The sequence below is a fragment of the Thermosyntropha tengcongensis genome (genome assembly GCF_055381335.1).
This window is the reverse complement of sequence record NZ_AP042437.1, coordinates 1,010,515-1,125,857: the sequence shown is the minus strand read 5'-3', so window position 1 is coordinate 1,125,857 and position 115,343 is coordinate 1,010,515. Positions and strand designations below refer to the sequence as shown.

At 39.2% G+C, this 115,343-nt stretch carries 106 protein-coding genes (1 of these 106 running past the window's edge); 41 read left to right on the top strand and 65 right to left on the bottom strand.

Translation table 11 applies throughout. The features are described 5' to 3' along the window. The first annotated feature begins 18 nt into the window (after window positions 1-18). The 6 genes from mqnE to ACZ42E_RS05350 are packed head-to-tail and all read left to right on the top strand — an operon-like array spanning window position 19 to window position 7,253. On the top strand, window positions 19-1,098 hold the full coding sequence (gene mqnE, locus ACZ42E_RS05375; protein WP_464893421.1) for an aminofutalosine synthase MqnE: 1,080 nt from the start codon (window positions 19-21) through the stop codon (window positions 1,096-1,098). 28 nt (window positions 1,099-1,126) lie between these two features. Further along, a complete protein-coding gene (locus tag ACZ42E_RS05370; RefSeq protein WP_464893420.1) occupies window positions 1,127-1,954 on the top strand; it encodes a menaquinone biosynthetic enzyme MqnA/MqnD family protein in 828 nt (275 codons plus the stop codon). A gap of 17 nt (window positions 1,955-1,971) precedes the next feature. Next, window positions 1,972-3,036 carry a cyclic dehypoxanthinyl futalosine synthase gene (mqnC, locus tag ACZ42E_RS05365; RefSeq protein ID WP_464893419.1) on the top strand — a complete coding sequence of 355 codons (1,065 nt, stop codon included), beginning with the start codon at window positions 1,972-1,974 and terminating at the stop codon, window positions 3,034-3,036. Between the two features lie 23 nt (window positions 3,037-3,059). Beyond that, on the top strand, window positions 3,060-3,893 hold the full coding sequence (locus tag ACZ42E_RS05360) for a phosphorylase family protein (protein ID WP_464893418.1): 834 nt from the start codon (window positions 3,060-3,062) through the stop codon (window positions 3,891-3,893). Window positions 3,894-3,916: 23 nt separating this feature from the next. Continuing rightward, complete coding sequence (locus ACZ42E_RS05355) at window positions 3,917-6,658, top strand: UPF0182 family membrane protein (RefSeq protein WP_464893417.1); 2,742 nt, start codon at window positions 3,917-3,919, stop codon at window positions 6,656-6,658. A gap of 55 nt (window positions 6,659-6,713) precedes the next feature. Further along, the gene (locus tag ACZ42E_RS05350; RefSeq protein ID WP_464893416.1) at window positions 6,714-7,253 is read left to right on the top strand and encodes an SGNH/GDSL hydrolase family protein; all 540 of its coding nucleotides are present in this window, start codon (window positions 6,714-6,716) and stop codon (window positions 7,251-7,253) included. On the opposite strand, the gene ACZ42E_RS05345 is transcribed toward ACZ42E_RS05350, so the two are convergent. After that, a complete protein-coding gene (locus tag ACZ42E_RS05345) occupies window positions 7,246-8,232 on the bottom strand; it encodes a tRNA 4-thiouridine(8) synthase ThiI (RefSeq protein WP_464893415.1) in 987 nt (328 codons plus the stop codon). The genes ACZ42E_RS05350 and ACZ42E_RS05345 overlap by 8 nt on opposite strands. After that, a complete protein-coding gene (locus ACZ42E_RS05340; protein ID WP_464893414.1) occupies window positions 8,229-8,708 on the bottom strand; it encodes a 2-thiouracil desulfurase family protein in 480 nt (159 codons plus the stop codon). Before ACZ42E_RS05340 ends, ACZ42E_RS05345 begins: the two co-directional genes overlap by 4 nt. A 35-nt stretch (window positions 8,709-8,743) precedes the next feature. Between ACZ42E_RS05340 and ACZ42E_RS05335 the strand changes: the two genes are divergently transcribed. The 11 genes from ACZ42E_RS05335 (at window position 8,744) to ACZ42E_RS05285 (ending at window position 22,609) form a co-directional block, all read left to right on the top strand. Beyond that, complete coding sequence (locus ACZ42E_RS05335; RefSeq protein ID WP_464893413.1) at window positions 8,744-10,162, top strand: YheC/YheD family endospore coat-associated protein; 1,419 nt, start codon at window positions 8,744-8,746, stop codon at window positions 10,160-10,162. Window positions 10,163-10,185: 23 nt separating this feature from the next. After that, on the top strand, window positions 10,186-11,526 hold the full coding sequence (locus ACZ42E_RS05330) for a YheC/YheD family endospore coat-associated protein (protein WP_464893412.1): 1,341 nt from the start codon (window positions 10,186-10,188) through the stop codon (window positions 11,524-11,526). An 85-nt stretch (window positions 11,527-11,611) separates the two neighbouring features. Next, window positions 11,612-12,763, top strand: coding sequence for a S1C family serine protease (locus ACZ42E_RS05325; protein WP_464893411.1), 1,152 nt, complete (start codon window positions 11,612-11,614; stop codon window positions 12,761-12,763). A 79-nt stretch (window positions 12,764-12,842) separates the two neighbouring features. Further along, on the top strand, window positions 12,843-13,964 hold the full coding sequence (locus ACZ42E_RS05320; RefSeq protein WP_464893484.1) for a 6-phosphofructokinase: 1,122 nt from the start codon (window positions 12,843-12,845) through the stop codon (window positions 13,962-13,964). Between the two features lie 31 nt (window positions 13,965-13,995). Next, complete coding sequence (locus ACZ42E_RS05315) at window positions 13,996-14,844, top strand: 3-hydroxyacyl-CoA dehydrogenase family protein (RefSeq protein WP_464893483.1); 849 nt, start codon at window positions 13,996-13,998, stop codon at window positions 14,842-14,844. A 30-nt stretch (window positions 14,845-14,874) separates the two neighbouring features. Beyond that, complete coding sequence (locus ACZ42E_RS05310; RefSeq protein ID WP_464893410.1) at window positions 14,875-15,705, top strand: PH domain-containing protein; 831 nt, start codon at window positions 14,875-14,877, stop codon at window positions 15,703-15,705. 199 nt (window positions 15,706-15,904) lie between these two features. Next, window positions 15,905-16,990 carry a redox-regulated ATPase YchF gene (gene ychF / locus ACZ42E_RS05305; RefSeq protein WP_464893409.1) on the top strand — a complete coding sequence of 362 codons (1,086 nt, stop codon included), beginning with the start codon at window positions 15,905-15,907 and terminating at the stop codon, window positions 16,988-16,990. 11 nt (window positions 16,991-17,001) lie between these two features. Then, window positions 17,002-18,354: a Trk system potassium transporter TrkA gene (trkA, locus tag ACZ42E_RS05300; RefSeq protein WP_464893408.1), complete on the top strand. Its 1,353-nt coding sequence runs from the start codon at window positions 17,002-17,004 to the stop codon at window positions 18,352-18,354. A 1-nt stretch (window position 18,355) separates the two neighbouring features. Continuing rightward, window positions 18,356-19,795, top strand: a complete 1,440-nt coding sequence (locus tag ACZ42E_RS05295; RefSeq protein WP_464893407.1) for a TrkH family potassium uptake protein — start codon at window positions 18,356-18,358, stop codon at window positions 19,793-19,795. 128 nt (window positions 19,796-19,923) lie between these two features. Next, complete coding sequence (locus ACZ42E_RS05290; RefSeq protein ID WP_464893406.1) at window positions 19,924-21,060, top strand: YheC/YheD family endospore coat-associated protein; 1,137 nt, start codon at window positions 19,924-19,926, stop codon at window positions 21,058-21,060. Window positions 21,061-21,064: 4 nt separating this feature from the next. After that, entirely contained in the window at window positions 21,065-22,609 is a 1,545-nt protein-coding gene (locus ACZ42E_RS05285) for a putative amidoligase domain-containing protein (protein ID WP_464893405.1), read from the top strand. 16 nt (window positions 22,610-22,625) lie between these two features. On the opposite strand, the gene ACZ42E_RS05280 is transcribed toward ACZ42E_RS05285, so the two are convergent. Continuing rightward, window positions 22,626-23,603 carry a M99 family carboxypeptidase catalytic domain-containing protein gene (locus ACZ42E_RS05280; protein WP_464893404.1) on the bottom strand — a complete coding sequence of 326 codons (978 nt, stop codon included), beginning with the start codon at window positions 23,601-23,603 and terminating at the stop codon, window positions 22,626-22,628. A 297-nt stretch (window positions 23,604-23,900) separates the two neighbouring features. Between ACZ42E_RS05280 and ACZ42E_RS05275 the strand changes: the two genes are divergently transcribed. Continuing rightward, window positions 23,901-24,854, top strand: a complete 954-nt coding sequence (locus ACZ42E_RS05275; RefSeq protein ID WP_464893403.1) for a LysR substrate-binding domain-containing protein — start codon at window positions 23,901-23,903, stop codon at window positions 24,852-24,854. A gap of 170 nt (window positions 24,855-25,024) precedes the next feature. After that, window positions 25,025-26,479 (top strand): 4Fe-4S binding protein, encoded by a 1,455-nt coding sequence (locus ACZ42E_RS05270; RefSeq protein WP_464893402.1) that lies wholly within the window; start codon window positions 25,025-25,027, stop codon window positions 26,477-26,479. A gap of 218 nt (window positions 26,480-26,697) precedes the next feature. Here the strand turns inward: ACZ42E_RS05270 and ACZ42E_RS05265 are convergent, their stop codons facing one another. The 14 genes from ACZ42E_RS05265 to ACZ42E_RS05200 form a co-directional block, all read right to left on the bottom strand. Further along, a complete protein-coding gene (locus ACZ42E_RS05265; protein ID WP_464893401.1) occupies window positions 26,698-27,975 on the bottom strand; it encodes a D-alanyl-D-alanine carboxypeptidase family protein in 1,278 nt (425 codons plus the stop codon). A 151-nt stretch (window positions 27,976-28,126) separates the two neighbouring features. Next, a complete protein-coding gene (locus tag ACZ42E_RS05260) occupies window positions 28,127-29,074 on the bottom strand; it encodes a cation diffusion facilitator family transporter (protein WP_464893400.1) in 948 nt (315 codons plus the stop codon). Between the two features lie 201 nt (window positions 29,075-29,275). Then, on the bottom strand, window positions 29,276-29,464 hold the full coding sequence (locus ACZ42E_RS05255; RefSeq protein WP_464893399.1) for a DUF1540 domain-containing protein: 189 nt from the start codon (window positions 29,462-29,464) through the stop codon (window positions 29,276-29,278). A 101-nt stretch (window positions 29,465-29,565) separates the two neighbouring features. Next, on the bottom strand, window positions 29,566-30,348 hold the full coding sequence (locus ACZ42E_RS05250; RefSeq protein WP_464893398.1) for a crotonase/enoyl-CoA hydratase family protein: 783 nt from the start codon (window positions 30,346-30,348) through the stop codon (window positions 29,566-29,568). A 139-nt stretch (window positions 30,349-30,487) separates the two neighbouring features. After that, the gene (locus ACZ42E_RS05245) at window positions 30,488-30,622 is read right to left on the bottom strand and encodes a hypothetical protein (protein ID WP_464893397.1); all 135 of its coding nucleotides are present in this window, start codon (window positions 30,620-30,622) and stop codon (window positions 30,488-30,490) included. A 44-nt stretch (window positions 30,623-30,666) separates the two neighbouring features. Beyond that, window positions 30,667-31,482, bottom strand: coding sequence for an XdhC family protein (locus ACZ42E_RS05240; protein ID WP_464893396.1), 816 nt, complete (start codon window positions 31,480-31,482; stop codon window positions 30,667-30,669). A gap of 12 nt (window positions 31,483-31,494) precedes the next feature. After that, window positions 31,495-32,304 (bottom strand): selenium-dependent molybdenum cofactor biosynthesis protein YqeB, encoded by an 810-nt coding sequence (gene yqeB, locus ACZ42E_RS05235; protein ID WP_464893395.1) that lies wholly within the window; start codon window positions 32,302-32,304, stop codon window positions 31,495-31,497. Next, the gene (gene yqeC / locus ACZ42E_RS05230) at window positions 32,285-33,646 is read right to left on the bottom strand and encodes a selenium cofactor biosynthesis protein YqeC (protein ID WP_464893394.1); all 1,362 of its coding nucleotides are present in this window, start codon (window positions 33,644-33,646) and stop codon (window positions 32,285-32,287) included. The genes yqeB and yqeC overlap by 20 nt, the downstream gene beginning before the upstream one ends. A gap of 1 nt (window position 33,647) precedes the next feature. Further along, window positions 33,648-34,673 carry a molybdopterin-binding protein gene (locus ACZ42E_RS05225; RefSeq protein WP_464893393.1) on the bottom strand — a complete coding sequence of 342 codons (1,026 nt, stop codon included), beginning with the start codon at window positions 34,671-34,673 and terminating at the stop codon, window positions 33,648-33,650. 23 nt (window positions 34,674-34,696) lie between these two features. Beyond that, window positions 34,697-35,689: a xanthine dehydrogenase family protein molybdopterin-binding subunit gene (locus ACZ42E_RS05220; protein ID WP_464893392.1), complete on the bottom strand. Its 993-nt coding sequence runs from the start codon at window positions 35,687-35,689 to the stop codon at window positions 34,697-34,699. A 15-nt stretch (window positions 35,690-35,704) separates the two neighbouring features. After that, window positions 35,705-36,952, bottom strand: a complete 1,248-nt coding sequence (locus ACZ42E_RS05215; protein ID WP_464893391.1) for a xanthine dehydrogenase family protein molybdopterin-binding subunit — start codon at window positions 36,950-36,952, stop codon at window positions 35,705-35,707. 2 nt (window positions 36,953-36,954) lie between these two features. Continuing rightward, complete coding sequence (locus ACZ42E_RS05210; RefSeq protein WP_464893390.1) at window positions 36,955-37,434, bottom strand: (2Fe-2S)-binding protein; 480 nt, start codon at window positions 37,432-37,434, stop codon at window positions 36,955-36,957. Between the two features lie 19 nt (window positions 37,435-37,453). Continuing rightward, on the bottom strand, window positions 37,454-38,323 hold the full coding sequence (locus ACZ42E_RS05205; RefSeq protein ID WP_464893389.1) for an FAD binding domain-containing protein: 870 nt from the start codon (window positions 38,321-38,323) through the stop codon (window positions 37,454-37,456). Window positions 38,324-38,659: 336 nt separating this feature from the next. After that, a complete protein-coding gene (locus ACZ42E_RS05200; protein ID WP_464893388.1) occupies window positions 38,660-39,841 on the bottom strand; it encodes an NAD(P)-dependent malic enzyme in 1,182 nt (393 codons plus the stop codon). 312 nt (window positions 39,842-40,153) lie between these two features. On the opposite strand from ACZ42E_RS05200, the gene ACZ42E_RS05195 reads away from it, so the two are divergent. Both ACZ42E_RS05195 and ACZ42E_RS05190 read left to right on the top strand, forming a co-directional pair. Beyond that, entirely contained in the window at window positions 40,154-40,279 is a 126-nt protein-coding gene (locus tag ACZ42E_RS05195; protein WP_464893387.1) for a TOBE domain-containing protein, read from the top strand. Between the two features lie 76 nt (window positions 40,280-40,355). Beyond that, window positions 40,356-41,312: a D-2-hydroxyacid dehydrogenase gene (locus ACZ42E_RS05190; RefSeq protein ID WP_464893386.1), complete on the top strand. Its 957-nt coding sequence runs from the start codon at window positions 40,356-40,358 to the stop codon at window positions 41,310-41,312. Window positions 41,313-41,540: 228 nt separating this feature from the next. Here the strand turns inward: ACZ42E_RS05190 and ACZ42E_RS05185 are convergent, their stop codons facing one another. Continuing rightward, window positions 41,541-41,843, bottom strand: a complete 303-nt coding sequence (locus tag ACZ42E_RS05185) for a hypothetical protein (protein WP_464893385.1) — start codon at window positions 41,841-41,843, stop codon at window positions 41,541-41,543. 100 nt (window positions 41,844-41,943) lie between these two features. Here ACZ42E_RS05185 and ACZ42E_RS05180 point away from each other — a divergent pair, with 100 nt between their 5' ends. Then, a complete protein-coding gene (locus ACZ42E_RS05180; protein WP_464893384.1) occupies window positions 41,944-42,249 on the top strand; it encodes a hypothetical protein in 306 nt (101 codons plus the stop codon). Here the strand turns inward: ACZ42E_RS05180 and ACZ42E_RS05175 are convergent. The 4 genes from ACZ42E_RS05175 to murB form a co-directional block, all read right to left on the bottom strand. Beyond that, window positions 42,246-43,379: an HD-GYP domain-containing protein gene (locus tag ACZ42E_RS05175; RefSeq protein ID WP_464893383.1), complete on the bottom strand. Its 1,134-nt coding sequence runs from the start codon at window positions 43,377-43,379 to the stop codon at window positions 42,246-42,248. The genes ACZ42E_RS05180 and ACZ42E_RS05175 overlap by 4 nt on opposite strands. 134 nt (window positions 43,380-43,513) lie before the next feature. Then, complete coding sequence (locus ACZ42E_RS05170; RefSeq protein WP_464893382.1) at window positions 43,514-44,332, bottom strand: MBL fold metallo-hydrolase; 819 nt, start codon at window positions 44,330-44,332, stop codon at window positions 43,514-43,516. A 22-nt stretch (window positions 44,333-44,354) separates the two neighbouring features. Then, a complete protein-coding gene (locus tag ACZ42E_RS05165) occupies window positions 44,355-46,100 on the bottom strand; it encodes a B12-binding domain-containing radical SAM protein (RefSeq protein WP_464893381.1) in 1,746 nt (581 codons plus the stop codon). Window positions 46,101-46,116: 16 nt separating this feature from the next. Beyond that, window positions 46,117-47,016, bottom strand: a complete 900-nt coding sequence (murB, locus tag ACZ42E_RS05160; protein ID WP_464893380.1) for a UDP-N-acetylmuramate dehydrogenase — start codon at window positions 47,014-47,016, stop codon at window positions 46,117-46,119. A gap of 191 nt (window positions 47,017-47,207) precedes the next feature. On the opposite strand from murB, the gene ACZ42E_RS05155 reads away from it, so the two are divergent. The 4 genes from ACZ42E_RS05155 (at window position 47,208) to lexA (ending at window position 51,344) form a co-directional block, all read left to right on the top strand. Next, window positions 47,208-48,608: an FAD-binding oxidoreductase gene (locus ACZ42E_RS05155; protein WP_464893379.1), complete on the top strand. Its 1,401-nt coding sequence runs from the start codon at window positions 47,208-47,210 to the stop codon at window positions 48,606-48,608. 21 nt (window positions 48,609-48,629) lie between these two features. After that, window positions 48,630-49,922 carry a (Fe-S)-binding protein gene (locus ACZ42E_RS05150; RefSeq protein ID WP_464893378.1) on the top strand — a complete coding sequence of 431 codons (1,293 nt, stop codon included), beginning with the start codon at window positions 48,630-48,632 and terminating at the stop codon, window positions 49,920-49,922. A 10-nt stretch (window positions 49,923-49,932) separates the two neighbouring features. Continuing rightward, the gene (locus tag ACZ42E_RS05145; RefSeq protein ID WP_464893377.1) at window positions 49,933-50,658 is read left to right on the top strand and encodes a tRNA 2-thiocytidine biosynthesis TtcA family protein; all 726 of its coding nucleotides are present in this window, start codon (window positions 49,933-49,935) and stop codon (window positions 50,656-50,658) included. Between the two features lie 68 nt (window positions 50,659-50,726). Continuing rightward, entirely contained in the window at window positions 50,727-51,344 is a 618-nt protein-coding gene (gene lexA / locus ACZ42E_RS05140) for a transcriptional repressor LexA (RefSeq protein ID WP_464893376.1), read from the top strand. Window positions 51,345-51,381: 37 nt separating this feature from the next. Here lexA and glnA read toward each other — a convergent pair whose 3' ends face one another. From glnA to ACZ42E_RS05065, 15 genes are all read right to left on the bottom strand, one after another. Next, window positions 51,382-52,710 (bottom strand): type I glutamate--ammonia ligase, encoded by a 1,329-nt coding sequence (glnA, locus tag ACZ42E_RS05135; protein WP_464893375.1) that lies wholly within the window; start codon window positions 52,708-52,710, stop codon window positions 51,382-51,384. 62 nt (window positions 52,711-52,772) lie between these two features. Further along, window positions 52,773-53,258 carry a DUF456 domain-containing protein gene (locus ACZ42E_RS05130; RefSeq protein WP_464893374.1) on the bottom strand — a complete coding sequence of 162 codons (486 nt, stop codon included), beginning with the start codon at window positions 53,256-53,258 and terminating at the stop codon, window positions 52,773-52,775. Between the two features lie 23 nt (window positions 53,259-53,281). Then, complete coding sequence (locus ACZ42E_RS05125; protein ID WP_464893373.1) at window positions 53,282-54,511, bottom strand: methionine gamma-lyase family protein; 1,230 nt, start codon at window positions 54,509-54,511, stop codon at window positions 53,282-53,284. A 21-nt stretch (window positions 54,512-54,532) separates the two neighbouring features. Further along, window positions 54,533-55,426: an AAA family ATPase gene (locus ACZ42E_RS05120; RefSeq protein ID WP_464893372.1), complete on the bottom strand. Its 894-nt coding sequence runs from the start codon at window positions 55,424-55,426 to the stop codon at window positions 54,533-54,535. A gap of 126 nt (window positions 55,427-55,552) precedes the next feature. Next, complete coding sequence (gene hfq, locus ACZ42E_RS05115) at window positions 55,553-55,801, bottom strand: RNA chaperone Hfq (protein WP_464893371.1); 249 nt, start codon at window positions 55,799-55,801, stop codon at window positions 55,553-55,555. A gap of 47 nt (window positions 55,802-55,848) precedes the next feature. Continuing rightward, complete coding sequence (miaA, locus tag ACZ42E_RS05110) at window positions 55,849-56,781, bottom strand: tRNA (adenosine(37)-N6)-dimethylallyltransferase MiaA (protein ID WP_464893370.1); 933 nt, start codon at window positions 56,779-56,781, stop codon at window positions 55,849-55,851. A gap of 17 nt (window positions 56,782-56,798) precedes the next feature. Then, window positions 56,799-57,590 (bottom strand): class I SAM-dependent methyltransferase, encoded by a 792-nt coding sequence (locus ACZ42E_RS05105; RefSeq protein ID WP_464893369.1) that lies wholly within the window; start codon window positions 57,588-57,590, stop codon window positions 56,799-56,801. Between the two features lie 5 nt (window positions 57,591-57,595). Continuing rightward, entirely contained in the window at window positions 57,596-59,362 is a 1,767-nt protein-coding gene (mutL, locus tag ACZ42E_RS05100; RefSeq protein ID WP_464893368.1) for a DNA mismatch repair endonuclease MutL, read from the bottom strand. Between the two features lies 1 nt (window position 59,363). Then, window positions 59,364-60,713 (bottom strand): histone deacetylase family protein, encoded by a 1,350-nt coding sequence (locus ACZ42E_RS05095; protein WP_464893367.1) that lies wholly within the window; start codon window positions 60,711-60,713, stop codon window positions 59,364-59,366. Continuing rightward, window positions 60,710-62,392, bottom strand: coding sequence for a hydantoinase/oxoprolinase family protein (locus tag ACZ42E_RS05090; RefSeq protein WP_464893366.1), 1,683 nt, complete (start codon window positions 62,390-62,392; stop codon window positions 60,710-60,712). Before ACZ42E_RS05090 ends, ACZ42E_RS05095 begins: the two co-directional genes overlap by 4 nt. A gap of 15 nt (window positions 62,393-62,407) precedes the next feature. Next, window positions 62,408-64,975, bottom strand: a complete 2,568-nt coding sequence (mutS, locus tag ACZ42E_RS05085; protein WP_464893365.1) for a DNA mismatch repair protein MutS — start codon at window positions 64,973-64,975, stop codon at window positions 62,408-62,410. A gap of 97 nt (window positions 64,976-65,072) precedes the next feature. Next, window positions 65,073-65,453 carry a YlbF/YmcA family competence regulator gene (locus ACZ42E_RS05080; protein ID WP_464893364.1) on the bottom strand — a complete coding sequence of 127 codons (381 nt, stop codon included), beginning with the start codon at window positions 65,451-65,453 and terminating at the stop codon, window positions 65,073-65,075. A 24-nt stretch (window positions 65,454-65,477) separates the two neighbouring features. Next, window positions 65,478-66,824 carry a tRNA (N6-isopentenyl adenosine(37)-C2)-methylthiotransferase MiaB gene (gene miaB, locus ACZ42E_RS05075; RefSeq protein WP_464893363.1) on the bottom strand — a complete coding sequence of 449 codons (1,347 nt, stop codon included), beginning with the start codon at window positions 66,822-66,824 and terminating at the stop codon, window positions 65,478-65,480. Between the two features lie 62 nt (window positions 66,825-66,886). Then, on the bottom strand, window positions 66,887-69,670 hold the full coding sequence (locus tag ACZ42E_RS05070; RefSeq protein WP_464893362.1) for a PAS domain S-box protein: 2,784 nt from the start codon (window positions 69,668-69,670) through the stop codon (window positions 66,887-66,889). A 217-nt stretch (window positions 69,671-69,887) separates the two neighbouring features. Beyond that, a complete protein-coding gene (locus ACZ42E_RS05065) occupies window positions 69,888-71,693 on the bottom strand; it encodes a heme NO-binding domain-containing protein (RefSeq protein WP_464893361.1) in 1,806 nt (601 codons plus the stop codon). 235 nt (window positions 71,694-71,928) lie between these two features. Between ACZ42E_RS05065 and ACZ42E_RS05060 the strand changes: the two genes are divergently transcribed. The 4 genes from ACZ42E_RS05060 to ACZ42E_RS05045 all read left to right on the top strand — a co-directional run bounded on the left by ACZ42E_RS05060 (window position 71,929) and on the right by ACZ42E_RS05045 (window position 75,853). Beyond that, window positions 71,929-73,845 carry an AMP-dependent synthetase/ligase gene (locus tag ACZ42E_RS05060; RefSeq protein WP_464893360.1) on the top strand — a complete coding sequence of 639 codons (1,917 nt, stop codon included), beginning with the start codon at window positions 71,929-71,931 and terminating at the stop codon, window positions 73,843-73,845. Window positions 73,846-74,069: 224 nt separating this feature from the next. Beyond that, a complete protein-coding gene (locus tag ACZ42E_RS05055) occupies window positions 74,070-74,399 on the top strand; it encodes a hypothetical protein (RefSeq protein ID WP_464893359.1) in 330 nt (109 codons plus the stop codon). Window positions 74,400-74,685: 286 nt separating this feature from the next. After that, complete coding sequence (locus ACZ42E_RS05050) at window positions 74,686-75,546, top strand: glycosyltransferase (protein WP_464893358.1); 861 nt, start codon at window positions 74,686-74,688, stop codon at window positions 75,544-75,546. 16 nt (window positions 75,547-75,562) lie between these two features. Then, window positions 75,563-75,853: a hypothetical protein gene (locus ACZ42E_RS05045; protein WP_464893357.1), complete on the top strand. Its 291-nt coding sequence runs from the start codon at window positions 75,563-75,565 to the stop codon at window positions 75,851-75,853. Between the two features lie 105 nt (window positions 75,854-75,958). Here the strand turns inward: ACZ42E_RS05045 and ACZ42E_RS05040 are convergent, their stop codons facing one another. Further along, window positions 75,959-77,089, bottom strand: coding sequence for a mechanosensitive ion channel domain-containing protein (locus tag ACZ42E_RS05040; protein ID WP_464893356.1), 1,131 nt, complete (start codon window positions 77,087-77,089; stop codon window positions 75,959-75,961). A gap of 92 nt (window positions 77,090-77,181) precedes the next feature. Here ACZ42E_RS05040 and ACZ42E_RS05035 point away from each other — a divergent pair, with 92 nt between their 5' ends. Continuing rightward, on the top strand, window positions 77,182-77,451 hold the full coding sequence (locus tag ACZ42E_RS05035; protein WP_464893355.1) for a hypothetical protein: 270 nt from the start codon (window positions 77,182-77,184) through the stop codon (window positions 77,449-77,451). A 26-nt stretch (window positions 77,452-77,477) separates the two neighbouring features. Here ACZ42E_RS05035 and fusA read toward each other — a convergent pair whose 3' ends face one another. The 8 genes from fusA to queD all read right to left on the bottom strand — a co-directional run bounded on the left by fusA (window position 77,478) and on the right by queD (window position 83,504). After that, a complete protein-coding gene (gene fusA / locus ACZ42E_RS05030; protein WP_464893354.1) occupies window positions 77,478-79,529 on the bottom strand; it encodes an elongation factor G in 2,052 nt (683 codons plus the stop codon). Between the two features lie 118 nt (window positions 79,530-79,647). Next, window positions 79,648-80,418, bottom strand: coding sequence for a 5'/3'-nucleotidase SurE (surE, locus tag ACZ42E_RS05025; RefSeq protein ID WP_464893482.1), 771 nt, complete (start codon window positions 80,416-80,418; stop codon window positions 79,648-79,650). Then, entirely contained in the window at window positions 80,399-80,959 is a 561-nt protein-coding gene (gene lepB, locus ACZ42E_RS05020) for a signal peptidase I (RefSeq protein WP_464893353.1), read from the bottom strand. The genes surE and lepB overlap by 20 nt, the downstream gene beginning before the upstream one ends. A gap of 12 nt (window positions 80,960-80,971) precedes the next feature. Further along, window positions 80,972-81,148, bottom strand: a complete 177-nt coding sequence (locus ACZ42E_RS05015) for a YpmA family protein (protein WP_464893352.1) — start codon at window positions 81,146-81,148, stop codon at window positions 80,972-80,974. Window positions 81,149-81,233: 85 nt separating this feature from the next. Beyond that, window positions 81,234-81,965 (bottom strand): 7-carboxy-7-deazaguanine synthase QueE, encoded by a 732-nt coding sequence (locus tag ACZ42E_RS05010; protein ID WP_464893351.1) that lies wholly within the window; start codon window positions 81,963-81,965, stop codon window positions 81,234-81,236. Continuing rightward, window positions 81,962-82,519, bottom strand: a complete 558-nt coding sequence (locus tag ACZ42E_RS05005) for a DUF366 family protein (RefSeq protein ID WP_464893350.1) — start codon at window positions 82,517-82,519, stop codon at window positions 81,962-81,964. Before ACZ42E_RS05005 ends, ACZ42E_RS05010 begins: the two co-directional genes overlap by 4 nt. Next, window positions 82,500-83,126 (bottom strand): 7-cyano-7-deazaguanine synthase QueC, encoded by a 627-nt coding sequence (gene queC / locus ACZ42E_RS05000; protein WP_464893349.1) that lies wholly within the window; start codon window positions 83,124-83,126, stop codon window positions 82,500-82,502. The genes ACZ42E_RS05005 and queC overlap by 20 nt, the downstream gene beginning before the upstream one ends. A gap of 3 nt (window positions 83,127-83,129) precedes the next feature. Further along, a complete protein-coding gene (gene queD, locus ACZ42E_RS04995; protein WP_464893348.1) occupies window positions 83,130-83,504 on the bottom strand; it encodes a 6-carboxytetrahydropterin synthase QueD in 375 nt (124 codons plus the stop codon). A gap of 366 nt (window positions 83,505-83,870) precedes the next feature. On the opposite strand from queD, the gene ACZ42E_RS04990 reads away from it, so the two are divergent. After that, window positions 83,871-85,229 (top strand): acetyl-CoA hydrolase/transferase family protein, encoded by a 1,359-nt coding sequence (locus tag ACZ42E_RS04990; RefSeq protein ID WP_464893347.1) that lies wholly within the window; start codon window positions 83,871-83,873, stop codon window positions 85,227-85,229. Window positions 85,230-85,286: 57 nt separating this feature from the next. Here ACZ42E_RS04990 and ACZ42E_RS04985 read toward each other — a convergent pair whose 3' ends face one another. Further along, window positions 85,287-87,386: a sigma 54-interacting transcriptional regulator gene (locus tag ACZ42E_RS04985; protein WP_464893346.1), complete on the bottom strand. Its 2,100-nt coding sequence runs from the start codon at window positions 87,384-87,386 to the stop codon at window positions 85,287-85,289. 117 nt (window positions 87,387-87,503) lie between these two features. Between ACZ42E_RS04985 and ACZ42E_RS04980 the strand changes: the two genes are divergently transcribed. Continuing rightward, the gene (locus tag ACZ42E_RS04980) at window positions 87,504-88,526 is read left to right on the top strand and encodes a DUF2225 domain-containing protein (RefSeq protein ID WP_464893345.1); all 1,023 of its coding nucleotides are present in this window, start codon (window positions 87,504-87,506) and stop codon (window positions 88,524-88,526) included. Here ACZ42E_RS04980 and ACZ42E_RS04975 read toward each other — a convergent pair. Genes ACZ42E_RS04975 through ACZ42E_RS04950 form a run of 6 tightly spaced genes read right to left on the bottom strand, consistent with a single transcriptional unit; the run spans window position 88,520 to window position 94,779 of the window. Next, complete coding sequence (locus tag ACZ42E_RS04975; RefSeq protein WP_464893344.1) at window positions 88,520-89,170, bottom strand: P-loop NTPase family protein; 651 nt, start codon at window positions 89,168-89,170, stop codon at window positions 88,520-88,522. The genes ACZ42E_RS04980 and ACZ42E_RS04975 overlap by 7 nt on opposite strands. After that, window positions 89,170-89,436 (bottom strand): hypothetical protein, encoded by a 267-nt coding sequence (locus ACZ42E_RS04970; protein ID WP_464893343.1) that lies wholly within the window; start codon window positions 89,434-89,436, stop codon window positions 89,170-89,172. Before ACZ42E_RS04970 ends, ACZ42E_RS04975 begins: the two co-directional genes overlap by 1 nt. 18 nt (window positions 89,437-89,454) lie before the next feature. Next, entirely contained in the window at window positions 89,455-90,897 is a 1,443-nt protein-coding gene (locus ACZ42E_RS04965; RefSeq protein WP_464893342.1) for an AAA family ATPase, read from the bottom strand. Continuing rightward, window positions 90,894-91,889, bottom strand: coding sequence for a metallophosphoesterase family protein (locus ACZ42E_RS04960; protein WP_464893341.1), 996 nt, complete (start codon window positions 91,887-91,889; stop codon window positions 90,894-90,896). The genes ACZ42E_RS04965 and ACZ42E_RS04960 overlap by 4 nt, the downstream gene beginning before the upstream one ends. 26 nt (window positions 91,890-91,915) lie before the next feature. Next, entirely contained in the window at window positions 91,916-93,778 is a 1,863-nt protein-coding gene (locus ACZ42E_RS04955) for an ATP-binding protein (RefSeq protein WP_464893340.1), read from the bottom strand. A gap of 26 nt (window positions 93,779-93,804) precedes the next feature. Then, the gene (locus tag ACZ42E_RS04950; RefSeq protein ID WP_464893339.1) at window positions 93,805-94,779 is read right to left on the bottom strand and encodes a DNA double-strand break repair nuclease NurA; all 975 of its coding nucleotides are present in this window, start codon (window positions 94,777-94,779) and stop codon (window positions 93,805-93,807) included. A gap of 197 nt (window positions 94,780-94,976) precedes the next feature. Between ACZ42E_RS04950 and ACZ42E_RS04945 the strand changes: the two genes are divergently transcribed. After that, window positions 94,977-95,168 carry a hypothetical protein gene (locus tag ACZ42E_RS04945; protein WP_464893338.1) on the top strand — a complete coding sequence of 64 codons (192 nt, stop codon included), beginning with the start codon at window positions 94,977-94,979 and terminating at the stop codon, window positions 95,166-95,168. A gap of 5 nt (window positions 95,169-95,173) precedes the next feature. Here the strand turns inward: ACZ42E_RS04945 and ACZ42E_RS04940 are convergent, their stop codons facing one another. Further along, complete coding sequence (locus ACZ42E_RS04940; RefSeq protein WP_464893337.1) at window positions 95,174-95,617, bottom strand: DMT family transporter; 444 nt, start codon at window positions 95,615-95,617, stop codon at window positions 95,174-95,176. A gap of 65 nt (window positions 95,618-95,682) precedes the next feature. Further along, the gene (locus ACZ42E_RS04935; protein ID WP_464893336.1) at window positions 95,683-96,396 is read right to left on the bottom strand and encodes a ZIP family metal transporter; all 714 of its coding nucleotides are present in this window, start codon (window positions 96,394-96,396) and stop codon (window positions 95,683-95,685) included. An 83-nt stretch (window positions 96,397-96,479) separates the two neighbouring features. Between ACZ42E_RS04935 and ACZ42E_RS04930 the strand changes: the two genes are divergently transcribed. Together ACZ42E_RS04930 and ACZ42E_RS04925 are read left to right on the top strand one after the other, a co-directional pair. Beyond that, the gene (locus tag ACZ42E_RS04930) at window positions 96,480-96,869 is read left to right on the top strand and encodes a secondary thiamine-phosphate synthase enzyme YjbQ (protein ID WP_464893335.1); all 390 of its coding nucleotides are present in this window, start codon (window positions 96,480-96,482) and stop codon (window positions 96,867-96,869) included. A gap of 56 nt (window positions 96,870-96,925) precedes the next feature. Continuing rightward, entirely contained in the window at window positions 96,926-97,294 is a 369-nt protein-coding gene (locus ACZ42E_RS04925; protein WP_464893334.1) for a TIGR04086 family membrane protein, read from the top strand. 281 nt (window positions 97,295-97,575) lie between these two features. Here ACZ42E_RS04925 and ACZ42E_RS04920 read toward each other — a convergent pair whose 3' ends face one another. The 5 genes from ACZ42E_RS04920 to ACZ42E_RS04900 form a co-directional block, all read right to left on the bottom strand. Next, the gene (locus ACZ42E_RS04920) at window positions 97,576-99,678 is read right to left on the bottom strand and encodes an ATP-dependent DNA helicase (protein WP_464893333.1); all 2,103 of its coding nucleotides are present in this window, start codon (window positions 99,676-99,678) and stop codon (window positions 97,576-97,578) included. 54 nt (window positions 99,679-99,732) lie between these two features. After that, window positions 99,733-100,002 (bottom strand): putative Se/S carrier protein, encoded by a 270-nt coding sequence (locus ACZ42E_RS04915; RefSeq protein WP_464893332.1) that lies wholly within the window; start codon window positions 100,000-100,002, stop codon window positions 99,733-99,735. Window positions 100,003-100,030: 28 nt separating this feature from the next. Next, a complete protein-coding gene (locus ACZ42E_RS04910) occupies window positions 100,031-100,462 on the bottom strand; it encodes a PaaI family thioesterase (RefSeq protein ID WP_464893331.1) in 432 nt (143 codons plus the stop codon). Window positions 100,463-100,655: 193 nt separating this feature from the next. Then, on the bottom strand, window positions 100,656-102,179 hold the full coding sequence (locus tag ACZ42E_RS04905; protein WP_464893330.1) for a flavocytochrome c: 1,524 nt from the start codon (window positions 102,177-102,179) through the stop codon (window positions 100,656-100,658). A gap of 29 nt (window positions 102,180-102,208) precedes the next feature. Further along, window positions 102,209-102,763, bottom strand: coding sequence for an ammonia-forming cytochrome c nitrite reductase subunit c552 (locus ACZ42E_RS04900; RefSeq protein ID WP_464893329.1), 555 nt, complete (start codon window positions 102,761-102,763; stop codon window positions 102,209-102,211). 290 nt (window positions 102,764-103,053) lie between these two features. Between ACZ42E_RS04900 and ACZ42E_RS04895 the strand changes: the two genes are divergently transcribed. The 3 genes from ACZ42E_RS04895 to ccsA all read left to right on the top strand — a co-directional run bounded on the left by ACZ42E_RS04895 (window position 103,054) and on the right by ccsA (window position 106,187). Beyond that, window positions 103,054-104,289 carry a PucR family transcriptional regulator gene (locus tag ACZ42E_RS04895; protein ID WP_464893328.1) on the top strand — a complete coding sequence of 412 codons (1,236 nt, stop codon included), beginning with the start codon at window positions 103,054-103,056 and terminating at the stop codon, window positions 104,287-104,289. Window positions 104,290-104,383: 94 nt separating this feature from the next. Further along, window positions 104,384-105,328 carry a cytochrome c biogenesis ResB family protein gene (locus ACZ42E_RS04890; RefSeq protein WP_464893327.1) on the top strand — a complete coding sequence of 315 codons (945 nt, stop codon included), beginning with the start codon at window positions 104,384-104,386 and terminating at the stop codon, window positions 105,326-105,328. A gap of 76 nt (window positions 105,329-105,404) precedes the next feature. Then, a complete protein-coding gene (gene ccsA / locus ACZ42E_RS04885; RefSeq protein WP_464893326.1) occupies window positions 105,405-106,187 on the top strand; it encodes a cytochrome c biogenesis protein CcsA in 783 nt (260 codons plus the stop codon). A gap of 120 nt (window positions 106,188-106,307) precedes the next feature. Here the strand turns inward: ccsA and ACZ42E_RS04880 are convergent, their stop codons facing one another. Genes ACZ42E_RS04880 through ACZ42E_RS04865 form a run of 4 tightly spaced genes read right to left on the bottom strand, consistent with a single transcriptional unit; the run spans window position 106,308 to window position 112,832 of the window. Continuing rightward, window positions 106,308-107,516, bottom strand: a complete 1,209-nt coding sequence (locus ACZ42E_RS04880; RefSeq protein WP_464893325.1) for a methyltransferase domain-containing protein — start codon at window positions 107,514-107,516, stop codon at window positions 106,308-106,310. 22 nt (window positions 107,517-107,538) lie between these two features. Next, window positions 107,539-110,046, bottom strand: coding sequence for a hypothetical protein (locus ACZ42E_RS04875; RefSeq protein ID WP_464893324.1), 2,508 nt, complete (start codon window positions 110,044-110,046; stop codon window positions 107,539-107,541). An 18-nt stretch (window positions 110,047-110,064) separates the two neighbouring features. Further along, window positions 110,065-111,624: a 1,4-alpha-glucan branching protein domain-containing protein gene (locus ACZ42E_RS04870; protein ID WP_464893323.1), complete on the bottom strand. Its 1,560-nt coding sequence runs from the start codon at window positions 111,622-111,624 to the stop codon at window positions 110,065-110,067. A 26-nt stretch (window positions 111,625-111,650) separates the two neighbouring features. Beyond that, window positions 111,651-112,832 (bottom strand): glycosyltransferase family 4 protein, encoded by a 1,182-nt coding sequence (locus ACZ42E_RS04865; protein ID WP_464893322.1) that lies wholly within the window; start codon window positions 112,830-112,832, stop codon window positions 111,651-111,653. Between the two features lie 139 nt (window positions 112,833-112,971). Between ACZ42E_RS04865 and ACZ42E_RS04860 the strand changes: the two genes are divergently transcribed. Continuing rightward, entirely contained in the window at window positions 112,972-114,252 is a 1,281-nt protein-coding gene (locus ACZ42E_RS04860) for an adenosylhomocysteinase (protein WP_464893321.1), read from the top strand. An 85-nt stretch (window positions 114,253-114,337) separates the two neighbouring features. Beyond that, the gene (gene spoIIP, locus ACZ42E_RS04855) at window positions 114,338-115,276 is read left to right on the top strand and encodes a stage II sporulation protein P (protein WP_464893320.1); all 939 of its coding nucleotides are present in this window, start codon (window positions 114,338-114,340) and stop codon (window positions 115,274-115,276) included. 43 nt (window positions 115,277-115,319) lie between these two features. Here spoIIP and ACZ42E_RS04850 read toward each other — a convergent pair whose 3' ends face one another. Beyond that, window positions 115,320-115,343 carry the 3' portion of a hypothetical protein gene (locus tag ACZ42E_RS04850; protein WP_464893319.1) on the bottom strand. 276 nt of this gene lie beyond the right edge of the window, so 24 of the gene's 300 nt are visible here — the last part of the coding sequence; its start codon lies beyond the right edge, outside the window; the stop codon is at window positions 115,320-115,322.

Genomic DNA, 115,343 nt, shown 5'->3' with positions numbered 1-115,343 from the left:
GGGAGACGAGAAAGCGCGATGGACAAGAAGCTGGAGGAAATAAGGGAAAAAGTTAAAAACGGTATACGGTTGACCAAAGAAGATGGATTGTATCTCTATAACTCATCTGATCTCCTGTCTATTGGGCAAATAGCCAAAGAGAAAAAAAAGCAGGTATCGGGAGATTATGTTTTTTTTAATGTCAACTGCCATATTAACTTGACCAATATATGTGTTTCCAAATGCAAATTTTGTGCCTTTGGGGTTGATGAAAATGCGCCTCGGCCCTATGCTATGACTCCTGAACAGGTATTTGATTACGCAGCAAAAGCGATGAACCAGAATATAACTGAATTTCACATAGTAAGCGCTTTAAACCCCAAACTTACTCTGGATTATTATATTGAAGTAATAAGCGGGCTTAAGAAAGCATATCCGCATGTTCTCATCCAGGCATTGACAGCGGTAGAAATTGTCTATTTAGCCAGCATAAGCAGCCTTTCTGTGGGAGAAGTTCTGCAAGCCTTAAAAAATGCAGGTCTAGACGCTATTCCTGGTGGAGGAGCAGAGATCCTTGATGACAGAATAAGGAAAGAACTTTGCCCGCGCAAGGCAAATTCTGAGGAATGGCTCCAGGTACACCGCATAGCTCATCAGCTGGGGATTAAAACGAACTGTACGATGCTTTTTGGCCATATCGAGACTTATGAGGACAGGATAAACCATCTGCTGAAACTGCGGGAACTGCAGGATGAAGCTCCAGGTTTTAAAGCTTTTATACCACTGCCATTTCTGCCTGAAAATACGGGACTTGCACATCTTAACAAAACCAGCTCCCTGGATGAGCTGAAAACGATAGCTATATCAAGGCTCATGCTCGACAATATTGAACATGTAAAAGCCTTCTGGATTATGCTGGGGCTTCCTGTAGCGCAAATAGCCCTTGAGTTTGGAGCAGATGACCTGGATGGCACGATTATAGAAGAAAAAATCATGCATGCAGCAGGAGCTAAAACAGATAAAGGCATTCCTAAAGAAAAAATTATAAGCCTTATAAAAGAAGCCGGTTATATTCCAGCTGAACGTGACACAGTCTACAACATTATCAGAACCTATTGATATAGCAGGGACAGGGGAGAGGGATAAAATGCGGCCGCGGGTAGGACACATTCAGTTTATCAATTGTTTTCCCCTTTTTTATGGGCTTATTGAAAAAAAGTTTTTGCTGGAAATAGACTTGATAAAAGGTAATCCGACTGACCTGAACCGTATGTTAAAAGAAGGGGAGCTGGACCTGGCTCCTATTTCTTCAATCGCTTATGCCCAGAATTATGAGGAATATGTTTTGATGCCGGATATATCAATAAGCTGTGATGGAGAGGTTAAGAGTATCTATCTTTTTTCCAAAATTCCTATCGAAGAACTGGATGGGAAAAAGATTGCTTTGAGCAATATATCGGCAACTTCTGTAAATCTCCTGTATGTACTTATGCATTTTTTCTATAAAATCAAACCCCAATATTTTATTTCCGCTCCAGAACTGGGAGCCATGCTTTTGGAAGCAGAAGCTGCTCTGCTTATAGGTGACGATGCGTTAAGGGCCAAATATAAACAGGAAAAAAGGCTTTTTGTATATGATCTGGGCAAATTGTGGAAAGATAAAACAGGTTTGCCTATGGTTTTTGCAGTATGGGCAGTAAGGGAAGAGTTTGCCCTAAAAAATCCGAAAACCGTGGAGATTATTAAAGATACCTTTGTTGATTCTATAAGCTTAAGCCTTGAAAATATTGAAGATGTAGCAGCCAAAGCTGCTTACTGGGAAGACTTCACTACCCAGTATCTAGTAGACTACTTTAAAAGTCTGCGTTTTGATTTTGATAAATCAAAACAGGAAGGGCTTCTTGAATACTACCGTTATGCCAAAGAATTGGGGATTTTAAGAGAGGTTCCCCCTTTAAAAATACTTGACATATAAGGTGGGAGAGGATAGCTTTGCAGGTTGATAGATTGCTGAAAGATATTCTGGCTGGAAAACGCATGACTGATGAAGAATTTGTCTTTCTCTGGCAGGAAGCTGATTTTCTCTCTCTGGGCAAGGCAGCAGATGAAATGCGCAAAAAGATATTTGGCAATGATATGGCCACTTTTATAATTGACCGCAACATAAACTATACCAACATCTGCAGCTGCCAGTGCAGATTTTGCGCATTTTACCGCACCTCTGAGGACAAAGACGCTTATGTTATCGATAAAGATACCTTATTTGACAAGATTGAAGAGGCCATTGACCTGGGAGCAACCCAGCTTATGATACAGGGAGGGCTTAATGAAGCGCTTGATATAACTTTCTTTGAAGATATGTTTAAAGATATAAAATCACGCTATGACATAACTCTTCACTCCCTGAGTGCTCCCGAAGTGGCATTCATCGCTAAAATATCTGGACTAAGCATAAAAGAAACCCTCTTACGCCTTAAAAATGCCGGGCTTGATTCACTCCCGGGCGGGGGAGCGGAAATACTGCATGATGATATAAGAAGGGAAATAAGCCCGAATAAAATAGGTACTGAGGAATGGCTTAATATAATGGAAGCTGCTCACGAAATAGGGCTTGAGTCGACAGCTACCATGATGATGGGAAGTATTGAAAAATTGGAACATCAGCTTTACCATTTGAAAAAAATAAGGGATCTGCAGGATAAAACCGGTGGTTTCAGGGCTTTTATTGTTTGGACCTATCAGCCCGGGAATAACAGGCTTATGGGGGACAAAATATCTTCCCTTTACTATCTTCGTTTTTTGGCCTTATCGCGTCTTTACCTCGATAATTTTAAACATATACAGGGGTCCTGGGTTACACAAGGAAAGGAAATAGGACAGCTTTCTCTTCTTTTTGGAGCTGATGATCTGGGAAGCATAATGATTGAAGAAAATGTCGTAAGGGCAGCCGGCACGGCCTATAAAATGAAAAAAGAAGAAATGATTTCCCTCATTCGTTTGGCAGGAAGGATTCCGGCACAAAGAGATACATCTTACAATATACTGCAAATTTTCTAAAAAAATAAAGCGGGGCGATTGCAATGTATGTACCAGCAGCAGATTTTGCTTTTATAGGAGGTTCCAGCACTTTAAGCATTGAAATACCTGAAGATTTGGGTTTGGATTATGTAGAGGTGCTTGAAACCCTGGACTTTGAAACTCCTTTTGGTACCAGTCCCCAGTTTAAGCTGTTATCTGTAAAAGGACGGGAAGGTAACCGAAAGGTTTTAACCTGTCGGATGCACGGATGGAGAAGGGGAATAAGGAGGGGGGATGCTTCCAGACAGATTTTTTGGGTATTTAAACAGGCGGGAGTTAAACGCATAATTGCTGAAGGCGGAGTAGGAGCAGTAAATCACCTTTTGAATCCGCGGGATATCGTTATACCGCATGATTATATGGATTTTTCCATGCGCAAAGATATAGGATTAGAGGACAGACACCTTCTGATTATGCGTGATGCCCTTTGTCCCCAAATGCGAAACATTTTATTTTCTATAGCCAGGCAAAGCTGGAAAAAGGGGAAGGTTTTCGAGCGGGGCATATACTGCAATACGGATGGAAGGCATTTTGAAAGCCCAGCAGAAGTTAACTATTACAAGATAGCAGGTGCTGACATAATAGGGCAGAGTATATGTCCGGAAGTTTATCTGGCCAGAGAAATTGGGGCCTGTTATGTCGGAATTTATCTGGTAGTAAATTATGCAGAAGGTATAGTAACCCCCTGGCAACATGAAGAGCTTAAAGATATTTTTTATACAGAAAGTGCAGAAATAGGGAGGATAATTTTTGAATTTTTAAGGGCTCTTCCATTAGATGCCGACTGTCAGTGTGCTCAGCTTAGGAAGGAAACACTCCTAAAATCCGTTTATTAACAAATTTTTTTCAGGAGGTAAGCATGGCGCAAAATAATAAAAGTACATTAAAACTTATAATTTTCCTGGTCCTTTTGGGAGGAATATCGCTTTTCCTTCACCTGTATGCGGATTTTCTGTGGTTTAAGTCAGTAAATTATGCGTCTGTCTTTACTACCATACTGGTTAACAAGATCGGTTTATATGCAATTGTTTTTCTTTTTGTTTTCCTGCTTTGTTATATAAACCTGGTTTTTACACGCAAAAATATAGGAGTAACCTATGATGATTACGAAGATGATCCCACGGTAATCTACCTGGATGAAGAAAGGCACAAATCCCCCTGGCTGGAATTTTTAAAAGGCAAATATGCCAAATGGATATTTATAGTAATCAGCCTCTTGATTGCTCTGGTTATAAGCTCTTCTGTTGCAGACAAATGGATTATAGTGCAGCAGTATATAAATAAAGTGCCATTTAACATAAAAGATCCCATTTTCAACAAAGATTTAAGTTTTTATTTCTTTAATCTGGCCTTTTATCAATTTATATATGGAATATTGATGTCTGCTTTGGTTCTCATAACTATTGTGGTAGGAGTCATATACCTCTTTAATGCCTCTTCCAACATAATATTTGGTGACTGGCGGCAGTTTACCTTTGCCAAAGGTCATATGGCCACTCTTTTTGCGGCAATATTTGCTCTGCAGGCCTTTAAATACAAGCTTGCTTCCTATGAAATCCTATTTTCGCCTGGTGGAATAGTATTTGGAGCTACCTATACGGATGTTTATGCACGTTTAATTTCTTATAAGGCCCTGGTATTCGTTTCTCTTATAATAGCAGCTGTAATTCTTCTTAATATATTCATAAAACGCGTAAACTGGATTGTAGGAAGTATTGCTTTATGGCTGGTAATCGTTCTGGTCTTAAGCGGGATTTATCCAGGCCTTTTACAAAAATTTGTGGTACAGCCGAATGAATTTAATAAAGAAAAGAAGTATATTGAAAATGCTATCAAATACACCAGACAGGCTTATGCACTGGATAAAGCGGTAAATAAAAATTTTGCCATTAACTATAATCTGGATATAAATAATGAAAATGATGCACCTACTATACGAAATATACGCCTGTGGGACTGGCAGCCTCTTATAACAACTTATAAAAGTCTGCAGGAACTGCGTCCTTACTATGTGTTTAATGATGTAGACATTGACCGTTATATTATAGATGGCAAATACCGTCAGGTTATGCTGGCAGCACGTGAGATTGACCCCGGAGGACTTCCCGAAAATGCCCGTACCTGGATAAATGAAAGGCTTATGTATACTCATGGCTATGGATTAGTGGTAAGCCCAGTAAATGAAGTTGCTGAAGAAGGATTTCCGAGGTTTTTTATTAAAGATATTCCCCCGGCCTTTACTTCAGATTTAAAGGTGAAAAGGCCAGAGATTTACTTTGGAGAGCTTACCAATTCCTATGTTATTGTAAACACCAAACAGAAGGAATTTGACTACCCTATGGGAGAAACTAATGTTTACTGCTATTATCAGGGCAAAAATGGCATAAAACTAGATTCCCTGGGCAAAAAGCTTATGTTTGCCTGGGTACTCAAGGATTATAAAATACTGCTTTCTTCCGACATAACCAGAGAAAGCCAGGTACTAATGAACCGCAATATAATCGAGAGGGTAGAAAAAATTGCCCCCTATCTGGCTTTTGACGATGATCCTTATATAGTCATAAATAGAGAAAACGGCAAACTATACTGGATAATCGATGCTTATACCTATTCTGACAAGTATCCTTATTCACAGCCTTTTGATAACCGGGGTAATAATTATGTGCGCAATGCAGTAAAAGTGGTAGTAGATGCCTATACAGGAGAAATGGATTTTTATATTGCTGATGAATCTGATCCTGTTATTAAAACTTACAGCCAAATATTCCCGGGAGTATTTAAACCTTTAGAACAGATGCCAGCAGAACTTAAGAACCATATAAGATATCCAGCCTGGTTATTTACTATTCAGGCTAAGATGTATCAGACTTTCCACATGACTGATCCTAATGTTTTTTACAACAAAGAAGATCTGTGGCTCATTCCTACAGAAATTGTGGGCGATAAGCCGGTAGAGATGGAACCGTATTATATAATAATGAGGCTGCCTGAAGAAACGAAGGAAGAATATATCCTGATGCTTCCTTTTACTCCCAAAAATCGCCCGAATATGATTGCCTGGATGTGTGTGCGTATAGATGGGGACAATTACGGTAAGATGCTGGTTTACAATTTCCCCAAACAGGAAACGATATATGGTCCCAATCAGCTTGAATCCAGAATAAATCAGGACACTTACATTTCCCAGCAGATAAGTCTGTGGGATCAGAGAGGTTCCAATGTTTATAGGGGTAATCTTCTGGTTATACCAATTCAGAATTCTATCCTCTATGTAGAACCTCTTTACCTGCAGGCGGAAAATGGAAAGATACCTGAATTGAAACGTGTTATTGTAGCTTTTGAAAACCGAATAGTAATGGAACCTACCCTGGAGCAGGCATTAGTAAAATTATTCGGTGAAAAAGCTGCCCTTCCTGAAGAAACCAAAGAAGCTCCAGCAGGTAGCATGGAGGAAAAGGGAGATTTAAGGGAATTAGCTAGAATGGCACGACAGTACTATGATCAGGCCAACAGGCTTTTGCAGCAGGGTGACTGGGCTGGCTATGGAGAAAATATAAAGAAACTGGAAGAAGTCTTAAGACAGATGGAAGAAGCCAGGTAGACTGGCTTCTTCCGTGGATAACATATAATACTTTAATATTTCTGGGGGGAAAAAAGTGAAAAAGATCGTGTGCCTGGGAGACAGCACTACCTATGGTTTTCCTTATGGACCAGAGTATTCCTGGACTTCTATGCTGGCTGAACAAATAAACTGCCAGGTTGTCAATAAAGGTATTAATGGCAATACAACAGAAGATATGTTAATGAGGTTTAAAAGAGATGTGGTTGATTTAAAACCTGATTGTGTGATAATAACAGGCGGGATAAATGATGTAGTACAGGGGGAAAGTTTGGCTGCCATAACCTTTAATATCGAAAAGATGGTAAATATTGCCCTGGAACATGGAATAAAAGTAGTTTTAGGGCTTCCTACCCCGGTTGATTACCCGGCCTGGGAAAATGTGCTTAAGAATCTGAGAAACTGGATTAAACAGTTTGCCACCATGAACAACCTGCCGGTAATTGATTTTTGTAAGGCTTTTTATGATGAAGCTGATGGCCTTAAAAAACATCTGCTCCTCCCTGATGGGGGACATCCCACCAGGGAAGGGTATAAAGAAATGTTCAAGCAGATTGACTTAAAACTTTTTATATAGTTTCGGGAACCTCTTCTGGCAATAAAGGTTTGACCTCAAATAGCTTTTCTATCTCACCATCTTTAGAATAAAGCTTTATATTAGCTCTATTTTCATTTTTGGCATCACTGTACCTGGCCAGTATAGAAGCTGCATACTTTATATTCTCATCATGGTAGCAGTTGTTAAAAGAACGAAAAACAGCCAGGGGACCGGGACGATCCGTCACTTTTATAAACTTATCTGAAGGCAGGGCTATTTTTTCCAGTATTTCATTTTCTGCCTTGTTGCGGCCTACTACCAAAAGATTATCACCGATATAGAAATGTCGTCCAACTCTCAGGATTGACATTTCCTCCGGCTCAGCTTCTGGCTTAAATTCCAGAAGCTTTTTTAATCTTCTGGCAAAATTGGCTTCAGTAAGCAGACATCCGCCAGCCGGGGAGGGGTATTCCTTAATGCCGAATTTTTCAGCCAGTTCTGTTTGCCTGCTGCGGCTCCTTCCACTTATGTCCTCCAATTCTTCCCGCTTTATCCAGCCTTGTTCTTCTGGAATAGTAGGAGGAAGCAGCTTGGCTGATAAAGGCCTTACAATATATCCCTGGTATCCGGAAAGTTTTTCCACAATATGTAACGCGGTCTTGTTCTGGCTCATAGGGCGCTGGCCTAAAACTTCACCGGAAATTATAAAAGAGGCTCCCAGTTTTCCCATCATATCTCCAGCTTTTTTGAACATAAAGGCATGACAGTCTATACACGGGTTCATATTTTTACCATATCCGTATTTGGGATTTTTTAAAACTTTATCTATATACTCCTTTCCTAAATCAACAGTCAAAAGCTCAATTCCCAGATTTTCTGCCGCTTTTACGGTTGATTCTTTTAGGCCAAAAAAAGGGGTGACAAAATTCACAGCAATAACTTCAATATTTTGCCTTTGTATCAGGGCTACAGCTAGCTGAGAATCCAATCCTCCAGAAAATAAGCTGACTGCTTTCATAATTTGCAATCTCCTTTTAGATATTCTTCTTCGGTTACAATTTTTATCCCCTCTTTTTTAAGGAGGGCAGCAGTAACCCCATCTCCCTTTCGCAGAACTGAATTAAATGAACCGTCATAAATTTCACCTGCTCCGCAGGAAGGGCTCCGGCTTTTCAGTATAGCATAAACAGCCCCATTTTCCAAAGCTTTTTGTAAGGTAATGTAAGCTCCTTTAATGAAAAACTCGCTTACATCTTCTCCCTTTGTATTGATTACCTTAGCTTTTCCGGAAAGAACATCCAAACCAGTTCCATTTCTTATTTCAGCTGGCGGCCTGGGAGTTGGAAGTCCCCCTAATTCTTCCGGACATACTGGTATAACTTCACCTCTGTCCAACAGCTCTTTAAAAACGGGGTGAAAATTATTTTTTCCGTTATATTTGCAGTTGTAGCCACATAAACATGCGCTTATAAGGTGCCTTGTTTTCTTATTCATAGTTTTATTATCTCCTTATACAGGTTATTTTAGCAATGGTTAGAGCAAAGCCAGTTCTAGTTTCATATTATAAGATAAATATAGACTTACAGGTGATAGGTAAAGTGGAAGAAATAAATACAGTCTATGTGACAATCAATTCTGAACTGGATAACAATACTTTAAGCCTTGGTTCCCGATTCGCTTATCACTATGAAATCCTGCCAGGTGAGAATATTTTTATAGAAATAGGAAAACTGAAAGAAAAATGTAGGATTATATTTACACAAGAAGACCATGACATACTTTCTCTACCTCTTAAAACCTTAAACAAGTTAGCACTCTTGCCTAACCATAATTACAATATAAAAATAACTAAAGAAGGAATAAAGCTAGGGCCTGTAATAGGAATTATGGCTGACTTAAACAAGACGGCAAGTGACAAACCGTTTGGGGAGCAGAGTTCTTTCATTAAACAAGCGATAAAAGCCGGACAGAAACTAGGAGAGTTATGTTTTGCTTTTAGCCCTTACAGCATAGACTGGAAACAAAAAAAAATCCAGGGTTATACGATAAGAGATGACAGCTGGATTAAAGGCACTTTTCCCCTTCCAGATGTGGTTTATCCCCGAGACCGCGTATCAAATGCTCAAAAAATGCGCATACGCAAGCGTTTGACTAGAAACGGTGTACTGCTTTTAACCAGCAGTTTACTGGATAAATGGGAAACTTACAAGATTCTTTCCAAAAATTCCGAAATTAAGCCTTATCTGCCTGATACCCGTTTGGTTGTAGATTTTGTGCGTCAGGTAGATAATATGCTGAACAGGTATGGAGCTGTTTATCTAAAACCGATTGGTGGGGAACAGGGGAAAAACATAATTAAAGTAGTGAAAAATGAAAAAAATGGAGAATACCTGTATTGCTGCAATCACCTCAAGCAACAAATTTCTGGCAGAGCAACCAGTATAACTGAACTATATTTGAACTTAAAAAATATAATGATGAACAGGAAATATATTGTGCAAAAACAGATCAACCTTATAAGATGGCAAAATAAGATAATTGATGTCAGGGTTTTAGTACAAAAAGGTTATGGAAAAAAATGGATTGTAACCGGTATAGCCTGCCGGGTAGGAGGAAATGGAGCTATAACCAGCAATATCTCTTCCGGAGGAACGGCCAAAAAATTGGAAGAAGTTTTAAAATATAATTTTGATGAAAACAGGATAAAAGTTATTGTTTTTAATTTAAAAGAATTAGCCTTAAAAGCGGCAGAAACTCTGGAAAACCATATTGGTAATTGTGGTGAAATGGGAATTGATTTGGGTATAGACAAAAAAGGAAAAGTTTGGTTTATTGAGGCTAATTTAAGACCGGCCCGCAAAATCTTTAATTTAATCGGAGAAGAAAATACAAGAATAAAGTCGATTGAAAATCCTATGTTATATGCTAAATATCTGGGAGGTTTTTGATTTGTTTTTAAGGAGAGGAATATATGTCAGTAGGGAAAATAGTTATATCTAATGCCTTACTGCAGAAGTTAGATATACCAGCTTCCTCGACAATAAAGGTAAGAGCAGGTCATATAACAGTAAATTCCAAACTGGTTATAAATCGTGAGGAAAACCGGTTTATATATATGGTATCACCTGAACTTGCAAAATCCTTGCATCTTAAGAAGAAAAAAAGTTTGAAAATAAGATATGATACCTCAAACGGAATACTGCACCTTGGTCCTACTATCGGCATTTTAGTTGCTGCTATTCCTAATAAAGCTGAATTTGATAAAAGGAGTACTCAGGCTGAACTTATATATTTAAGCAAGATAGGGCAAAAGATGCCTGCGCAAATTTTTATTTTTACTCCTGGTGGCATTAATTGGAGCGAAAAAACAGTTAAGGGTTATAATTTTAAACAGCTTACCCCTGAAAATGGTATATGGGTAGCTTCGACTTATCCCCTGCCTGATGTTGTATATGATCGTATATCAAGCCGCAGAAGCGAACTTATTCATAAAAAAACGCGGGAAAAGCTGAAAAAATTAACCTGTTACTTTAATCCCTCTTTTTTAAATAAATGGGAGGTTCATGAAATTCTTTGGACTAACCCGGATCTTCACCGTTATTTGCCGGAAACCAAGATTTTAACCCCCTCTAATCTTGAACAAATGCTTAACAAATACAAAGTATTATATATCAAACCAGTTGACGGAAGCCTGGGCAGAAGGATTATACGCTTAACTTCTGATGAAAATAATAAAAAATTAAATTACACCGTTTACAACAGAAATTGTTATAAAAGCCAGGCATTAAATATAGCAGATTTTATGAAAAAAACGTTTAGAGTTAGAGAAAATAAAACTTATATTGTTCAGCAGGGTATAGATATGGCTGACTACAAAGGAGCTATTTTTGATCTCAGAATAATATATCAGAAAAATGGCCAGGGTAAGTGGCAAATAAGCAAAAAATTTGTCCGGGTAGCTCCCAGAGGAAGTGGCATATCAAATTTGAGCAGTGGTGGAAAAGCTCAGGTAAGCAAAAAAGTGATGCATTATATTTTTCGTAAACATGATTTGATCGAAGAAAAAAATAAAGAGATTGAGAATTTGTGTTATAATGTAGCCAACACTCTGGAACAATCTGGAACGGGTACCTACGGTGAACTGGGTTTAGATATAGGAATAGATAAAAAAGGACATTTGTGGCTTATTGAGGTGAATTCAAAACCGCGTAAGACTACAGAAACAGAATTATCCATGGCTATTGTAAAAAATACTTTTAAAAGGCCTTTGGAATATGCAGCCTACCTGGCAGGATTTAAGATTTCACAGTAATTTCACATTCTTTTCTATTTTAATTCACAGTGCTATATTATTCTATGAAGGTGCCGGATTAAATTAGTGAATTAGAGGTGATAGTATGCTGCAAAATAAAAAATTTAACGGATTTTTGAAACTGCTGGCGGTAATAATTATAGTTGCTGCAGTTGGCGGTATATGTTTAGCCAAGTTTAATTATGCAGAACCTGTAAAAAAACATCCTGAAGTTGCAGCAGCGGAGGGAAATGCTTCTTCCTCAGCAGCTACAGTAGTTATCGGGCCCAGTAACATTGCAGATATGGTGGAAAAAGTAAGCCCTTCGGTAGTAAATATCGAAACCAGGGTAGTAAGTACAACCTATCCTAACAATCCTTTTTTTAATGACCCGTTTTTCCGGGAGTTTTTTGGTAATGAATTTAATCTCCCCCGTGAAAATGTGCAAAAAGGTATTGGTACCGGCTTTATAATCAGTGAAGATGGCTACATACTTACCAACCAGCATGTTATAGACCAGGCCAGTGAAATAATAGTTAATGTAAATGGCAAAGAACATAAAGCTAAAGTTGTAGGACAGGATTACGAAATGGACCTGGCTGTTTTAAAAATTGCCAGCCAGGCTAAACTTACTCCTTTAAGAATGGGGGATTCCGACCAGATTAGAGTAGGGGAATGGGTAGTCGCTATCGGTAATCCCTATGGACTTGATCATACCGTTACCGCGGGGGTAATAAGTGCTAAAGGACGTCCTTTATCTATCGAAGGCAGGATATATAAAAATTTAATACAAACAGATGCAGCAATAAATCCTGGTAACAGCGGAGGGCCTCTTTTAAACACCAGAGGTGAAGTAATAGGAATTAATACAGCAGTTAACGCACAGGCCCAGGGCATAGGATTTGCTATTCCCATCAATACTGCCAAAGAAGTTTTACAGGAACTCATTAAAAAAGGTAAAGTTGTAAGACCTTATATGGGAGTATATTTACAGACGGTTGATCAAGAAATAGCAAGCTATCTTAATATAGAACCAAAGGGAGCTATTATTGCTGGAGTGGTAAGCGGCAGCCCAGCAGAAAAAGCAGGTCTGCGCCAGTATGATGTGATAATTGGCATAGATAAAGAAAAGGTTAGGACCAGTGAAGATGTACAGACCATATTAAGTAAGAAAAAAGTAAATGATAAAGTTATGCTGGAAATAATAAGAGATGGCAGAACTATACTGGTAACGGTTCAGCTGGCAGAAAAACCATGATTTCTAAAAAGGAGATTAAATTTTCCTGGCGAATAGAATAATAAGTATTGTAAGGTGGGGGAATCCCACCTTGTTTATTATGCTTTTTAAAGGAGGAAGTCTTTCGGTGGCACATACAAAAGGGATTGGTGTTTTAACCGGGGGAGGGGATTGTCCAGGCCTTAATGCTGTAATCCGTGCCGTAACCAAAACAGCCATAAATGTATATCAGTATGAAGTGATAGGATTTATTGACGGTTTTAAAGGACTAGTGGAAAACAATTACATTACTTTGGATCTAGAAACAGTTTCTGGCATTGCTCATACAGGAGGTACTATTTTAGGTACTACCAACCGTGACAATCCTTTTCGCTATATGACAGGAGGAACCCCTGAAAATCCAGAATTCAGTGACCAGTCAGATCGAGCGGTTGAAAATTTAAAAAAATTAGGATTGGATGGTTTAATAATAATAGGAGGAGATGGCAGTTTAAATATTGCCTACAAATTCTACCAAAAAGGGGTACCGGTAGTGGGAGTGCCCAAGACTATCGATAATGATCTGTCTGCTACTGATGTTACTTTCGGTTTTAATACAGCAGTAGATACAGCTTCTGAGGCTTTGGACCGGCTGCATACTACAGCAGAATCCCATCACCGGGTAATGATACTGGAAGTCATGGGGAGATATGCAGGCTGGATTGCACTTCATGCTGGAATTTCCGGAGGTGCTGATGTAATATTAATCCCTGAGATACCTTATGATATAGAAAAGGTAATAAAGAAAATAAAAGAAAGATACCGGCAGAATAAAAAATTCAGCATAATTGTGGTAGCAGAAGGGGCCAAACCTAAAGATGGAGAAATGGTGGTGCAAAAAATTGTGCCTCAAAGCCATGATCCGGTACGTTTGGGGGGAATTGGCCACAAAGTAGCTGAAGAAATTGAAAAACTTACCGGTATCGAAACCAGGGTTACGGTTTTGGGGCATTTGCAAAGAGGGGGATCTCCTGTTCCTTATGATCGCATATTAGCCACCAGGTATGGAGTAGCTGCCGTAGATGCCTTTGCCCGCGGTGAATTTGGCACCATGGTAAGCCTTAAAGGGACTGATATTGTTACTGTACCGCTTTCCGAAGCGGTAAAAGAACTGCGGAAGGTTCCCCTTGATTCTGATCTCATTCATGCAGCAAGATCAGTTGGCATAAGCTTTGGAGACTAAGCACAGTTTTTGAGGAGGACTATATATGCAAATAAATAAAGTTGCCGTACTGGGTGCTGGAATAATGGGAGCAGGAATAGCACAGGTGGCAGCACAGGGAGGCTATGCTGTTATTTTGCGTGACCTGCAGCTTTCACTGGCTCAGGAAGGCATGAAAACTATTGAGAAAAATTTAGACAAGCTGATAAACAAGAAACTGATTGATAATTCTGAAAAAGATATCATCCTGAGCCGAATTACCCCTACTACTGATTTAGCCAGAATATATGATGCTGATATCGTAATAGAAGCAGTGGTAGAAAATATGGCAGTCAAAAAGCAACTTTTTGCAGAACTGGATAATATGTGTAGAAAGGATGCGGTTCTGGCTACCAATACCTCATCTTTATCTATAACCGAAATTGCTTCAGTTACCAAACATCCTGAGCGGGTAATAGGTATGCATTTTTTTAATCCGGTTCCTGCTATGAAACTGGTGGAAATTGTAAAGGGGATGGATACTGATGAAAAAACCGTAGAAGTTGCCTCCAGTTTTGTTAACAGGATAGGCAAAGAAAAAATTATTATTTCCCGGGAAAGCCCTGGTTTTGTAGTTAATAGAATACTGGTTCCTTATATAAATGAAGCGATTTTTATATATGCAGAAGGGTTGGCCAAAGCAGAAGAGATTGATCTAGCCATGAAACTGGGGGCAGGAATGCCAATAGGACCTCTGGAATTAGCTGATCTAATAGGATTAGATACTGTATATTCAGTAATTTTAAGTTTCTACAATGAGTTTAGAGATACAAAATACCGTCCTCATCCTTTACTGGCAACTATGGTGAGAGCAGGACATCTGGGCAAAAAATCCGGACGTGGTTTTTATGTTTATAATTAATTTTTATTTAATATATTCAGGAGGGATAATATGGAATATAGGATTTCCCGGAAAACTGGCATATGGCTGGGTAGTATAATAGGTTTTATCATTCTATTTTTTTGTATCTGGGGGATCAATTTTTCTTTAACAGAAGGTGATGCTACTCTTAAAACATTATTACTTATTCCAGCTTTTATCTTTTTGGGAATATTCATAGTTGTTGTTTTAAGCGGGTTAACTATGCAGTATTACATCAACGATAATGGCATCATAATACGCTGGGGTTTGCGGAAAAAATATATAACCTGGGAAGATGTCGATGAGGTCATAAAGGTTCAGGGCAAAGGGAATTTGTTTTCGATATTTGGGATAAATTGGCCTGGATACACAGTTGGCCTATATAATATAAGAGGTTTAGGGCCCGTAAGAATGTTTGCTACTGATACTCAAAAAGGATTTTTATACTTAAAAACAGCCAAGGGATTTTATGGGCTAACTCCTGAAAATATAGATAAAACTGCCAATTTTATTGCCGAAAAAGCAAAAAAGGAAATTCAATATGTAGATATGGACAGCCTGCCTGAAGAAACAAAAGGGAAGATATTAGCTGATGATAATTCCTACAAACTTCTGTACATTTTGAATATCATACTGCTGCTGGCTTTCGCTTTATACCTGGCTGTTTTTTTCCCGGGCTCAGGAGCTTCCAGGTTTATAATCCTTCTGCTGGTACTGGCCATAGGGCTTTTCTTTTTTAATACTTCCAACGCCGCCAGGTTGTTTCAATTCAGCCAAAACGGTGGATATGCGCTTTTAATACTGGGAATAATAGTTACGGGCACTTTTTTTATACTTTCTTTAGTGGAAATAAGTTTATAATAAAAAGGAAACAACATTTAATAAACGGGTCTTTCAGGGCAGATAAATAATATTTTTCTGCCTTAATTTTTTTAAAAGGTATCTGCATCATTTAACTTAATATATATTATGTAAACTAATATATTTTAAGTATAACATAGATATATAAAAGCTCCTCTAGAATTTTGCGGAAGGTAAATATATAATATGTCTTGATGTTTTGAATTATATTGGGAAAGGATTGAAGGAAGATATGCAGCTAGGCATAATTGGACTTCCCATGGTAGGGAAAACTACGATATATGAGTTGCTAACTGGTAATAAAGAAGGCAAGTTTAGTGCCGGCAAAACTAACACAGGTATGGCTAAAATACCGGATAAAAGAGTAGATTTTCTGTCAGGCCTATTTAAACCCCAGAAGACAACTTATGCTCAGCTGGAAGTTGTCGATATTCCAGGGCTGGTACCAGGGGAGGGAAAATCGGCTTCTGTTTTTCTGGATGCTGTAAGAAAAGCAGATGCTCTTTTACATGTGGTGCGCGCCTTTGAAAATGAAATAAGCGGGGAAATAAATCCTCTAGGTGATTTTGAAACTTTGAACTATGAACTTCTACTGGCTGATTTGGACCTTATTGAAAAACGAATTGAACGTATAAACGCAAATAAAAAGAAAAACCAAATGTTAAAAGAACTGGAGTTATTAGAAAAGCTAAAAAAAGCTCTGGAAGAAGAAAAGCCTCTCTCTTCAGTAGAATTAGATGAAGAGGAAGAAGGAATAATACAGAATTACCAGTTTTTAACCACCAAACCTATGCTGGTATGTTTAAATGTAGATGAAAAAGTATTAAGCGGCAGTGATTATAAAGACAGGGAAAAAATCCTGAGTCATCTTGCTGTTCTGGGTATTCCAGCGGTAGAAGTTTCTGCTAATCTGGAAAAAGAAATAAGTGAATTAAGCGGGGAAGAAAAAGAACTTTTTATGCAGGAAATGGGCCTTACAGAACCAGGAATAGTTAAGATTGCCCGCAGCATGTACGAAAGGTTAGGCCTTATATCTTTCTTTACCGTAGGTGAAGATGAGGTAAAAGCATGGACTATCGAGAAAGGAACTACCGCCAAAAAGGCAGCCGGTAAAATTCATTCTGATATTGAGCGTGGATTTATAAGAGCAGAAGTAATAGATTACGAAGCTATGTATGAATTAAAAAGCATAGCTGCTGTAAAAGAAAAAGGCTTGTTCAGGTTAGAGGGAAAGGATTATATTGTTAAAGATGGTGATATAATTCATTTTAGATTTAATGTTTAGGTGGGTGTAAAATGAAATCAATAATTATAGGAGCAGGAAAAGTTGGTTTCAGCATTGCTCAGCTCCTGTCATCCGAAAACCAGGATGTAGTAGTTATTGAACAGGATGAAGAAAGAGCCAAACTTATCGATGAAACCCTGGATGTACAGGTAATACAGGGTAGTGGGGCTTCCTGGAGCGTATTGGAAATGGCAGGAGTCAAGTCAGCAGAAATGGTAGTGGCAGTTACTGAATATGATGAACTTAATATGATTGCCTGTCTGCTGGCCAAGCAGTATGGTGTAAAAACTACCATTGCCAGGGTTCGCAATCCTGAATATGTGGAAACTCCCCATTTTTCACCGGAATCTTTGCTGGGTATAGATCTTATTATAAATCCCGAAAGGGTTACTGCTGAGGAAATTGCCAAAATCGTAAAAAATCCGGAAGTACTGGATGTTGAATATTATGCAGATGGTAAAGTGCAGCTGGTAGAGTTTGTAGTTCCTGAAAAATCACCTGCGGTCAATATGCGCCTCAGAGATTTGGATACTTCTAAATATGTAATTGTTTCTATTGTACGCAAGCATAAAATGATTGTACCCAGCGGGGATGATGTTATTAAACCTGGGGATCACATTTATCTTATGGCTAATACCGATGATATGCAGGAAGTTTTAAGGTCACTTGGCATTTATCGAAAAAAAGTGGAACACCTTACTATTCTGGGGGCAGGACGTACCGGATGTTATCTGGCTCATATCCTTGAAAAAGAAAAACTCCCTATAAATATAAAAATTATAGAAAAAAGCGAAAAACGAGCTAGGGAGGTAGCTGCCAAACTCAAGAACAGTTTAATAATTCATGGTGATGGGAGTGATCTTGACCTGCTGGAAAATGAAAATGTAGGTCAGTCAGATCTTTTTGTAGCTGTCACTGATGATGATAAAATTAATCTTCTTTCCTGTCTTATTGCCAAAAATCTGGGAGCCAAAAAAACTATTGCCAAAATTAAAAGAGCAGATATAATGCCTCTTATGGAACAGATTGGCATTGATATAGTATTGAGCCCCCGCATACTTACTGCCGGGGCTATACTCAAATATATCCGCAAAGGTAATATTATATCTGTTACTGTATTAGGGGATGAAAGGGCAGAAATTTTGGAATTTTATGCCCAATCTGGTTCATTAGCAGTAGGCAAAGAGCTTAAAAAGCTTAAGTTTCCCAGTGGTTCAGTAGTAGGGGCTATAGTCCGTGAGGGAAAAGTGATAATTCCTAACGGCAACAGTATAATTAAGCCTGACGACCAGCTGATGGTTTTCAGTTTACCACGCAGTATTCATAAAGTAGAAAAAATATTTTCTTCTGGAGGCAAAAATTAGGGTGATAAGAAAAGAAGTAATCCTTAATTATATTGGCCGAATATTGATCATAATAGGAATAGCCATGTTGACTTCTATAATATGGGCTATTTATTTTAATGAGGATGTTCTACGAAGCATTCTTTCAGCAGCTCTTATAACGATTTTTTCAGGTGTATTCTTAAGTTTTATATACCGGCATAATAGTGAAATAAATTATCGGGAAGGTTTCGCTATTGTAAGTTTGGGCTGGCTTTCAGCATCGTTGTTCGGTTCTTTACCCTTTGTTTTTAGCGGTTACTTCCCAACCTTTGCCGATGCTTTTTTTGAAACCGTATCAGGTTTTACAACGACAGGATCAAGTATACTTACTGATATCGAGGCTCTCCCTTATAGCCTCCTTTTTTGGCGCAGCCTTACCCAATGGCTGGGCGGCATGGGAATCATGGCCCTGTTCGTCGCTATAATTGTAAGTATGGGAGTAAGGGCTAATCAGATTTTTAGGGCTGAAGTTCCAGGACCCATATCAGAAAAAATAAGTCCTCGTATCAGGGAAACCGCCAAGCTGCTGTGGATTACATATGTGGTCATCAGCTTATTTTTGTTCGTTTTTCTGATTGCTTTTGGCATGAATATTTTTGATGCTTTATGTCATACTTTCACTACCATGGCTACTGGCGGATTTTCCACCAAAAACCAAAGCATAGCCTTTTATAATCCTGCCATACAGTGGACAATAATCGTTTTTATGTTCCTGGCCGGTGCTAACTTTTCTCTTTATTACTTTGCATATAAAAACTGGAGCTTAAAAAGCATATGGCAAAATTCAGAATTCAGATTTTATACCTATATTACATTAGCAGCTGCCCTTTTAGTTGTTATTTCACTAAGTACTATACCTGACTGGGAAGAAAGGATTCGCTCTTCCTTGTTTCAGGTAATATCAATTTTGACTACTACTGGCTTTGCTACTGCTGATTATGAAAAATGGAATCCACTGGGACAAACAGTTATATTCTTGCTCATGTTTATCGGAGGATGTGCTGGTTCTACAGCAGGAAGCATAAAAGTCGGAAGGCACATGATAATACTAAAACAGGCTAAAATCGAGCTGGAACAAATGCTGCATCCTAAAGCTCTGATCTCCTTACGGTTCGGAGATAAAGTGTTGAGTAATGCTTTAATTATGAATGTTCTGCAGTATTTTTTCCTTTATATAGTTTTAATTCTTACAGGGACTATTCTTTTAGGAGCCATGGGCGTAGACCTTTTAACTTCACTTACTTCATGTATGACCTGTATAGGTAATATAGGACCAGGATTCGGAACTGTCGGACCGGTAGAAAACTTCGCCCATATTCCTGTATTTGGGAAATACGTTCTCAGTATATTGATGCTTTTGGGACGTTTGGAAATATATCCAGCCCTGATTCTTTTTATGCCGAGATACTGGAAAGAATAGATACATAATTTGAAACGGCTATTAGGCCGTTTTTTTGTTTTCTGTAATACTACAGGGGAAGCACCTACTTGGGCCAAACTTCATATTATGGAGTAAACCTGTGTAATGAATTTTAAGGGAGATAACAGATGGGTAATGAAGAATCTGGCCATAAACGGACCTCCCCTCTTATATCTGTGGGAGTGCTTATAACCGGAAACAGTTACAGCATATTTTATTCCGGGGGAAAAACTGCTCGCTTGTATAAAGAGCTGATCCTGTGGGGAAGAAAAAAGAATATCTTGATATTTTTTTTCCATCCCCTGGATGTATCATGGAAGGGGAAAAAAATCAAAGGCATTACATTAGATAAAAATAATCGCTGGATCTTTAAATATTTCGATTTTCCACCTGTTATATATAATCGACTTTCCTACAGAAGTGATGAAAAAAAAGCCTATATACAAAATATCTTTCAAAAATTTCAAAATAATAATATTTATATATTTAATACAAGATTTTTAAATAAATGGGAGGTATATCTGACATTAAAAAATCATCCCGATATGACTCCTTTTTTACCTGCAACTGTGCCTTTTTCCAAAACATCTCTCAAGCAATTTACCAGCCTGTATTCTGACGTCTTTCTAAAACCTCAGAATAGCAGCCTGGGAAAGGGAATTATAAAAATTTCAAAGTCTCCTTATAAAAAAGGGTTTATTTTTGCATGTGCAGATGAAAAACCTTTAAGGTGGATTAAATGCAGCTCATATCAGGATTTATACAATAAATTATTAAAATATATGGGATATCCCAAATCTTATCTGCTGCAGGAAGGCATTAAACTAGCACAGTATAAAGGAAGGGTATTTGATTTAAGAACCCAGATACAAAAAAACGGTCATGGAAAATGGACTTTAACCGGTATAGGGGTACGAGTAGCTGCTCCGGATCGTTTTGTGACCCATATCCCCAACGGCGGGAAAGCTGCTTCTTTTGAAGAAGTAATAAGCCTTGTTTTTAATCATGAAAAATTAAGGGACATAAAATCAGATATAAACTTTATATGTGAGAATGTACCCCTCATTTTGGAAAAGGATTTAGATATAAACTTAGCTATACTCTCTTTAGATATTGGCATAGATGAAAAAGGCAATCTCTATATATTTGAGGTAAATTCCAAACCAGCCAGTTTTGATGAAGAACATATACGGCAAAACCACCTTGAACTTCTTACCGACTATTTTATTTTTGTTGCCCATTCCATTTCTAAAAGGAAGGCTTAATAACATGAATATTGTATTATTCTATTCTCCAAATGAAACGGGAGAAGAGTTAAAAAATTTCATCCAAAACGAATGGCAGGATGTAAAGATAAACTATGTCCAGATAAATCAATCTGAATATATGGAAATACACATCCTTGATAAATATTCAGAACATAGATTGGTGATAAATTCCCCGGAAGCTATAAACAATCTGCAAAAAGAAAAATTTAAAGAAATACTGGATATGAATAATGTCCCTTATGTCAATGAAAATAACAGTGATAGGATAAACCGTGTTTATGAATTACTGATATGTGATTTTAACATTATATCAATACGGGTAAAACCTTCATCCAAAACTAAAGAATCATCAAGATATATACGGGAGATTGATAATCCCAAAATAACAGATATGGCTAAAAAAGCTGTCTATTCTTTGGGTTTGGATATAGCTAAAGTAGTCATAATTTTAAATACGCGCAAACAATATAAATTAAGTTATATAGATTCATCCCCCGTACTGCGCAAAAAAGAAATAGAAGCAGTTAAATCCTATATCAAAAAAATGTGGGAAATAGAAAATATAAAAAATAAAGAAGTAAAAATGGGAGCCGATCCTGAATTTATGATAATTAATTCCAAAACACAAAAAATAATAGCCGCATCTGATTTTTTCCCCCGGGAAGGTATAGTAGGATGTGACAACATAAGAATGCCGAATCGCCAGCAACGACCCATCGCTGAAATAAGGCCTAAACCTACTCCATCCCCTCTTGAACTTACGCAAAATATAAAGCAGGCCTTACTGTCAGCCAATAAATTAGCCCCTTACAAAAATATTAAATGGCTGGCAGGCAGTCAGCCATTTAATGGCTATTATATAGGAGGACATATCCACTTCAGCAATATTGATCTTAATTTTAAGCTTTTACGAGCTTTAGACAACTATTTGGGAATAATAGTTTCTTTAATTGAGAATCCTTCAACTGCTGCCAGGAGAAGAAAAAAATATGGATTTATGGGGGATTTTAGAAAGAAAGAACATGGGGGATTTGAATACCGTACCCCTGGGAGCTGGCTCATTTCTCCTTATATAACTGCTGCTGTACTATGTCTAGCCAAGATTGTAGCCAGCCGGTATCCTTATTTGTCCGCCAATTATTTATGTTCAGCAGAAGTGCAAAAAGCTTTTTATACAGGAGACCAGAAATATCTTAAAAAATATTTTAATTATTTATGGAATGATATACAAAATACAGATATGTATAGTATCTACCGGGAATATCTTAAAATAATTCCGGAGATGGTAGAAAAAGATATAATCTGGGACGAAACTGTTGATTTCCGCATTTTTTGGAATATTACCCCTAAACGTGTATATGACAAAAGTAGAACCAATATAGGTCAAATAAGCATGTCTGCAAGCCAGCAAACAAGAATCAGCAGAATATCAATAAGCAATAGAGGTACCACCATACAAAATACCAGTACCAGAAATAGAAACCGGAGGGTTAATAACATATCGCCAATACGAATCAACCGCTCCGGCCAGACGAGAAGAAACTGATTTTTTGGCAGCTCTTTTATCTCATGCCTAATTCTTTTAATAATATTTCAGCAGCCTTTAATTGATAATTTATACGTTCAGATAAGTCCTGTTTTTGAGCAGTTTCAAATATAAAACTTTTTACTCCTAAAAATTCTGCGCTGGCCCGGGACAAACTCCCCTGGACAGGATAACGGAGCAGAGAAAATTGTTTATAGGAGGTTTTTATGCCAGAATTCAGTGTATTAACTATCTTTTCACTTATTCTTTTGGTATCAGAATCAGGGTAATATATGAGGGTTTGTCCTACCGAATCAGTAGACGAGCTTTTATAAAAATCATATCCCTCATGCATATCCATCAGCCAGTCTACATTATATTCCTTTACTACCCTGTATATAGCTCTAGCCAGTACTGTATCACCAGACTCCGAGCTTCTTGTAGGGAAAGAACGGTTCAAATCAGCTTCGCCTTCAACATATCTTTTATTAGCCTGTACAGCCAGTTTGTTTGCTTGTGGCAAAACCAGCAGAGTACCGCAATTTATTTTCCATTCCTTAATCTTTTCTGCCGCTTTATAGCCTGCAGCTTCATTGCCATGTACCCCTCCGACAATCATTACGGTGGGACCTGGTTTAGAACTGCGGATTATGTAAAGTTCCGTTGCCCATTTGGTACCTGCAGCCACTGTTTTTACTTCAGTTGATGAAGTTTGGATAGTAGTTGTAACTGGTGACTTTACAGGAGCCTCAGGCTGAATATTATATGTATTTGAGCTTACAGTATAATATGTATAAGTTTTCCCATTAATGGTAGTTGTAACAGGCGTATATGTATTATATATAGCAGAGCTGCCAGGTGAATCATAAGTTGTAACCTTATAATCTATAGGTCCTGAGTAAGTTATGGTAACAGCATCTGCTATATCAGTATGTAAAAAAGGAAGTGAAAAACTGCAAAAAGTAAAAAGTGTTGCGTGTGCCAATCGTCGTTTGAAGTTGCTTACCTTTTTCATCTGCTATCATTCCTTTCCTGAAGTTATTGTTTTTTCGCAATTAAGTAAGCAACTTCAATTTTCGACAAAAACTAGCAAAAACCTTCTCGTTTTTCTTAGTAAATTAAGGGAAGAATGTAAAAGTATGATAAAAAATTTTTTATTAGTTTCTTGACTTTAGCCATTTTTTTGTTAAGATATTATTGTTATTTTTATACCATATTAATTGTTATTATGGTACAATAGAAAATAAATGGGTATATTTTGTCGAAAAACTAATGAATGTAAAATTTAGCTATAAATTAATGGGGTGAAGAAATGAACATTGAGCAATTTGAAATTTTCCGTACTATTGCACAGGTAAAAAGTTTCACCAGGGCTGCTAAAATACTGAACTTTACTCAGCCTGCTATAAGCTCACAGATTAAATCATTGGAGCAGTATTACAATGTTGAACTTTTTGAACGCGGCAGTAATGGAGTAAAACTTACTGAAGCAGGCAAAAAGTTTTATGAATATGGGGAAAAAATACTGGCTCTATTTAATGAACTGGAAACTGAACTTGCTAAAATAAGCGGTTCTACCAAAGAATTTATAAAACTGGGGGCAAGTAATTCGCCAGGCAATTATTTTTTGCCTTCAGCCATAAAGATTTTTAAGGCTCGTAACCCCAATGCTTATGTAAGGGTAAATATCGCCCATTCGTATGAAATTATAGAAGCTCTAAGAGAAAGAAGCCTGGATATAGGAGTAGTTGAAGGGGATATGAGCTATGGTCCAGATATAGAAAGGCATAAGATATTAAGCAACAAATTGGTTTTGGTGGCACCAGCTAATGAAAAGTGGAAAAAAATACGCAATATCAGTATTAAAGACTTAATGACTGAACCTTTTATTGCTAGAGAGGAAGAATCCACCCTGCGCTATCTGTTTAATTCTTATCTAAAAAGCATAGGATATAATTTGGATGATATGAATATTGTAATGGAAATAACCAACTGGGAAGCCATGAAACAGGCAGTTTTAAACAATGTAGGTTTAGCTATAATACCTTATCCGGTAGTGGAAAAAGAAATCAAGGAAGGCAAGCTGGTGGAAATAACACTGGAAGGGGAAAACCTGCAGCTGAGCTGGAATATAGAAGTGGTAATACGCAGCGGTGAGACCCTTACTGGACTAAAAAAAGAGCTTTTTGAATTTTTGACTTCTCCTGATACTATCTGGAAAGCTGAAGAAGAGCATATTGCCAAAAATAAAATGCGCTTTATATAAGTTATATAAACTATCATTCAGCTTATTGCCAAAAAGGCAAAGTCACTACTCGACTTTGCCTTTTTATTTTTTCTTGACATTTTAATATGGTTATAATAAAATTTGACTTGCTTATACATATAGGGGGTATATGTATAAGCAAGTCAATAATTCAAAGGAGGTAATATAAAATGGAATTTTATTATATTAAAAGTAACCGCATATTTACGCCTTTGCGCAAATATATCTGGCTTTTTATTTTGTTAGTTGCTGTAGGGGGGCTGTGGTATCCTAAATTGGGATTATTAATGATACCAATAATGCTTACTCTTATGATAATGGGAACCCTGAAAGGTAAATACTGGTGCGGCAATATATGCCCACATGGAAGCCTTTTTGACGGAATAATTATGCCAGTAAGCCGTAATGTTTCATTACCAGCCTTTCTAAAACATAAAGCAACTATATTTTTGATGTTTGTATGGTTTATGTATATGCTGGGAAGCAGACTGGCTAAAGTAATATCTATATGGGGAACAACTCCATTTGTTGATAAGTTAGGCTATATATTTGTAATGAATTATCTAGTAGTAACTATATTAGGCAGTATTTTAGCAATTACTGTTGCGCCTAGAGCCTGGTGCAGAATCTGTCCTATGGGGACCATGCAAATTCTTTTTTATAAATTAGGTAATTTATTAAAACTAAATCATAAAACAGATGAAAAAGTTACTATAGCCAACAAGGACATGTGCCACATATGTGGAAAATGTGCACGTGTTTGCCCGATGCAGCTAACTCCCTATCTGGAGTTTAATGATGATAATCAGCTTAATAACGAGCACTGCATAAGATGCCAAACATGTGTAAAAAACTGCCCAGCCGGAATTTTATCGATAAATACCCGAAAAGAAGCCTTATACATTAAAGAAAAGCATGCAAACGAAGTAGCTATTAAACCAGTAGAAATTACAGCTCAAATAATTGACATACTTGAACTTAATGCAGATACCCGTGAATATATTTTTAAACTCTTAAATCCTTCAACGATAAGTTTCAAGGCAGGGCAATTTATACTTGTAAAAATACAGGATAATCCTATGATGTACAGGGCTTACTCCATATCTTATTACAACAAAGGAATTCTTAAAATTATTGTTAAAAAAGTTCCCAAAGGATACGGAACCAATATAATATTTAACAATTTCAAAAAAGGGGACAGGGTTCTTTTAAGAGGCCCTCTGGGGCATGCGATGATTATTAAAAATCCTTCTGCTGAAAAATTTCTTTTCGTGGCAGGCGGAATAGGAATAACTCCATTTTTGCCTATGACCCAGGAAGCTTTAGAAAAAGGCGCAGCCGAAATAAAGCTGATTCATGGAGTAAATAATAAAAATGAGCTTATTTATAATGAACACTTTATCGAATTAATGAAAAATCATTCTAATTTCGAATATATTCCTGTTGTATCCAGTGATAAAAAATGGAAGGGAAAAAAAGGGTTAGTAACTGATGCAATGCGCGAACTTGATCTAAATGGATATAAAATATACATGTGTGGTTCACCAGCTATGATTGAAGCCTGCCTGAACTTGTTAAATGAAGCTGGAGTAGAAAAAGAAAGTATTTATTACGAAACTGCGTAGATATTAAAAGTAACCAGGCTGTATATACAAAGCTGTATATACAAAGCTGTATATACAAATCGGCTTTACTTTATCAGCAGCCTGGTTTTTTTATAATTTTATAAACTTCCTATAATGAACATTATGTAAACCAATTCATTTTTGCCTTAAAATGCACCTAAAAACATACTTATCCTCCTGAATCTCCATCAGGAGGATAAGTATTCATTTCTTCATTTTTATTTATTTTTCATTTTCATTTCTTCAATCTTTTTTCTTAAAAGCCAGCGCAAAAATTCTTTCAGTTTTTCTTCTAAATCAGCTCTTTTTTTCCAGCCTATTAAAACAATTAATACTAAAGCCCAAAACCATTTGTTATATAAAAAATTAAAAGTAGCAGCTATGAAATTAGGGATTTCTCTTTTAGCTACCGAATAGTCAGCAACAATATCAGCCTGTACCAGAGGTTTGCCTTTTAAATAAACCTGGCAGATTCCTATCCTGCTTCCCTTTTTTACGGGGGCATTAATTTCACCAGGCGATATGATTTTATAAGTCATATATTTTATTTCATCATCGCTGGCTGCTATCTTCAAATCTTCATTTAGGGATATTTTTAAAGTCTTAGCTTCTCCACCATTTACTTTTACTTCTTCACCCACCTGTTTCTTTGAAGCTATATTAAATAATTTATAGTTGTTAAATCCATAATCTAACATGTTGATTAAATCTTCATAAACCGAGGGGGAATTCATAGAAACCGCTATCAATACCATATCCCCCTTTTTGGCAGCTCCTACCACACAATTGCCTGCCCTTTTGGTATATCCTGTTTTTACCCCAATAGCTCCTTCGTAACGGTACAGTAACCTGTTCATATTGATTAGTATACGATCTTCTTTAGGTCCCGGTATAATTTTTTGCCTGGTTGCCATGATAACAGCCAAATCTTTATGTTTCAAAGCTTCCCTGCTTAATATAGCAAGATCATAAGCTGAACTATAGTGCCCTTCTGCATCTAGCCCATGAGGATTAACATAGTGAGTATTTTTTAATCCCAGTTCAGCTGCTTTCCTGTTCATTAATCTTACAAAAGCTTCCTCACTGCCAGCTATACTTTCAGCCAGGGCTACAGAAGCATCATTAGCCGATCTCAGCATCAGGGCATACAGCAATTCACGTCGGGTTAACTCTTCCTCTTCTTCTAGATAAATGGTACACTCGGGAATACTGGCTGCGTATGAGCTTATTTTTACTTTTTTATCCAGATCACCTTTTTCCGCTACTAAAAGAGCCGTCATTATTTTGGTTAAACTGGCCATAGGCAGTTTTTCATAAGCATTCTTTTCATAAAGTATGCGCCCCGAAGCAGCATCTATTAATATGGCGGATTTTCCGTTTATTTCAAGAGTTTCCGATGCATTCACATTATTCCAGATATTAAGAATGTTAACAGGAGCTAAAACTAATAACAATGATATAACAGTATAGAGGAATAATCTAAATTTTTTTGGCATATATACTTTTTCTCCCTGCTTCGATTTTTGCTAAAGTCAGTAAATCATCTTAATTATAATTTATTATCTATTGTTTTATTAATCAATTCTCATCTGCTGTACAAATGATAACTAAGCAAGCAGGATAAAACCAGGTTTTGGCTTAACGATATCATCGGGCCTTCACCTTGTCAACATGTACGGTAGTTGAAGCATACATATTTTTATTAATAAGATTTTCCACTTCATGAGCCACATCATGAGCCGCTTCCATTGACAAATCGTCTTCTACCTCAATATGAAGAGAAATGGCTTTATTAGCACCATAACTGTGGACATTTATGTCATGAGCTGAAACTACTCCTTCTACTGAACAGGCCAGGTCAGAAATTTTGGCTATATCTTCAGCATCACTCTCCCCAATAATCTTGGATGAGGCATCCATAAATATTTCTATTCCAGTATAGATAATCAATACTGAGACAGCTAAACCTAGTACGGCATCAACTTTATAATAGCCATATTGGGAAGCAAATATGGCTACAGCAACTAAAACCGAAGCTACTGCATCTGTACGGTGATGCCAGGCATCTGCAATCAAGGCTGATGCCTTTATTCTATTCCCCAGATCAATAGAAATACGTGACATCAATTCTTTCAACAAACCGGCTAAAACCATGAAGAATGCAATCCCTATGCTTCCTTCTACTATGGTATGCGTTCTTAAACGGGTAAAAGATTCCAGGCCAAATTTTATGCCTACCCCTATAAGCATCAAAGATATAATTAATGTAGCTATAAATTCAATCCTGCCATGTCCGTAAGGATGTTTTTCATCTGGAGGTATAGATGAAAGTTTAAAACCTAAAAGAACCATAAAGGAAGTTAACACATCTGATGCAGTATGTACTGCATCAGCAAGCAGGGCTATACTATTCAAAATTATTCCGAATATAAATTTGATTAGAGCCAGAATCAAGTTCCCTATTATACTTATCCAGGCTTCCAGATAGGCTATCTTTTTCCTTTCCACTGGATTGTTTATATCATTCAGATTTGTTTTCTTCCTTAAAAGCCTGGTAAGCAGAAAATCGTTAATTTTCACTGTAAGCAAATCCATTCTTATCTCCCCCCCTAAAAATTAAAAAATTACCGCAGAACTTCAATAATATGTATTGCAGTCCCGCGGTAATTCCGCTGCCCACTACCAGGGCCCGGCTTCTAGAAAAGCCTGACCTTGTTTTTCTTAATATTTCATTAAGCATAAAAATAACATATATATCATGAATATGTCAAATATTAGATAAAAATTCTCTTCTTTTTATAGGGAAGTATATATATTGCCTTCCTCTTTCCCCCCTTTTCTGGACCTAAAAGTACTGCACATAGTATCATCAGCGCTATTTACCCTGAGGTTGTTACTGGAACGAATTTCAACTGCATCAGCTGTACAGGCATTATTGCTGTTATATAAACACTCTTCGCACATGCACTTAACAATTCTGGACATGATATTTTTTCTCCTTTCGGTTATAAAAAGTAATCTTTATTTTTCCTAATTATGACCGAATTATAACTAATATATGCAATAGGAAGCAAAAAATTTAAAATTTATTTTCCTTTAAATACTGCTTCCCTTCTTTCTATAAAAGCCCTTATTCCTTCCTGAGCATCTTCACTCTGCATTATAGGTCCTATATCAGGGAACAATCTTTCTAAAGCTGCTTTATTTCCCTGGATTTGCGCAATACGAGCCGAACGAAGTATGGCCTGTACTCCTAAAGGAGCTTGTTTAGCAATGCGGTGAGCAATTTCTAGAGCCCGTTCAAATTGTTTACCTACCTCAGTTACCTCCTGCACCAAACCAAGTCGATAAGCTTCTTCTGCCGTTATTTCATCCCCCGTAAGCAGATAGCGCATGGCATTAGCCCAGCCGATTTCCTGGAAAAGCCTTACTGTTGCTCCCCCTACTGGATAAATACCTCTTTTTACTTCAATTTGTGCCAGACGGGTGTTGGCTGCTGCTATCCGCACATCGGTAGTCAGCAGCATTTCAAACCCGATAGTATAACAAATACCCTGTACCGCCATTACTAAAGGTTTGCTGAGCCTGCGATCTTCATCAAGCCCAAAAGGATCAATCAAGCTTTCATCTAAATCCGGCAATTTGCCCTGGCTGAAGATAGGAGCCCATTCCACCAAATCCAATCCTGCTGTAAAATGTTCACCATGAGCAAAAACCAACCCACACCATAAATCCGGATCTCGATGCAGTTTGCCGTAAGCAGCCGCCAGTTCCATATACATTTCCACATCCAGAGCATTTCTCTTTTCTGGCCTATTCATCCCTATAAGCAAAACATGTCCATCCCTCTCCACAGTAACTTTAGGCATAAAAATATCCCCCCTGAAATTACTCCTGTTTACTTATGTTTATACCAAAATTTACTGCCGGTCAAGTATTTATATAAAAACAAACTAGCTCCCATCAGCTGGTGAGCTAGTTGCAGGTCATAATCTATAATTCTTAATATCAAAAAAACTTTTCTTTTATAGCTTCAAAAATAACCTTTTCCAGATCCTGACGTTTTATCTTTTTAGTTTGCACCACATTTTCACAGGGCCTAAAATGTATGATTGCCTCTTCTAAATTAGGATCATGTTCCAAATCAATTGCCTGTTCATTATTGCTGCAAAATATATGTCTACTTCCTATTTTTGCTCACCTCCCAGTTTCAAATGTCTGAGCTTTCCTTTATTTTTAACCAGAAGTATTTCTGCCATTATGCTGAAAGCAATTTCTACCGGTGTATCCCCTCCCAGATCTAACCCTATAGGAGCATATATCTTGTTCAATTTTTCATCAGTTATTCCCTGGCTTTTGAGTTTTTCCAAAGCTGCAGAAACTTTGCGCCTGCTGCCTATCATTCCGATATATCCCGCATTACGGTTTATAACTGCCTGTAAGGCTTCTTCATCACTGGCATGTCCACGGGTAACAATAACTATATAGCAGTTATCATCCACTGGATATTCAGTTAACATGGTTTTAATATCACCTAATCTTATCTCATCAGCCTCGGGAAATCTCTCCTGATTACCAAATTCAGGCCTGTCTTCAAAGATAACCGTATAAAAACCTAGAAATTTTGCCAGTTTATAAACTTCATACGCGACATGTCCGCCGCCTACCAGCAGAAGTTTGGGCTTAGGAATAAAAACCCTTATAAAAACTTCCACTTTTCCTCCACAAATCATGTTGAGGCTTTCCCTGACCTCCTGGTTGGTCAGCTCAAAAGCAAAAACCTCATTTCGACCATCCCTAAGGCATTCCCTGGCTCTTTTTATAACTTCCCCTTCCAGGCTTCCTCCTCCCACTGTACCTGTGGTAGTTCCATCCTCTAAAACAGCCATCATAGCCCCTTCGGGGGAAGGGCTGGATCCCCAAATGCGGGTAACCATAGCCAGGGCTACTTTCCTTCCTTCATTCATTTCTTTTACAACTTTATCTAAAATTATGTTTTCCATATCCCTACCTCTTTAATCAAGTTTTTGTCTTAAAAGCAGAATAGCTTCTAATACACTGCCCCCCAGAGCTCTAGCTTTGTCAGAAATAGTGAAGCAGTATTCCTTTATTCCACGCGGGTCAATATCACCTATCTTTAATCCTGCTGTTACTTCCATTCCATCCATTATGAGCCCGCGCAGAACGCCATCAATAGTCGCTACAACCGGTTTTCCTTCTACATAACTTATAGTCTGTCCTTTTTTCACTTTTTCCCCTATATCTACCAGATTATGTATTGCTCCATCAGCGGGGGCATACAAAACCCTTTCCCGGGCATATCCCATAACTTCCCCCGGAATACCGGTATTTTCCTCGGCATACCCCTCAAAAATAAGCCTCCCCAGATTATGCCCCCTTTTAGTCTCTATTACCACATCCACATCTATTCCTGCCTTAAAACCTGGCCCCAGCGCAATAGTGACAGGTGCCATCTTTCTATAGGTACCTAAATTTTTTTTGGCCAGAATAGCATCTACCAGTATTCCGGGTTTTATGAAGTCCAATATTTTAGCTTGCGGGTCAACTAAAACCGGTATCCATCCCTTTTCCCATATATTATATATATCTTCTTTTCTTTCCGCTTTTACCGCCTTGACTCCTTCTACTGTATATTCCTTTTCAAAAACAGCTGAAGCAAAAGCTACTGTCCTTCTTATTACCAGGGGTTTTTCAATCTCCAGCATTAAAACCCTAAAACCAGAACGGTATAAACGGTGGGCAACACCGGTTGCCAAATCCCCAGCTCCCCTTATAACCACTGTATTATTGGCTATTTTTAACAATATGATCCATCTCCCGTTCTGTAAAATATTTTTTCCACTCATCCGGAGTATCTATGTCTATACCTCTAAAAACTTCTTTTATATGAACCTTTTTTACCCGAAAAGGATTTTTTCTTATTATGCTGCGTCCTCCCTCATCTCCTGTAATCTCTAAAAGTTCAGCCTTAAGAGAAGATGAGAAAATGGTAGGCATCCCAGGTTGGCCATCATAAAAAGGTACTATTACAGGAAAGGTGGAATTTTTAAAAACCTTTAACAGTTTATTTATAAGTTTTCTGTCAATAAAAGGCATATCCCCGGGCAAAAACATATATCCATTCATTTCAGGCAAGCATGTTTTTATCCCTATCTGCACAGAAGCACTTTGCCCTTTGACCGCATCAGGATTAAAAACCGTCTTTACCCCGTATTTTTCGCCTATTTTTTGTATTACTGGATTTTGATATACAAGTATTACCTCATCCAAATCAGAAGCGGCTGCTTCTTTTACAACCTTTTCTACCAGCAGCAAACCTTCATCTAATTTTAAAAGCAGCTTGTCCTGCCCCATGCGTCTGGAAAAACCGGCTGCCATAATAATACCGGCTATTTTTTGCCTTAGAGGATAGGAATAGAATTTTCCCTCTTTAATACTTCCAGCTATAAAACCATCCAGATAAAAATCTGCCTTCTCCAGCATAGCCAGCAGAAGAAATGCTGCTTTTTTAAGCGGTTCTCCTTCTAACTGGTTTAGAAATAGATATTTTTCAGAATCAGGAGGCACATTTTTAAAGAGTCCCTGTGGAGACGTTACCAGCCTAAAAATTTGTTCCAAATTTACTACACTGTTATCTCCGCAGATTTTTTTAAAAATCTCTGCTCTAAATACTTCAGTATCAACATTTTTGTTTAATACACTCAAGCCTATAACCCCTACTGTTTTAGTAGTAGATGATGGTATAACCGGTTCATGGACAGCTGGGGCTTTGATGGATTTTTGTTTGGATCCATCCGCTTCTACCAATATGTAATCGAAACATCCGGAAGTAAAAATACTATCAAGCCAGAAAGGATCTATTCCCTTAAGCTTTTCTCCTTCCTCAAGCAGCTCTTTTCCCAGTACCGTTATACTGCCAGGTACGGGGTTAAAAATATCATGTTGCGGCTTACTTTTTATTACAAGTTCATCAAAATCACCTTTTTCGGGCACAAAAATCCTGGTAGTAGTGGTAACCAGCACTTTTTTGCCCCTGGCTTTAAGTTCATGTGCCAACCTAAAAATGGAGGAGGTTTTCCCTCCTCCCCCTACAAAACTTATTAGTTCTTTTTTATCATCATTCAGATTAAAATAATCTGCAAACATTTTATCCCTGCTTTCCAAAAGGGCATACCGGATAACGGCAGTCTTTACATCCTAAACACAGTCCACCATGAGCCAGCCTGGTAAGATCAGACCTTTGCAACTTTTCTCCTGTAAGTATACGGGGCAGTACCAGATCTAATACGGTTATCCTGTAAAACATGCCGCAGGCAGGTACTCCCAGCACAGGTACATCACCTTTATAAGCCAGCATGAACATAGCGCCTGGCAGTACAGGGGAACCATAAGTTATCACTTCATCTGCTACTTCTCTTATAGCCGTGGGAGTTACATCATCAGCATCTACTGACATGCCTCCGGAAGTCATAATCAAGTCTGCGCCTCTGTCTATTAAATCTTCAATTTCTTTTTTAATCATTTCTACATTGTCTGGAGCATAACGGACAGCCAGGAGGCTGGAACCATAGTTTTTTACCTTATCAGCTAAAACCGGGCCAAATTTGTCTTCTATTCTCCCTTCATATACTTCCGTACCGGTAACTACTATGCCAATTTTCAAGGGTTTCAGCTCTTCTACCCATATAAGTGGGAAATCCGAGGCACAGTACCTTTCTACCTGTTCAATCTTTTCTTTTTCAATTATCAAAGGGATTACCCGGGTACCTGCTACTATCTGTCCTTCCTTTACCGGAGTATTATTATGGAGGGTAGCCAAAATTACCATCTCTACTTTATTTACTTCTTCCAGAACCTTAAGGTTAATTTTCAGCAATCCTTCCCTTGCTGCGATAAAATTTATCTTCCCTTCTGCAGGTTCTGATAAGGTTATATTTTTGCCGGCGGCCGCATGGGCTATTCTTTCCGCTGCTTCATTTTCATGCAGCATAGAAGAATTCATTTCCAATATAAAAATATGGTTTTTTCCCATGCTTTTCAAAAGAGGCAGGTCTTCTTCTTTTATAACATGCCCTTTTTTAAAAGCAGGCCCTTTATACTCACCAGGCACTATACGGGTAAGGTCATGTGCCAGTACCATGCCTATAGCATCTTCTACCCTTACTTTTTTCACACTGCATCTCCTCTATATTAAAATTAGGCCCCTTTTTGTTCTTTTTCTTTTATAGCCTTGAGAAGTTTCATGGGGGTTACCGGAATTTCTGTCATCCTTACCCCTACTGCATCGTAAATAGCATTTAGTATAGCAGGACCTACTGAAATCATTACCGGTTCGCCGATACCTTTAGCTCCATAAGGAGCTGTACTTTCCGGATCTTCTACAATTATGTTCTGGATCTCCGGCATATCCATTGCAGTAGGAATAATATAGCTGGAAAGCTTGTTATTCCATATCTTGCCGTTTTCCAGGCCTAAATCTTCATATAAAACATAACCCATAGCCATGGCAAATCCGCCGTCCATTTGTCCTTCAATCATCTTGGGGTTAATAGCCCTGCCTACATCCTGAGCATGAGCAGCTTTTATTATTTCTACCTGACCAGTTTCGGTATCCACCTCTACCTCCACCGCGCATGCGCTGAAGGTATAAGGCCAGTAAGGGGCTCCCTGTCCAGTCTCTGGGTCAATCTGTACCGTCTGGGCAGTAAAAGTAGCAAAAGTGCGCAGCGGTTCAGGCTGCATAGCTGCAATCTGTGCAAAAGTAATATACTTGCTGGGCAAAATCTTTAAATATATTTTACCATCTTTCATCTCTAATCCTATATCGCTGTTTAAGCCCAATTCTTTAACCGCAATATTAATAAGCTCTTTTTTGAGTTCTTCTGCAGCCATTTTTATAGCATTGCCTGTATTGTAAGTCTGTCTGGTGGCAGCTGCTGTACCTGCATCAGGAGTAATACTGGTATCTTCATTTATGAAAATTATATCTTCAACACCAAGGCCCAAAACTTCAGCAGGTATCTGGCTTAGTGCCGTTTTAGCCCCCTGTCCTACTTCGGTAGCCCCAGTATATATAGCAACCTTTCCATCTGGCTGCAATTCAGCATAAGCTCTTGAAACATCGGGGAAGCCGTTACCATATCCAGTTCCGTAAAAAATACATGCTATTCCTTTACCTCTTTTTTTCACTTTTTTTACCCCCTTTTAAGCCATTCCTACGGCTTCAGCTGCTTTTTTGATACATTCAATTAATGGCACACTTTCCGTTAAAATCTGTCCATTAGCCGTTTCTGAGCCTTTGGTAAAGGCATTTTTAAGCCTTATCTCTACCGGGCTTATGCCCAGCTTTTCAGCCAGCATATCCATCTGCTGTTCAGTAGCGATAGGCACCTGGGTAGCTCCAAAACCGCGCATGGCTCCGCAGAATGGATTATTGGTATATACTGCATAGGCATCTACTTTCACATTTGGTATTACATAAGGACCTGTTACATGAATACCTGATTTACGGGTTACATTTATAGCCCAGGAAGCATAAGCGCCAGTATCAGCAATTATTTCAGCTTCTAAGGCCAAAAGCTTACCTTCCTTATCTGCACCAGTTTTAATTTTTATTATTTCCGGATGCCTTTTGGAATGAGCCAGGAAAGATTCTTCCCGGGAGTACACTGTTTTTACCGGCTTTCCGGTAGCTACTGCAGCTATCGCCAGATGTATCTGCAGCGTAATATCTTCCCTTCCGCCAAAAGCTCCTCCAACTGCAGGGTTTATAACCTTGACCTTTTCCGCTGGCACTCCCATGGCTTCAGCAATTTCCAGCTGGTCAAAATGCGGATACTGGGTAGCTGCACACACTACAATAGTACCATCTTCTTCTACATAAGCTACTCCTGCTTCTGGCTGTAAAAAGGCATGGTCTACCATGGAAGTCCGGTATATATTTTCTACAATAACATCAGATTTGGCAAACCCTTCCTCGACATTTCCCTTTCTGAGCTTATAGTGATAAAGTATATTGCTTACTCCATCATGAACCTTAATTTCATCTTTCATAGCCTCTACCGGATCAAAAACAGCTGGCAGTTCCTCATACTTCACTTCAATGGCCTCCAGAGCCTTTTGCGCAATCTTTTCAGAGGTAGCAACTACAAAAGCCAGAGGATCTCCTATCCTCCTCACTTTTTTGGCACAAAAAACTTCATGATCCTTGAATAAAACCCCATGTACATTATGTCCAGGGACATCTTTAGCCGTGAATATCTTTACTACCCCGTCAATCTTTTCTGCCTTGCTGGTATCAAGGGTAAAGTAAGCATGAGGAACAGTGGAACGCAGAGTTTTTCCATACAGCATACCATCCATATATATATCCTGGGGATAAATAGCTTTTCCTGTTACCTTTGATAATCCATCTACCCTTATTACACTTTTGCCTATAACGTTAAAACTCATCCCTAGTTTCCTCCTTTATTGAGGTATTCCGCTGCTTTTTTTATACTGCTTACAATTTTGGCATAACCGGTGCAGCGGCACAGATTGCCGGATATCCCTTCCTTAATTTCTTCATCAGTCGGGTTGGGATTCTTATCCAGAATTGCTTTAGCGGCCAGTACCATGGCAGGGGTGCAAAAACCGCACTGTACAGCTCCTTCTTCCAGAAAGGCCTGTTGTATCGGATGCAAGGTACCATCTTCATTTTGTAATCCTTCTATAGTTATTATTTCCTTCCCCTCAGCCTGGAAAGCCATAACCAGACAGGAAGTCACCAGCTTACCGTCCATTATAACTGAACAGGCACCACATTCCCCTTCTGAACATCCTTCCTTCACACCGGTAAAACCAAGTTTATCCCGCAAGAGATCTAAAAGCCTCATATCTTCTTCTACTTCTACCTGATAAAGCTTTCCGTTAACAGTAAGACTTATACTTTTCATCCTTTTTCACCTCTAAAATTTATTTTGTTCTCTGTACTGCTTTATTCAAAGCTTCTTTAAATACGCCTTTTATTGCATAAGGTTTAAAATCTTTTTCCACCGGAGGACGGGTAGCCAGCCTTTCCTCCAAAACCTTGCCAAAAACCTCAGCTGCTTCTTCTATGACTTCATCATTAAGTCTCTTGCCTTTCAGAAACTCCTCTACTTCTTTTTCCCTTATCGGGAATTTGGATAAAGCCCCGCTTCCGATGCGTATATTTTTTATTACACTATTTTCATCCAGTTCAATAAAAACTGCTACTGATATTGTGGAAATAGCAAGTGCTTTTCTAAGTCCAAGTTTCACAAATCCTAGTCCCTGTCCACGTTTAGGCTTCAAAAATTTAACCGCATACAATATTTCATCCGGTTGTAATTTTACTTTTCCCCGGTCAATATATATATCTTCCAAAGGCATTTCACGGGTATCCTTTTTATTCTTTATAATGGCAACTGCGTCTAATGCTAAGAGAGCAGGCACCGTGTCAGCAGCTGGTGACGCATTGCATATATTGCCTCCTACAGTTCCCAGGTTTCTTATTTGGGGAGAACCTACATGGCCAGCTGCTTCTTTCAATCCTTTAAACTGTTCGCCTATCAGGGGGCTGTTTTTTATAGTGACAAAACGGGTAGCAGCCCCTATTTCAATAAAATCCCCGTTTTCTCTAATAAAAGAAAGTTCAGGAACATCCGAGATATCTACCAGAACTTCCGGATTAACCTTTTTTTCACGCAGCTGGATTACCAGGTCGGTTCCTCCAGCAATAACCTTGGCTCTTTCCTTTTTCTCATCCAGTACAGTCAGAGCTTGTTCCAGGCTTCCTGCTTTAATAACTTCCTTAAGTTCCATAAAAACCTCCCTTTCTATAATGCAAAACCCCAGGAAAATTTAATCTTAGTTTTAACTTTTAAAATAAAATTTATAAAATCTCCATTAACATAACTTTTGCAATTTTTATGCCAAAAATTTATATATTTTCGTTGTTCTTTCCGGCTAAATTTTTTTATAAAACAAGCACTATTTTTGACATTTATCCATTTAAGCATTTATAAGCCCCAATAAAAAATCGGATATTTTTTCCCGCAAGAAAAAATATCCGATTCATCTCAAACATATATAAATAACTTAATTTTATTTTTATTATAACTGTTTATAAAGTTTTGCGCAGGCTTTATAAATCATTTTTTATAATCTGGCCACTCCTGTTTTTATGGCTGCATTCCCTACCGCCTCAGCAATAACCTGGACAACCCGACGGTCAAAAGCATCCGGGATTATATTTTCTTCGTGCAGTTCTTCTTCCCTGATTATTCCAGCAATAGCATGAGCAGCGGCTACTTTCATTTCCTCATTTATTACTCTGGCTCTTACATCCAGAGCCCCTCTAAATATGCCAGGGAAAGCCAGCACATTATTTATCTGGTTTGGAAAATCTGAACGCCCGGTGGCCACTATCCTGGCTCCTGCTTCTTTGGCCAGCTGCGGCATAATTTCAGGTACCGGATTAGCCATGGCAAAAACTATCGCATCTTTGTTCATGGATTTTATCATCTCTTTATCTACTACTCCGGGAACTGAAACCCCTATAAATACATCTGCTCCCTTAAGAGCGTCCCGCAGGGTTCCCTTTCGTTTTTCTGGATTAGTTAAAGAGGCTAACTCCTGTTTCTGATGGGTTAACCTGTCATCTCCTTCCCATAAAATCCCTATTTCATCACATACTAATATTTCTCCCACTCCCATGTTCAAAAGCATTTTGGTAATAGCAGTACCGGCTGCTCCCGGTCCATTAACCACCACTTTAACCCCGTCTATATTTTTCCCTACTACTTTTAGAGCATTTAAAAGTCCTGCGGCAGTAACTACAGCTGTACCGTGCTGGTCATCATGAAAAACCGGAATATCAAGCTCTTCTATAAGCCTTTTTTCAATCTCAAAACATCTGGGAGCAGATATATCTTCCAGGTTTATGCCTCCAAAGGTGGGAGCCAGATATTTTACCACCTTTATGATTTCCTCAACATCCTGGGTAGCCAGACATATCGGAAAAGCATCAATACCGGCAAACTCTTTAAAAAGAATGGCCTTTCCTTCCATAACCGGCATAGCTGCTTCCGGTCCAATATTTCCAAGCCCTAAAACAGCAGAGCCATCAGTTACTACTGCCACCAGATTGCCTTTAGCTGTATACTTATAAACTTTTTCCCTGCAGGCATGAATTCTTTTGCAAGGTTCAGCTACTCCTGGAGTGTAGACTATGCTCAAATCATCCCTGTCTTTTATGTCAATCTTGCTTTTTACCTCAATTTTTCCGCGGTAAACGGCATGTAATTCCAGGGATTTTTCATTTAAATCCACTTTTCTCATCTCCTGACCATTTTTATTAATAGCTTTTTATAAACTTGCATATTTATTAACTTATAGCAAAAAAAAATTAATTGCAACCTGAAATTATTCAGGAAATTTTAAGACATAATCCACTTTATAATTCATTTCCTTATTTTGTTTTTTCTACATTTTTTATGTATTAAATCTTTTAAAATACTAATAAAAATGAATTTAAGCATAATTTTTTTAAAAAAGGGGGTAGGACTTATGCAGGCAGCTGTCCGCAACCAGCTGAAAGGACGCATTTGAGAAATCAAGGCGGATGGTGTTATGGCCCAGGTAACTATGTGAATGGGCGACATCGAAATCGCGTCCGTGATGACGCGGGAATCTCTTGAAGAATCAGGTTTTAAACAGGGCGATGAAGTTACAGCACTTATAAAAGCGGTAAATGTTGTTTTTATTAAAGAAACATAATAATATTAATGTGATAGAAGGCCTCTTTAAATGAGGTCTTCTTTATTTAATATATTTTTAAAAGGGGGAAAAAGTTTTGTTAAACCTTTGTATACTTGATGCTGACACCTTGGGCTCTGATGTCGATTTGTCCATCTTTGAACAGTTCGGGAACCTTACCGTCTATCCTCAAACTTCACCTGATGAGGTAATAGAAAGAATCATGGAACAGGATATAATCATAACTAATAAAGTAATCCTGAATGAAAAAAATCTTTCCCATGCTCCACGGGTAAGATTAATATGCATAACCGCTACGGGAACCAACAATGTAGATTTATCATATACCAAAAGCCGCAATATAACAGTAACCAATGTAGCCGGCTACTCAACTTACAGTGTGGTGCAGCATACCTTCGGCATGTTGTTTTACCTTATGGAATCTCTTAACTATTATGACTATTATGTTAAGTCCGGTCTTTATGCGAAGAGCCACATTTTTACCCATCTTGAAAAACCTTTTTATGAGATTAGGCATAAAACCTGGGGAATAATCGGCCTGGGGACTATAGGTTCGGAAGTAGCCAGAATCGCCACTGCTTTTGGCTGCGGGGTAATTTATTATTCCACCTCCGGACAAAACAACAATCCTTCTTATCCCCGCGTCGATCTGGAACAGCTGCTTAAAGACGCAGACATAATTTCCATTCATTGCCCTTTAAATGAGAAAACCAGAAATCTTATAACCTATAAAGAAATAGCCAAGATGAAAAAAACTGCCTATCTCTTAAACCTGGGACGCGGGGGAATAATAAATGAAGCTGATTTAGCCAGAGCCCTGGATGAAGACTTAATTGCCGGAGCTGCTCTGGATGTTCTGGAAAAAGAACCTATAGAAAGCGATAATCCACTTCTAAAAATAAAAAATAGCCACAAGCTCTTCATTACGCCTCATATAGCCTGGAGCAGCCGGGAAGCGCGTGCCAAATTGGTCGAGGAAGTTAAACTTAATATCGAAGCTTATCTAAAAGGTATTCCGCGCAATATTGTTTAGAATTCATAAAAATAAAACCCTCCTTTTTAAAGGAGAGTTAGAGGAAGGATATGCGATTAGGCACTCGGCTTTTTTAAAAAGCCCTGGTGCTCAGTTTTAGCTGTTTAATAAGCAGGAATAGGTATGTCTTACATAATAAAATTAATTATAACCCCAAATAATATATTTAATTATTTATACTCATGTTTAATATATATTAAACTATGATAGCCTGTAAGTCAAGCTTTTTTAAAGCCACATCTGGCAGTAATCCTCTCCTGCCTTTTCAGCGTATTCCCTTATATCTTTCTCAGCGGGCAAAACAAGCTCTTCAAAATCGACTCCATAGTAACATTTGGGGCAAACCAGGCGGTAGCCAGCAAAAAATTCTCCTTCTCCATTTATATGAGCGAGCAAAACCTGGATAAGTACGGGACAGGTTTCATCCCTTATAGAATAGCGGCCTGCAGTAGCCAATGACCAGTTATATTCATTTGATTCCCGGTTGCAGTAAGGACATTTTATCATAAGCCTGGCAGGTTCTTTCAGCAAAATAACCACCCTAAAAAATTTATTTTCGTATAATATTATAATATAATATATAATAAAATAAAATACTCTCTTAAATCTATCAAAAAGGGAGAAAAAAGGTATGCGCAAAGATGAAAAAGCCGAGCTTATGATTTACTGTATGAAATGCGGCAACTATGCTAATGAATACAACTGGACTCTGGCTACCGCTGCCAGGTTTTCCTCTACTCCTAATCAGACTCCTACCCTCATAAACCTGCTTTTAAAACTGGCTGAAGGTGAAAAAGTAGATGCTGCCGGTTTATGGCTGGTATGTCCGCGGTGCAATGAAAAAGTAAAACTCGCCCATATACCAGTTCCGCCTCTGGAAGAACTAAAGGCTTATGCAGAAAAAGTGGGCGAGCAATACTGTACATATAAGTTTTAATAACCGATATTTTCCTTGACTATAGCTTCCATAAGGGCATACTGGGAAATTATCTGTACTGCTTCATCATTATTCAATGCCTTTTTTATATATATAGTTTCAAAATGGCTAAGATCAACTTCCCTTATTAAGTCATATTTTTTGCGGTTATTATCCAGTAAAAGCTTAACGCGGGGTTTAGAAAAGTTATTCTCGTTTTGGCCAGTTATTACAGCTATATCTCCTGTACTTAAAACTACCAGGGTTCCGACCGGATAAGGGACTATATGTTCAGCAAGCAGATCAAGGTATTCCTTGTTTATTTTGCTTCCGCATTCCTGATACAGGATTTCTAAAGCTTCTTTGTTGGCATATCCCATGCGATAGGGACGGTCAGACACCAGAGCATCGAATATGTCTGCGACCGCAGTTATCTGGGCAAATTCATGTATCTTATCTCCTCTTAATCCCTGCGGATAACCGCTGCCGCTTAAATGTTCATGATGCTGCAGGGCAACATGAGCCGAAAGCAGGGATACCTCACCGGAATTTTTTATAATATTAAAACCTTCTAAGGGATGTTTTTTTATAATTTCCCACTCAAAATCATCCAGAGGGCCGCATTTGTTAAGCACCTTCTGGGGAACGGTTATCTTACCTATGTCGTGGAGTATGGCCCCTATGCCCAGATTTCTCAGCTTATCGCGGTTATAGCCTTTGCGGATGCCGATTATAAGTGACAGTATACATACACTTACACTGTGCTGGTAGGTGTAGGAATCATAATCCCTTATGTCTTCCAGGCTCACAGGCAAATTTTTATTTTGTAAAAGTTCATCAATTATATTGTCAATCTGGGTTCGTATGGCCTTTAAGTTCAGGCGCCTATTAGCCAGCAGGGATTTAAAGGTACTGTTTAAAATCCGGCTGGCTTCCAGTATAGTTTCTTCAGATACTGCTCCCTGGGGCACCTCAATTCCCAGCGCATCCTTCACATAAACTGCCACTATCCCCTTTTCTTTTATCCGTTTTATATAGTATTCATTCAAAACCTGTCCGGCAGTTAAAAGAACCCGGTTATGGTCAGGTTCAATAATAGACCTCGCCAGCACCATGCCTGGCATTAAATGAGAAGTAGGTATTTTTATCATAAATCTCCCCTGCTTGCGGCTATTTTTCTATAATATATGGCAATATTTTCTAATTTTCCTCTTTATAAATCAACAATCGACACCTAGAATCATACCATAAAAGTAATTTTCATCCAACACCTGAAAATATTTTTTTATAAATTATTAATATTAAGAATTGATTTTACCAAATTTATTTTGGCAAAATCTCCTTCAGTAGGAACAAATAACGCACTTTCTTTCCCCAGGATCTTATCGGTTATTTCTTCCACTCTCCAGCCAGCTTTATATAAAGCCCAAACCTGCTCCTTAAGATTTTCAAAATATTCAATTTTGCGCTTCAAGGCCTCCCTGGCATCATTTACTACCAGGCCAGAACCGCAAAAAATGGTAGTAAAATTATATTCGGCAAGCTCATAAAGCGAAGCCAGCAATTGATGGAAATTTTCATCACTGCGCAGGGTTTTGACTTCTTCCCGTATAAAAATATCCCCACTAAAAAGCCAGCCCTGTTCCTCTTCCAGAAGGCATATATGGTCATCACTGTGTCCTGGCGTGTAAATAACCTTGAACTCATGGCGGGGAGTTTTTACTGTTTCTCCTATAGGCCTGGCTTCAGAAGCAGGGGGAACTCCCCAGGCAATATGCTGGTAATTCTTCAGCCTTCCTATCCAGATTTCCGGCCTTTTTATGCGTTCGACTGCCTCAGGATGAGCTAAAGCCTCTTTTATCCCCCATTTCTGCTGAAAAACCAGGTTGTTTCCGATATGGTCTTCATGATGGTGGGTATTTACCAGGGTATGAATTTTTAACCCTTTAAAAGCCTTTTCCACTTCATCCCCTACATGGAAAGGTCCTGTATCAATCAAAAGCCCATCTACATAATAGCAGGCTGTAATATAAATTGGCTTCTCTCCCCACACCCTTCCCATTTTAAACTGTATAACCGGCGTAAAATCTACCCTTTCTATCATTTTCCATCCCCCCACCTTTATATTAAACCATTGTATTGCCAATATCTATAATATTTTCCGCTTTTTTGCTTACAGGATTATAAACAAACAATACAGGCGTTAAAACTTCTCCCTGTTTTTTATTTATAACCTTAGCCGGCAAATATTCCAGATGCACATAGCGTCTTATTTCCCGGGGGGATTTGCCACTCCAGTTTGGCAGATACCTGTTAATAAACTGGCTGTCTTTTATAAGACGGTATAAAAATTCACCGGTTTCTTCCGGATTATAGCTTGTAAAACCAGAAGGTAAAATATGGGCTTGATTATTTACCAGATAGTCATACTTTAAAATCTCAACTGCCCATTTATGACGGAAAGGCAAACACTCAGCAATAAAATCTTTCAGTATGTGGTAAAGGGTTTCTTTTTTATGCGCCATGTGGAAATATCCTCTTTTTTCCCAGTATAGTGCGAAATCTTCAAAAAAGGAAAAAGCATCGTTTTGGTATACTTCCTCATTAATATACCGTAAAGTATTTTTAAAACTTCCTGAGTTATAATAAAGCTCCAGCAGCTCTTCTATCTGTTTTAGCCTAACTATTTCACTATAAGAGATATATTTGTTTTCCAGAACCTGATAAGGAGGACGACTGGTAAATTTATAGCCGTGTTCAGCACCTTCTTCCCGTATTCTGGAGCCTTTAAGCAGTTTAAGAAACCCCAGCTGCATAACATCAGGATAGAGATTATAGACTTCATTAAAAGAATATTCAAAAAGCCTGTAATCCTCAAAAGGCAAGCCGGCAATCAAGTCCAGATGAATATGCAGGTTGCCATAACGGATAAGCTTCTCTATTTTCATCTTAAGAAGATGCCAGTCGCTTGGACGGTTAACTGCCTTGAGCACCTTGCTGTTAACTGACTGTACGCCTATTTCAAAATCAAACATACCCGGAGGGATAGTCTTCAAAAAACTCATCATCTCCTCGGAAAGCAGTTCAGCTCCTATTTCGAAATGGAAACGGGTATCCTTATTATTGTGGACTATAAATTCCATTATTTCACGCGCTCTTTTCTCATTACAGTTAAAAGTTCTGTCTACAAACTTTACTTCTTTTACCCTGTTTTCCATAAAAAGCAGCAAATCTTTTTTTACTCTTTCCAAAGAAAAATACCTTACCCCTTTTATGGTGGAAGAAAGACAATAACTGCAGTTAAAAGGACAGCCCCGGGAAGTTTCATAGTATATGATTTTGTTTTTATAGTATGAATTAAGGTTTTCCTCAGTATAAGGGCTGGGGATTATATCAAGATCTTGTATCAATTCCTGGTCAGGATTTTCATAAACCTCACCCCGCCAGCGATAAGCAATGCCTTTTATTTTTTGCAAATCTTTTTGATAATAGAGGGCATAAAGAACTTCCTTTAAGGCGATTTCCCCTTCTCCCCTGATGATAATATCTATATCTTCATGTTTCGAAAGAAGCTGTCCTGCATCATAAGAAACTTCCGGGCCTCCCAGAAGGATAACCGTAGAAGGGGAAATTTTTTTAAAATCGGCAGCCAGCTGCAGTATATATTCAATATTCCATATATAACAGGAAAAAGCCAGAACATCCGGCTTTTTGCTAAACAAATCCATCATTATTTTTTCCAGGTCTTCATTTATGGAATATTCTTTCATTTCTGTGACAAATGGTCCGTCGGCACAGTAACTCTTAAGATAGGCCAAGGCCAGAGAAGAATGTATATATTTGGCATTGAGAGTTGATAAAACTACTTTCATATGCATTAGCTCCTATCTATTCTTCACCTACAATCCTGACTTCTACCTCTAAGTCCAGGTTATATGCTTCCCTGACTTTTGTCTTTATATAATCTATCAGCTTTAAAACATCTTCACAGGTAGCTCCCCCGGTATTAACAATAAATCCGGCATGTTTATCAGAAACTTCTGCCCCGCCTACTCTATATCCCTTAAGCCCTAATTTTTCCAGCATGGGGCCTACATAATAACCTTCCGGCCTTTTAAAAATACTCCCGGCACTTGGAAGCTCAAGAGGCTGTTTTTCTCTCCTTTTTTTCCCTAATTTCTGCATACGGGATAGTATTTCGCTCTGGTTGCCTTTTTTAAGTTTCATCCTGGCTCCCAGTATAATGCAGCCATTTTCTTGAAAGATGCTGTAGCGGTACCCCCACTTCATATCCTGTTCATAGAATGTTTTAAAAATTCCTTTCTCATCTACCGCATATACTTCTTTTACCACATCTTTTATTTCTCCTCCGTAAGCACCGGCATTCATAAAGATAGCCCCGCCCAAACTTCCGGGAATTCCTTCTGCAAACTCGAGGCCGCTCAAGCTGTTTTGTGCTGCCTTTTTAGATAAAGCAGAAAGCCTCACTCCCGCTTCTGCATATATTTCTTCTCCCTTAACTTCTATATGGTTAAGACAGTTGCCCAGTTTAATCACAATGCCTCTTATCCCTTTATCGCGCACCAGAATATTGCTGCCTAAACCTAATATAAAGAATGGTATGTTTTTCGCCCTGGCAAACGACAGGACTTTTTTTATGTCTTCTACCGATTCCGGCATCACCATGACGTCCGCCGGTCCTCCAATCTTAAAGCTGGTATGGTTGCACAGAGGTTCGTTAAATTTTACATTTTCAGGCGGCAGAATATCTAAAATCTCCTCATACATATATTTCGACTCCTTATACCCTTAATCATAATTTAATTTTATTTTATATTTAAAACTATTATGCTTGGTATAAGCGAAAAATCCTGCTTACTAGATTATACCTTATTAACAGGATCTTAACAAAGTCCACGCCCAATTATGATATAATTAGCATTAAAAATTCTGCAATTAAAATTCTGGAGAGTGAGAAGATGGACAGGAAAAAAATCCAGGAAGAACTGCTGAAACAGCTGGGTAAAGAAAAAGTTCTTACTCAGGAACTTGACCTTATGTATTACTCGTATGACAGTTCTTTTTTAACCAAACTCAAACCGGTCCCCCCTTTGGCGGTAGTCCTTCCCAAATCTACGGAAGATGTGCAGAAAGTTATGCGCTTTGCCTATGAAAACGGTATAAATGTTATTCCCCGGGGAGCAGGCACCGGTGAAACTGGAGGATGTGTAGCTATAAATGATGGTATAGTTCTTGATTTATCCACTTTTGACGAAATCGTAGAGATAGATGTAAGCAATATGCAGGTTATTGTAAGACCCGGCATTGTTCACGCCCAGCTTAATAAAGAGCTTGCCAAATATAATCTGTTTTTTCCGCCGGACCCCGGCAGCAGCCAGATGTGCACGGTAGGAGGCATGGTTGCCAATAATGCCAGTGGTTTAAGAGCAGTCAAATATGGATGTACGGAACAATATGTATTGGGTTTGGAAGTAGTCCTGCCTAATGGTGATGTGATTACTACCGGAGGCTTAAAATCAAAGGCTATAAAAAATGTTTCCGGCCTTAATCTTACCAAACTTATGGTAGGCTCAGAAGGTATTCTGGGAGTAATAACCAAAATACGGCTCCGCTGCTGGCCCAAGCCTAAAGCCAGAGGTATTGCCATGGCTGTTTTTGATCATCTTGATGATGCGCCAGCTACTGTTTTGGAAGTCTATCAGGCGGGAATAATGCCTTCCGGCATTGAAATCCTCGACAGTTCAGCTATTGAAGCTGTAAATCAATTTAAGCCTGAAATTAATCTTCCCCAGGCAGAAGCCATACTCCTTTTTGAAGTTGACGGCAACCCTCCCAGTGTAGAATACGAAGGCCAAACCATTAAAGAAATTGCAAGCAGAAGGGCTCGTCTGGTAGAATGGGCTACTGATCCCAAACGTATGGCAGAATTGTGGGAAGGAAGAAGTGTCACCGCAGCAGCTGCTGCCAGGGTAAGGCCTGACGGCAGCCGTATATTTGCAGGTGAAGATATAAGTGTTCCCCTTTCCAAAGTCGCTGATACCCTGCGAGCTATTCGCAGATTAGGTGATAAATACGGCATCAAGGTGGTAAATTACGGGCATATCGGAGATGGCAATGTACATTCTGCACCGGTGATTAATCCGGAAAATCCTGAAGAAGTGGAAAAAGTAAAACAGCTGGTACATGAAATCCATCTGCTGGCTATTGAAATGGAAGGGACTACTACCGGCGAACATGGGGTAGGAGTAGTAAGAAGGGAATACGCTGAGCTTGAGCACGGACTGGCCCATAAATACATGCAGGAGATAAAAAAAGTGTTTGACCCCAAAGGCATAATGAATCCCGGCAAACTCATTTAAAACCGAAAGGAAGAGATATAGATGGACTTCAGAAACCTTCCTCCTGTCAAAGAACAGATTATGAAATGTGTGCGCTGTGGCAAATGCCGCAGTGTATGCCCTGTTTTTGCTGAAATACGCACGGAAATAGCTGCTCCGCGCGGACATGTATTTATGGTGCAAATGCTACGGGATGGAGTAGTCCCTCCCAGTGAAGAAGTGTATGAGCGTCTGGCCAACTGTCTTATGTGCGAAACCTGCAGCACAAATTGCCCTTCCGGTATCGATATTCATGAACTAAATGCAGCTGCCCGCTCTTATATCTATGAAAATAACCCTCGCCTTGGGAAAGAACTTATTTTTGACACTTTATGGACCAGGCCAGGCCTTCTAAAAGCTTCTACCAAATTAATGTGGGGAGCTCAAAAAGCCGGTTTGCAGAATATGGCCCGCCGCCTGGGACTTACCCGTTTTCTGCCCGGAGACCTTAAAAAAGCGGAAGAAATTTTATCTGAGGTACCTTCCCGTTCAGCCCGCAGTATTTTAAAAACTAAAAATCCTGCCCAGGGAGAAAAAAAACTTACTGTAGGTTACTTTTTGGGCTGCGGAACTGATCTTTTAAATCCGCAGGTAGCTATAGCAACTGTAGATGTCCTTACCCGGAGCGGATGTGAAGTAATCATACCACCTGAGACCAGATGCTGTGGACTTCCCCACCTGGCAAATGGTAAACTGGAAACAGCGCGGTTGCTTGCTGTACATAATATAAAAATATTTAACGCTTATGATTTCGATTATATAATTACCGACTGTGCTTCCTGTTCTGCCGCCTTGTCTCATAAAAATCTGGAATTCCTTCTGGATGGGCTTAAAATAGAAGATGAAGCGAAAATCTTTGCCCAAAAGGTAATAGATTTAAACAAATTTCTGATAGAGGTAATTGATATAAAAATTCCGGAAAATGTCAAAACTAAAAAAATAAAAGTAACCTATCATGATCCCTGCCATTTAGCAAATGCGCAGGGCATAAAAAAAGAACCCCGGGAACTTATAAAGCGTGTTCCTGGTATCCAGTTTATCGAAATGTCCGAAGCTAACCGCTGCTGTGGAGGGTCAGGAACTTATGCCCTTACCCATTATGATCTATCCATGAAGATTTTAGATAAAAAGATGGACAGCATAATGGAAACCGGAGCTGAAAAAATTGCCACTTCCTGCCCCAGCTGTATAATGCAGATAAGCTACGGCACCAGAAGACATCATTTTAACAGTGAAGTTGTACATCCTGTAGAATTGGTAAGCCAAGCTTATGCGAAAAAACCAGCACCCAGATAAAGGAGGAAAAATGCATACCAGACGCATAAAATACATTTTCAAAAAAATCCGGGATGCCAATCTCAAATACAACCTTATTGAAACTGGGGATATAGTAGCGGTAGGGATGTCAGGGGGAAAAGACAGCCTTACCCTGCTTTATTTTTTAACCCTTTTACAGAAATATACTCCTTTAGAATTTCAGCTTAAACCTATATATATAGATTTAGGTTTTGACAATGATATAACCCCTCTGGAAAAATTTTGCGAGGAGCTTACTTTGCCCCTTCTCGTTGAAACTACCAATATTGGGAAAATAGTCTTTGAAATGCGTAAGGAAAGCAATCCCTGTTCCTTATGTGCTAACTTAAGAAGAGGGGCTTTAAACAGAATAGCCAAGCTCAACGGCTGTAACAAGGTAGCCCTTGGCCATCACCTGGATGACGTGGTTGTTACCCTGTTTATGTCCATGCTCTATGAAAGCCGCTATCATCTTTTTAAGCCAAAAACTTATCTTGACCGTATAGATATAACCGCTATTCGCCCCTTGATATATGTAGAAGAAAAAGAGATTAAGCTTATATGTGAACAGCTAGGTTTTGCTCCTGTAGAAAACAGGTGTCCAGCTAATGGCAAAACTAAGCGTCATGAAATAAAAGATCTGGTAGAGATGATAGAACAAAAATTTCCAGGTGCCAAAGCCAAGATTTTAGCCAGTATTGAAAATGTGGACAAAGATAGTTTATGGATTTATTAAAACGAACATCTGTTTTTTTATCCTATTATATGTTATAATTTAGTCAAAATTCCTCTGGAGGTAATTTAATGGGAAAAAGAGACGGCTTGACTAAAAGGCAGGAAGCTATTCTGGAATATATAAAAGAAAAAATCAGGACTACCGGTTATCCTCCCTCTATAAGGGAAATAGCCGAGGCAGTCGGTTTAAAATCCAGCTCTACCGTGCATGCCCACCTTCTGCAGCTGGAGGAAAAAGGATATTTAAAGCGTGATGCTACCAAAACGCGGGCTATAATACCAGTTGATATGGATATGCCTCAGCCGGTTACGGAAGTAATTTCTCTCCCCCTTATAGGAGCTGTAGCTGCTGGCACCCCTATACTGGCAGAACAAAATATTGAAGACTACCTGCCAGTCCCAGCCAGCTTTATAGGAACTGGTACCCACTTTATACTAAAAGTGCGCGGGGATAGTATGATAGAAGCTGGTATTATGGACGGAGACTATCTTATCGTAAGACAGCAGTCTAGTGCTGCCAATGGTGAAATAGTAGTAGCTATGCTGGAAAATGAGGCAACAGTAAAGAGAATATTTATAAGAGATAATTACATAGAACTCAGGCCGGAAAATAGTGCGCTTGAGCCTATCATTGCCCAGAATGTGCAAATTATAGGCAAAGTTACCGGGCTTTTAAGAAAAATGTAAAAGCGGGGCAAGATCATTTCTTACCCCGCTTGTTTTTTTAGAATTTTTCAAGATATTCATTGATTTCCCAGTCATAAACCCGGGTGTTGTAGTTTTCCCACTCCTTCATTTTTGCCCATACAAAGCGGGAATATACATGTTCCCCTAAAGCTTCTTTTATAACTTCATCTTTATGCAGTTCATTTATAGCTTCATACAAGTTTTCTGGCAGTGATTCTATATTCCTCATGCGACGGGCAGCCAGATCCATCTCATATATATTTTCTTCTACAGGAGGTGGAGCTTCCAGTTTATTCTTAATTCCATCCAGGCCCGCCTTAAGTATTACTGCCAATCCCAGATAAGGATTGCAGGTAGGATCCGGATTGCGAATCTCAATCCTGGTCCCAATTCCTCTTCTGGCTGGTATTCTTATCAAAGGACTCCTGTTCTTGTAAGACCAGGCTATATATACAGGAGCTTCATAACCGGGTACCAGACGCTTATATGAATTTACTGTAGGATTGGTAATAGCTGTTATAGCTTTGGCATGTTTTAAAACTCCAGCAATAAAATGCTTACATACATCACTTAACCCATCCGGACTTTTTTCATCATAGAAAATGTTTTTATCCCCTCTAAAAAGCGAACAGTGCAGATGCATGCCTGAACCTGCAATGCCATATATGGGTTTGGGCATAAAAGTGGCATGAAGCCCATGCCTCTGCGCTACCATCCTTACTACTATGCGGAAAGTTATAATATTGTCGGCAGTAGTTAGGGCATCCTTATATTTAAAGTCTATTTCATGCTGGCCAGGTGCCACTTCATGATGAGCAGCTTCAATTTCGAACCCCATACTCTGTAAGGTTTCCACCATATCCCGGCGTGCTTCTTCACCTTTATCTACCGGAGGCAGATCAAAATATCCAGCCTTATCATTGGTAATTAGTGTGGGAGCTCCTTTTTCATCTACCTGAAACAGGAAAAATTCAGGTTCTGGCCCTACATACATGGTATAGCCCAATTCTTCCGCTTCCTTTATGACCTTTTTGAGAATATAGCGGGGGGAACCGGTAAAAGGCCTATTGTCAGAATCATAAACATCACATATAATGCGGGCAATTTTGCCACTCGATACCTGGCTTGTCCAGGGCAGGACCATAAAAGTATTAAGATCAGGCTTCAGATACATATCTGACTCTTCGATACGCACAAAACCTTCAATAGAAGAACCGTCAAACATCAATTCCCCATCCAGAGCTTTTTCCAGTTGATCAACCGTAATGGAAACACTTTTGTGTACCCCTAAAATATCTGTCAACTGCAACCTTATAAATTTTACATTTTCTTCTTTAACAATGCGCAAAACTTCTTCTCTGTTCATCAATAACCCCTCCAGCAGAATACTAACTATATTAGATTACCACTTAAATCCTTATATAGCAATTAAAATACTTTTATGAGGAATATTAAAATCATAGTAGCCGCCAAGAATATATTAAAGATCATGCTGGAAACTATGCCGGCTACTGCACCTAACCCGGCGCGCAAAGCTTTCTTAAAATCATTATTTTTAACATATTCCCCTATCGCGGCTCCCAGCCAGGGAAATATAAAAATCCCTAAAGGGGGCAAAATAAACAAGCCTATTACGGCACCTATAAAAGCACCAGCTATTCCATAAGAACTGGAACCAAAATGTTTAGCGCCTAATACAGTAGCCAGATAGTTTATAACCAGGGAAAGTACAGTAAGTACAGCAAAAAAGGCTATCCATTCAGGAGTTATGAGATTAAATCCTTCATACCAGGCATAAGCAGTAATAGAAACAAATATTAAAGGAATACCAGGAAGAAAAGGCAAAAAAGTCCCCAGCAAACCTAAAAACATAAAAATTAATACTATAATTAATATAACCATATCTGTATTCATATAATTACCTGCCTTAAAATTATTTATTTGAGCAAGATTTCTTCTATAAGACGAACAGTTACGTATCTTATATGTTCATAGGTCAGCCCTCCCTGTACATAAACACAATAGGGGAAACGTAAAGGAGCATCACAGGATAGTTCAATGGAGGACCCCTGAATAAATGTACCAGCTGCCATTACTACTTTATTGTCATAGCCAGGCATATCGGAATATTCCAGCTTAACGTCACTATCAACCGGTGAATTGCTCTGTATAATCTGGCAAAATGCCAAAACCTCTTCCGCACTTCCTAGCTTTACAGCCTGTACAATATCCCCCCGTCTTTCTTGCCAGGAAGGATAAACTTCATAACCATACTGTTCAAAAATATAAGCCAGCAAAACTGCTCCTTTTAAGGCCTGTAAAACCACATGGGGAGCAGCAAAAAGCCCTTGATAGAAACAGCGGTTGTTTATAAGGCTTGCTCCCAGTTCTTTTCCCAAACCGGGAGCAGTAAGATGATAGGCTACCTGTTCTACCAGTTCCTTTTTCCCTGCAATATAACCACCGGAAGGGGCCAGCCCTCCACCCGGATTTTTTATAAGCGACCCTGCCATAATATCAGCGCCGGCTTCTATAGGTTCAACAGTATCTGTAAATTCGCCGTAGCAGTTATCCACCATGATTATAGTAGAAGGATTAGCTTTTTTTATCACTTGAACCAGTTCCCTGATTTCGTCCACTGTTAAGGCTGGACGCAGGCTGTAGCCTCGGGAACGTTGAATGAAAGCCATTTTAGTTTTTTCCGTGATAGATTTTTGGATATCTTCAAGGGCAGGTTTACCTTCAAGAGTAAGGTTTACCTCCCTGTATATTATGCCCCTATCTATGAGGGTACCTTTTAAAGAATTGTTTTTCCCTATAATGCTCTGCAGGGTATCATAAGGTGCTCCAGTAACTGAAACTAACTCTTCCCCGGGACGCAAAATGCCAAACAGGCAGGCAGAAATAGCATGGGTACCGGAAACAATCTGTCCTCTCACCAGCGCATCTTCAGATGCAAAGACATCTTTGTACACTTCTTCTAAGACATCACGTCCTATATCACCATAACCATACCCAGAAGAAGAATTAAAGTGAACATCTCTTATATGGTGTTTTTTAAAGGCATTAAGCACCTTAACCTGATTATAATAGGCAATTTCCTCCAGAGCCTGGAATTTGTCCCTTAAAACTTGTTCTGCTTTTTTTACCATATCTAAAGCCTGCAACTTTATACTCTCCTTTACATTTTATACTTTAATACTTGCCGGATCAGGCAGGTCTTTTTCTTCAATTATCATAAGTTCGCGACGGGTTAGGTTTTCCCTGTCGATTAACCGCAAAGCCTGCAGCCTTATCGATTTTTCCACCAGATTCCTCACAAAACGAGCATTTCCACTATGGGGATGCCGGTTCTGTACAAAATCGTTTAGTATCTGTCTTAACTTCCAGCGGCAACGGTTAGTAAGCTCATAATCCCTTTCCTCATACATCTTTTCAGCAATCTGAAAAAGTTCATCTGCATCATAATCGGTGAACTCTATATGAATAGGGAATCTTGACCTTAGGCCAGGATTGGAAAGTAAAAAACGTTCCATTTCATTAGCATATCCTGCCAGTATTATTATAATATTATCCCGGTAATCTTCCATAGCTTTAACCAGAGTAGCTATAGCCTCTTTGCCAAAATCTTTTTCTCCTCCCTGGGCCAAAGTATAGGCCTCATCTATAAATAGAACCCCTCCCAGCGATTTTTTTATTACTTCTTTAGTTTTTTGTGCTGTATGCCCTATATATTCACCAACCAGGTCTGCTCTTTCTACTTCCACCAAATGTCCCTTGGATAAAATGCCTATATCATTAAAAATACTCCCTATTATGCGAGCTACGGTAGTTTTACCAGTTCCCGGATTGCCTTTAAACACCATATGCAGTGCAGTTGAAGATGTCTTTAATTTAAGAGCCGCCCTCCTATTCTGTACCATGGCAAAAGCAGCGATTTCTGCCACATTCCTTTTTACTTCCTTAAGCCCTATAAGCTTTTCCAGTTCATAAAAAGCATCACTTTTTTTTAATATTCCCTGATCTATGCAGCTTGGAATTACTTCTCCCTGTTTTTCTTTAAACTTTACTGATATCTCCAAGAAATATCACCACTTTCTCCTTAGGCCTATATATAATTCCTTTTCATCTGCATTATTATATGAAAAAAGGCTAAAAGTGGTGATATACATTATACATTACCAAAATAAAAACCCGGATTAACCGGGTTATTCTTCTTTATTTTCTGGATTCAGGTTAAGCTGTCCAATAGGTTTAAGGGGAGCTACCGTTGATATGGCATGTTTATAAACCATCTGCTGTTTTCCTTCCACTTCTATTACTACCGTAAAATTATCAAACCCCTTTACCAAACCTTTTATCTGAAATCCATTTACCAGGAAAATAGTTACAGGTATCCTTTCTTTACGCACCTGATTTAAAAATGCATCCTGCAGATTTAACTGGTTTTTACTCATCTAGCTGTTACCTCCATTTCAAAATATCTCTATTCTAGTGAAGAATTCTACGCTTTACATAATTGTCCTGCTATATAGTCGGAAATTTTTTGGGCCAAACTGGTGGAGGAAGGATAATCCTTGACATTAAGCCACATTATCCTCTTATCTTTTTTGAACCAGGTATACTGCCTTTTCGCATAATGCCTGGTTTCCCTTTTTATTTCCCTTAACATTTCCTCATAAGTCAAAAAACCGTTCAGGTAATACCAAACCTGCTTATATCCCAAAGCCTGCATAGAATTAAAAGTTAAATCATATCCTTTCCTTACAAGCTCATATACCTCATCAATCAGCCCTTTTTCTATCATCTCCTCTACTCTTTGATCAATACGCCTGTATAATTCATCTCTTTCCATATATAAGCCTGCTACTGCCAAATTATAACATGAATTATCCCGGGTCTGAAACCCTGAAAAAGGTTTTCCCGTCAAATCATATACCTCTAAAGCCCTTATTATTCTTTTTTGGTCATTCGGACTTATAATGGCAGCATAGTCTGGATCAACATTTTGCAAATACTCATAAGCCCAGGTCAGGCCTTTTTCCTCTACAGCTTTTTCCCAGCGGCGGCGCACTTCATCTTTGGCAGGCATAGGAAAAAACTTGTAGTCATCTACTACAGCCTGATAATAAAGGCCGGTACCTCCTACCAGAATAGGTAATTTACCCCGACTATTAATATCTTTTATTAAAATTTTTACTTCTTTTTGATAATCAGCAACACTATAATTAACCCCGGGATCTACTATATCAATCATATGGTGGATTATTCTCTTTCTTTCCTCTTTTCCCACTTTGGCAGTTCCTATATCCATACCTTTATAAACCTGCATGGAGTCACAGGAAATAATTTCTCCATCAAGCTTTTCTGCCACCAGCAAAGATATTTCTGTTTTCCCTATCGCCGTCGGTCCCACGATAGCTGCCAATTTTAACAACAAGGCTTACCTCCAGACTAATTCTTTTTTTCTATTACCCCATAAGCAATTTTATTATTAGGGCTGCCTATAATCTTTTCAAAACCCAGTCTTGCCAGCTCTCCACTGGCATACAGCTCTTTCATTACCACCCTTTTGCGCGCTACTCTTACCGCTTCTCTCAAACTTTCTTCATCAAGCGGATGTGGGTTAGCCAGTAATCTCAGCGGAGATATGGCCTGGCTTTTAAGTACCGGTTTTCTAAACATAGGATCAAAATAGACAATATCAAATGAATTGTCTTTTAAAGAAGAAAGATATTTCCGGTAATCTGCATTTATGACCTCAATCCTTTTTATGGCATTATCAAGCCATTCCATAGAGGAATGGTACATTTTCATGCCCCATTTGACAATCGCTGCTACCAGTGACGAATATTCAAGCCCCACTATGCGTCCTTCCGGTATAAAATAGGAAGTTACGATAGCATCTGCCCCTAATCCCAATGTACAGTCCAAAACTTCATCATCCTTTTCTAAAGCAAATGCCTCTATCATCGGATCAGGTTTATTAAATTTTCGATAATTGGAAATCCTCACTTTAGCCATGCTGGGATGAAAATAAAACCTGTTTTTTTCGTCTATATAAAGAACAGGGCCTTCTTCCTGCCAGACAACTACACCATCAGCATCATTTTCTTTTTTCAGTTTCGCCAGGCTTTTTCTTTCTCTATTTACAAACTTGATTCCTGTTTCCTGCAAAAAAATCTTGAACTCTGGGTTTAAAGCCAAATCATTCCGTGCCTGCGTAGTAGTCCCTATTACTTTCATTTTTCCTACCTCTTAAATATATTATCAAGTTCTTCCCCGGTAATCCTGAACATGGTAGGTCTTCCATGCGGACAGTAGCGGCAGTTGTCCGTTTTCCACAAACTTTCTATTATCCTGTCCATCTCCAAAAGTGTAAGGCTGTCCCCTGCCTTGACCGCCTTTCTGCAGGCTATCACCGCTAAAATTTTATCATGTAGATCAGCCTCTCCCTTTTCATCCAAAGAAACTAAAACATCTTCCAGGACTTCTAGCTCCTTACCCGCAATAAAGGAAGGAGCAGCCCTTAAAACAGCTGAGTTATAGCTTATTACATCTAATTCAAAGCCTAAATCTTTTAATAAATCCATGTTTCTTTCTATTATTTCCAGCTGACTGGCTGACAGTTGTAGTGAAAGCGGGAAAGCTAAAGGCTGTATTACAATATTTTCTTCATACTGCTTTTTAAACTGTTCGTAAAGTATTCGTTCATGGGCAGCATGCTGATCTATTATATAAAGAGAGTTATCTTTTTCCAGCAGTATATAATTTAGCAAAATTTGCCCTAATACTTTATAATCTTCAGCTTTCTCCTCTTCTTTTTGGCTAAAAATCATATTAACAATCTCTTCAGCACTACTGGAAAGCTCCTTTTTATATTGCAGCTTGGGCTGGATATTAAATAAAGTTTTTTCGTTTACGTAAAATTTTTCTTCCCTTATGTATATATCTTCTTTTGGTTTTTCCTCTGTTTTATCATAATAAAATACTTCCTCCCTCTCTTTCTTCAAAATCCCCCATTTGCCCTGATATTCCAAATTATCAAGATGTTCCCGCAATACCTGGTATACCAGCCGAAAAACCCTGGCATCATCACGAAAACGGACTTCTGTTTTCTGGGGATGGACATTAACATCTACCTCTGCTGGCGGTATCGCCAAGGATAATATTACTACCGGATATTCGCGGGAAACCAGTAATCCTTTATATGCCTCATCTACCGCCTTATAAAGCAAGTTGCTCCTTATAGGCCGGTTATTTACAAAAAAAAGCTGGTTTTTGCGATTATTTTTCTTTACTTCTGGCCTGGAAATAAGCCCTTTTATACTGTAATTTTGTCCTTTATATTCGATGTCTATAAGCGGGTTTAAAAAATCGGCTCCATAAACAGCCAAAACGGCATCTCGCAAATTGCCATTACCTGGCGTTTTAAAATAGGTCTTTTTGTCACTGCGGTAGGTAAAGGCAATGTCAGGCCGGCTTAATGCATACTTAACCAGCATTTCAAAAATATGAGCACTCTCGCTCACCGGCGATTTTAAAAATTTACGGCGGGCTGGGGTGTTGTAAAATATATCCCTTACTATTATTCTGGTTCCTTTCGGGCAGGGATGATAATCAATGCTTTTAATTACTCCTCCTTCCAAATGGGCAAATACTCCGGTTTCCCCTTCCTGGCAGCTGTAAATATCCACTATGGAAACGGAAGCTATACTGGGCAAAGCCTCTCCTCTAAACCCCATGGTAGTAATATGGTATAAATCCCTTTCTTCCTTTATTTTGCTGGTAGCATGGCGCATAAAAGCCAGTGGTATTTCTTCCCGGCTCATGCCTTTTCCATCATCTTCTACCTCTATTTTTTCCAATCCTGCCTGGCTTACAGTTACCATTATATTTCTGGCTTCTGCATCAATTGCATTTTCTACCAGCTCCTTTACAACTGAAGCTGGCCTTTCTACAACCTCACCAGCAGCAATCTTGTTTATAAGTTCATCATCTAAAAGCCTTATGCTCATTCTACCAAACCTTCTCTTCTCCCTTTCTCATGTCAAAACGGTAATACCTGTCATCAATACGGTCCTGTAAGTATACCATATCATAAAGCCCGTTTTCTTTCATTTCTTTATAAACAGCCAGCGCTTCCTTATGACAGCCTGGGCAGCAGTTTACAGGAATAGATATGCAGTATACACTGTAAACAACACCGTCGCGGTGTCTGCATTTGGAATCTATAAGCCGGTATCCCTGGCATTCTGAGCAAAGGCGCAGCTTGTTATTCTGCATTTCATACAGGTATTCCGTGTCATAGAAAATACTTTTTTGTTCTGTATAAAACCGGTTTTTATTTTTATCATACTGCTCCTTGATTTTTTCTTCCCGGTTCTGGTACAAAGAAAACTGCTGTTTAACCAGTTTCTTAAGATAATCCAGATGCGAAGAAGAATTTTTAAACCTGCCTGGATTATAGTCAGGTTCCCGCAGATTGCTAAAATCAAGGCCGGCCATAGCCATAATTATGCCCATATTAACATAAGGCAAAGCCGTTTCTACCGAATATCCTCCTTCCAGGACAGCAATATCTGGTTTTAATTTCTGGTTCAAAAGTGCATACCCCTGTGCAGTAAAGCACATATCAGCCAGCGGGTCAGTATAGTGGTTATCCTGTCCCGCAGAATTTACCACCAGATCAGGTTTAAAATCATCCAATACCGGCAGTACCAGATTATCCAGAACATAATGAATCCCTTCATCATTGGTACGGGGGGGAAGGGGAATATTTATGGTGGTGCCATAACCTTTGCCTAAACCTGCCTCATCGGTAAATCCTGTCCCTGGATAAAGGGTTCTTCCATCCTGATGAAAAGATATAAAAAGCACATCAGGATCATAATAGTATATTTCCTGGGTTCCATCTCCATGGTGTACATCAGTATCAACAATAGCCACCCTTTTTATGCCGTATTTTTTCCGTATATATTCTATCATTACCGCTTCATTGTTTATGTCGCAAAACCCCCGGTTAGCATGGCTTATCGTCATGGCATGATGTCCGGGAGGCCTTACAATAGCAAAACCGTTTTTTATCTCTCCCTGGTAAAAAGCATCAGCCAGTTTAAGAGTTGAACCAGCAGCTACCAGATGTGCCTCTATTATCCGTTCCTCAATACCAGGGATACAGAAATGCACCCGCAGTATATCCTTATAACTGGCCAAACCAGGCTTATATTCCTTAATCTGGGGAAGGTCCAGAATGCCTTCTTCAAAAAGCTGATCCCTCGTATATAAAAGCCTTTCTTCCCTTTCCGGATGAGTTGGCGATATTGCCCAGTCAAAAGCCGGAAAAAAAATGATGCCCGTAGGTTTCATGCTGTTACCCCCCTGTACCCATGAATAAAACCGGGAGCTACCTGCAGCTTGATTTCAAAAATTTTTCCTACCCTGTCCCAGCCCCTTATCATGTTAAACTGCTCTTCCTGATAAAACCTGTAGTCAGTCAGGTATTCCTGCATTCCTCGTTTCTCGCCTATTTCATGTAAAAATTTTAATGCCAATTTTTTAGCGTCTTCTATATTAAAACTTACACTTTTAGGCACCTGGTATATGATTCCTCCTGGATCAACCACACATACTCCTTGCCCGGTATCTATATGAAGACTTACTGCCAGGGTTGGTCTGGCCACTGCTGCACCCAAAGCATTAGCCACTGCGGAATACTTATGGACCTGATAAGGAATTCCCATCTTTTCCGCCAGTACCGGAATTATAGCATGAGCAGCAGCTCCAATACCCACCAGGGAATCAGGTGTAAACTTCCTGCCATGTATAATCTCCCATACCTTATAGGCTGGTTCATTTTCCCATTCTTTGAACATATTCTTTATCGAGGCTTCCAGACGATTTATGACCGTGCTAACTACCTCATCACAAACTTCACCAATTTCCATGCCAGAAATAGAAGCCAGTTCTTTTAATGCCTGCATGGAAGATTCAAATTTACCAATATTAAGATTATACCGCACATTAAAAACATCTGTTACGGTTGGCTTTTCTCCTCCCAGGCAGGCAGCCTCCCCTTCCCGGTAACCAGCAACTTCTATTTTGCCATCTTTAAAGTATATCAGGCTGTCTCCTCCCAGGGGAACCGATTTTACGGCAAATGCGTGGACATGAGTATAAAAGCCGTTTATAGAAGCCCCTTTTGAGGCATAAAGAGGTTCTCCCTCAATAAGCAGGGATATGTCAGAAGTGGTGCCACCTATATCTATGACTACTGAATTTTTATTATCCATAGTAATAGCTTTACCGCCCATAGTGCTGGCAGCTGGCCCGGAAAAAACCGTTTCACAGGGCATAAAAACCGATGACTCCAGAGGAACTGTTCCCCCATCTGCTTTTAAAACAAAAGCTTCTGCGGTAATACTGCGCTCAGCAAGCGATTTTTTGATTTCCTTAACGAAATCTTGCCATTCTCTTAAAGTCATAGCTGTAAAATAAGCGGTAGCTGCCCGACGCGGAAAATTCAGCTGATTGGATACTTCAGAGGAGGTAATAGTTAATGCTTCTTTATAATATCTCTCAAACAAGTCTTTTACTATCTTTTCCTGCCTGTTATTGCGGTTGGCAAATTTTCCGGCTATGGCAACCCTCTTTATCCCTTTTTCTTTTATGGCTTCAATACAGGCTATAACTTCCTTTTTATCTAATTCTTCCACTTCCCTTCCCCGAAAATCTATACTTCCTTTAAGAAAGAAAGTATCCCCGGATATGCGGTACAGATCGTGAGGAAGTCCATGTCCGGGCAAAAGAACCAGGGTGGTCCTTTCACCTTTACCAGTAGCGATAAGGTTGGTAACCAGAGTGGTACTTATAACTATCCGCTGTATGCTTTCCCTGTCAACATCAGCCAGCAAATCGTCCAATACCGCAAGCAAACTCGTGTTAATTTCATCATGACAGGTAGGTTTTTTAGCTGTTTTAATTATTTTCCCGTCCTCATAAACTACGCCGTCGGTATAAGTCCCACCCACATCAATTCCTATTATCATCAGGGCCCCTCCTTTCTAAACCATCTCTTTCCACTTATAGAGCAGGAGGAGGGCTTCTCTGGGCGTTATTTTATCCGGTTCAATTTTTCTGAGCTCTTCTATTACTGGATGTTCCAGAGAAAATAAATCTAACTGGATAGGAGGCGATATGCTGCTTTCTCTCCGGTTTTCGCTTTCCAGAGAACTTAAAATTTCCTCTGCCCTCTGGTTAATCTTTTGCGGAAGGCCTGCCAGTTTTGCCACATGCAACCCATAGCTTTTATCTGCCTTGCCTGGCAAAACCTTTTTCAAAAAGATTACACTTTCTCCTGACTCTTTAACAGAAACCGCCAGATTAAAAATCCCTTCGTATTCATCAGCTAATGAGGTAAGTTCATGATAATGGGTGGCAAAAAGGGTTTTACATTTTATTTCTTCCACAATATATTCACACACAGCCCTGGCAATACTCAAACCATCGTAAGTGCTAGTTCCCCTTCCTATTTCATCCAGTATTACTAAACTTTTTTCAGTAGCATTTTTAACAATATTAGCCACTTCTACCATTTCTACCATAAAGGTACTTTGTCCTGCTGCCAGATCATCAGATGCACCCACCCGGGTAAAAATTTTATCTACTAATCCGATATGCGCTTCTTCCGCCGGGACAAAACTCCCTATCTGGGCCATCAGGACAATAAGGGCAGCCTGACGCATAAAAGTGCTCTTTCCTCCCATATTGGGCCCGGTAATGATGGCAAAGCGGTGATTTTTCCCTTCCATATGCAGATCATTAGGTACAAAACGGGCATTTTCCAGAAATTTTTCCACTACCGGATGTCGACCGGATTTTATGTGCAAAACATAGCTGTTATCTACCCGGGGCCTTACATAATTATTCTGATACGCTGCTTCTGCCAGACTATATAATACATCAAGAAGAGCAACCAGATGTGCCGTTTCCTGGATTCTCTCCAGATTAAGGGCTACTTCTTCCCTTATTTTTATAAATTCCTCATACTCCAGCTGGCAGAGTTTTTCTTTGGCCCCCAGTATCTTATCTTCATAATTTTTCAATTCCTCAGAAACAAAACGCTCACAATTGGCCAAAGTCTGTTTGCGCTGGTAATTATCTGGCACCAGATGAAGATTGGCCTTAGTTATTTCAATATAATACCCAAAAACCTTGTTAAACCCTACCTTTAAATTTTTTATACCGGTTCTTTCCCGCTCCCGGTTCTCAAAAGCCAGCAGCCAGTCAGAGCCTTCCCTCGATATATATCTTAACTCATCTATTTCCTTTTTATATCCATTTTTTATGATATTTCCTTCTTTAACAGTAACCGGAGCCTCTTCATCTATTGAACATTCCAGCAAGCTATATATATCTTCCAGCACATCTAATCTGCCTATTTTTTGTAAAAGAAACGACTGGCTGTTTTTCAATATTTCTCTTATTTCCCTTAGTTTTAAAGCTGACTTTTTCAAAGCCAGCATATCCCGTGGATTTGCCATACCGCTTCCAATCTTTCCCGCAATCCTTTCCAGATCATAAATGTTTCCCAAAACTTCTTTTAAATTAAGCCTCATTTCCAGATTATCTTTAAGTTCTTCAACTGCATCCAGACGCCAGTTTATGACTTTTAAATCACATAAAGGCTGCTCGATAAAAGACCTTAAAGTTCTTCTCCCCATAGCAGTCTGGCATTTATCCAGAATATAAAAGAGAGAGCCTTCTTTTCGCCCTTCACGAAGGGTAGAGGTAAGTTCCAGATTTCTTCTACTGGCCAAATCTATCTCTACATACCTGTCCAGGCTATAAACCTGCAGGTTTCTAATATGCCTGAGATTTATCTTCTGGGTTTGATAAAGAAAAGAAAGGATGGCAGCAGCAGCATTTATTCCCAGGGACAAGTTTTCCAATCCCAGCTGAGTAAGGGAAGAAACTCCAAAATGCCGGAGCAAAACCTGCTCTCCGGCAGTAAAAGCCTCATCTTCGCTGCTTAAAAAAGTGAAAGGTATCCTCCCTATCCTTAATTCATCTTCTTCTCTTAATGCCAGACTGTCTCCTTCCAAAAGCAGACATTCAGCTGGCTTAATCCTTTCTATTTCACTGGCCAATTTTATATAAGCATCTGCGCCTTCTATTTCAGTAACCCTGAATTCTCCGGTAGATATATCTATATAGGCTAATCCTATTAATCCTTCACTTCGTACTACAGCTGCCAAAAAATTATTGCTGTTCTCTTCCAGCATGACATCTTCCAGTACCGTACCGGGAGTAATTATTCTTATGACTTCTCTTTTTACTATCCCTTTAGCCTGGGCAGGATCTTCCATCTGCTCACATATAGCCACCTTATAACCTTTGCTTATAAGCCTGGCAATATAGTTGCTCGCTGCATGATAGGGCACTCCACACATGGGTATTTTTTCTTCCCCACCATCCCGGCTGGTAAGGACTATTTCCAGTTCCCGGGCAGCAATCCTGGCATCTTCAAAAAACATTTCGTAAAAATCGCCCAGCCGGAAAAAAAGGATAGCATCTCTATGCTTTTCTTTTATCTCCAGATACTGTTCAATCATAGGGGTATATCTGGCCACGTTAAGTTTTCCTCCCTGCATAAATCACATGCTAATAAAGAAAGACTTAGGATTTTCACTAAGTCTTTCTTTGCCATAACCGGTTTTTAGTTTTTTTTTATTCAGAACAGCCTTCCTGGCAGGAACTGCAGCCACCTGAACATCCTCCTGCTATCGCCTGATTCATGGCAAAATACACAGCCTGCATAAGATTATCGAACCTTTCCTGGGCCAAAAGCAGCTCCTGAACAAGCGGATTGCTGTTTAGCTGCTGTTCTAAGATAGCCAGATGATTTTCCTCCTGCTGGGGCAGGATAAGTCCGCTGCTCTTTTTCTGCTCCCAGCGCATTCTGGCATCCTGATAACGCATGATAAGATTATAGGCTTCTTCATCTGCCACCAGTTTTTCCTGCGCCCTTTTTAATGCGTTAATCTCCTCCGAATGTGCAATCGAATTCCCCAGTTCAAATGCCATCTTAATAATATTTTCGCTAGACAAAACAGATTCCTCCCATACAAAATACTAACCTTCCACTATTTCTCCAAAAAGAGAAAAAGTTCTGGCTTCTGTTATTTTAACATTTATCAGCCTGCCAATTAAATCCTTTGGCCCAGAAAAAATAACTATACGGTTAGTACGGGTACGGGAGGTAAGTTTATCCTTATCAGTTTTACTTGGCCCTTCCACCAGAACTTCCTGTATAGTCCCTTCCAGAGACTTGTTTATTTCCGTAGCAATCCCGTACTGAATTTCATTCAATTTTTCCAGCCTGGCCTTCTTAACCTCCAGCGGAACCTGGTCAGCAAACTCCGCTGCTCTGGTACCTGCCCGCGGTGAGTACATAAAAGTAAATGCCGCATCAAAGCGGACTTTTCTTACCATATCCAGGGTATCTTCGAAGTCCTCTTCGGTTTCACCGGGAAAACCTACTATAAGGTCTGTAGTTATAGCTACCCCCGGGATTTTCTCCCTGATTTTCTGGGTTAAGGAAAGATAATGTTCCCGGGTATAGTGGCGGTTCATGAGCTTAAGTATTCTATTGCTTCCTGCCTGCATAGGCACATGGGCATGTTCACATACCTTTCTTTCCTCGGCCATGGTATCTATTAGCTTATCTGACATATCCTTGGGATGGGAAGTAGTAAAACGCACCCGTTCAATACCATCAATCTGGGACACCATCTTAAGAAGATCGGCAAAATCAACTTTTTCCTCCAGACCTTTGCCATATGAGTTTACATTTTGGCCAAGGAGGGTAACTTCTTTATAACCCTGTCTGGCTAAAAGCTTTATTTCCCTCAGTATATCATCAGGATGTCTGCTTCTTTCCCTTCCCCTGGTATAAGGTACTATACAATAACTGCAGAAATTGTTGCACCCAAACATAATATTTACAAAAGCACTTATCCCGGACTGGCGTTTGGCAGGCAGATCCTCTACTATGCCTTCCGACTTTTCCAGCACTTTTATTACCTGTTTACCTGTAGCATATGCTTCCTCCAGCAGAGAAGGAAGCTCATGAATATTGTGGGTACCAAAAATAACATCTACCCCTTGCCTTTTAAGTATATTCCTGGCTTCCGGGGTCTGGGCCATACATCCGCCAAAAGCTATCATGAGTCCCGGCTTTTTTCGCTTGAGGCCTATCACTTCCCCAACTTTGCCGAATACTTTATTTTCAGCTGAATGCCTTACACTGCAGGTATTAAACACAATAAGATCTGCTTCTTTTTCCTCTTCGGTTTCCGTATAACCCATAGCTTCCAGAAGCCCGGCAATAGTTTCGGAATCTCTCACATTCATCTGACAGCCATAGGTTAATATCATATATTTTTTGTCATGGCCTAAACTGGTATAGCTGAAAGACATCTTCTCCTCCTTACTGGCAACAGTAATAATTTTATAAAAATATTGCCTTTACTCTTATAATTTTATTCTTCTAATTCAGAAAGTAAATTTATAAAAACAGAAGTGAGCCAGGGATCAAACTGCTTGCCCGAACAGCGGGTAAGTTCCACAATTATATCTTCCCGGTTCATCGCCTTGCGATAAGGCCGGTCATTGCTCATCGCGTCATAAGCGTCAGCCAGCGCCAGGATGCGGCATTCCAGGGGGATCTCCGTTTCCTTGAGCCTCAGGGGATAGCCACTGCCATCCCACCTCTCATGGTGTTTTAAAATAAAATCTGCAATATGGGCAAGGTCAGGCGAACTCTGAGCAATGCGAAAGCCTATTTCACTGTGTTTTTTCATTTCCTCAAACTCTTCTTCCGTAAGTTTGCCTGGTTTAAACAAAATACGGTCAGAAATGCCTACTTTGCCTATATCATGGAAACGTGCCAGCAGGCAAAGATCGTTTATCCTCGATTCACTGAGTCCAATCCTTTCCCCCATTTTTCTCACTATTTCCTGCAAGCGGTCCGTATGGCCCTCGGTTATATAATCTCTGGCTTCCAGTGCTTTCATAAGCAAATCTACTATGCTGCTCTTGGTGCTCTGGCTGTGCAGAAGTTTCTCACGATACATAAGCTTGTCTGCTTCCCTGAAAAGCTCCTGCATAGTTATTTTGGCATTAAGCCTCACTGCTTTACCCATGGAAACACTGAGCAGAATATCTTTGTTCCTGTTTATGGTATCTATCTCTTCCCTGACGCATTTTACATATTCATCCACCAGATGGGGAAGGCTTCCCGGCAGTATTACCGCAAATTCATCTCCCCCTACCCGGGCGATTATGCTCCCTTTTGGGAAACATCTCTGCAAAATAGAAGCATATGTTTTTAAAAGCCTATCTCCTGACTCATGTCCCAGAGTATCATTTATAAGCTTTAACCCATCGACATCAGTAACTATGATAGCTGCCGGCACTTTTTTCTCTTTTTCGAACTTATCTAGCATCTGTTCAAAATAAAAGCGGTTGTATAAGCCGGTTAAAACGTCATGTTCTGCAATGTAGCGCAGTCTCTCTTCCATCTCTTTTCTCTCACTTATGTCCCGGCTTATGGTAATCAAAACCGGCCTGCTGTCCTTGCCTTTTAGGGCTTTTCCCAGGGTTTCTACCCACACATAGCTGCCATCTGCTTTGCGCAAACGGTATTCAAATCGGTTAGGCTCACCGGTAGCCAGGGTTTTCTTAAATTCCTGCCAGGCTTTTTCCCGATCATCAGGGTGAATAATATTAAAAACAGAAACCCCAACACTTTTTTCCGGTTTATATCCCAGCATAAAAAGATGCGAAGGGCTGGCATAGATAAGCCTTCCTTCCTCATCCACCTGGGATATGAGGTCCAGGGTGTTTTCAGCTATTATTGAAAGCTGTTCTTCCCTACGCCTGAGCTTTTTCTCCGCTATATATCTTTCCGTAATGTCTATTCCGGTCCCCATAAGTGCAGGTTTCCCTTCATATTCAAAAACAGAACCGGAATACAGAATGTATTTAGTTTCACCTTCTTTGGTAAGCAGTTTTAGTTCATACCTGGGCTCAATATCTTCGCCTCTCTGCCTGGCCAATCCCCGCTGCCTTACCTTTTCCCTATCATCAGGATGGACTACATCCCATATCAGCATATCATTGTAGAGTTCTTCCGCAGAATAGCCAGTAACCTCACAGAAAGCAGGATTTACATATTTATACTTTTCTCCCTGTCCCACAAAAATCATCACCGGGGTACTTTCAGCCAGGGAACGGAATTTTTCTTCACTCTGGCGCAGCTCATTTTCTACCAGCTTATTATCCGTTATATCCCGGATATTTTCAATAGCTCCTCCTATTTCACCTTTCATATTGTACAGAGGAGCCGCAGTAAGCCAGAAATATTTCATTTTTCCTCTTATGTTAACTGGACCTATTTCAGCCTGGATAACACCGTTCTTACTGGAAATATTATGATATTCTTCCCCTTCAGGAAGTTTCCCTGCCAGACAGTAATGGGCCAGAGACGGGCGGCAGGTTTCATAAAACCTCCCTGTAAAGAGATAGCTTTTTTGGCCCACTGCTTCTTTGGCCGGCACTCCGGTCAATAATTCCATGGCATAATTCCAAAAAATAACATTATCCTCCTGATCTATGACGAAAGTGGCATCAGGAAGCGAGTTTACTATGTCTTCCATTTTTTTGTGCATATTAAGAAGTTCCTGCTGATTTTTTTCCAGGGTTTCATATTGGGCCCTTATCTCTTCTTCCGCAGCCTGCAGCTGTTCATAGGTGGAATGGAGTTCTTCATACTGCGCCTTCAACTCTTCTTCAGCTGCCTGCAGCTGCTGGTAAGCAGTTTCGATTTCTTCATAAGCTCTCCTTAATTCTTCTTCCTTGTTAATCTGCTCAGTTATGTCAATCCCTATTCCTATATACTCAAGCGGCTTTCCACCTTCATCATAAACTATCCTTCCCCTTATGTTATACCAGCGGTAGCTCCCATCTTTATGGCGGACCCGGAAATTAAGGGTAGTCTTATCCATCTCTTCTTTTATATCCCGGTTAAAATATTCGACATAGCTTTTTACATCATCAGGATGAATAAAATCTTTAAAATGCCTGCCCAAACCTTCACTTACCTCATAGCCGAGCTGTTCCCTGACACTGGGGGATATAAAAGTAAATCTCCCTTCCAGGTCAGATATGGCAATTATTTCACGCAAATTGGAAATAATCCTCTGCAAGTCTTCTTCTCTAAATTTAAAATAGCTTTCCTTTCCCATATGCTTCCCCTTCCCCAAGCATAAACCTTCTCCTTTATCTAGATTTATAACAAACTGTTTTTGTATTATTAATATTTTAATAGATTTGTATAAATTTTTACATCAATTTTACATATCTCTATATTTCAGTTTAAAATAAAAGCAATTTTTAGTTAATTTTACTTTATTTTCGCTAAAAAACAACAAAAAATAAACCGGCTGTATGTTTATATACGCCGGTTTCTGAAAATGAATATTATATTTTATACTTGCGCAGTTCCTGTCTGAAGCCTTCGGTAAGTTTTTCTAACTGTTCGACATAAGAAGTGAGCTCCTTTATTTTTTCAGAATACTCAGCTACATTGGCGCTCATTTCTTCACTAGAAGCAGAATTTTCTTCCGCGATGGCCGCCAGGGTATGCAAATTCTGAAATACTTCCGATATGTGCTTGGTCTCTTTGGAAAGCTCCTCTACCAGTTCTACTATCATATATGCTACTTTGTCTATTTCTTCTGTTGATTTCATATTATCTTCCACTGCCTTTTCCAGGCTCTGATTGCTTCTTTCCAGCTGCACAAACTGCTCGCTTACATCATTTACCAGCCTGCTTACCTCACTTATAAAATACTGCAGGTTCTCATTAATTGTTTTTACTGCCTGTTTTACATCATCAGCCAGTTTTCTTATCTCATCAGCTACCACCGCAAAACCTCTTCCCTGCTCCCCAGCCCTGGCTGCCTCTATGGCTGCATTTAATGCCAAAAGGTTAGTCTGGTCAGCTATGCCTTCTACAGTAGTCACGATTTCCATTATGTTTTGCACCCTGCCAGCCAGGTCTTCACCCTGCTGGTTTACATTTTTAAACTGTTCTTTTGTGTCCAGAAGGAGCGAAGCTACTCCCTTCACTTCTCCAAAAGATTTTTTAATATTTTCTACAGCTTTAGATAAGCTTTCCCTGGCTTCCAGCTCCCTCTGCGCCAGCTGGTTCAGATTTTCGATATTCTGGGTAAGCACCGAAACTGATTTTTCAGTTTCTTCTGCCTGATATACAGCTCCCTCTGCCACCTGATGGACTACAGAAGAAATAACCTCTGAAACATTACCCATTTCCTTGGCTATTTTGCTGAATTTGCTGCTGAAGGTATACAGATCATCAGTACCGCCTTTCAAATATAAAAAGTCTTTCTGGATATTTTCTTTTAAGCGGTTCAAGCTCTGGCTTATTGCTTCCAGTTCATCCCCCGTGGCAATACTGTAAGCAGAGGCAAAATCAAATTTTTCAATATATTCGGCCTGTTTTTGCAGTCCCCTTAGAGGTTTAAGGGAAAGCAAAGCAATGGCTCCCGCAATGATACCCGTAACAGCTGCATACATTATACCTGTAATATGTATTTCGCCCTGTGCAATGACAAAGAGAGGCCAGGATAATAATCCAGTTATAAAGCCTGACCGCAGATACAGATTTTTTGAAATCTTGGCCATGAACTTATTCAAATTATATTTTTTTACATATTCTCCGCCTTTTTCAAAGGTAAGCTTCACCCGCAGGTAATGTTTATCCCCTTCCCTGCCTTTTTCCAAAATTTCCACCTGCAGCTTTTCACCAAAAAACTCAGAAGCTCCCTTAAGTAAACCTAAGAAATAAGGCGCCATACCCCTGTGTGAAATATATTTTATCTCCATTTCCCTGGGACTTAATATATAGGGTATAAGCCTTGGTGGAACAGCCCCGGGAATTTTTTTGGTAAGCTGGCTGTGCAGCTCATCCATCATAAACATAAAATCGCGCAGGCTGCTGCGTTCAAAATAGGAAGGATACCATTCCGCAAATGATTTAATGTTATGCCTTCCAATCTCCTGCCAGACCGTTTCCACATCTTTCTGCACATATTTGGATACACTTCCCACAATATTAAAAGGCACATTATCGGGAATATCTTCCAGTGGTGCGATAAGCCTCCCTGGAGACCAGTTATTTTCAAGCTGGCTTTTTTCCAGAACCTCTCTGCCATATAATCCTTCTATACTATTGAACCAGGTAGCAACAACTGTACCTTTCAAAAAAACACCCCGCTTTTTTTTATTTTAATTATAACTGTTTATTCAATATCCATCTACTTTCCAAAATATAATTTAATAAATTTTTAGATTTATATTTTATTATGGTTTTGAGTTATAAATATTAATTGTGGTAAATTACCTAAAATATATTTCGAGTTGTAATTATATATTATATAATAATATTATGAAGCAATTAGTAATGTTCAAAATATTTTGTGATAAGGGGGTAATTTATATGGTGCGCAAGGAAATGCCTACCGTATGTGAAGCCTTTTACTATTCATGTGAAAAATTTCCCGATCGTCCTGCTCAGGTATTCAATCCCACCCTTTACCATAATGACCATCAGGGAACTTTTACTTATCGGCAATTTAAAGAGCGAGTCGAATACCTGGCCGGTGGACTTATGAACTTAGGCATTAATCCCCAGGATATGGTAGCTATAATGTCCCCCTCCAGCGTTTACTGGACCCAGGCAGATATGGCCATCGCTAACTGCGGAGCTGTGAGTGTTGCTATCTTTCCTACCCTATCCCTTAATGAAGTGCTTTATATAATGAATGATTCTAAAAGCCGCTTCCTTTTCGTAGGCAATGAAAACCTGTTAAATCAGATCCTATCTGGCATTGACAGAATGCCCAGTTTAGAAAAAATCATTGTTATGGATTTAAAATACAAAAGCAATAATGACATGGTTTTGTCCTGGCAGGATTTAATAGATTTGGGGAAAGATTATTTGCAAAAAAATTATAATCTATATGAACAGAGATGGAAAAGCGTAAAACTGGAAAATCCTTACACTATTCTCTATACTTCCGGTACCACCGGACAGGGAAAAGGAGTAATCCTTACCCACTGGGGAGCAGCTTCCCGCATGAAGGGAGTAAATGAGTTTTTCGCCCGCTATGGCATGTCAGTAACCGAAAATGATGTAACCCTCTGTTATCTTCCCCTGGCTCACATATTTGACCGCGGTTCCTGTCAGCTTTTTGCCATCTGGCAGGGAGCATGTATCTGCTATGCTGACTCACCTGCTACCCTTTTGGAAGACCTTAAAAAATATAATCCTACCTGGATAAATTGCGTTCCACGCATATATGAGAAAATCTATATCACCATAAAACAGCAGCTGGCTTTAAGCCCAGCCAAAAAAGCCATATTCGAGTGGGCAGACAAAATAGGTGATGAAGCATTGAAATACCGTACCAATCCTGATGGTACCATAAATATGTCTCCCCATTTTGATCTTATGGGTAAATTACCCCTGGGGTTAAAAATCAAATATAAAATTGCCGATAAACTTATTTTCAGTAAAATCCGCGGATTGTTCGGCAATCGTTTTCGTTTTTCCTTCTCTGCCAGTGCAGCTATTTCTCCCGAGCTTTTAAAGCTTTACTACAAAGCTGGGGTAGCGGTCCTGGAAGGATATGGTTCTACCGAAAGCTTTAATGCCTGCATTTTAAATCCGATTACCGCCTGTAAGCCAGGAAAAATGGGCATCGATGCCAATGGCGGCATCGGACGGGTAGCTCCCGATGGGGAACTAGAAATCTCGGGAGCTGGCATCTTTGCCGGTTATCTTAACAAACCAGAGGAAACCAGAGCAGCTTTTACCGAAGACGGCTGGTTTAAAACAGGTGACATCGTGGAAAAAGATGAAAATGGCTACTACCGTTTTATCGAGCGCAAAAAAGGCATTATATGCCTAGCTATCGGCAAAAATGTGGCTCCTGCCAAAATTGAAAATCTGTTTTCTACCAGTTCTTATATCGATCAGGTTTTTGTTATTGGAGACGAGCGGAATTATATAACTTTGTTGATTGTGCCCAACTTCACCTATTTTGTTGAACTTTACAAGCAAAACAACATTAAATATGATGAAAAAGCACTGGTATGGTCTGATGCTACTGGAGTGCTCATCTGTAACAAGGTAGGGCAGGATTTTATAGAAACCGACTTCTTAAAAGAAAAAATTGCTGAAGAAGTAAAAAGAGTAAATGAACAGCTGGAAACTTTTGAACGCATAAAAAACTATACCATCCTTACCAAACGCTTTACCGAAGAAGATGGAGAACTTACTCCTACCTTAAAAACCAAAAAACGGGTAATCCTTGAAAAATACAAAGAACAAATAGAAGCTATGTATAAGTAAGATTTTTTAAATAAGCAGCCATAAAGAATAACATAAACAGCAACAGTAAAGCTATAAGCCTGCTGGCTATCATTTTTTATAATATCATTCTTAATATGTAAACACTCTGAACTATACAGCTTGCCATATGGAAAGCTGTATAGTTTTTATTTTTAGATAGCACCTTTTGGAAGTTTATCACATAAATTAAAGATGAGTTTAGATGAAAGGGGAGATAAATTGCGATGGTTTTATCAACTGCCACCAAATTAAGCCTTACTTCTGTTCAGGTAGCACCTGGTACGGAGACCGACCTTAATATCAATCTGGCTCCTGAATTTCGCTCCGTAATTCATGGAGTAGTGCATCTTCCGGACGGTTCTTATGCGGCAAACGCAGCAGTAAAATTATTCGCCGTTGATCCTGTAACAGAAAACCTGATACCTGTTGCCTTTGCCTTTACTGATGAATTTGGTCAGTTCCTCTTTGGCATCGATGATCCCAGTCTTGTCTACAAAATCAAAGTATTCCACTATGTACCAGAAAACCCGCTGCCCACTGGAACTTCCCGTTAATACTGTAGCCGGCTTAATGCCGGCTACCAAATTAAATAAGGGGTGATAAGTTATACTAATTAGTTTCAAGGAAATTATTTTATCATCAATTATTCTAATATTTATCAGCGGAATACTTATATTTTATCTTTATAAAAATATAAAAAAAATTAATTACAGACAGGAAACTGAAGAAAAAACATCCCCTAAAATTCTTAAAATAGCAAAAGAAGACAAAATAGATATCAGGGAAACTCAAGTTCAATTAGGTCCTTTTTACCAAGCAACAGAAAACCCACTAATTTCCTTGATCATTCCTTGTAAAAATGAAGACCTTCACCTTAAAAATACTATTGACAACCTGCAAAACACTCCAACAGAAGCATTATTTGAAATTATCGTAGTAGATGATGGATCTGAAGATCACTGTTCTGACTTTTTAAACAGACCAGAATACGCTCATATTAAACTCCTAAAAACGCCAAACATAGGAGCTGCTAAAGCCAGAAATGCTGGTGCCGATATGGCCAATGGCAATATTTTGGTTTTTCTCGATGCTCATATGCGTTTTGAGCCTTATTGGTTAGACCGTTTGATTTCAGCGCTTGAAAAATATAATGCTGATGCAGTATGTCCTGCTATTGCTGATATAAACACAGATAAAATCGCAGGATACGGCCAAACATGGAATAATGTGTTAAACATGGTATGGATCAGAGAAAAACCTTTACCTGGAACAGAAGTTCCCCTGGCGGGAGGATGTGCTTTAGTCTTAAAGCGCGAAGTATTTTCAAAATTGGGGGGATTTAACAAGTATTTTGAAGTGTGGGGGCATGAAGATGAAGAACTTTCTCTTAAGTTGTGGCTTTTCGGGTACCGCCTTATAGTAGAACCGGAAGTTGTTTTAAAACACTTTTTCCGTCCCAGGCATCCTTATCATGTAACCAGCAAAAACACCATGCATAACATGTTTTGTATGGCCTACCTTCATTTTAACTATAAACGTCTGGCTAAAGTAGTAGATTTATATAAAAATAATCCCTATTTTGCTTCAACATTAACCAGTATAATTTTACACGAAGATCTCAGAAAAACACGTATAGATTACTTAGCCAACCGCCAGCATGACGATGCCTATTTTTTCGATAAGTTTGGAATACCCTTTTAAATTTGAGGAGGGAAAAATGAATAAGATTTTTTTAGTAATATTATTTCTTTTCTTATTAATCGTAATATTGAATATAATTTTATATGTCAATAATAAAAAACTTAAAAATTACAACCTTTCTTATCAAATAACCAGCAATAACCCGTCAAAATCTACAAATTTTTTCATTTCCGGGCAAGAAAAAGAAATCCCCATAAAATCATTATCTATAAGTGGTGCGCATGCCAAAGGCAAAGATGGCTTTTGTCTGGAAGGCAAGCGGGAAGCAAAACTGGAAATAATATTAGAAGATATGATTAACAAATAATGAAAGACATCCGCTATAACTATTATTTGTTATAAATTATAGCGGATGTTTTTTATGTTTTATTAATCAAATCCACTTTAATCATTATATTTTAATCCAGATATCCTACTTTTCATAGCTTATTTTTTTGAATTCCCTCATCTGATCTGCTAAATTTTCCACATATATACTGCGGCTGGGGAAGGCAATACTTACTCCTTCTTCTGCCAAAATATTCATTATTTCCAGGTTTATATCATGCCTTATAGCCAGGTGTTCTGCCAAATCAGTGCTGTTAGTAAAGAAATACACCAGTATATCCAAACTGCTCTCATTGAACTGTTCAAAATAAACTACTATAGTTTCTGGATGTACCCCCTCATGATTTTGCAAAAGTGCTCTTATTTTATCTACTATCCTTTTTATTTTTTCAGGGGGAGTAGCATAGGTTACCCCCAAATAAAACCTGACCCTTCTTTTACCCATACGGCTGAAGTTAGTTATAGGCTCATTGGCTAAAGTTGAATTAGGCATGGTTATTAAAGCCTGGTCAAAAGCCCTTATTTTGGTACTGCGAAAACTTATTTCCTCTACGGTTCCTTCTATGCTGGGGGTTTTTATCCAGTCCCCTACAGCAAAAGGCTTATCAAGAATTATTACAACCCCTCCGAATATATTGGCAAGCGCGTCTTTGGCTGCCAGAGCAAAGGCTAATCCTCCCAATCCCAAACCTGCTATAAGGCCATTCACGTCATAATCCCATTCCTCAGCCAAAACCAGAACTGCAATTATCACAATAAGTATGCGGGCAACTTTAGAAAAAAATTGAATAATGGTGTAATCCAAATTTAGCCTGGTCCTAAGCTCTTCGGCCAGCGAGGAATGAGAACCGCTTAAACTGTAAAATCCCCAGGTTACAATAATAATAAGAGCACTTCTAAAAAATTTAGTAAGCATTAAATCAAATTCCGCAGATAATGGCAGATACCTTAAAGCAAAAAATACACCTAATATTAAGAAAAGGGCATTTAGAGGTTTTTCAAAGGCATCCCAAATTTTCTCATCCAGCTCTATCTCGGTTTTTTCTGCCATTTTCATTATCCATGGGTAAACATATGAAGAAAAAATCTTTCGCAGCACCACGAAAAAAAGAAAAATTACAAGGGCTATACCCAGCATTTTAAGCTCCATCCAGAACCTGTCCGTACTTAGCAAACCTGTTAATTTCCCTTGTAAATATTCATATATATAATGCATTAAATCCCTCCCTTTTGCTATATATCCTGTCTGTGTATCAAAAACAGGTTATCAGGCAATAATTTTAAACAACACAATAAGGAGGATTTTTTATGTCTGTGCCTAAAATTTCTTTTTACCTTTTATTAATTGCCTTCCTGGTAGGAGAAATTTCATTTTATGGTTTGGTGAAAACCTCTAATCCATATTATTTACTTTCTACCCTTACAGCAAACACAGCAATAATCATAACCATATATAACATGTTGTCAAGTAAAACTTCCTCCAATAAAAATCATATTAATTATTACATATATTTAAACACATCCAACGATTCTTTGGAAAAAAACTGCCTTGAACTGCCAGTAAAAAAGAGAAATTAAATAAGGGGGCATCTGCCCCCTCTAAATTATTTTTCTGCCTGTTCCCTCTCCTGTCTTGCTTTTTCTACTATTTTATCCTGGATATGAGCTGGAACTTCTTCATAATGCGAGAATTCCATCTTAAATTTTCCTCTTCCCTGGGTCAATGACTTGAGATCAATAGTATAGCGAGCCATTTCCGCCAGAGGAACCTGAGCTTTTATAAGCTGCTTGCCTTTTCCATAAGGTTCCATCCCTAATACTCTGCCGCGCTTGCTGTTTAAATCACCTATAATATCTCCCATGAAGTTTTCAGGAACTATTATTTCCACATTCATTATCGGTTCCAGCAGTACTGGATTAGCTGCTTCCATTCCCTTGCGGAAAGCAAGCCGGGCAGCTAGTTTAAAAGCCATCTCGGAAGAGTCAACTGAATGATAGGAGCCGTCAAAAAGATTAGCTTTAATATTGACTACCGGATAACCTGCTAAAACTCCTTCTTCCATAGCTTCCTGCAGCCCTTTTTCTACCGCCGGGAAATACTGTTTGGGAACAGCACCTCCGAAAATACTTTCTTCGAACAGGAAGTCCCCATCGGGATAAGGCTCAAATTTAATCTTAACATGTCCATACTGACCATGGCCGCCACTCTGCTTCTTATGCTTGCCTTCAGCCTCTACGGGTTTACGGATAGTTTCCCGATAAGGAATCTTCATTTCCCGGGACTCAACATCTACACCAAATTTACGTGCCAGTTTTTCTAGAACTATTTCTACATGGGTATCTCCCATACAGGTAAGAATAGTCTGCTTGGTTTCGGAATTTTTAGAGATTCTTATGGCAGGATCTTCTTCTAAAAGCTTCTGTATTGCACTGCTCAGTTTATCTTCATCACCTTTAGACTTGGGTGCAATAGCCATGCTCAAGGTAGGTTCTGGGAATTCGATAGGATCCAGCACTACAGGATTTGCTTTGACGGTAAGAGTGTCACCAGTAGAAGTAAGAGACAATTTGGCAACAGCAACGATATCACCCGGATAAGCTTCTGGAACCGGATTTTGTTCTTTACCGCTCATCACCAGAAGCTGGGCAATCTTTTCTTCTTTTTCTTTATTGGCATTGTACACTACACTGTCTGACTTCATTTTGCCCGTAAAAACGCGCAGCATATTTAACCTGCCTATGTAAGGGTCAGCAATAGTCTTGAAAACCTGGGCAGCCAGAGGTTCTTTTTCTAAGTCTTTACCTGCAACTAATGGGTTATGAGAAGGATCAGCTGCACATTCAACAATAAAGTCCATTAAAGGAGTTACTCCCATATTGTTAACAGCTGAACCACAGAATACGAATACAGCGGAACCTTTAACTGCAGCCGCCTTAATACCGCGCATTACCTCATCATCAGTCAGGGTTTCTCCATCCAAGTATTTAGTAAGCAGTTCATCATCTGCCTCAGCAGCAGCCTCAATCAAAGCTTCCCTGTAAGTTTCTGCATCGTCAAGCATATCAGCCGGGATATCTTCTTCAGTTATCTTGCCAGTCCCCTTTTCAAAAATTAAAGCTTTCATTTTTATCAGATCGACTACACCTCTAAATTTGTCTTCCGCGCCTATCGGAAGCTGAACAGGTACAATATGGCCTGCTGAAAGCCTCTTCATATCTTCAAGCACCTTGTAAAAATCGGCATTTTCGCGGTCCATCTTGTTAACAAATGCCAGTTTGGGTATATGAGGGAAATCTTCCCAAACTACTTCTGTCTGCACTTCTACTCCCGCATTGGCAGACAAAAGAACTACCATGGTTTCAACTACCCTCATAGTACCGACAACTTCAAAATAAAAATCAGAATATCCCGGAGTATCAAGCACATTTATTTTATGGTCCCTATACTCACAAGGAACCAAAGCTGTACTGATAGTAATTTTCTTCTTGATTTCTTCCGGTAAAAAGTCTGCTACTGTGTTTCCATCATCTACTTTGCCCAGCCGTTTGGTAGCACCCGTATTGTAGATCATAGCTTCTGCCAGAGATGTCTTTCCGGTGCCCCCATGCCCGACAAGAGCAATATTGCGAATTTTACTGGTGGGATAAACCTTCATTCAACAACCTCCTTACAATTTAGCTGTAAATTTGGAAACCAAAGGTAAAAACTGCTTCGGGTTTTACAAGTTGGGCATAAAGCTAGAGGTGTAAGGCCGCTCTATTATATGTAATTCGCTATTTTTTTATAAAATCCTTGGTGAAATATTTTTTATATTCATTTAGAAGTTTATAATCCGTTAAATCAAGATGTATAGGTGTTATACTTATATAACCTTCTTTAACCGCTAATACATCACTGTCCTCATCTTGCTGTTCCTCTTTTATTCCCCCTCCTAACCAGTAATAAGTGTTTCCTCTAGGATCTTTTCTCTCTTCAAAGAGATTTTCATAATTCCTTACCCCCAGCTTGGTAACCCGAATGCCTTTTATATATTCCAGCTCAACAGCTGGAATATTAATATTCAAAAGGGTAGTCTTGGCTATCCCCTTTTCTTTTACCATGCGTACCACTTCACAGGTAAATTCAGCTGCATAGGCAAAATCAGGCTCCTCATCAAAACAATCCAGAGATACAGCAACTGCAGGAGCTCCCATTATAACTCCTTCTGCTGCAGCAGAAACAGTCCCCGAATATAATACATCGGTTCCCAGATTAGGACCATGGTTTATTCCAGAAACCACCAGATCGACATCATCTACCAGTTTGCTCATGGCCAGTTTCACACAATCAACCGGAGTGCCGCCTACTATCCAGGCTTTCTTAGCTAAAGGAACTTTTATTTCTTTTACGCGAATAGGCTCAAAAACAGTTATAGAATGGCCAGTGCCACTTCTTTCCCGATCCGGTGCAGCCACATAGACTTCCGCTATTTCTCCCAGACTTTTTATCAGAGCATTTATTCCCCTGGCATGAATGCCATCATCATTAGTTACCAGTATCTTCATCAAAACTTACACCTCGTTCCAATAAATGAAGGTGATTTACAGGCCAGTATACCATAAAAGCTTTCCCTTTGATATGGTCCCTGGTAAGCCAGGCATTCCACATATGACTGTCAAAGCTGTGATTGCGGTTATCGCCCAGTACCAAAAAGCAGTCTTCAGGCACCCACACCGGTCCATATTCATAATCTAAAGGTTCAGCCAGGTAAGGCTCTTTTAACGGTTTATCATTTATATATACTTTACCATTTTTCATTTCCACTTTTTCGCCGGGAAGCCCGATAACCCTTTTTATGTAATCTTCATTGGCATTGATGACATCCGGAGGTCTGAAAACTATAATATCCCCGCGCTGAGGCTCTTTAAAGCGGTAGATAAATTTATTAACCATTACCCTGTCCTGGAGCTGCAAAGTAGGGAGCATCGACCCGGTAGGAATTATGCGACCTTCTACAACATAAGTCCTTAAAAGCATAGCCAGTATAAAAGCGATTACGACTACACTTACTGTTTCTTTTAAAAAATCTTTAAGCAGTCTGCCCATTTCTTCACCTCATTAAAATTCATAAATGCTTATTGTCATTTCATTATTTTCCTTATCCTTGGTAATACCAAACATTATTCTTTTGCTCTTTAAATTTTTATTCAAAAAGTCAACCAAACGCACTAAATCATCACTGGCTGGTAAAGTTTTGGTCGCAATAATCTCCAGTTTGCTTTTATCTTCTTCCATATCGAAATTTCTCCTTTCCCTGTTATATTGTAGTTTAATATATATGAGCTTACAAGTTTATTAGCAAATAATAATAAAATAAAATTTATATCAAACCAAGATAAACATGCATCTGAGGCATTATCCTTATATCTTCCAGCCTTCGCATTCCTGTTTCCTGTATTTTCAATAACCGGGGCAGCAGTTCAAGGCTTGGTTTTCCTACAATCGTAGCAGGTTGAAGAAAAACAGGGATCCTTTTATCCACTTTTTCTATTATTTCAAAGGCATATTCAATTTCTTCATTTTTAGTATCCCGGTTCACAACTATTTTGATATAGCATGGCCGTGATACGGCTTCTTTAAGAAAAAAATAATGAACATCCCAGTTGTCTTCACCGGTAGCAGAAGGAAGCTTAAAATCCATACTTATAAGGTCCATTATATTAAGGCATTTTTTCAACTCTTCCACCAGGGTTCCATTAGTTTCAAGCAAAAACCTGTATCCCCGGGGCTTCAGTTTTAAAGCCAGCTCACTTATAAAATCTGACCATAAAAGCGGTTCCCCACCGGTAAAACTTATCCAGGAAGCGGAAAAATTCTTTATAAATTCCACTATAGATAATGTATCAACTGGATTTTTAAAAACTTCCCTGCCCTCATTGCTTCCAGTGTGAGGATAAAGAAAACCTTCTTCCGGTTTTACCAGAGAAGCCCTGGTATCACAGTAATTGCATCTCAGATTACATCCGCAAAAGCGTAAAAAAATCTGTCGGCTGCCGGCAGTTAAACCTTCTCCCTGAATACTTTCCATAATTTCAAGAAGATAAGCTTTCAAACATATTTCCCCCTAACTTTGCAGCGAGCCTCATAAATCCCTTCCAGTTCATGTTCATAACGTTTCAGAACATTAAAAGCAAAAGAATTAATATCGGCAATGCCAAGCTCCGATAGCCCACTCGTTTTAACCGGGGTCCCTTGCGTCTCAATATTAACCCCGGTATGAATAAGGGTAGATACGGGAGAAGCAGTGGCAATAGAAACGGAAAGTTTTCCCTTATTCACATATAAATCATCACCTAACCTGAGCACATTTATACCAAACTGTTCCAGCTCTTCTTTTATGCATGTTATAAGTATCCTCTGCCTGTATACAGCAAGTTCCAAGTCATTATGGAAATGCTCTACGATAAAATGAAGCATCAAAGGGGAATAAATAAAAGCATTTTCTTTAACATCTGCCAAATCCACCATATTTTCTATCGGAACCCGGGCTTCGCCTATAAAAGAGACGGCCGCATCCCCTAAAATGCCAAAATTTTTGTATATCCAGTGGGGAGCCAGCTGAGTTCCATCATAGTCTATCCTGTCATCAATAAATAAAATCTTCATTGTACTTTATCCCCGCCTTTGCAAAAGCTTCCATATTGCGCAAACAGGATGAACATTTTAGACAAGGTTTTTCCCCTCCCTGGTAACAACTCCAGATATACCGGAAATCAAGCCCCAGCTCTGCTGCAGTTCTTATAATATCTATTTTGTCCATATCCTGTACAAAAGATTTAACTTCTACATGGTTGGTTGTCGAATAGTAAAGGGCTTGGTTGACTGCCCTCACATATTCCTCTGAATTGTCAGGGAAACTTAAGGCCTCTTCCCTGTTAAATCCGCAAACAACAAGACCTGCCTTGATAGATTCAGCATAACAGGCAGCCAGGTTTATAAAAAGCCCGTTGCGGTTAGGCACCCAGGGGTTATTTATGGGGAGAGAGCCTGATTTTATAAGGTCTGATTGTATTCCTTTCATAAAAGAAAGTTCTACCACTTCATGATTAACATCATAAATACGGCATATGTTGCGGGAAGCCTTTATCTCGTTTTCCCTGGCTCTCTGTCCATAATCGATAGTTATCGCCAGCTCTACCTTAACTTCCCTCATAGCCAGCAACATAGAAACTACTGAATCAAGCCCGCCCGAAAGTAAGGCAACTGCTTTCATTTTTTATTCCTCCCTGTAAACAGCATAAGCAGTAGACGACTCCCAAACTTTTACTTTTTTAACCTCCGCTGTATCCTCCAGCAGATTTTTCATCTCTTTGTATATCTCACGGGCTATATTCTCAGCCGTGGGATTTATTTTATCAAAAGGCTCCACCTCATTTAAAAATCTATGATCATATTTTTCTTTAATTATGCTGGCAGCTATTTTTTTCAGTTCCCTGAAATCTATCAGCATTCCAGTAGAGTCAAGCTGCTTTCCTCTTACTATTATCTCTACCTTCCAGGTATGTCCATGAATATTACTGCAATTGCCAGGGTAATCGTTAAGTTTATGAGCAGCAGCAAACTCCTGAATAATTCCTAATTCATAAGCCATAAAATTCACTCCATGCCGTAAATATTGATTTCGTTCATATAGATTTTACCATTAAAGTAGCTATTTTAAAAATACAGCTAGAATAATTACTCCTCTTAATTTATTAAATAGCAATGCATTTTGGCAATATATATCTCTGTTATATTAAGTTAATTATATTCAGAATTTTCATGAGATTTTGCAGAATTGCAAAAAAATATTGCATTACTGCAAAAAAATCATTATATTGCAATTTATTCTAAAATCCCCTGCCTGTTATACAGGCATACTGCTCAAATAAAAAAATTCTCAACTATTGGCATAATTCTTGCTTTAAATTTTTAACAAAGAATATTTAAAATCATCTTTTTGGGGAGGGGTTCAAAAATGGCTATCGCTACTGACTTTCATTACCAGTATAAGCAGAAAAAAGTTACTGCCGAAGAGGCAGTTAAAGTAGTAAAATCGGGAGACTGGGTGCAGTATGGCGAATTTGTAATGCAGCCCAAAACATTGGATGCAGCACTTGCTAAAAGGGTTAATGAACTCGAAAATGTAAAAATACGCGCTGTCTGTACTACCTTTATGCCAGAAGTAATTAAAGTAGATCCGGAACGCAAACACTTCATTTATAACGACTGGCATTTTTCCGCACTTTCTCGCCGCCTGCATGAACAAAATTTGTGCAACTATATACCTATAGCCTATCATGAAGCAAGAAAACTGATCGAAGAATTTTTAACCATCGATGTAGCTTTCGTTCTGGTTTCACCAATGGATGAAAGAGGCTTCTTTAATTTGGGTACATCAAATTCTATCACTTCTTATGTTATAAACAAGGCCAAAACGGTAATTGTAGAAGTAAATACCTCAGTTCCCATATGTTTGGGAGGAAACAGCGAATCTGTCCATATATCCCAGGTGGACTACATTGTGGAGAGCGAAGATAATCCCAAACTGTTTAATTTGCCTCCTACCCAGATAACGGAAACCGACCGCAAAATAGCTAAGCAGGTTATGGAACTCCTGGAAGATCGTGCCTGTCTGCAGCTGGGAATAGGTGGTCTTCCCAATGCTGTAGGAGCTATGATTGCAGAATCAGACCTTAAAGATTTAGGAGTGCATACAGAAATGCTGGTAGATTCCTTTGTCGATATGTACGAGGCAGGCAGGATCACAGGCAAATATAAAAACCTGGACAAGGGAAAAATGGTTTATACCTTTGCCATGGGAACAGATAAGTTATATGACTTCCTCAATAATAATCCAGTCTGTGCCAGCTATCCCGTACATTACACCAATGACCCGTTTATAATTGCTCAAAATGATAAAGTATTTGCCATAAATAATGCTATAGAAGTTGACCTGTTCGGGCAAGTAGCTTCAGAAGCATCGGAGGGCAGACATATTTCCGGAACTGGAGGCCAGCTCGACTTTATCTACGGTGCATTTAGATCAAAAGGCGGAAAAGGTCTTATATGTTTAAGCTCCACCACCACCTTGAAAGATGGAACCGTTATTTCCCGCATAAAACCGACTATTGCACCGGGAACTATTGTAACGGTTCCCCGCTCTCTTGCCTACTATATAGTAACTGAGTTTGGATATGCCGTTCTAAAAGGCAAGAGTACCTGGGAAAGAGCAGAAGCTCTCATAAATATAGCACATCCTGATTTTAGAGATGAACTTGTTAAAGAAGCTGATCGCATGAAAATCTGGGTCAGAACCAACAAGCAAGATTATTAAAAAATTAATTATAAAAAATTCATAATAACCTTCCCCGGCGGAACCCCCGCCTTTTTTTTATTTGTTTTTATTTACTATCCTGTATTTTCGCATCTTGCGGGAAATGGTAGAAGGATCAACCTCCAGGACTTCAGCTGCTTTATGACAGGAACTGTATAAATTCCATACTTTTTCTAAAAGCTGTTTTTCAGTAATTTCAACCGCCTGTTTCAGAGGTACCACCCGGTTTACTACCACAGCAGACTCATCTTCGGTTTCTACTTTTTCGTGAGATAGCAGTATATATTCCGGAAGATCGTTAAGGTTTATCAAGTCATCACTGCTGGTTATAACCAGCCTTTCCACCAGGTTTTCCAGCTGTCTTATGTTTCCCGGCCAATAGTATTTGGTAAGCACTTCAACAACTTCGCCCGTCATTTTTTTATGCATATCATATCTTTGGTTGAACATATCCAGAAAATGTTTGATTAAAACAGGAATATCTTCTTTTCTCTCTCTTAAGGGAGGTATGTGAATAGGGACTACATTAATCCTGTAATATAAATCTTTTCTAAATTCCCCCATTTTAACCTGTTTATCTAAATCCCGGTTGGTAACTGCAATTATGCGAACATCAACCTTAATAGGCTGCGTGCCTCCCACTCTGAATATTTCTTGCTGCTGAAGTGCTCTAAGCAGTTTAACCTGTAAATGTAAAGGCAGCTCTCCAATTTCATCCAAAAGCAAAGTTCCACCATTAGCCAGCTCAAACATCCCCGGTTTTCCTTCTTTTTTTGCCCCGGTAAAAGCACCTGCTTCATAACCAAACAGTTCAGACTCAATAAGATTTTCGGGGAGAGCTGCACAATTCAGCTTGATAAAAGGCTTATCCCGGCGCGGGCTGTTCTTCTGGATAATCTCAGCTATAACTTCTTTTCCTGTGCCTGACTCACCAGTTATCAGGACCGTGGTATCTACCTCTGCTATCTTGGCAGCCTGATAAATTATATCTTCCATTACTTTGCTCTTAAACACCAGCTGTCCTGAAAATTTGGCTTTAAGCTGATTTACCTGGGACTCATAATGTTTCTTCAGCCCTTCCAGCTGCTCAATTTTTTGTTTTAGCCTGTTAAGTTCACTTATATCCCTCACATTAGTTACTACCCTTACTATTTCACCATCCTCGTCAAAAACCGGCACCGCACTTACCAGCAAAGTCTTGCCTGTTATAGTAGTGAGGGTAGTCGTAACAGGTTTTTTCTTTTCCAGAACTATCAGGGTAGCAGAGCGGGATAAAGTGCCGTTTTCCACCAGCTCATTCATAGTTTTATGTAAAAGCTCTTTTTCTCCCAATCCAGTCATGCGTTTTATGGCTTTATTTATCCTTAAAGTCTTGCCCTGCCCATCTGTAATATAAAGCCCGTCAAAAGATGCTTCAAAAATAGCATCCAGCTCACGGTTCAAAGATTTCACATATTCAAGTTCCTGAGAAATCTTTTCAATTTCTGTCACATCATATAATACAGCTACAGCACCCGTAACTACTCCATTTTCCAGTATAGGAGCCCGGTTAGTTATTACTGAGATATCATTAATTTTTAGTCTAACGCCGTACTCTGTTTTTCCTGTTTTGACTATATTAAAGAGCTCACTTTCCGGTATAACATCATTTATAAACTTCCCTATAACCTCTTCCATCAGCATGCCGGTTAATTTTTCCGCCGCTTTGTTCCATATCCTTATCTTGCCTTCACCATCAATAGCAATAATCGGATTATAGGCAGAATTGATCACTGTTTCCAGCTGCCCGGCCATCTCATCTATAACCCGGTTTAAACCCCGCATAATATCGGATTTGGTTATAAAGCCTACCAGTTTTCCTTCTTCTACCACCGGATACCTTCCAGTATACATAATATCTACATCACGTATATCTTCATCCGGATGTAAAAACTTAACTTCCCTGGTCATAAAATTTTCTACCGGTTCATCAGGCAAAACCCCATTATAAAAAGCCCGCAAAAGGTGGGTTTTGGTAAGTAATCCTACAAGTATGCCGTCTTTTACCACAGGCGCCCCATCTATCTTGTTTTCCAAAAATATTCGGCAGGCTTCCTTCAGGCTGAGCTCAGGAGCCAGCTTTATAATTTGGGTGCTCATAAATTTTTTTATTTTCACCTTACCACCCCCTTACATTTGTATTTTAAAATTCTAGATTTATAATCTTTTTCAGCAATTATTTGCTATTATAGATAATGGCTATATTTATATAAACTTTGCCTGAGGTGATTAAAATTGGCAGAAGCATTTTTTAATCGCGAATATACCTGTCCTGTATGTAAAACCAAATTTACTTCCCTGGCAGTCCGCAGTTCTGCCATTTACGTAGAAAAAAAGGAAAGCGATTTTCACACTGTTTATCGCGGAATAAATCCCCTCCATTACTCAATTATTGTATGTCCTGTATGTGAATATGCTGCTTCTAATAATAACTTCAACAATGAGCTGCCATCCCAGGCTGCTGAACAAATCGCTCTTGCCCTATCACAGCTGAAATCAGATAAAACCCCTAATCTATGTGGTCAGCGCAAACCAGAAGAAGCACTGCTTTCTTTTCACCTGGCTGTCCGCACCAGCAAGCTAAAAAAAGCCCCTCCAGGAGAAATAGCCGGCCTTCTTCTGGCCTCTGCCTGGATCGCCCGCGAGATAGGAAATCAGGAATTAGAAACAAAACTTTTGAAAGAAGCCTTAAACTATTACCTGGAAGCTTTCTCTTCCGGATACCATGCTTCAAACATGAATGAACTGCAGCTTATCTATCTTATCGGTGAACTTAACCGCCGCCTGGGCAATTTTAAGGAAGCTGTAAACTGGTTCAACCGGGTTATAATGCATAAAAATATAAAAAGTTTTCCCGCTATTGAAAAAATGGCGCGCGAACAGTGGTCCTTAACCAGGGAAGAAATGAAAGAAAAAGATTATAAGCCCTATGATACGATTCCGGCAGATAAAAAAGAAACTATCAACCCACCAGCTGCTGATGCAGAACCAAAAAACAGCGTCAATGCCCCGGATAAACCAAAAAAAATGAGACCTCTCCTTCAAATGCCGGTTCATTTATATGAAGACCAGATAGAATGGCTGCGCAAACTATCCAATCAGTATGCTGTAAAAAACAAAATATTCACCCGGGAAGAAACCTTAAGAGGGGTCCTGGACGCCTTGATAACTGTAGTGGGAGAAAACCCTGCTTTCTCTTTTAGCAGTGAAGAAGAACTTATAAACCGGCTTATTGAAATATTGTCCAAGCATCAATGAGATTTAACAATCACCTTGCTTTCGCCATTCTCCATCTTTACTTCATAAACCATATCCCCGGCAGATGCCAGATAATGGTTGTGGGTAACCATTATTATCTGCCGTTCAAAAGCTTTTATCACCTCATGTAAAAAAGCTGCTACATTGCTTATATATTCATCCGAAACATGCTTGGCCGGCTCGTCCAGAACCAGAGGGACTGACTTGGGAATGCGGCAGGTTTCCATAAGCGCGATTCTTAAAGCCAGGGATATGATATCTACTATCCCTCCCCCTCTGGCTTCCTGGGGATCATTAGTTATGACAAAATCATTTTCCCAGGTAGAAGAAACTAAAAAATCAGCTGCTGGCTTGTTTCCTTTTTCCGCAAGTTCGATTTTAAACTCCATATTATCCTGGAAAATAGCCTGTAAAGCCCTGGACACAATATTTTCTATAGTCAATTTCGAATTTTCCCGAGCGTATTCAGCTGCTTTTTTATATATTTCATTTACCTTAAAGTATAGTGAAATCACATCTTCCAGGGCGGACTTTTCCTCCTGATAAGCTGCAATAATCTGTTTTATTTTTTCTCTTTCCCCTTCTCTTCTTTTAATCTCGGCATCCAGTTCTGCATAAGCCTGTTTCAAAATATCTTCCCGCATCAAAAGCCCACCTTTTCTCTATACTCGGGAGGCAAAAGGTTTTTGGCTTCTTCCAGCATTCTTTCAATCTCCTGTTTTAGTTCCTGAATTTTTTCTCCCAATCTATCGGGATCTACTCCCAGTTCTTCCGCTTTTTTTCTAAGCTCTGCCAGTTCTTTTTCCAGATGCTCTTTGCTGGCTAAAGCGCGGCTTCTTTCATCCCTGGCTCTTTTTAATGCTTCATCAAGCCTTTTTATCTTCTCTTCATAAGTAAGCCCTTTATCCATAACTTTCCCCTCCTACCCTCAATTAAGGCTTTCCAGGATTTGCTCCACTGTCGCTTCACTTATTTCCGTATTACATACCGGACACCTTCCGGCTTCCTTTAAAACCTTAATATACTCATTCAGCAGATAAGAATAATTTTCCTCTATATTTTTTAATTTTTCTAAATTTTGTTTATAATTTATCCAGATCCTATCATAAGCCTGTTTTACTTCCTGCAGCCTGTAGCATCTGTCCAAACTTACAGCTAAAGCATTTTTTAACTTTTCTCCTTTTTCCAAACCTTGTGTCCTTAATAAAATATCCTCTGCTTCCTTTAACCTCTTTTCCCTATCATGGATTTCTTTTCTGATTTTTTGCAATTCAAAACCCAAATTCCTTTTTTCACTTAACCAGGCTATTATGTCTTCCGCTTCCTGCAAGTTTTCCGTTTGCTGCAGAATAACATTGATTTTTTTAATTTTTTCCTTTATATCCCGCCGTTTCCCTTCTATATCAGAAATATCGCTCAGCAGCTTAAAGGTTTCCCCTATCCTTTCCCTCTTCTCGCCAAGCTCCTCTAAAACATCAAGTTTTTTTAACTTTTGCAGGCAAACTCCCAGTTCCTTGGCTGCATTATTAAAACGTTCTTCCAGGCTTTCTAAAAGCCTTATATTTTCCCATTCTTTAAAAATCTTTTCATTATACCTTTCGCTCTGGTCTATACTCCCCATCTCTTTTAACTTATCATCAACAGCTGCCATTTCTTCATTAAGCTTTATCCATTTATCCTCCATCTCCTGTATAGTCCCAATCAGCTGCCGATTTCTTTCTACCTTCATCAAGGCTTCCTGTCCTTTTTTTAAAAGGAGTTTTTTGTCTTCCAGATCATCGTAGGTTTTCAGTTCTTCATTAAGTTTTCTTATCTCTTCCTCCAAATCCCGCTTTCTGGTGTTGGCCTGGTTTATATCCTGCAAAAGCCTTCTGGCAGCAGCATCAATAATATCCAAATCAGCTATAAGACCTATGATTTTGGCTTTATCCCCATCGGTTTCCGACAGCAGGAAAGGAGGCTCCAGCTGATAAGCTATGTTGATATCAAGATATTTGTCACTATCAACATACAAGCGTCCATTTCCCAGTATCTCCTGTACTATTTCCGGCACCTGGGTCCCCACTTTTTCTTCAACATCTTCGGTCCCATCCGGATATCTTATTTCATAGCGATTCATTTTTCTTCCTCTTATTCTGCTTACTACAGTACCATCACTGAGTTCCGCAGCCACCAGGCAGTAATCTTCCCCGCTCCTTATAAAGTCCCCCCGGGGAGCCTTATTATAAAAAAGCCAGCGCAAAGCCCTTATTACTGCCGTTTTTCCCTGATCCGACTCCCCTACCAGTATATTAAGGCGGGGGCTAAAATCTATAACTGTATCTTTATGAGATTGAAAATTCTTTATATAAAGGCGCTTTAAATATTTCATCTGCTATCCCTCGCTTTTTTCGGCCGCAGTTCTTCCTCCACCAGGGCTATCCTTCGCAAAGCCTCTTCTCTTACTTCCTTTTCAACCCCATCGGCCTTCGCTATTTCTTCCACTATACTGCGGGCATTCATCTTTTCTAAATCGGCAGCCTGCCTTATTTCCTTTATAAAATGGGCCAGTTTGACACTCAGCTCATTTTTCCCCTCCGCCTTTTCCCTGGTTAAAACTTTATCCCCGGGCAAGGCAGTTTTTAGAGGAATAAATTCACAGGCTACCTCTTTCCCTTCCAGTTTTATTAAAACTACCCCTACCTTGCGCGTTATCTCCTGTTTATGGTTGCTCAGCCTTACCAAAGCGCCGGGATTTACAAAAAACTTGTCTTCTCTCCTGATTATGCCAAAACCCAGATGGTTATGTCCGCATAAAGTTACATCAGCTTCGGTTTCCAGAATACTATCAATCAAGGTAAAATCAGCTTCCGGAAAAACGGCCTGGTCCAGAAGCATGCCATGTACCATATGTACAGCCACATCAGCATTTTCCTTCTTTACTACATAATCTAAACCAGGAATACGCCGATCGATTTCATAATGATAAGGCTGTCCGGTAAGCTGCAAAACCAGCTCATGTTTTTTGAGGTAAGTCCTTTCTCCCGGCATTAAAAGCTTCACAAAACCTAATCGATGCAGAAAACCTAAAAGGGTGCGGTTTAAAGAATTAAGATTGCCTCCAAAAAGGTCGTGGTTCCCGCTTACTGCATAAACAGGGCACCTGAACTGGCGAAAAACCTCCAGAAAATCACCCACCGCTGCCAGGGAGGGGCTTGGATTATCAAAAAAATCGCCTCCGTGTAATACATAATCTATACCAAGAGTATCAGCCAGTTCTACTACTTCCTGCAGTTTGTTTTTCAAGGTATCTGGCAGACTATCCAGCCGGTTCTGCGGAGTATTGCCCCGCAAATGGGTATCGGTAAAATAAAGCAACCGCATCTTTCCTTCTCCTTCTTGCAAAAATTCTATTCAGGCAAGCTGTATATATATTTCACAATAAAGTTTTCTTCCCGCTTTACTTCTCCACTGGCTGCCATCTTATCCAGGTAGTTTAATATCCTGTCCTGGCTCACCTTAAATCCGCTGTTTTCCAATTTTTTCATTACATCAACTATATTCGAGGCATTTACCGGCAAACATTCCTTTATAATATTCATTATTTCAGCATCATATTCATCACCAGCTTCCAGTTCATCAAAAGGATTAATCTGATGCGGGCTGCGGGTTTTGGCTGCCCTAACCCTTACCGGTATAGTGCGTCCAAATACCGGCGAAGATATAAAACCTGTCCCGGAAGGAAGATAGGGAAGCCTTTTGATTTCTTCGTTTCCCATATCCGTTTCTTCCCTTATTACATTCAAATCATGCGACCTTACCGTACGGAAGATTATCTTGGTATTAAGCTGGGCATTTACGGTATCATCGAGCAAAGCCGGCCTTTGGGTAGCCAGCACCAAAAATACCCCGTATTTTCTCCCCTCCTGCGCTATCTCCCTTATTTCACGCCTGGAAGGCACATTTTGTTCACCCCGGGGGGCAAAATTATGCGCTTCATCAGTAACCACTATAAAAGGCGGAAATTTTTCAACCCCTTTTTCCCCTTTTTGCAGGGCATCCCGGTAATCTCTCCTTTTACCATAAAGAGTGCGCAGGACATAAGCAGCATAAACCTTGAGCATCCATATGCTTCCCCGCACAATAACCGCTTTCTGGGCTTTTAAACCTTCTTCGATCTGCCTTATTCCCTGTTCCATAAAAATGCCCTGCCTTACCAGTTTATGCAGCCGCCAGTTTATAGATTTTAGGGTACTGAGCTGCCCTACCTGTTTTTTTAAGGCCAAAAGCCTGTTTAAATAAGCCTCTTTTTTGCTGGCATCAATATCTTTGCGGTTTTTCCTGAAGACTTCTTTAAAGTCATCATCACTGGAACTTTCTAAAAGGGAAATAAGGTCATTAAGACGCATGCTAAAAGTGGTAAGGCTGTCGCCGTTTTCCAGTATAGATGCTACTGCATTTTCCATAGCCTCCGTAATAGGGCTCACGGCACTTAAAAGATTGCAAAGATCTGCAGAAGTTAAAGTTTCAAACTTAACTCCCACATCACTGCCTACAGTCAAAATAAGGCAGCGTTCCTCAAAAGTTTCCTTAAAATGCTCTGGCAAATCAGGGGCAAAAACTTCCTTAAAACTCATCTCGTAATGGGGATCAAATACCAGGAGAGGTACACGTTTTTTTATAAGTTCTTCGATCAAAACCCTGAGGCCAAAAGATTTTCCCGAGCCTGATCCCCCAAATACGCCTATATGAGGGTAGTTGTTCATGGCCCGGTAATCAAAAACAAAAGGAACCCCCGACTGTTTTGTAACTTTCCCCTTTTCATACAAAGGAGCCACTTCCTGATATTGAGCAGGCAGAGAATCTGTAAGGCCTTCGGTTCCCAAAATAACACCCAGGGTTAGTCCTTTGTCAGGAGGAGTTTTCAGCAGAAGCTCTTCTACTTCTGCAAAATGCGGGGAACGCACTTTAGCCCCCGTACTTACCGGATAAAAAAGTTCGCTTAAGATTCTTACTTTAGCTGTATAGATCATTTCTTCCTCAAGGTTATATCCCAAACTGCTTAAAGAAGCTACCACTTCCTGATCCACCAGAATAGAGGACTTTTCATCAACCCCCGGGATAAAAGGGTTTAACGCATAAGTTTCGATAACCTCCCCAACTGGATTATTAAGCTTCTCATCTTCAATTATTACCAGCTCATTGAGCCTGAACTTTTCAGTATTGGAAGCTATCCACACTTCCCGCTCATTGGTCATCCCTACAACCTGCATATAACAACCTCTCCTTTAAAACTGGTTTAAAAACTCCGTCTTTCCCGATTAGCACGAAAGAGTAGCTCTCTCCATTCTGGAGCCAGAAGATTTTCAATAAGTTTTTCGGCTTCTTTTTTCTGAATACGAACCTTAGCATCGGTAATCTGCAGCCACAGCGGTATCCCCTGCCCCTGACGGGGAGTCAAAGTATAAAGCAGATTCATGGCCAGGGGTATTTTCCCTCTTTGTTCTGCCAGAAAATCACACCCTACCGCCTGCGGCACACTTCCCATCCTTGCAAAAACAGTATTATAATTCTTTTTTAAATGGCACCCCTCATTAAAAAACAGGTATTCCCCTTTTTTAAGAAGCCCAAATAAAATTTCCCGGTCATATATGCGCACGCGGTTTTTGATGTTTAAATCCAGCCATTTTGCCAAAACAGAGGTGGCTACTTCTTCGATTATCCCTGTCAGAATTATGTCATTCTCCAGGCAAAAGCTGTAAAGCTCCTGCCACTCCTCAAAATGGTCAAAAAGTAAAAATCCTCCATCCAGCATGAGAAGGAAAGGCTTATATTCCTTTACTATCTCCAAAGCAGTCACAACCTCTATATGAGCCAGTTCTTCCTTAAGATACAAGCGATAAGCCTCTTCCTCGGTTATGCCTTCCATTTCGCTCCTTACCCGTATCTTACAAGCTACCTCTTGACTCAGCGGGGTTATAACAATGCTCTTTTCCACATCATCCCTGCCTGTACATTTTCCTAAAGCCCTCATCAAAACCAGGCTGTAGGGATAAAAAGAAGCATACTCAACCCTTGAGCCATCAACAGCCGCAATAACCCTTTCTCCGGTTATCTTTTTAAGTTCAAACGCCTCCAGTTTCTCAGCAAATACAAACCTCCCCCACCTTTCAAGCTTTTCCCTGAGCTCCCCTGGAGGAGGAATTTCTTCATGACTCCTCTTCATCCATCCGTCAAACTGTTGTAAACCTTTTATAAGCTGTACATCCCACATAAAACCTTTCTCCCAAACCAAACATTTATTCTATTATTTATTCTATTATAAATAAAAATCCTGCTTTAAGAGCAGGAAAATTTTAAATTTACTTGGCAAACTAAATTAAATATAATAGTACATGGACTTTAAAGGGAAAAAGAAAGGAGATCAGCGTGCAGGCAGGAATAATCCTTATCATAATTGGTTTAACTGGAATGTTATATGGTTATATGGCTTATAAAAAAGCTGATTCCAGCCTTACCGAAATAAAAAAGGAAGATTTGGTGAGCTATTACCTGGAATTAGCCCTTCATCTTATTCCCGCACCTTTCTGGTGCTTTCTGGGCGGGATAATCTTTATACTTGTTGGAATAATAGTTACAATAATTGCTGCCATCTTAAGATAAATTTTTCAGTCTATAAGCAATATACGGGCACCGGCTGCCAAAAGAGCAATACCCAGGAGATCTAAATAATGGAATTCATATTTTTTCATGCCAAAAGCTCCTGACGCGTCAATTAAAACAGCAGTCAAAACCTGAGCTACAATAATAGCTGTAGTAGCGTTGCCTACGCCGATTTTCGGTATACTGCGGGCAACTGCATAGATTATAACTACATTGAGCAAGCCACCCAAAAAAGCATACCACGGGACTTGTCCTATTTTGGCAAAACTGCTCATCTTGGCTCCTATGACCAGCATAATAACCAGGGTAGATACTGTACCTATGATGTGGACCAAAAGAGTAGAATGCCATATTCCCAATGCTTTACCTAAGGCCGCATTAAAAGTTCCCTGCAGAGCCATGGCTGCTCCTGACAAAGCTGCCAGTGCTAAAAAAAATAAATCATGCATCTTAAATTAACCCCTTATACATTTTTAAATTATTTTTAGCCAGGCAAATTATTTTATACCATTAATCACAAAAATGTTGCCAGTAAAATGATAAGTACTCCCAGATAAAACCCTTTTCTGCTGGCTTTTTTGCCTCTCAGCGCAGCCTTGGGCCAAAGCTGAAATACGACAAGATAGAGCATTATGCCAGAAGCCAGACCCAACAAAAAAGGCAATATTCCTGGAAGCAGCAAAACTATGCCTTTGCCTATGATAGTCCCCAAAGGGGTTATCATACCTACCAGAAGAGTCTGCCCTAAAATTTTTATAGGGCTTAAACCCGCCATAATCAAAGGAGCAGCAATAGCCATACCTTCCGGTATATTATGAATACCTATAGCCATAGCGATTACTAAACCGGTTCTCTCTTTCATTTCATGCCCCAAAGCAATAGCCATGCCTTCCGGTAAATCATGCATAGCTATTCCCAGCATTATTAAATAGCCAAGTCCAATTAAGGTTTGTTTTTTAAAAAGATTCCTAAATAAAAAATGCTCCAGCAAAAAAAGCAAAAATATCCCGGTTGCCATCCCGTATATTCCTTTTAGCCAGCCTGGAAAAAACAAAAAAGAAGGTATCAGGTCAAAAAATACTACTCCTACCATAACCCCGGAAGCCAATCCTAAAAATACAGCCAGGCTTTTATCATCCCAATCCCTCTTTATAAAAAGCAAAAGGGCTCCCACAGCAGTACACAGTCCAGCCCCCACGCTCATTAAAAACAAATTATCTACCTGCATAAAATTCCCCGCTAAACCTGGTTTTTTACATATTTATGCCTTATATTTAGATATAATACAGCAAAAACCGAGGAGGGAAAGAAGTGTTTAAACTGGAAGTCAGCAGTAAAAACAAGGAAGAACTCATCGATATAACCCCCGAAATTGCGCGTTTAGTTTCTGAATACGGCCAAAATGCCAAACTCTGCATTGTATACATTCCCCATACTACGGCTGCCATAACTATTAATGAAAATGCTGACCCTGATGTGAAAAAGGATATAATAAAAGGGCTTGGCTTGCTGATTCCATCTACCCTCCCCTTTAAGCACGTAGAAGGCAACTCAGATGCCCACATAAAAGCAAGCCTTTTAGGTTTCTCCCAGATTATTCTGGTAGAAAACGGAAAACTTATGCTTGGCACCTGGCAAGGAATACTTTTCGCTGAATTTGACGGCCCTCGCAGGCGGCAAGTCTGGGTACAGCTTATATAAATTTAGTAATAAAAAAACTAACCTCCTCATAATTTTGTCATGAGGAGGTGTTTATAATGAAATTAAAAACTTCGGTTGAAGTAAAGGCTCTCGGCAAAGCCCTGGCCCTCTCTTTAATTTTATGCCTGCTTACAGGTACTATAATCTATTATACCAACCTTAAAGAAACTTTACTTGCCCCTCTAGGTAAGATAATTATTATCATTGCCATATTTACTGCCGCCTGTTCCATAACAAAATTCTACGGCAATCGTGGACTGATAAGAGGAATAAGCACCGGAATAGCATTCTTTATTCTCATGTTTATAGCTACTCTGCTTTTTAACAACTCTACCATAAACATGGCTTCCTTTTTTTACACCCTGTTGCTATGTATAATAGCAGGAGGTTTGGGAGGGATTCTGGGTATCGGCCTTAGCGATTAAAGACATAGTTTGGAGAGACACCATAAAATTAAGCCCACCAGGATTAAACTAATTCCCATCACCATACGCCAGGTAAACACAGGCATCCCTCCCTTTTCGTTTTTATCTAAAAATCTCTAACTCCACAGCTTTAAAAGCAAATTACGCAAAAAATTAGGAATCCTTATATAATATACCTTCATCCTGCAAGTCTCCTTTCGTTAAAAGGTTTTTTGTCAATTTATATTATGAATGATACAGTAAAAAGGTTACGATTTAACTGTAAAGTTAGTAAAAATTAATCATATAATAAATTCCGATTTTTCACGGAGAACCTTTGCCAAATACTCTTTTTTTATTTTTTCGACATTATTAATAGGGATATTATTTTTAAAAACCTCCCCATAAGCTTTCTTCTCTATCCTGCTGTCCAGAACAATTACTATTCCCCGATCCTGTTCACTGCGTATAAGCCTTCCTACTCCCTGTTTAAAACGAATTACCGCGTCAGGCAGCATAAAGCTGGTAAATGGATTCCGTCCCTGTAAGCTGAAATAAAGGCTGGAAGCCCTGGTAAAAGGCTCATCAGGAGAGCGAAAGGGAAGTTTGGTAATAATAAGGCATTTTAAAAGTTCCCCTTTTAAATCTATTCCTTCCCAGAAGGTATCAAGTCCCATCAAGACGGCATTTGGATAGTTTATGTACTCATTTACCAGGGCAGTTGATTCTCCATCTTCATTCTGTACCAAAAGCTTAACTCCCTTATCTATGCAGATAGGTCGCAGAATTTGGGAAGCCTTTTTCATCTGCATCTGGGAAGTAAAAAGTATAAGAATACGTCCCGGCAAAAAGTCTAATACCCTTAAAACAACTTCAGCCAGTTCCTTATTAAATCCCGCCTCATCCGGAAACGGCATATCTTCCAGAATATACATAAAAGCCTGTTCTTCATATATGAAAGGAGATTTCACAACCAGGGTGTTAAGCCTTCCTTCTTCATTTACAAAAGAAAGCCCATTTTTAGATATAAAATAAGAAAAATCCCCCTCTACAGCCAGAGTAGCAGAAACCATAATCAAGCTTTTAAGTTTTTTATAAAGCTTCTCATACAAAATATCTCCTGCAGATATGGAGGAGGAAGAAATGGTCCTTACCCTTTCCGTATTAAACTGAAACCATATTATCCTGTCACTTCGCTGTATATCTTCTTCCAGAAGGATGAAAATTTTATCCAGCTCATGCCTCAAGTTTTGCGCAAAAATATCTAATTCTATAAATTCATCGCTTTCTTTAATCTCCGATAATAAATCCTCTATCTTAAAACTTATTAACTGCAGGGTGTCATACCATTCCAGATAAAGTTTAGAAAAATCTTCATTAAAAAAGAGTATTTTTTCATTTTCCTCCAAAACTCTGCTGAATCCTGTATTTTCAAAGCTGAAAAAGTTCGCAGCAAACCAGGCACTGACTTCTTCCGTTAAGCGTATTCCCCTATCTACCAACATTTCCAGCTCTCCTATTAGCATCTGCAAAAGCGGGAAAGAACGTCTGAGATGGGCAAGATAACCCTTTTCCCACTTTAAATCCCTGTAGTAGAGAGCGTAAAGTAAATCCTGCAAATCAGAAAATGTAAAAGACACGGATAATTTATCAAAAGCCTCCCGGTCAAAACTGTGAGCTTCATCAATTATCAAATATTCATATTCAGGCAAGATTTTATTTTCCAGCATAATATCAGACAGGAGAAAAGCATGGTTGGTAACTATAATATCAGCTTTGTGTATCTTTTTAATCATTTTTAAACGGAAACATTTTTCCTGATGGGGACAATTTTCCTTAAGACAGTTTTGGCGGTCAGCAGCTACTATACTCCAGTTTTTAAGCAGGCTGCTTTCTACCATAATCTCCTTGCGGTCTCCTGTTGTCGTCTGTTCTGCCCACCACATTATTTTTTCTATTAATGTCAGCTCTTCTTTTTCCAGTCTTTTTTTCCCCGCTATAATCTGATTATATTTATGCCAGCACAAAAAATTTTCCCGCCCTTTAGCTTCTGCATAACTAAAATCAGTATCTAAAACCTTTTGCAAAGCTGGCAAATCTTTTTCTATGAGCTGCTGCTGCAGGGCTTTAGTTTTCGTGGATATTACTACCTTTTTCTTTTCTTCGGCTGCCCATAAAATAGCAGGGATAAGATAGGCAAAACTTTTTCCTATGCCGGTACCTGCTTCTGCCACCAAAAATTCCTCGTCAGAAAAAGCACTGGCAATAGCCAAACTCAAATCCACCTGTTCTTTTCTGTATACATAATCAGGGATTATCTCATTAATTTTGCCCTCTTTTTGAAAAATGTTTATAATTTTCTCTTCCCATCTTCTCATATTGACTATCCTTTCACCTGTCAACATCAGACCAAGGGGACAGTTCTTGTGGTCCCTTAAGGTACAACAAGAACTGTCCCCTTACATTTCTACTTTAGTTACTTTATTTTTCTTTCCCTCTTTTTCTACCCTGAAAATCCCTTCTACTGGCACTTTATTTTCTATCAAATGATTGTAATACTTTTCTATATTTTCCAGGCTCAATTTGACTGACAATCCGCAGCTGCTGGAAATTTCCCGTAAAGTAGGCACTATCAAAAATTCAGCCTCTAAAGATTTTAAAACCTTTTCGGCTTTCAGGGCATGTGAGGTGGTATTGAAAGTAAAAAGGCAATATTTTTCTGCTTTCATAAGGCTTTGCATAATCCAGCATCCACTCCTATTTCAAAGATATTTCGCCTATTTTAAAAAAAGTTCCCTGGCTTTTGGCTATAAGCTTGCCTTCGGCATAAACTTCTGCCTCTGCGAAAAGTAAATTTTTTCCTGTTTTTAAAACCCTGCCTTCAGCTTCCACCTTAACCCCCTGCTCAGGTGCAGATATAAAACTTACCGCTATATCAGCCGTAACCCCTTTTATTCCCATACTTCTTATAGCATTGCCCATAGCCGCATCAGCCAAAGTAACAATAAGCCCTCCATGCACTATCCCCAGGGCATTCAAATGGTCATTCTGTGGCAAAACACTTAAAACCGCACATCCCTTTTTTATTCTTTCTAATTTTATTCCTATCAAGTTATAAAAAGGGGTATCAGATATAGTATTACATATATATTCATATAATCCCGGTTCAAGATTTTCATTAACTGACAAATCTCATCTACTCCTCATATTTTGATAATACCTTAATTAAAAATTATAACATATAAACAAACAGAAACCACTATGCCAAAACACTAAATGATTTATAAGCAGATCTTTAAAGCAATTCATGCCTAAAATAAAAAAACGGGCCCTACTTTTATTCGTAGGCCCGTTTTTTACCTTAAATTTAATTTTTTATCAATTATGCCCAGGAGTCCTCTTTGGCTGCATTCTGTCCAGCAATACGCCCAAATACTACACAATCTGCCATGGCTACTCCACCTAAACGGCAGGCTCCATGAGTCCCTCCAGTAACTTCACCTGCTGCATATAACCCTTTGATCGGCTTGAAGTCCTGATTTATTACCTGAGCTTTTTCATTTACAGCTAAGCCGCCCATACAGTGATGTACTTTAGGCCACAGCCTGCATACATAGAAAGGAGGTTCGCCCATCGGTTTGGCATCTTTCGGTATAAGAATGTCAAAATCATCATCCTTGCCCTTCTGCAGGAAGGAATTAAAGCGGGCAATTTCCTGCAGGAAAGGCTGCAGCGGTATATTATATGCCTTAGCCACCTCTTCCAGGCTGTTGAACTTCTTGATCGCTCCGTTTTTCATACCGCCTTCCAGTATATCAGGACGTACCATCTTATTTACTGCCCAGGAATCAGCTACATGAATTACAGGATGCCCCAGGAGAACCATAGCATCTGCTCTGCGTTTGCGGTCAGTAGTTTCACTAACAAAACGCTTTCCTGTTTCAGGGTCAATTATAGGCCCATACCCTATAACCTTTTCAGAAAACTGCGGAACATAGCCAAAACCTTTTTCATCAGGGCTTGACCAGGGGCCAAGCTGAATCTGGTCAAGTTGAACATCCATAGCACCAATCTTTAAGGCAGCCCGCAAAGCTTCACCAGTTGCACCCATCTGGTTTGTACTGTCAAAAGCTTCTGTTAGCCGTGGATCCTGCATCATACGCATCTGAATGTCCCTTGAAAATCCGCCAGAAGCTAGAACTACAGCCTTGTTGGCTTTTATGTAACGAAGAGTTCCGCTGTTTTCATCTCCAAAATTATAGCCATCTCTTATTTCTATTCCAATTACCCTGCCGTCTTTGTCTACAATCAAGCGTTCCATCTTCCGGCGTACTTCTGGCCCTGCACCTAATTCTTTAAGTTTTTTAAACATCCTTGAGATCAGCATAGAGCCAGAGTGGCCATCTGATTCGTGGGATCTGGGTACTGAATGTCCACCATGGAATACTATACGGGTAAATTTGGCTCCTAAATAATTTATAGCCCACTCTAAAGCATCATTGGAATTTTCAGCTACAATTTTAGCTTTTTTGACATCATTCAGATATAATCCAGCTTTTAACATATCCTGCAGCATAAGCTCCGGAGAATCTTCAATTCCCGCCGCTTTCTGCATCTTGGTTCCGCAAGCAGAAAAGTCGCCACCATTGATAATAGAGTTACCTCCTGCCGTCGGCATCTTTTCAATAATCTTGACACTGGCCTTGGCATTCAGCGCTTCGATGGCAGCTGCACAGGCAGCGAACCCAGAGCCCACAATTACTACATCTGCTGATTCATCCCATTTTATCGACTTGGTGGAATCACTGTTTCCGCAGCCAGGTAATACAGTTGCTCCCGCTACAACCAAACCTGTAGTAGCCATTCCTTTAATAAAATCCCGGCGTCCCATAGACTTGTCCATCATTTTTATCAGCCTCCTTAAAGCTATTTACTTTAAATCTGTGCGTTCCCCACATTCCAGTTGGAATCCAGTTCCTTAAACCAGGTAAAATCATGACACTGAGCACAATAAACTTCCGACTGCCTGTGTGCTTTATGGCAAAGGGTGCAATCGATTTGCCCCAGATGCGAATCATGGGGGTTTGATTGTTCAAAATTAGTAGCCAGTTTTACTTTATCAAAATCTTGTTCGTGACACTTAAGACAAAGTTCAGCGGGAAAATTAATCTGTTTTAAAGGAGTTGAGTAATTTCCTGTGATATAATTCATCCCTTCCTTGGCCTTTTCCAGATAGCTTTTCTGGTGGCAATCAAGACACTCAACCCCCTGGGTTTTATGCTTGGCAGCTAAAAGACTTCCACTTGACCAGCTTTCATAATAAGGCTTAATAATATGACAGGTTCCACAAAAAGATGGATTTTTACTTACATGAATTAATGTAAAACCACCTCCCAGTCCTATTACCAATATGGCTGCTATAATAACCAGCAAAGTTTTTGATTTTTTACTGCCACCATTTTTTCCCCCTTTATTTTCCATGTCATTCATCTTATATCACCTCCCTCCCATTTTTAAATCTCAACCATGCCAAAACTATCCATGAGGAAAGTTTAAAATAGTTTACTTTTTTCGACCCTGTAAATCCTTTGTGACTTTGTACAAAAAAGAACATGCAGATTTTGTCGCCCACTACAACTTTTTTTCATTTATTATGGTTAATATAGAGAAAGTACGAATTTTATGAAAACACTAGTAGAGAAAGTACGAACTTTATCAAAATGTTATCTACTGCAGTCAGAAGAACAAAATAACCGGGGTATAACCAGCAGGATTGGCAGGTGAAGTTAATAATGACGGGAATCCCCGACAGGAAAGGAAAAGATTTTTGGGTTGAAGTAGTCCTCGAAAACAAGGATTTAGCAGAGATTACTAATTATCTTCAATCAATTACCGATAAGCCAGTTATCATAACCGACCATTACGGAAAAATTTATTCCCACAGTTCTGAGGTAAAAATTGTTTCCCCTGATGATCTTTTTACAGATATACCTTACATAACTATAGCTTCCTGCAAACAAAATTATTTTTATTATAATCAAAACCTGCAAAAGCTTTATTATTATACGGGATTTACAGAAAAAGATGCCTGTATCATAGTAATGAACATTGAAAATCCTGTCTGTGCCGAAAAATGGGAAGAATACTTTGATGATGTGTCAGTAGCCATAAAGGTTTATATTTACCTGACCAAGGAAAAAGAGAAAACACGAAACCATTTAACCCACCAGCTGATAGAAGATATTCTGATTCGCAATGCCTGTAATATCAAAGATATTGCCAAACAATACAACTGGATGATAGATCTAAACAAGTTGTATTATGTAGCTGTTCTGGAACCGGAACCAATTGCCGAAACAAAATTATATATATTGCATGAACATGCAAAAGAATGGCTAAAACATAGCAATCTTGACATTATCTGCTCAATATGGAACAACAGGTATATCGTTTTTCTGTGTCCTACCCATTTCGATGCCCAAACCTTGGAAGCGGATCAAGGCTGGGACAGACACTTGAATAACATAAGAAGACATCAAAGAGATATAGCAAATCGTTTCAATATCTCCGCATCTTTTGGTATAGGCAGAAAATATCCTTTATCAGAAGTACACAAAAGCTATCAAGAAGCTCTTATAGCCCTTAATATTTCCAAATTAACCGGTAAAAGGCATTTTGTTAAGCATTTTTTAGATCTTGGCCTGTTTACTATCCTCAATTATGAGGATTCAGAGCTTGCAAAACAATTTTGCAGGTCAGTTCTGGGAAAGCTTCTGGATTATGACAGCACTTCCAAAGGCGAACTGCTGTTAACACTTAAAAATTTATTCGATACCAATTTTGACAGCAATGAAACAGCCAAAAAAATGTATATTCATTCCAATACTTTAAGATACCGAATGAAAAAAATTGAAGAACTTACTAACATGAAGCTGGAAAAAATAGAAGACCGACTTAATCTTTTTGTTGCCGTAAAATTATATGATCTTCTGATTAACAGCGGCCTTTTTAAATAAAAACAACGCCGAATAATTAAAAGTACTACACTGCATTACCTTCAGCAGAGGAGAAAATAAACGGATGAGGAAATTTTATTACTATATCTCTTCGATGAAAACTGGCCTGGGGCTTTTAGGTCTTATTATCCTTGTTTCTGCCGCTGGTTCTTCTTTAAGACCAGACACTTTTTTTCATTCTTCACTTTTTAAAATTCTGCTGCTGTTTTTATTTATAAACATGGTTTTATGTACAGTAAACCGTGTTTTTCTATACACCAAAATATATCCCAAAATCCGGGAGAAAAATAAAGTTTACCTTCTGTATCATCTGGGCATACTGCTTCTTCATGCAGGAATAGTAATAATCCTTATAGGTGGGGCAATAAATGCATATGGAGGAAAATCAATCTTAGTTCCTATTACAGAAGGGGAAAAAATTGAGGTGTCAAACCTGGTTCAGGCCAAAAAAACTTTCGCCATAAGGCTTGATAAATTCGAAATTGTTTACTATCCTGATGGTTCACCATCCCAATATAACTCATACATAAGCATTTTAGAAAATGACAAAGAAATAAATCGATACCAGATTTCTGTAAATCACCCTTTGAAATATGCAGGAATAAAAGCTTACCAGCAAAGCTTTGGGCATCTGATCAAAGCTGAAATAATAAATACAAAAGGAAAAAGTCGTACTGAATCCTTAAAGGAAGGGGATTTTATACTTGTACCTGAAACAGACAGAAGGATAAAGGCATACCGGTATGTACCTAATTTTGACCCTAGATATGGTATCAATACTAAAACACTCAGACCTGATAATCCCAGGATAATTTATTCTGTTTATGAAAAAGATAAAATGCTCGGAGTGGGAGTTGCTTCATTTGGCGAGAAAGTTCAGGTTAGCAAAAATTATTATGTAGTATTTAAAGAAGTGCAACCTTTTACTGTGCTAAAAATAAAGTCAGATCCTGGCTTGCCTTTCGCTATGATGGGAGCATTACTGCTTATATTGGGAATAATCGTAGTATTTTTATGCAATCCGGTTATAAAAAAATAACCAGCCATATTTACACTGGTCAATAATAATTTCTAAACAATAGTTATTACAAGCAACGAAAGAGGTAAGATAAAAAATGTTCGTACAAGAAAAAACATGGCTACTTATTTCCTTAATATCCTATGCTACAGCCTGCTTATGTTACTTCCTGGCTTTAAAAAATATTAAAGCATCCCGCCTGGCTTTTATTATTTCAACAGCGGGTCTTGCGGTAAACATTTTAACTCTCATAAAACGTGCAGCAATAGGCGTAAGGCTCCCTTTATCTAACGGCTATGAGTTTCTATTATGTTTTACGAGTCTTATGGTACTGATGTATTTGATATATGAATTGAAAAGCAAAAACAAAACATCTGGCGGGCCATTAATGCTGATAGCAACTCTTCTTTTGCTGTCAATTTTCTTACTAATGCCTGACCAAATCAATAATTTGTCTCCATTAATGCCTGCCCTCAAAAGCCCCTGGCTGGCATCGCATGTTCTGACTGCGGCACTGGCTTATGGTGGTTTTGCACTGGCAGCAGCTCTGGCATTAATTGAGATTAAGTTTTCCCTGCCTCCCATCAACCGCCATACAGTATACAAAATAATACTGTTCAGTTTTACCATGCTGTCCCTTTCTATCATACTGGGAGCTATCTGGGCAGAACAAGCCTGGGGCAGTTACTGGAGCTGGGATCCCAAAGAAACATGGGCACTTATAACCTGGATAATATATGCCATCTATATACATATGTACAGGCAGAGAAAATTTAAACAGCGGGATGCTGCCCTGGTAGTAATTGCAGGTTTTGTAATCGTTCTCTTTACCTTTTTTGGTGTCAATTACCTTATGAGCGGTCTGCACAGCTATGCATAACTATAAATTTATCGCTAAAACGCCTTTCCTCACCCCCTTACTTTATATATAAATTTTATACAAATTTTAAAAAAGCCCTTAGCTATAAATGCTAAGGGCTTTTTATCATTAAAATAATCATCAGATTTTTTCATATACGGCAAAAAGCTGCAAGGCTACTTTGTCAAAAGATTTTTGTTTGAGTTCTTCAGCCAGCTCTCTGTCCGGGGATTTTTCTGCAATATTTAAAAATTCTTCATAAGTTATATAATCGAAGGGAATTACCTCCACTTCTTTAAAACCATGCCTTGAAAAAATGTCATTAAGGATTTCCCGGTCAAAATGGTGCATATGAAGCATGGCCGGGAACAAAGTCCCTTCTATGCTTTCATGGATATGCTGTTCCAATTCTCCATAACGGGTAGGAGCCGTTATAAAAACTTGTCCTCCCGGTTTTAATACACGGGCAAATTCTTTAACTATAGCCACCGGGTCATAAGTATGTTCCAGAACATCCAGGCAATTAATAAAATCGAAAAATAATGGCTCATAAGGTAGATTATCAAGGCTTCCCCAGGTAAAGTGCACAGCTTTGGGTTTTTCACTCAGCAGTTTTTCGGCATTCGGGAATTCATATTCGACATCAATGCCTCCCAGTTCTTTCTGAATAAGGCTTATTATTTGGGGAAAAACTTCTCTTTCTCCCCTTTTCATCATCTCTGCCAGGGCATTGGCCCTTTTAAGCCTTGCCTGACAGGCATCCAGAGAATATACCTCCATATACTGGCTCATTACCAGAGTAGCAAAACCTGCTCCACATCCGCCATCCAAAACCTTCCCCGTTTTTCCCTTAATGCGGGGATAAACATACTGCAAAAATGAGCTTTCTCCTCCGGAAGAAAAGTTTTGCAGAGCAATAACTTCATTTAAAGTAAAAAGCTCATTCTGATTTAAATTAGATCCAATTTCTTTTCTAAACCAGTTGCGCAAAGCTACGTCATCTTTAAGCTTCTGTTTTACTTCCTCATAGGATGAAGCATTACATGCGGAAAACACCTTTTTCTTTTCCTCTTCTGTTAAAGTATCCCACACATAGCCAAGGAAAAAGTCAAAACATACATTGTTATGAACATTGAAAAGAATAGCTTGACGAGGATTTTCCCGGCAAAGGTTAAAAGAAACCGAGTAAAAATCCAGCAAAAACTTTAAGGCTTCTTCATCATGTCGGCTGAACATTTCTGCATAAGCTTCTGCCAGGTTTTCCTCTCCTGGCAAAAGGCTAGCATAAACCTTTTTTACATCTTCATCTACTACCGAAAAATAATAGTTAAAAAATTCCTTTAAAATCATATAATCCCCTCTCCTATCTCGATTATTTTTGGTAGGCTAGCAATTCTACTACTTTTTCTCTTTCGTCAGATTGCAGGTGTACATCAAACTGCCAGGATATCTCAACCTTTAAACAGGCTTCTCCGTTCTTAAAGGATATTTTAGGCCTTATCGCTAAGCCTGAAGTATGATAACCTAACCTGCTCTGCTCATCATTTACATATCCTTCATAATAATTTTTTACTGCTGGGCTTAAGACTACCTTTTCCATGTTTTCAACTTCTGAAAATCCGTAATTTACCCTGTTAACAAAACTTTCCCCTTTTGCACTCTTTATCTGGCAATAATAACTTATACATCTTGGCCTTTTGAAAACAAAGCTTTCATCTATCAGACTTATATTATCTCCTTCCCGCAGCTGTTTTTCTTCTATATGGTATAAAATCTCTTCTTCTCCCTGGGGGACAATCTTGAGCCAGGCGTGAGGCTTAAATTCTATTTCATCAGAAGGAGAAGCTGAAGTTACAATCTCAGGTATTAAAAAAATCTTTATTTTTTTATTTTCTGGATTACAGAAAGCATTTATAACGCATTTTACTTCACCTTTACTTACCAGGAACTCCTTACTTAAAGCTATGTTATATTCATCTCCATCCTCCAGCACTATTTTCTCCTCTGCAACCAGCTTTATTTTTACTCCCTGTTCCCCTTTTTCAATCTCCGAAATTGTATAGCAGGCATGGGCAAAATTCCCTACAATCCTGGATTTTCCCTCGCTCTCCAGCCATATATCACAGCGCATACTGTGCCGACATACTTCTTTCCTGCCACCTTCACGATAGAACATACAGGCCAAACTGCTTTCGGTTTCTGTAAAAACTAAAGGAATACTTGTTCTGTATATGTCATTATAGGGAACTACACTATCTATATCACGTTCCAATATTCCCCTGATTATCTCCGCCTTATCAATTGCCTCATCATCTATAACCTGATGAAAACTTATACATCCTCCAGCGGGATCAATAACTAAAACCTGTGCCTCATTCCTTACTACTATTTCGTCTATGCCATCATAATCCCAATCTTTTATCTCTAAATATCCTGCATCCTGCATTAAAGGCAAATTATGGGTAATATATTGCAGAAGCCTTTCTGCCATTAATAAATACGTCAATCCCTGCATGTCATAATAAGGTGATGAACCATAGCTCGGATGACGGCTGGCCCATTTAGGGTCTTCCTGATAAACTACATGCCGTACCCGGTTTATAAGTTCATAGCTATGTGCCAGATCAGGGGAAAAATACTGTTCTAAGATACATTTAACTATTTCGTATCTTTCTGCTGAATTTAATACGGCATTTTTAAGCATATATCGCATACTCTCAGGTAAAACCAGGTTTTTACCGCTAAAAAACTCGATAACATAATCTTCAAATTTTAACTGTTTTTCTTCCAAATCGCGCAAACGATTCAAAACTAATCTTAATCTTTCATCACCAAAGACTACTCCCCTTATTCCTCTTTTAGCCGTCCAGTTTTCCCATTCCGTATAACTGTGGCTGCTTCTTACCGGATAAGTATCCAAAAATCCTTGTGATAAAACATAGTCTTTAATACCTGTAAAAGCAAGTTCTTCATCCTGCAAAACCAAATGGAAAAACTCTTTGAGCCATTCAGCATCTCCCACGGGGTCTTTGCTCCACTGGCCAAACTTTTCGGCATCTTCAAATATCACCAGAACCGGTTCTATCACCTTTCCCCATTTTTTACTAAGTTCTCTGGCTCTTTCCAGAGCATCTTTTATATAAAAATAATAATGCGCCGGCCTGGTAACGGTTTTATCTTCATGCGTAAAAGCCCCCCTTTTTAAAAGGTGATATCGATACTTGCTGTGTACAGGGAGAGCAAAATATTCCTGGCCTCCAATCTCATCACGCAGAGCAAAAAAAAGCATCTCCTGGGGGATATGGCTTACAGTAGTCCTGGAATAAGGATCCTTAAATCCAAAATGTTTTAAGCAATAGTCACTTTCGGAACCTGGATAGGCAAAATAGGAATTATAAAAAGTTTCAGCATCCAGGTAATAAAGAGGAAAGGCTCCCAGCTTTCTTGCTGCATAACTCAATTCCTGGAGCAAAAATTCCCCGCCTTCCCGTTCCACAATATGTATTCCCTGCCACTCATCAGCCTCTATATCAAAGAGCTCACGGGTAAGTTCTTCATATTTTTTTATCTGATAAAAAAAATCATCCCGGCGTGAAGAAAGCTGTACAAAAGGCTCATCGGCCAAGCCGCCGATGATGCCTGCTTTTCCCTTTTGCACCAGTTCTTTTATCTTCAAAACAAATTCAGGCTTTTCCCTTTTTACCCAGTACAGAAAAGGACCCGAAAAATGCAGATTTATAAAAAACCCTTCTTTATCTGCAAAAGCTTCCAAAAGGTTAAGCCAGGGCAGATAAGAGTTCTTATATGCTTCTTCCCGCGTTCTATACAATTGAAAATGAGGCTGGTGAAAATGGGGGCAAAATGCTACATAGCCTTTCATAAAACGACCTCCGCCCTACTATAAAGAATTAAACAAATCATCTTCATACTCTACCTTGGCAAACCATTCAGCAAATCCGGTATCTATTTTTTTGTTTTTGATCGCATCTACTATCCGCAAAAACTTTGTGTAATGCTCGAAAAACCTTTTTAAAGCATAATCTTTAGTCAGGTTGTTGGTAACCATGAAAAACCAGTCACTGCTTTGAATAAGCATTAATTCTTTTAAAGCCTGTTTTTTAACCCTTTCACCCAATTCACTTTTAATTTCCACATGGGCAACTGCTTCATATTCCTGGTTGGCTTTGGCAATAATCTGCCACATCCATTCAGTTTCTTTATTCTGCCATACATAATGTTTACCGCCCATTCCCCAGGAAGAATCGAAAATCTCTGCCTCATAGCGGGGAGCTTCCATATGACACGGTAAAACCATATTAAGTTTGTTTAAGTATAAGCCTCGTATTACTTCTTCCAGCCAGTAAACCCCTTCCCACCACCAGTGTCCAAAAAGCTCCGTATCGTAACAACCCACAATAAGCGGTCTGTTAAAGCCTATTTTCTGGGCTTCATTTATAGTCCGCTTTAAAACCCCTACAAAATGCTGGGCATGTTCTTTAGCTTTTTTTTCTGCCTTATAAGCATCATATACTTCTTTTTTGTCCAGAGGCTTTAATCTATCAGTAACCCGCCAGTATTTTAAACCTGATCTCGGAAAATGCTTATGGAATTCACGATAATTTTCATCCCCGGGATATCCGAATTCTGCTGACCATACCTGGTAGCTTACCAGAGCATTGCGTCCAAAAACTGTAATATCCCGATCCTTAAGTTTATAAGGACGATAGGTGCTTAAACCCGTTATCGCAAAAGTTTCAATCTTCATCTCTTCTTCCAGAATATCTCCGCTAAATATCCCTAAAGGCTTGCCTCCCTCTATGGCATGACTGTCGACAAAAAAATATTTAAAACCATATTTAATCAGCATATCTTCTAATCCCTGACGGTATCCACACTCTGGAAGCCAAAACCCTTTAGGTTCAACACCAAAAAACTTCTCATAGATTTTCTTGCCATAGAAAATCTGGGCTTCAGCACTTTGGGGATCCAGTACAGGCAAATAGGCATGGGTAGCTGCAGTGGCTAAAACTTCTATACACCCTTTATCCTGCATTTCCTTAATTATTCCTAAAATGTCACAGTTAAAATCAGTAATAAAATCTCTTCGTATATCCTTATAAAACCGGTGGTAAATAGACGCTGTTTGGGCTAATTTCTTTTCCCCGCAGGAAACAAAGTATCTTTCATCCTCCAAAGCTCTAGCTTCACATGCTTTCAGATAATTTATAAATTCATTTTTTATATATCTGGAATTAAGTTGTTCCATTAAAGTAGGGCTTAAGCTTATAGTGACCGGTGCTCCTACCCCTTCTTCATAAAGGCGAAGAAAACTTCTTAAGAGAGGGATATAAGTTTCAGCCATCGCCTCAAAAAGCCATACCTCACCAAAAGGCCATCTGCCCTGTCTTTTAACATAAGGAATATGACTGTGTAATACCAGCATTATTCGCGCATCCACTTTTTGCACTTCCCTTGCCAGAAAAATTAGCAGATAATCTTCTGTTTTACTTTTAAAACTTCACTGTATACACCAATCGTAGATCTGGCGATGGCTTCCCAGCTGTAAACATTTTTTACCTTCTGACTGGCATTACGTTTGAGCTTTTCCGCCAAAAAATCATCAGTAAGAAGCCTTACCATGGCGTCTGCCAGCTTCTCTATTTCCCAGGCATTAACCTTTAAGCCGGTGACCCCATCCTCAACTATCTCAGCCAAACCGCCCACATTTCCCACGATTACCGGAGTATTGGTAACCATAGCTTCCAAAGCTACAATGCCAAAAGGTTCATAAAGGCTTGGAAATACGGCCAAACTTGCCTTTTTATAAATCAAATTCCGGTCTTCAATGCCGATAAAACCAGTAAATACAACTTTTTCCTGCAGCTGCAATCTTCTAACTTCTTCTTCCAGAAATTCTCTCTGCGGTCCTCTTCCACCTATATACAACCTGGCATCAGGCACTTCTTTAGCCACTCTGTCAAAAGCATGAATAAGCTCTCTAACCCCTTTTTCCGGTACCAGTCTTCCTAAAAAAACTACCGCCTTTTCGTTTTCACCTACATAACTGTACTCTGATACGGAGGGAAGTTTCTGAAAAAGTTCGGGATCTACCCCATTAGGTATGACGTGAATGGATTCTTTTTTAACTCCAAAAAGAGTGCTTACTTCATTTTGCATATATCTGCTGCAGCAAATTACCTGATCCGCCTCTAGAGCAAGATTTTTTTCAATTTCATTGATTTCAAGCTGCATGCGATTGTGCAGGCCCAGATTTCTTCCATGCTCGGTAGCATGAATGGTAGTTACCAGAGGGAGGGAAAAAATCTTGCTTACCGATCTTCCAGCATAAGCTACCAGCCAATCGTGGGCATGTACAATATCAAAACCGCCTATTTGGTCATTTATACATACTGCCGCCCTGATAGCTTCACTGTTAAAAGAAAAAATCCAGGATTTAAAATGTTCCCCCTCAGCAGCTGGTCTTCCAACCCGGTAAATATGTACCCCGTTCTCCTTTTGATAAGCTGGACAATCCGGTGCAGAAGGAGTTATCACATAAACTTCAACCCCCTGCCTCACCAAAAAACGGCTCAAATCAAAGACATGCTGTCCAAGGCCTCCCACCATGTGAGGAGGATATTCCCAGCTGAACATAAGTACCTTCACCTTAATCCCCTCGTTCACAATATATTTTTTAATAATATACCAGATTATTATTTCTATTGTAAGGCTTTTTGCTTATAATGTTTTATAAGCAAAGCAAACCTTTAAAAATAATATTTAAAAAAGCTTGGGAGGTTTATTGATGAACGCCATCTTGAAGACTAAAGAAATAAGGCCGTCTATAATTAAAAACCCTGACCTGGCTCCGGAAGGCTATAAAAAACTGGAATGGGTAAGCCATCGTATGCCGGTACTCAATATCCTGCGGGAAGAATTCGTTAAAGAAAAGCCCCTGAGCGGCAAAAGAGTAGCCTGCTGCCTTCATCTGGAAGCTAAAACCGGCTATCTCCTTCAGACTTTACAGGCAGCTGGAGCAGAGGTAGTTGCTTGTGCCAGCAATCCCCTTTCTACTCAGGATGATGTGGTTGCGGCACTGGTCGATTCCGGCATAACCGTCTATGCTGTACATGGTGAAACACCGGAAGAATATCACAGATATCTGGAATACACCCTGGATACTATGCCGGATGCTATTATCGATGACGGAGCTGATATGGTTACTATTCTGCACCGCGACCGCCGGGAACAAGCAAAAACTATTATTGGAGGCTGTGAAGAAACTACTACTGGAATAATAAGGCTTAAGGCTATGGACAAAGAAAATACCCTGCTTTTCCCCATGATGGCAGTAAATGATGCCTATATGAAATATCTTTTCGACAACCGCTATGGCACGGGACAGTCGGTATGGGACGGTATCAATCGCACCACCAACCTGGTAGTAGCCGGTAAAAATGTAGTAGTGGTAGGCTACGGCTGGTGTGGAAAAGGAGTTTCCATGCGGGCTTTAGGTATGGGAGCTAAAGTTATAATTACCGAAATAGATCCTATAAAAGCCAATGAAGCTATTATGGACGGATTCCAGGTTATGCCCATGCGAGAAGCTGCCAAAATAGGCGATATATTTATAACTGTAACCGGAAATATAAATGTAATCCGCAAAGAACATTTTGAGGTAATGAAAGATGGTGCTCTTCTTGCCAATGCCGGCCATTTCGATGTAGAAATAAGTAAAAAAGATTTATACAGCCTGGCTACCAGTGTGCGTAAGGTTAGAAACAACATCGAAGAATTTGTTATGCCTGATGGCCGAAAACTTTATCTTTTGGCAGAAGGACGCCTGGTAAATCTGGCTGCCGGCGATGGGCACCCAGCTGAAGTTATGGATTTAAGTTTTTCACTGCAAGCTCTATCCCTGGTTTATGTAATTCAAAACCGTGACAAACTGGGGAACCATGTTTACAATGTTCCAGCGGAAATTGACCAGAAAGTTGCCCGCTTGAAACTTCAGTCTGAAAATGTGGAAATTGACGAATTAACCGAAGAACAAAAAGAATATCTGGCCAGCTGGGACATAGATTAAAATCTAATCATCAATAAAAACTGCATAAAAACCGTCTCTTTGTCCATAATAATTATTGACTATAAAGGCAAAGGACGGTTTTTTTATGGATAGGAAAAAAAAATATTATATTACAGGATTTTTTGCTATTCTATTTGTTATACTGACAGCTGCCTATCTTTTAAACTTAAACCAGAACAAAAACTTATCTGTGCCTAAATTTGCATCCAGCACTGATTATTACACCATCCGGGATACAGAGGGTAATATAGTACTACAAACAGGTATCAAAATATACAAAAATGATGAATACATTAATGAACAAAATATCCACTATGTAGTAACCTCGGTAAAAGGTAAAGAAGCAGTTGCTGTGGTAAAAAACCAAATCTCTGCCGATACAAGAGATATTCCTGCTGCTTCCCTTTTTCTTCCTGATAAACTTCTTAAACCCGATTTTTCTGATATTTCAGTAGCCATCTATCATACCCATAGTGATGAATCATACATTCCCACCTCTGGTACCTCCAGCAAAAGAGCAGATGGAGATATATTCAAGGTGGGAAAAGCATTAAAAGAACGTTTGGAAAAACCAGGGATAAAGGTGTATCACAGTTTAAATGCCCATGATCCGCATGATATCAATGCTTATCATCGTTCCCGGCGTACTGCCATTGATCTGGTTAAAAAAGGTCCGGATGCCCTTTTAGACATACACCGGGATTCAGCCCCCCTTTCCGCCTATCAGGCCAATATTAAAGACACCCAGGTCGCCCGGGTAATGATAGTTATAGGAAGGTCTAACCCCAACATGCAGGTGAATCTGGATTATGCTCGCCGGGTAAAAGCAGCAGCTGATAAAATATATCCTGGCTTCCTGCGCGGGATATTTATAGGGAAAGGAGATTACAATCAAGACTTATACCCCACTGCTCTACTATTTGAAGTAGGTACCGAACAAAACAGCCTGAAAGAGGCAGAAGAAAGCATGAAATTCCTGGGGGATATACTTATCCATATTCTCCGCAATGAAGACCGTTCCTGAAGAGCAAAATTTAAAGGAGTCCGCATATAAACAAAGGACTCCTTTAAATTTGAGCTTTGTTTTTTAT

Bases quoted from the DNA above. Each gene is read 5' to 3' on its own strand.
- ACZ42E_RS05345 (WP_464893415.1), bottom strand. From the start codon at position 8,232: ATGAAAGCAGTCAGCTTATTTTCTGGAGGATTGGATTCTCAGCTAGCT.
- ACZ42E_RS05210 (WP_464893390.1), bottom strand. From the start codon at position 37,434: ATGAAAAGTATAAGTCTTACTGTTAACGGAAAGCTTTATCAGGTAGAA.
- ACZ42E_RS04890 (WP_464893327.1), top strand. From the start codon at position 104,384: ATGAAAACTGGCCTGGGGCTTTTAGGTCTTATTATCCTTGTTTCTGCC.
- ACZ42E_RS04965 (WP_464893342.1), bottom strand. From the start codon at position 90,897: ATGAAATATTTAAAGCGCCTTTATATAAAGAATTTTCAATCTCATAAA.
- mutL (WP_464893368.1), bottom strand. From the start codon at position 59,362: ATGAGCATAAGGCTTTTAGATGATGAACTTATAAACAAGATTGCTGCT.
- ACZ42E_RS05090 (WP_464893366.1), bottom strand. From the start codon at position 62,392: ATGATAATAGGAATTGATGTGGGTGGGACTTATACCGACGGCGTAGTT.
- spoIIP (WP_464893320.1), top strand. From the start codon at position 114,338: ATGGATAGGAAAAAAAAATATTATATTACAGGATTTTTTGCTATTCTA.
- lexA (WP_464893376.1), top strand. From the start codon at position 50,727: ATGGGAAAAAGAGACGGCTTGACTAAAAGGCAGGAAGCTATTCTGGAA.
- ACZ42E_RS05170 (WP_464893382.1), bottom strand. From the start codon at position 44,332: ATGATAGAAAGGGTAGATTTTACGCCGGTTATACAGTTTAAAATGGGA.
- ACZ42E_RS04940 (WP_464893337.1), bottom strand. From the start codon at position 95,617: ATGCATGATTTATTTTTTTTAGCACTGGCAGCTTTGTCAGGAGCAGCC.
- surE (WP_464893482.1), bottom strand. From the start codon at position 80,418: ATGAAGATACTGGTAACTAATGATGATGGCATTCATGCCAGGGGAATA.
- ACZ42E_RS05330 (WP_464893412.1), top strand. From the start codon at position 10,186: ATGTCAGTAGGGAAAATAGTTATATCTAATGCCTTACTGCAGAAGTTA.
- ACZ42E_RS04925 (WP_464893334.1), top strand. From the start codon at position 96,926: ATGAAATTAAAAACTTCGGTTGAAGTAAAGGCTCTCGGCAAAGCCCTG.
- yqeC (WP_464893394.1), bottom strand. From the start codon at position 33,646: ATGTTTGCAGATTATTTTAATCTGAATGATGATAAAAAAGAACTAATA.
- murB (WP_464893380.1), bottom strand. From the start codon at position 47,016: ATGTATGAGGAGATTTTAGATATTCTGCCGCCTGAAAATGTAAAATTT.
- ACZ42E_RS05045 (WP_464893357.1), top strand. From the start codon at position 75,563: ATGAATAAGATTTTTTTAGTAATATTATTTCTTTTCTTATTAATCGTA.
- ACZ42E_RS05280 (WP_464893404.1), bottom strand. From the start codon at position 23,603: ATGAAAAAGGTAAGCAACTTCAAACGACGATTGGCACACGCAACACTT.
- ACZ42E_RS04955 (WP_464893340.1), bottom strand. From the start codon at position 93,778: ATGCAGGTTGTAGGGATGACCAATGAGCGGGAAGTGTGGATAGCTTCC.
- ACZ42E_RS05320 (WP_464893484.1), top strand. From the start codon at position 12,843: ATGCTTTTTAAAGGAGGAAGTCTTTCGGTGGCACATACAAAAGGGATT.
- hfq (WP_464893371.1), bottom strand. From the start codon at position 55,801: ATGAGTAAAAACCAGTTAAATCTGCAGGATGCATTTTTAAATCAGGTG.
- ACZ42E_RS05105 (WP_464893369.1), bottom strand. From the start codon at position 57,590: ATGAAAGTAATAGGGACTACTACGCAGGCACGGAATGATTTGGCTTTA.
- ACZ42E_RS05150 (WP_464893378.1), top strand. From the start codon at position 48,630: ATGGACTTCAGAAACCTTCCTCCTGTCAAAGAACAGATTATGAAATGT.
- ACZ42E_RS05145 (WP_464893377.1), top strand. From the start codon at position 49,933: ATGCATACCAGACGCATAAAATACATTTTCAAAAAAATCCGGGATGCC.
- ACZ42E_RS05370 (WP_464893420.1), top strand. From the start codon at position 1,127: ATGCGGCCGCGGGTAGGACACATTCAGTTTATCAATTGTTTTCCCCTT.
- ACZ42E_RS05095 (WP_464893367.1), bottom strand. From the start codon at position 60,713: ATGAAACCTACGGGCATCATTTTTTTTCCGGCTTTTGACTGGGCAATA.
- fusA (WP_464893354.1), bottom strand. From the start codon at position 79,529: ATGAAGGTTTATCCCACCAGTAAAATTCGCAATATTGCTCTTGTCGGG.
- ACZ42E_RS05270 (WP_464893402.1), top strand. From the start codon at position 25,025: ATGGAATTTTATTATATTAAAAGTAACCGCATATTTACGCCTTTGCGC.
- ACZ42E_RS04990 (WP_464893347.1), top strand. From the start codon at position 83,871: ATGGCTATCGCTACTGACTTTCATTACCAGTATAAGCAGAAAAAAGTT.
- ACZ42E_RS05130 (WP_464893374.1), bottom strand. From the start codon at position 53,258: ATGAATACAGATATGGTTATATTAATTATAGTATTAATTTTTATGTTT.
- ACZ42E_RS05035 (WP_464893355.1), top strand. From the start codon at position 77,182: ATGTCTGTGCCTAAAATTTCTTTTTACCTTTTATTAATTGCCTTCCTG.
- ccsA (WP_464893326.1), top strand. From the start codon at position 105,405: ATGTTCGTACAAGAAAAAACATGGCTACTTATTTCCTTAATATCCTAT.
- ACZ42E_RS05360 (WP_464893418.1), top strand. From the start codon at position 3,060: ATGTATGTACCAGCAGCAGATTTTGCTTTTATAGGAGGTTCCAGCACT.
- ACZ42E_RS04900 (WP_464893329.1), bottom strand. From the start codon at position 102,763: ATGAATGACATGGAAAATAAAGGGGGAAAAAATGGTGGCAGTAAAAAA.
- ACZ42E_RS05325 (WP_464893411.1), top strand. From the start codon at position 11,612: ATGCTGCAAAATAAAAAATTTAACGGATTTTTGAAACTGCTGGCGGTA.
- trkA (WP_464893408.1), top strand. From the start codon at position 17,002: ATGAAATCAATAATTATAGGAGCAGGAAAAGTTGGTTTCAGCATTGCT.
- ACZ42E_RS05175 (WP_464893383.1), bottom strand. From the start codon at position 43,379: ATGATAAAAATACCTACTTCTCATTTAATGCCAGGCATGGTGCTGGCG.
- ACZ42E_RS05200 (WP_464893388.1), bottom strand. From the start codon at position 39,841: ATGAGAAAAGTGGATTTAAATGAAAAATCCCTGGAATTACATGCCGTT.
- ACZ42E_RS05215 (WP_464893391.1), bottom strand. From the start codon at position 36,952: ATGAGTTTTAACGTTATAGGCAAAAGTGTAATAAGGGTAGATGGATTA.
- ACZ42E_RS05040 (WP_464893356.1), bottom strand. From the start codon at position 77,089: ATGCATTATATATATGAATATTTACAAGGGAAATTAACAGGTTTGCTA.
- miaB (WP_464893363.1), bottom strand. From the start codon at position 66,824: ATGTCTTTCAGCTATACCAGTTTAGGCCATGACAAAAAATATATGATA.
- ACZ42E_RS04880 (WP_464893325.1), bottom strand. From the start codon at position 107,516: ATGATTTTAAAGGAATTTTTTAACTATTATTTTTCGGTAGTAGATGAA.
- ACZ42E_RS04905 (WP_464893330.1), bottom strand. From the start codon at position 102,179: ATGATGGACAAGTCTATGGGACGCCGGGATTTTATTAAAGGAATGGCT.
- ACZ42E_RS05310 (WP_464893410.1), top strand. From the start codon at position 14,875: ATGGAATATAGGATTTCCCGGAAAACTGGCATATGGCTGGGTAGTATA.
- ACZ42E_RS04970 (WP_464893343.1), bottom strand. From the start codon at position 89,436: ATGGATAAAGGGCTTACTTATGAAGAGAAGATAAAAAGGCTTGATGAA.
- queC (WP_464893349.1), bottom strand. From the start codon at position 83,126: ATGAAAGCAGTTGCCTTACTTTCGGGCGGGCTTGATTCAGTAGTTTCT.
- ACZ42E_RS04960 (WP_464893341.1), bottom strand. From the start codon at position 91,889: ATGCGGTTGCTTTATTTTACCGATACCCATTTGCGGGGCAATACTCCG.
- ACZ42E_RS05335 (WP_464893413.1), top strand. From the start codon at position 8,744: ATGGTTAGAGCAAAGCCAGTTCTAGTTTCATATTATAAGATAAATATA.
- ACZ42E_RS04875 (WP_464893324.1), bottom strand. From the start codon at position 110,046: ATGAAAGGCTATGTAGCATTTTGCCCCCATTTTCACCAGCCTCATTTT.
- ACZ42E_RS05355 (WP_464893417.1), top strand. From the start codon at position 3,917: ATGGCGCAAAATAATAAAAGTACATTAAAACTTATAATTTTCCTGGTC.
- ACZ42E_RS05205 (WP_464893389.1), bottom strand. From the start codon at position 38,323: ATGGAACTTAAGGAAGTTATTAAAGCAGGAAGCCTGGAACAAGCTCTG.
- mqnE (WP_464893421.1), top strand. From the start codon at position 19: ATGGACAAGAAGCTGGAGGAAATAAGGGAAAAAGTTAAAAACGGTATA.
- ACZ42E_RS05195 (WP_464893387.1), top strand. From the start codon at position 40,154: ATGGGCGACATCGAAATCGCGTCCGTGATGACGCGGGAATCTCTTGAA.
- ACZ42E_RS04935 (WP_464893336.1), bottom strand. From the start codon at position 96,396: ATGCAGGTAGATAATTTGTTTTTAATGAGCGTGGGGGCTGGACTGTGT.
- ACZ42E_RS05005 (WP_464893350.1), bottom strand. From the start codon at position 82,519: ATGAAGATTTTATTTATTGATGACAGGATAGACTATGATGGAACTCAG.
- ACZ42E_RS04950 (WP_464893339.1), bottom strand. From the start codon at position 94,779: ATGTGGGATGTACAGCTTATAAAAGGTTTACAACAGTTTGACGGATGG.
- ACZ42E_RS05290 (WP_464893406.1), top strand. From the start codon at position 19,924: ATGGGTAATGAAGAATCTGGCCATAAACGGACCTCCCCTCTTATATCT.
- lepB (WP_464893353.1), bottom strand. From the start codon at position 80,959: ATGGGCAGACTGCTTAAAGATTTTTTAAAAGAAACAGTAAGTGTAGTC.
- ACZ42E_RS05250 (WP_464893398.1), bottom strand. From the start codon at position 30,348: ATGCCTAAAGTTACTGTGGAGAGGGATGGACATGTTTTGCTTATAGGG.
- ACZ42E_RS05255 (WP_464893399.1), bottom strand. From the start codon at position 29,464: ATGTCCAGAATTGTTAAGTGCATGTGCGAAGAGTGTTTATATAACAGC.
- ACZ42E_RS05165 (WP_464893381.1), bottom strand. From the start codon at position 46,100: ATGAAAGTAGTTTTATCAACTCTCAATGCCAAATATATACATTCTTCT.
- ACZ42E_RS05055 (WP_464893359.1), top strand. From the start codon at position 74,070: ATGGTTTTATCAACTGCCACCAAATTAAGCCTTACTTCTGTTCAGGTA.
- ACZ42E_RS05180 (WP_464893384.1), top strand. From the start codon at position 41,944: ATGCGCAAAGATGAAAAAGCCGAGCTTATGATTTACTGTATGAAATGC.
- ACZ42E_RS05285 (WP_464893405.1), top strand. From the start codon at position 21,065: ATGAATATTGTATTATTCTATTCTCCAAATGAAACGGGAGAAGAGTTA.
- glnA (WP_464893375.1), bottom strand. From the start codon at position 52,710: ATGAACAGAGAAGAAGTTTTGCGCATTGTTAAAGAAGAAAATGTAAAA.
- ACZ42E_RS05340 (WP_464893414.1), bottom strand. From the start codon at position 8,708: ATGAATAAGAAAACAAGGCACCTTATAAGCGCATGTTTATGTGGCTAC.
- ACZ42E_RS04945 (WP_464893338.1), top strand. From the start codon at position 94,977: ATGTTATATGGTTATATGGCTTATAAAAAAGCTGATTCCAGCCTTACC.
- ACZ42E_RS04920 (WP_464893333.1), bottom strand. From the start codon at position 99,678: ATGTTGACAGGTGAAAGGATAGTCAATATGAGAAGATGGGAAGAGAAA.
- ACZ42E_RS05155 (WP_464893379.1), top strand. From the start codon at position 47,208: ATGGACAGGAAAAAAATCCAGGAAGAACTGCTGAAACAGCTGGGTAAA.
- ACZ42E_RS04860 (WP_464893321.1), top strand. From the start codon at position 112,972: ATGAACGCCATCTTGAAGACTAAAGAAATAAGGCCGTCTATAATTAAA.
- ACZ42E_RS04975 (WP_464893344.1), bottom strand. From the start codon at position 89,170: ATGCGGGAAGATATTTTGAAACAGGCTTATGCAGAACTGGATGCCGAG.
- ACZ42E_RS05275 (WP_464893403.1), top strand. From the start codon at position 23,901: ATGAACATTGAGCAATTTGAAATTTTCCGTACTATTGCACAGGTAAAA.
- ACZ42E_RS05265 (WP_464893401.1), bottom strand. From the start codon at position 27,975: ATGCCAAAAAAATTTAGATTATTCCTCTATACTGTTATATCATTGTTA.
- ACZ42E_RS05015 (WP_464893352.1), bottom strand. From the start codon at position 81,148: ATGGAAGAAGATAAAAGCAAACTGGAGATTATTGCGACCAAAACTTTA.
- ACZ42E_RS05260 (WP_464893400.1), bottom strand. From the start codon at position 29,074: ATGGATTTGCTTACAGTGAAAATTAACGATTTTCTGCTTACCAGGCTT.
- ACZ42E_RS05240 (WP_464893396.1), bottom strand. From the start codon at position 31,482: ATGGAAAACATAATTTTAGATAAAGTTGTAAAAGAAATGAATGAAGGA.
- ACZ42E_RS05060 (WP_464893360.1), top strand. From the start codon at position 71,929: ATGGTGCGCAAGGAAATGCCTACCGTATGTGAAGCCTTTTACTATTCA.
- queD (WP_464893348.1), bottom strand. From the start codon at position 83,504: ATGGCTTATGAATTAGGAATTATTCAGGAGTTTGCTGCTGCTCATAAA.
- ACZ42E_RS04915 (WP_464893332.1), bottom strand. From the start codon at position 100,002: ATGAAAGCAGAAAAATATTGCCTTTTTACTTTCAATACCACCTCACAT.